This window comes from Myxococcus virescens (assembly GCF_900101905.1).
GTDB classification, from domain to species: Bacteria; Myxococcota; Myxococcia; order Myxococcales; family Myxococcaceae; genus Myxococcus; species Myxococcus virescens.
The window spans coordinates 448932-564274 of sequence record NZ_FNAJ01000002.1 but is presented as its reverse complement, the minus strand read 5'-3'; the positions used below and the strand labels follow the sequence as shown (position 1 = coordinate 564274).

Below are 115343 nucleotides of genomic sequence, written 5' to 3'. Positions count from 1 at the left end.
AGCGCCAGCCCCGCGCCTTCACACGCGGAGACGAGGGCCTGGGGAATGTCCAGGTCCTTGGTCACCACCACGCACGCCAGCTCCTCCTCGCCGAAGAGCTGCGCCAGCGACGCGCGCTGCCGCTCTTCCGGCAGCGTGGCCAGGTATGAAATCTCCGTGTTGCCGAACACCTGGACGCGGTGCGGATGCAGGTGCTCGGTGAAGCCCGCAAGCGCCAGCCCCGGCTTCTGGATGCGCGAGGACACCACGATGCGCGACAGCCCGCCGCCGCCGGCGACGAGAATGAGCCGCATGTCGTAGTCGCGGTCCTCGAGGAGCTGGGAGATGCGGATGGATTTCATCGTCAGGGCGTGGATATCACCGGTGGGGCCCTTTGAGGGGGACAGCCTTCCTTGGGCCCTCAACGAGAGGGGCCCAGGGAGGAGACCCGGGGCCCGGCCGCCCCACCGGGAGGCAAAATGCGGGTTCCGGCAGGCAACGGAAGGCCACGGAAGCCATTCCGTGGGGCTCCGGCCGCTGGTAAGCCGGAAAACATGTCCGACTGTCTCTTCTGCAAGATTCGCGACGGGCTCATCCCCGCCAAGGTGGTCTACCGCGACGACATGTGCGTGGCCTTCGAGGACATCAATCCCCAGGCCCCCACCCACGTGCTCTTCATCCCCCACAAGCACATCCCCACCGTGAACGACATCACGGCGGAGGACCGCGAGCTGGTGGGCCACCTCTTCACCGCGGCCGCCAAGGTGGCCCAGGAGCGCGGGCACGCGGACCCGAACGACGGCTACCGGGTGGTGATGAACACCCATGCGCACGCCGGCCAGACGGTCTTCCACATCCACCTGCACCTGCTGGCCGGGCGCCCGCTGGGCTGGCCGCCGGGTTAGTTCCGCGCGCCCCTGCCCGAGGCCGGTGTTAGCCTCGGGCACTGCGATGCCCTTCTCATCGGAATCGTCTCCCGGGAACCGGAGAGCCTACACACTGCTGTCAGTGCTGCTCGCGGGCGTGGCGGGCCTGGTGAATACCACGGGCTTCGTGGCGCTGGGCCTGCACACGTCGCACATGTCCGGAACCATGGCCACGCTGGGAGAGTCCCTGGCCTCGGGCAACGTGGCCCTGGCCTTGCTCGCCGCGCAACTCCTGCTGTCCTTCGTGGTGGGCGCCGTGTCCGCGTCGGTGCTGCTGGAGCTCTCACAGCAGCGCCCCCGGGGCCGCCACTCCTCCGCACTGCTCCTGGAGGCACTCACGCTGGGCGGCATCGGCGCCTGGCTGGCGTACCACCCCAGTACCCACGAGCCGACGCTCATGTGGGGCCTGGCCTATGCCATGGGGCTCCAGAACGCGCTCGTCACCCGCGTCTCCGGCGCCGTGGTGCGCACCACGCACATCACCGGCATCCTCACCGACATCGGCATCCAGGTGGTGCGGCTGGGTTCCTGGCTGCGCGAGGGAACGCGGGGCCAGGGCTTGCTGGGCCTGCGACGCCGTCTCTGGGCGCTGCCCACCGCTGTTGAATTCGAACGGACACGGCTGCACCTGGGGCTCGGCTCCGCCTTCCTGGGCGGCTGCACGCTGGGGCCGCTGCTCTTCGCCCGGCTCGGCGCGGCCACCCTGGCGATTCCCTGCGGCGTGCTGGTGATGCTGGTCGCGCTCGACCTGAGCGCCGTCGCCACCTCCGGCCCCCAGGCGATGCCGCGCGCCTGAGTCACTCCGTCCCGGGCTGGGCGGACGCGGGGCCGGGCGGGCCGGAGGAGGCCTCCACGTCCTTGACGCTCGCCGAGGGCCTGCCGCGGCGGAGCACGTGCAGCACGCTGCTCTTCTCGTCCGTCCACGTGAAGTCGGGGTCCTCCCGCAGGCCCAGCCGGCGCACGCGCGCGGAGGCCCGGGTGAAGGTGGGTCCCCACGAGAACTCGCGGTCCGGGCTCAGCACCATCCAGTTGCTGCGCAGCGCGTCCCCTTGCGTCTCGTTGACCACCAGCGCCGCGTGCAGCCCCAGGGCCCGCGCGTGCGCCAGCGTCAGCGGCACCAGGTCCAGGTGGACGTTGCTGATGTGCAGCGCCAGCACGCCATGGGGCGCCAGGTGCGCGCGGTAGAGCGCCACCGCCTCCTGGGTGAGCAGGTGCACCGGCACCGCGTCCGAGGAGAAGGTGTCCAGCGCGAGCACGTCGAAGCCCTGCGCGCCGCCCGCCTCCAGCTCCCGCTCCAGGGAGATGCGCGCGTCCCCCTCCACCAGCTCCACCTTCGCCGGCGTGTCTCCCAGGAAGGAGAAGTAGCCGCCCTCGCCCTGCGCCAGCGCGATGACCGCGGGGTCGATTTCGTAGAAGCGCCCGGTGTCCTCCGCCTCGAGCAACGCGGCGCTGGTGCCCACGCCCAGTCCCAACACGCCCACACGAAGCCCCGCGGGCAGCCCCACGGCTTCGCGCAGCCGGCGCTGCTCGGCGATGGCCAGTCCCAGGCCCGCCTCCGGCGTGTAATACGTCGTGGGCACGCCCCTGCGCTCGGGCGTCACGTACTGGAGCCCGTGGGTGATGGCGCCGTGCAGCAGCGTGAAGCGGTGGTCCTCCGGCGAGCCCACGCCCTGCTCCATCACCCGCACCACGCCGAAGAAGTTGCGCGAGGCGAAGCGCGCGCGGCCCTGCTCGCGGGCCATGGTGTACGTCAGGTGTCCGGCCACCAGGAGCAGCATGGCGCCGCGCAGGACACGCTGCATCCGCTGCGTCCGCGTCGCTTCGCCCGCTTGTTTCGCCATGCCCACCAGCGCGACGACGCAGCACGCGCCCAGCGACAGGGGGTACTCCCAGTAGGCGCTGAAGACGGCGGGGGCCAGCACGCTGATGAGCAGCCCGCCCAGCACGCCGCCCGCGGACACCCACAGGTAGAAGGCGCTGAGGTGGCGCGGCGGTGGACGCAGCCGGTACAGCTCGCCGTGGCACACCATGCTGCCCGCGAAGAGGGCCACGGAGTACGCGGCCAGTTGGAGCGCGAGCGATGACTGCGGCCCCTGCGTCTGCGCGTGCGCCACGCCCGCGCCCGAGGCGATGAGCAGCACCGCGTAGATGGTCCGCGAGTAGAAGGACTCACGGGAGAAGGCGAGGATGAAGGTCAGCAGGTAGACGGCCAGGGGCAGCACCCAGAGGAAGGGGCCGGCCGCCACGTCCTGGGAGAGCTGATTCGTCGTCGCCAACAGCAGCACCGACGCGCAGGTGCTCAGCCCCAGCCACGTCATCGTGGCGCGCATGGTGGGGCGTGCCACCTCCGCGCCGGCCTCTACCCCGGTGCCTTCCGTCAGCGGCGTGGCCGTCACGGGCGCGGCCGTGGCGACGGGCGCCGTGTCTGGCTGCTTCATCACGTCCAGCGCACACACCGCGCAGGCCACGGCGAAGAAGACGAAGCCCACGCCCCAGCCCCACGCCTGGGCGCCGCGCCCCACCCACGGCTCCACCAGGAAGGGATAGCCGAGCAGCGCCAGCAGCGAGCCCGCGTTGGACAGCGCATACAGCGGATAGGGCGAGCGGCCCGGTCGCGCGCGGGCGAACCACGACTGGAGCAGCGGACCGGTGGTGCTCAGCACGAAGAAAGGCAGGCCGATGGTGACCGCCAGCATCGCCAGCAGCCGGGGCACGGCCAGCGCGGTGCCCTCCGGACGCCATTCAGGCCCGGGCGCCACCGGCGAGCCCGCCAGCAACGCGCGAGCGCCCAGCAGCAGCACCGCCACCGCGAGCAGTCCCAGGTGGACGCGGGCTTGCGTGCGAGGTGCCAGCCGCGAGGCGAGTCCGTGCGAGTACGCGTAGCCCCCCAGCAGCACCGCCTGGAAGAACAACATGCACGCCGTCCACACGCCGGGCGTTCCGCCGTACCACGGCAGCGAATAGCGCCCCACCAGGGGTTGCACGCCAAACAAGAGGAACGCACTGGCGAAGATGGCGATGGCGTAGCGGGACATGTAGGCGGTCCAGGCTTTCCCGCCCGGCACGTCCGGTCAACTGTCCGGCGTCCGAGGGGCGAAGAAGGTTCAGCGCGAGGGTGCTCGGGGCGCGAAGAGCCGGGCACCGGACGGAGCCAGCGCGGTTTCCATGGGCAGCCCGTAGAGCGTTTCCAGGGAGCCACGCTCCAGCACCTCGTCCGCCGGCCCCTGCGCGAGCACCTGGCCATCCCGGAGGAGCAGCACATGGGTGGCGAAGGCGGCGGCGAGGTTCACGTCATGCAGCACCGCCACCGCGCCCAGCCCCGCGTCCACGCGCGCGCGCACGCGGTCGAGCGAGCCCACTTGGTGGGCCACGTCCAGGAAGGCGGTGGGCTCATCCAGCAGCAACAACTCGGGCTGCTGCACCAGTCCTCGCGCCAGCATCAACATCCGGCGCTCGCCTCCAGAGAGGGCCTCCGCGGGCCGCTCGGCCAGGTGCGCGATGCCGAGCTCCGTCATCACCTCCCGCGCGAGCGCCACGTCTCCCGCGGACGGCAGGCCCCAGAGGCCCAGGTGCGGACTGCGGCCCATCAACACCAGCTCCAGGCCGCTGAAGCCCTCCGTGGATTCGATGGTCTGCGGCACCCACGCCACCTTGCGGGCGAGCGCTCGGGGCTCCCAGGCGGCGCGCTCGCGCCCCAGCAGGCGGACTTCTCCGCGCGTCCAGGGCCCCAGGCCCAGCACCGCGCGCAGCAGCGTGCTCTTGCCCGTCCCGTTGGGGCCGAGCACCGCCCACAGCTCACCGGGCCGGACCTCGCACGCCACACCCTGCAAGATGGGACGAGGACCGTAGCCAGCGACCAGCGCCCGGGTGACGAGCAGGGGCTCCACGGGACTAGTACAGCTCCTTCTGCTTCTGCAGCAGGTAGCGCTTCATCGCCCGGACCTTGCGCAGCGCTTCCGGGTTGTCGCTGCTGCCCGCGGCCTCCACCTCGCTCTTCACCTCGGCGTACCGCGTGCACCAGAGGCCGAGCACCACGCACGAGTGCTCCGCGTTGAGCTGGTTGAAGAGCGCGTTCGTCTCACGCCACTCCCTCTCCAGCACGGTGAGCTGACGGGAGCGCGCGGAGCGGATCTTGCGGACCGGCGCCGCGCGCTTCTCGGGAACCTCGGTGTTCTTCTGCTGCGCGTCCAGCGGCGCGAGGAAGGAGTCGTCGAGCGAGCCTCGGCCTTCCGTGGCATCGGCGGGCGGCGCGGCGTTGGGCGTGGGGGTTCCCGGCGTGGCACCGGAGGGCGGCGCGATGTCGGGCGCGGGGGTTCCCGGCGCCTGCGCCGCGTTCCCCTCGGGAGGCGGGCCATTCTCGTTGGCCGCCTTGCCCGTCTGCGCTTCGTCGGGAGCGGAGGGACGCAGGGGCTGCGCGGGCGGCGGCCCTGCGGGTTTCTCCGGCATGAACTGGCTCAGCACCTGGGCGCGGAGCTCCGGGGGGCCCAGGAAGAAGGCCCCGACCACGGCCAGGATGACGAACAGCAACACCAGCACGAGCACCAGCGGGCCCTTGCGGCGACGCTCGGGGCGCTCGGGCATCGTCGTGCGGCGGGTGTCCTCCTTCGCGATTCGCTCGGCCGAGCGCGTCTCCGGGCGGACGGGCATCGTCGTGCGCCGCGTCTCCTCGTTGGGCGTGAGGGAGACGCGGACATCGTCGTCGCTCTCGTCCTCCTCTTCGTCCGTCACGACGGGGGCGGGCGCGGTGGGACGCACGGCGGAGACGGAACCTGTCCTGCGCGCGGTGCTGGCCGGTGCCATCCCCGGCGAAGACGACCGGACCCGCCGAGACCTGGGCCGGGAGACGCCGGACCGCTCCTCGTCCTCGGAGCCATCCACATCCTTGAAGAGGCCCGCGTCCAGCACCACGCGCGGATGCGTGTCGTCAGGACGGGTGACGCGAGGGTCCGTGTCCGCGTGATGTGCGACGCGGGGCTGGGTGTCGTCGTAGCGCTCGGTTCGCGAGGGGCGGTGGATGCGCGGATGCGTGTCGACGTCGGCGATGCTCGGCGCGGCGTCCTCGTGCCCCACATCCTCGGTGGAGAGCACGGGCAGCTCCGACGAGGCGCCTTCATGTGGCGGCGTGTCGGTCGAAGAAAGGCCGGTTTCGTCCTCGGACACGCCCGCCTCGGGCTCGTGCGCGGCCTCGACTTCGTCCTCCGGGGAGAGGGCCTGCCCGCCAACAGCGGGGGTGGCGTCCACGACGGGCTCGTCCACCACGGGCGCGGAGCGGGATGCCGTCGCTCCCGATGCAGGCGCGCTGGGGATGGCTCGCGAGGGCGTTGCCCCCTTCGGAGGTGGAGGTGTCCCCAGTGAAGGCATGCCCCGCGAGGGCGTCATGCCAGTCGGGGCTGGCGACACCGCGGCCATCCCCGCCGAGGACGCCCTGCGCGGTGGCGTCCCGTCCTCCGAGGACCTGTCCACGGCAGACACCGGGTCGGAAGAGGCCTCGTCCCGCGCATCCAACGCAGCGACTTCCACGGAGGAGATGGCGCGAGTCGAAACCCCCGCCTGCGCGCCCACAGCGGGCATGCCCGCCGACGACGTGGAGCGTGAAGCCGCGGCCTCATCCGGCGAGCCCACCGCGGGCGTCGCGCGAGACGGCGTTGAGCCCGGCGGAGGCGGCTGGACGGCCGCCATCACCATCGAAGCCGTTCGAGGCATCGGGCCAGAAGGATGCGGCTCGCTGAATGCCGCCTCGTCCGGCGTCGCACTCCCAAACGCGCCCTCGTGCTCCGAGGCGGAGTCCTCGTCTCCGGCAGCCCCCTCCGAGACCTCAACGGCCGGCATCGACTCCAGCGCCGGCGTGCGAGGCAACGGCGCGGGAGCAGGCACGTTGACCGCGGGCATCACCACCACGCCGCTGCGCGGCAGCGCCGCTCCGGGCGCGCGCGGCTCGGCCCCTGGCGGCGGAGGTCGCGGGCTCACCGTGCCCTGCGACCCACGCGGCGGCACCGCGGGCGTGGGCGCTCCCACCGAGGCAATCACGCTCGGGCTCGCCTCGAACGCCCTGCCCCGAAGCGACTCGGCCTTCGCGGCCGTCGACTCCACCTGAACGGACGCCTCCTCGGGAGAAGACGGCCCCCCCAGGCTCGGCATCGCCAGCTCGGTCGGCCGCATGTGCGACGGAAGCAGCGCACGCGCGGCGGCCACACCCGGCGGCACCGCCTCGGGCGGCATCGACGTCATCTGGACCTCGCGCGTCAGCGCGGGCGCGCGAGGAATCGGCGCAGACGAAGGACTCACCCCGCCGCCGCGAACGAAGGCCTCGGGCCCCACCTCCACCGAGGGCGCCGTGTCCTGGCGCACGCCCCGCGTCCGAGCCTCTTCCTCCAGCGCCTCGATGGGGAACCCGGGCCGGGTGGACTCGTCCATCGGGACACCCGGGCGCGTCTCGCCGTCCGTCACCGGACCACCGCCCTCGCGGCTGCGGGGCGTGGGGAAGAACGACAGCGGCTCCACCGGGCCATCCAGGCGAATGGTCTTCGCCGGCAGCATCGCGTGCGCCGTCTTTGGCGCCAGCGGATCATCCGGCATCGAGGCCAGCGCGCGGACCTCTGCCGTGGACAGGCGCGGCACCTCCTTGAGGCTCGCCAGGAGACGCCGCTCGGACTGGAAGTCCGCCGAGAACAGCTCGCGCATGAAGCGGCTGACGCTCTCCGGGCCCGCGCTCGAGTCAATCTCCATCAGGCAGGCCTGGAGCCGCCCGCGGAACTCCTCCGCCGTCTGGAAGCGCTGCGACGGGTCCACCGCCAGCGCCTTGGCCACCAGCGCCGTCACCGCGGGCGGCGTGAGCGGCTCCACCTGGTCCAGCGGCGCGATTCGCGGGTTCGCCACCAGGGACATGAGCTCGCCCGGGTGGACCCCGTCGAACGGGTTCTTCCCGCAGATGAGCTCGTAGAGGCAGAGCCCCACCGCGTACAGGTCGCTGCGGCGGTCCACCGGCTGGTGCCGCGCCTGCTCCGGCGACATGTAGAGGAACTTGCCCAGGATGATGCTGGGGTTCGTCTTCGCGGCCGACAGCCGGCTCTTGGCGAGCCCGAAGTCGATGACCTTCACCTCCCCTTCGTAGGAGATGAGGATGTTCTGCGGCGAGATGTCCCGGTGGACGAGCTTCAGGTCCTCCCCGTCGTCGTCCTTCTTGCGGTGCGCATAGGCCAGCGCGTCCAGCACCCGGCCCATGGTGTAGAGGATGAACGTGACCGGCAGCGGCATCTGCCGGTCCCGCACGCGCGCGGCCACCTTGCGCAGGTCCTTGCCGTCCACGTGCTCGAGCGCCATGTAGGCCTCGTCCTCGTGGAGGCCCATGTCCAGCACCTGGGCAATGGAGCCATGGCTCAGGCGGACCAGGGTGCGGGCTTCGCCCACGAAGCGCTCGACGAAGTCCGTGTCCGCGGCCAGCTGCGGGAGGATTTTCTTGATGACGCAGAGCTTCTCGAACCCCTGCGCCCCCTCCAACCGCGCGAGGTAGATCTCTCCCATGCCTCCCGTCGCCAGTTGGGACAGGAGCGTGTACCGGCCAAAGGGCTGGGGCCGGAAGGGTCTCAACCGGGCGGGTTGGGTGGGCGAGTTCATGCGGTGCGGGGGTTCACCACGACGGGGTCCGCATTGAACCCTTTCCCGGTACGTCCCAGCAACCCGTCAACCGGACGCGGCCCCCCTCAGCGGAAGCCGGGATTGGTCAACTGGCCTACATCCTCTTCCAGCACCTCGAAGGCCGCTACCTTGTCCTTCGGGGGGCGGATGAGGCGCTCGCCTAGCGGCTGGACGTCGAAGCGTGCCCCCACGGTGGCCAGGACCTTGCCGGTAATGAGCACCTGGCCCGGGCTGGCGGTACCGGCGAGCCACCCCGCAATCCCGACGCCGTCCCCCACCACGGTGTAGTCCGGGCGCACCTCGGTGCCGATCATCCCCACCAGGGCCCGGGTGCTGTGCAGGGCGATTCGCAGCTCGCACCGCTCGTCCAGGGGCCTGCGCGACATGGACCGCTCCCACTCGGAGCGCAGCGCCAGGGCGGCCCGGACGGCCCGGATCGAGTCCTCGCCCTTCGCGTAGGGAACGCCGAAGAGGGCGCGCAGGGATTCGCCCCGGAAGCCCTCCACGGTGGCCTCGAAGCTGAAGACAATGCCGCTCATCCGCGCGTGAAAGTCGTTGAGCATCTGCGTGGCGCGCGCGGCGCCGATGCGCATGCACAACACGGAGAAGCCCACGAGCTCCGCGTGCAGGATGGTGAGGTTGCGCTCCTCCAGGCCGGGCAGCCTGCCCCCCTGCTTCTGGGCCTCGGCGGCGCGGCGCTCGGCCACGTCCGGCGGGTGGAAGCGCTCCAGGTCGCGCCGCAGCCTGTCCGCCGCGGGACTGCCCTCGCGCGGGGAGAACTTCTGCACGCCGGTGGCCACCAGATGCGCCACCGCGGTGCAGGTATCCAGCATCGACTCCACGCTGGCGCCACCCTTGGCCGACAGGTTGACGTAGAGCACCCCCGCGTAGGGCGGCTCGGTGCCGATAGGGATGCACAGCACCCGGTCCACGCCGTAGAGGATGACGCTCTCCCGGCCCGCGAAGCGGCGATCATCGCGCACGTCGCCCACGGCGAGCGCGCGGCCCTGACGCAGGGCCTCCTCCACGATGGCATCCGAGACGGGCACCTCGCCCTTGGCCAGCCGGCCGCGGTGGCGCACGGCGGCGGGCACCAGGGCGCCCGTGGCGTGCTTGAGCAGCACCACCGCCGTGGTCGCGTCCGTGACCTCCAGCAGCCGGTCCATGGTGGTGTCCAGGAACGACGACAGCGTGCTGGCCGACGAGAGCGCCTCCGCGGTGCGGAACAACAGCACCAGCGTCTCCTGCCCCACGCGCGGGCTCGCGGCGGGCAGCGGCGCGGACGCGGAGAAGCTGTCGTCGAAGGAGACCGGGCCCACGTTGTCCAGGAGCCGCAGCACGTCCGCGTCGCGCACGTTCTTCGCCAGCAGGACGGAGGGGCCCACGTCCTGGCCGTGGCCGAAGCGCACGACGCCGCCCGCGCCCAGGTCCACCATCTCCGTGGCCGCGTTCTCCACGGTGTTGGGCTGGCGCACGGAGAGGACGTTCTCGCCCAGCGCCACCGAGTCTCCGGCGACGAGCTGCCGAGAGCCCTGCAAGGGCGCGCCGTTGATGCGGCTGCCGTTGCGACTGCCCAGATCTTCGATTCGCAGCACGTCACCGTCGACGAACAGCCGCGCATGCCGGCGTGAGACGAGATCGCCGCCCAGGACGATATCGTTCTCGTCCGCGCGGCCGAGGCTCGTCACGCCCTCAGGCAGATCGTACGACGTGTCGAAGTAGCCGGGCCCGTTGATGATGATCTGCCACATCGAATGCCCGACATTACACGACTCTCCCGCCTGTTGAGAGAAGGAGACACGGACTCAGTGCGGGTATCCCGTAACCCGGTGCCACGACACGTCTCTCCGCACCGCGTCATTTCACCTGTGGTGCGAATGTCCGAACGATTGCTCAGCGGGGCCGGTGGATGAACAGGGACGCGCCCTGTCTCACCACGGGGAAGGCCGCGAGCGGTCGAGTCGCCGGGCCATTCAGCACCTGCCCCTCCTGGGTGAAGCGGGAGCCATGACAGGGGCATTCCATGACGCCGTCGGCCGGCACCCAGTCCACGGCGCAATCACCGTGCGTGCAGATGCGCCAGAGGGCCGCGTAGCAACCAGGTGAGGTGTGGACCACCACCACGTCCAGCAGCGCCTGGGGAATGCGGACCTCCGCGGCGCCGCCGGGGACCTCCAGCGCGGGGTAATCCACCAGGGAGACCTCCACCCAGCCCTCGCCGGGCGGGCCCGACGGCACCGGCGGCGCACAAGACGGGCCCGGCCCTCCCGCATCGGGAGGGTCGAGCACCACGGCTTCCCGCCACCCGTCACCACACCCCGCCCCGAACGCCGCCAGGGCACAGGTGCCCTTGAGCAGCGTGCCGAGCGCGGCGCGGCGGTCCACCTCCCCCGTCATGGACAGGGGGCATGGCCGTGGCGGGAGCCGCTTCACGGGGTGCCGCTCCGAAGCGACACACCGTTCACCACCGCGACGGCGTCCAGGTCGAAGCCCCCGGAGGTGCCGCCGTAGCGGTTGTTGCCTGCGTCGACGATGCGCACGTACCGGGCGCGGCTCAGGCCCACCGTCGCCAGGTCGAACCCGTCTCCACCCGCAACCGCGGGGTCCGTGGCGCTGACGCCGTTGGCCGGATTGGCCTGGACGGTGGCGACGCCCGCGCATCCCGGGTAGCCGCCCGCGGCGTCCGTGGTGGCACAGGGGAATTCGTACCAGGTGACGCCGTCGTCGCTGACGGAGACGATGCCCCGCTCGGAGTGCGTGGCCGATCCGCCCGCGACGAGGAAGGCGTTCTCGAACACGAGCAGGTCCACGCCCGGCCCATCCACCACGGCGATGTCGGTGAAACGCAGCTCGATTCTGCCGCCCCGGCCCAGCGAGAGCACGTCCAGCGAGCCGTTGTCCGGCCCCAGCCCCGACGGGGGCCCGAGCACGACGTCCGGGAAGCGGTCCTGCCCGAAGCCCGCGAAGTCGCCGGGCTCGAAGAGGACGACTTCGTCCGCGTATGGATTCTCGGGCGGAAGTCCGGCATCGGGCTCCAGCGGTGTGGAGCCATCCGGCTGTCCCGCGTCGTCCCGCACCGGGTCCGTTCCCGCGTCTTCGCTGACGCCGGACGAATCGTCACCACATGCGGCGGTGCCCAGGAGCACGGCGAGCGCCGTGCCCCAGGCCAAGCGGTGGAGGCGGTGATGGCTCATGGCACGGCCCGGATGCGGACCAGCCGCTCGCCGTTCACGTCCTCGACACCCACCAGCAGGTCCGAGCCCAGGTGGGTCAGCTGCGTCACGGAGGTGCACTGGTCCACGAGCGTCAACACCGGCGTGCGCTCGCCAATGACGACCTCACCCGGGGTCGCGTCCGCGGAGAGGGCGTAGCGGGACACGTCGGTGGTGATGAACTGCCAGCTGTCATCGTAGGCGCCCCGCTTGACGACGACGCCGTCACCGAAGGCGGAGGCCGCGTTGAAGTCGCTGCCCACGTCAATCTGGGGCTGCGCATCCAATGCGAACGGCGTGTTGGAGGAGAGCGCCGCGCTCACGACGGAGGGCGCCACCGCGTAGACCACGTTGGAGTAGTCCGGCGGAACGACGAAACCGAGCACGGAGACGCCGTTGTTCGCCACGGCACTGAAGCCATTTCCGCCGGCGGTCTCCGGGAAGTCGGCGACCTTCACGGAGGCCATGGGCTCCGCGGAGGTCACCAGCGCATAGATTCCGAAGCCGTTGATGGCGGACAGCCCCATGCTGTTGATGAGGAAGGCGGACGTCGTGCCGGACGTGAACGCGGCGGCGCTCATGTTGCCCGGCGAGTTGACGTAGCTCGAGTTGTCAGGGGTGGCGATGTCATAGAGCGAGACCGTGCCCGCGCCACCCGACTTCGTGTAGCCGGCCAGCAGCCGCTCGGTGCCATGCACGAGGAAGTGGTTGGGGAAGATGCCCGACGTGGCCCCACGGTCCTCGGGCGCCAGGACGTTGAACAGCGGCGACGCGGAAGGCGTCAGGTCCGGCCAGACGCCCAGCGAATAGACGTCCGCGCTCGTCCCCCCTTGCACGGCATAGACCGCGTACGTGGGGCCCGGCGTGACGGCCACCGCCAGCACGTCATCCGGCATGGGCGCGGAGCCCGCGGTCTCGAAGCCCGCCTGGAGCTGAAGCGTGCCGAGCACCGGGTCATACGGCGCCGTCTCACACGTGTACTCCGTGCCCGCGTCCGGCTCCGTGCCCGCGTCCGGCTCCGTGCCCGCGTCGGGCTCCGTGCCCGCGTCGGGCTCCGTACCCGCGTCGGGCTCCGTACCCGCGTCCGGCTCCGTGCCCGCGTCTTCCCCGGGGAGCTGCTGAACGGGCCGCGTCTCACACTTCTCCGAGGCGCACGTCCACTCCTGGCCCGCGGGAGCGGGGCCGTTCTCGTTGCGGCAGTCGTAGACATCCACGCATTCGGAGCCACAGCCCGTGGTGGCAACCGCCAGCACCAGACTGGCCGTGGCGAACATCAGGGACTTCGTGCGGGCTCCTGCGCGTTTCACATCGGCGTACTTCATCGGTGTCCTCGCTCCCTCTTCCGCCCCCACGGGCGAATGGGCTTCCAGGAGGACACGGCCGAAGGCAAAGCCCCGGCGGACCTTTCGCGCCGGACAGCACCGCCCCCGCCGCCTCCCCTCGGAGGCCTCGGTGATGTCCGTGCCAGGGGCACGGGTCTTCGGCAGGTTTTCGGACTCGCAGGCGCGGGTGCACGGAGCACCCATCTACTTGCCGTCGCTTCCCAGCCCGCTTCGGGCCAGTGCTTCACGTGACGGCGTTCGTTCCTGCTCACCGCTGCGGGGCAGTCCCGGATTCACACCGGGTTCCCTTGAGTCACCGTGGCTCCACGGCGACACCGAGGACGCGAGCGGGGATATGGCGGGTGCAAGCCATTGTCAATGACTGGTCCCCAGACGCACCCGCCGCCGCAGCAGCGCGAGGAACAGCGGGCCTCCCAGCAGCGCGGTGACGACGCCCACGGGAGGCTCGGCCCCGAACAAGGGGAAGGCCAGCCGCGCCAGCAAATCCGACAGGACCAGGAAGGCAGCGCCGCCCAGCGCCGACAGTGGCACCAGCAGCCGCTGGTCCGGCCCGAAGGCCAGCCGCAGCAGGTGCGGGACGATGAGGCCCACGAAACCAATCAACCCCGTGAGCGCCACCGCGCCCGCGACGCTCGCGCTGGCGGCCAGCAGCAACCAGCGGCGCGTCGCCGCCACCGGAACCCCCAGGGACGCCGCGTCATCGTCACCCAGCGACAACAGGTTCAACCGTGCGGAGAACACCCACATGACGCCAATCGCGCCGGCCTGAAGCAGCGCGGAGAGCAGCAGCGTGCCGCCGCGCTCGTACCCCAACGCTCCGGCGAGCCAGTAGAGGATTTCCCCCAGCCGGTCGGGGGCGGACAGTGTCTTCACCAGGGTGATGGCCGCGGAGGCGAACGCGTTGAACACCACGCCGGTGAGCAACGCCGCGTAGGGCGCGCGCGACGCGGAGCCCCGGCTGGCGGAGAGGACGAAGAGGATGGCGGCGCCCGCTCCCAGGAAGGAGAAGAGCGCGGGCGCGGACAGACGCGCCATGGCGCCGCCCAGGCCCGGCGCCACGTCCCCCACGGTGGCGAGCCCCACCGCGAGCGCCAGCGTCGCCCCCATCGCCGCCCCGCCGGACACGCCGAGCACGAACGGGTCCGCCAGCGGATTGCGCAAGAGCCCCTGGAGCGTGGCGCCCGAGGCCGCCAGCCCCGCGCCCACGATGGCCCCCAGCATCGCGCGCGGCAGCCGCAGCGACCAGAAGATGACGGCGTCCGTGGACGTGGGCTCCGTCAACGCGGCGGTGAGGGAGATGGACTGCTCACCGAAGCGCACCGCCACGGCCAGGCAGCCCACCGCCAACACGAGGAAGCTCCCGAACAACATCACCGCGCGCGAGGCGCGAAAACCTCCCGCTCCGCCATGTGCACGCTGGGATGTCGCCGGCTCGCTCACGGCGCGGCCTTACCTGTTCCCTTCGGATGCAGCAAACGGAAGAGTTCCTCCAGCCCCCGCCCCAGCGAAGGTCCTGGCTGCAACAGCGACATGGAGGGCAGGTCCACCCAGCGCGCGCTGGACAGACCGGGCAGTGCCCGCAACTTGTCCTTGCCCACGTCCACGTCCGCGGCATCCACCACCACGGTGGCCCGGGCACGCACCACGCGCTCCACCGAGTACACCGGGTACGCGGAGCTCGCGTCCGCCGCCACGTTGATGCCGCCCGCGTCCCGGAGCAGTTCGTCCGCGAAGGAGCCCGGCCCCGCCACCACGAGCGGCTCGAAGCCATAGACGAACAGCACCCGCGGCGCGGGCAGCTTCTTCGCCGCCTCCCGGATGCGCGTGCGCGTGGCCTCGATGCCCACCACCACCGCCTCCGCCTCCTTCTCCCGTCCGAGCGCCTTCCCCACCGCGCGCATGGCCGCGAGCACGTCCGCCACGGAGTGCAGCGGCAGCAGCAGCACGGGCACGCCCAGCTCCGCCATCTTCTCCACCGGACGCTGGTTGCCCGGTCCGGGCTGCACCAGGAGCAGGTCTGGCTTGAGCGCAATCACCGCCTCCACGGAAGGGTCCGTGAAGCCGCCCACGCGCGGCAACTTCGCCACCTCCTTCGCCTCGTCGAAGCGGGACACCCCCACCAGCGTGCTCCCCGCGCCCAGGGACAGCACCATCTCCGACAGCGAGGGCGCCAGCGTCACCACCCGTCGCACCTTGGAAGGCGCTGGCGGTCCCAGCGTCCTCAGGCTCGACGTCTCCGCCGCGCTCACCGTCCCGGTGAGCAGGCACAGCACCGTGGCGAGCAGGACGGACATGCCCGAGCAGAGGCGCGAAGTGGAAGTCGTGTTCATCGGCATGGCGTGCGCTTCCTCAGTGCAGGGCGGTGACGTCAATGGCATTGGACACAGGCCGGCGCGGGTCCGTGGGACACGCCTCCAGCGCGGGCCCCAGTGCCTGGGGCGAAGAGAAGCCGCGGCGCTCCACCAACCGCCCGTCCTCCACCGCCACCACGAAGACGCGGCCCGCGTTCGTGTCCGCCAGGTACACCGCGCCCTCCGCCACCGCGAAGCGGCTGGCCACGGAGAGGTTGCAGCCCGGCGTTCCGGGCTCACACCCCGCCTTGAGCGCGTACGCCGCCACGGGCGCGTCGTTCTTCACCAGCACCAACCCGGAGGCGCGCACGGCGCTGGCGCTGTGCCCGTTGGCCTCGTCGTACTCGGCCTCGCCCAGGCAGGCCACCACGAGCTGGTCACCCACGGCCTCCACGTAGCCCGCGTTGAGGCAATCCGCCGCGCCCAGGTCGATGGCGCTCACGCTGCCGCTCGCGGGGTCGATCTTCGCGAGCATGCCCGGGCCATTGGGCTTGTAGCCGTTGTAGGGATTCAGGTTGGTGAGGCTCACGTACACACCCGACTCCGTCGCCGCGACGGAGTAAGGCAGCGGCAACACCGTGCCGCCGTCGAAGGGCTTCAGGTCCAGCCCGGTGAGCGAAATCGTGTCCACCTTGCGCGGCTGCTCGGGGTTGGAGATGTCCACGCGCGCGACGGCATTGCCGAACTGGAACATGGAGCCGCCCGTGCCGAACAAGGGGACGTACAGCGTGGTGCCCCACTTCGCCAGCGCCTGCGGGCTGGTGTTGGCCCCCAGGTTCACCTGCGTCACGGTGCGCAGGCCCAGCCCCGCGCCCTGGGAAGGGCCCTCCCGCTTGAGCACCTGCAAGGTGTTGTTCACCGAGTCCACGACGTAGACATAAGGCGGGTCCACCAGGATGTCGTTGGGCGAGCCCGCCACCCCGCCCAGCGAGTCCTCCTCCACCACCGTCCCCAGCGCGCCGCCCGCCGCCTGGAGCAGCTTCGAGGCCGTGGCGTCCGCGGCCAGCACATGGCCGTCCCAGGACGCGAGCGTCTGCACGCCCGAGCCGAACTGACGCCGCGGCCCGAGCTGGTCCGTCCCCGCCTGGATGCCCACGAGCTGCCCGTGGGTGTAGCAGGCCGCCACCACGTCGTAGCCGCAGCGTCCCTCGTGGCACGTCTGCACGTCCGGACACACGTTGCCGCAGGCGCCGCAGTTGAGCACGTCCGCGCGAACGTCCACGCACGAGTCCCCGCACCGCAAGCTGCCTTCGGAGCAGCCTTCGCGGCACACGCCGGATTCACACACGAGCCCCGCGGCGCACGCGTTGCCACAGGCGCCGCAGTTCGCGACATCGCTCGCCGTGGCCACGCACGCGCCACCGCAGGCCTCCGTCCCCGGGCGACAGTCACAGACGCCGGCCTGACACGTCTGCCCATCGCCGCACGTGTTGCCACAGGCGCCGCAGTTCGCGACGTCACCGCTCAGGTCCACGCAGGCGTCACCGCAGACGGACAGGCCGGAGGTGCACACCGCGCCCTCCTCGGGGCACCCGGTGAGCAGCAGCGCCGCCACGGCCGTCAGCAGCAAGGTCGGAAGGAACGGCTCAGGGGACAGGGGACGCGGGCGAGTCATGGGGCTCCCGAGTGGATGAGGATGACGGTGACGCGCCGGGCTCGAGCGCCACCGCGAGCGTCACGTAGACGGCGCGTCCTGGCAGCGGGAAGCCCGTGAAGTCGAAGGTCCGGACGTCGAGGAGGTTCTTCAGCTCGACGGACAGGGTGAGGTCCGGCCCCTGAAGGAAGGTGCTGGACGCGCCCGCGCTCACCAACGTGCGTGATGGCAAATCGAGCGAGCCGGTGCGGTTGATGAGCTGCGCGGACTGGTAGAGCACTTCCGCGCGGGCGTTGAGCCAGTCCGGCCCCGCGCGCACCCGCCCCACCCACTTGTGCCTGGGACGGTACGGCAGGTCCTTGCCGAAGAAGCGCGGGTCCCCATAGCGGTTCTCCGTGCGCAGGTACGTGTAGCCCGTGCTGGCCAGGAGCCAGGAGAAGGGCTGCGCCTCGCCCTCCAGCTCCAGGCCCCACACGCGCGCGGTGTCGAAGTTGTACGGGCGCGCCATCAGCGGCGGATACAGCTCATAGGCGATGAGGTTCTCGTACAGCGCCGCGAAGCCGCCCAGCGTGAGGCCCCAGCGCGGCGCCGCGTCCTCGGAGTCTTCCGGACCGGAGCGCCACATCACCGCCGCGTCCGCGTACAAGGCGCGCTCGGGCTTCAGCCCGGGGTTGGGCAGCAGCGTCCCCTGCCGGATGTACAGCTCCAGGAAGGACGGCGCGCGGTGGGACTGCCCGGCGTTGGCGCGCAGCCCGAAGCCGCGCCCCAGTTCGACGGATGCGCCCAGCTTCGGCGACAGCAACCAGTACGGCCCCACCCGCTCCAGCCGCATCGAAGGCACCACGTCCAGCGTGCCTCCGAAGAGCCGCACCTCATCCATGGCCATGACGCTGGCGCGCCACCACGAGGAGGCCTGTGCGCCCTCCTCCTGCGTCACCGTCTCACCCGAGGTCGCCACCGTGACCGTCAGCGACTGGTGCTCTCCCAGCGGCCTGCGGCCCTCCAGCTCCACGCCGCCCACCGAGTGCCGCTGCGCGCCGCCCGCGCCGGGAATGTGCCCCGTCACCTCCAGGCCATCACGCCGGAAGAAGCCTCGCGCGCTCCCCTGCCCCAGCCCGCCGAGCACGCCCGACCAGCGAAGGCCCAGCGCCAGCCGCCCCAGCTCCTGGTCTCCGGTGGACTGGGGATTCTGCACGGTGCCCGGAATGGCGCGGTCCTCCAGGGACAGCTCCGCCAGCGCATCCAGCCGCGAGCCTCCCGCGAGCCGGCGCCGGTAGCGCAGGAGCGCGCCACCGCCCTGTGCGTTGTTGCGCGCACGCCGCTCGGAGACCTGGGGATTGCCGTCCACGGCGGGCAGTTCGTCCACGTCGTAGGCGAAGTCACCATCCGAGCGGCCCGCATGCACCAGCAGCAGCGCCTGCCCGCCCAGCATCGGCCCCGTAGCGGCGACGTGGCCCAGCGCCGTGTTCCAGCTCCCGTAGGTCACCTCACCACTCGTGCGCAGGTTCGGCCCCGGTGCGCGGGTGATGATGTTGATGGCGCCGCCCAGGCCGCCGGAGCCGTAGCGCGCGCCCGCGCCACCTCGCAGCACCTCGAAGCGCTCGACCAGCGCGGCGGGAATGAGCGACAGGTCCGACAGGCCGCCCGCGCCGTTGAGCGGAATGCCATCCAGGAACACGAGCACGCCGTTGGACGACGCGCCCCGCACCACCAGGCTCTTGCTCTGTCCGTAGCCGCCGGAGTCCTGCACCGCGAGCCCCACCGAGCCCACGAGCAGCTCCGCCGTGTCGCGCGCCTCGCCCGCTCGCTCTCGCGCATCAATGACGGTGATGGCGCCCGTCGGGTCCCTCCGCTCCGGAGACTCAGGCGGAGGGGGTGTCCTGCCGCGAACCACCGTGGTGCGCGCGGGGGCGGGCTCGGCCTCGGAAGGCTGCGCCGTGACGGGACATGGAAGGCTGAGCACCAGGCACACGACAGGCCCAGCGAGGAAGGTCCACCGCATGCTCCGCCTTCCGCTCCCTCCGACGAAGAGAGAAGGCCAACCGCCCGGGCCCGCGAAAGGCTCGGCCGAACCCCTGGGCAGGTCTCCTGGCTGACGGGCTCTGGCGACTGGCGCACGCTGCGTCATGCCAGAAGAGGACTTCCGCCTTCCCCCTGAGCGGCGCTCCGCCGCGGATGGAGTGGCGACAAACCGAAGCCCCCGGCCCTGACCTCAGGGCTGCCCGTTCACAGTGGCGGGACCGCGCCGGACTCTCACCGGCTTCCCTCTTGAAAGCCCGACATGGGCACCCAAGGGCGCGCCCTTTGTAGGAGGTCACCTCCGGCGGGTCAAGCTCACCGGGGGCGTCAGCGAGGACACGCGCACGGACTGCTCGAAGGCATACGTCTGGAGGAACAGGAGCTCCACGTTCCCCAGCGTGAGCCGGGAGCGGCACAGCAGCGGCGCGGGCCGGCCCGGCAGGATGAGCACCCCATCCTGGTACGTCCCCCGCTCGCTCTCCAGGTCCGTCACGCACCACAGCCCGGTGTGCGGCTCACGACGAAGGCGCGCATGCAGGCGGGACACCGTGGGCTCGGCGAGGACGATGTCGCACTCGGCGCCGCTGCCCACTGTCACCTCGGCGTCCGCCGTGCGGAACCGCGGGCGCACCTCCAGCACCACGGGCGCCATGGCGCAGGGCGTCGATGCCCTCTCCAATGACCGGGGCGCTCCACCGCGCGGCCGCGTGGCCGCAGGCTCCCACAGCAACACGGGCCAGCTCCCATCATGGGCTCGCGCATCGCGAGGAGCTGGCTGGAACACGCGCACCTTCCTGTTCACCGGATGGACGCGCACAACATGGACACGAGACTCCGGCGGCGCCAGTTCCTGGAGCCTCGGGACGTGCGATTCACCGTCGAGCCCCACCGCGTGGGATGTCCACCCACGCCTGCCACCAGGCGACTACGGGACGTCCGGCGTCCCCGCGTCCTCGCAAGCCACGCCCGAGCCGGCGTCCGGCTCGACCTCCGCGCAATCCGGAAGCGCCAGCTCCAGGCCCTCCTCACCGAGGAGCAGGGCCTCGTCGTCCTCGGTGGAGAAGGTGCCCGTCCCACCGTCCGCGACACGCAGCCGCGCGACGGGGTCCTCCACGGCGCAGCCTCCGCTCCAGGCCAGCAGTGCCAGGACGAGCAGGTGCCGGAACGTCCCGCGAGGCGCGTGCGAGGCGAGGTCAGTGCGGTTCATCGGGCGGCCACCTTTCACGGGAAGACCATCATCGCGACGCTCAGGCGCGGCCGGACGGCCCAGCCCTCATAGAGCGGTTCGAACCCCTGCGCGCCCTGGAAGCCGATGAGGGGGCGGCCGAAGACGACGTCCATCGCCAGCGAGCCCTCCACGGCGAAGTACTTCGAGAAACGCCAGCGCAGGGAGGTATCCGGCCCCGTGAGGAGCGCGGGGACGAAGCGGGGGCCCGCGGTGTCCAGTCCACCCACGCGGGCAAAAGCGGTCCGGCCGAAGAGGAGGAAGCCCGCCCCCGCGCCCACGCTCCAACGCCACGCACCCGAGCGGAGCATGGGCGTGTCCAGCCAGAAGCCGAAGACGTACTGCTCCAGCTTCACCTCGGTGCGGGTCTCCACCATGCTCGACGGGAGGCCTGCCAGGAACTGGAAGCGGAAGCGCAGCCGGGGGAACTCCCAGCCGGCCCCGAGCAACCATCCCTGGTAACCCGTTGAGGCGTAGCCATCGAGCGAGGCGAGGCCGCCCGCCAGGAGCTGCCACTGCACGGACGAGGACTCCGGGACCACCGGAGCGGCTTCCGCCCGGGGCACATCCGCCGTGTCCGCCGCCAGCGATGCGGAACCCGCGAGCAGCCCTCCCAACACGCCGAGTCGCAGCAAGACGGTGCCCGATGCCATGCGAGCAACGCTACTGTCCCGGCAACGGGGGACGGAAGTCCCCCGCCCGGCCATTCAACGGTTCGTTGCGCGCTGGAAGTGTCGAGCGGCCAGCGCCCCGCGCCAACCGGCCCGTGTCACGGCAGCCGGTGGAACAGCGGCAGGTTCGCGGGAGCGGGATACACCGCGACGCCATGCGTGGCCCCGAGGTCGGGACTGGAGATGACGACGTCGGGCGTGGGCGCGCCGGAGACGCTGAGCTGGCTCGGGCTCAGCCGGGAAATGCTCCCTGAGTTGTAGGCCATCCAGAGCCCCCCGCCTTCGTCGAAGGCGAGTTCCTTGGGACCGCCCGCGTCAATCTGGATACCCGGGACGACGCTCACCGCGCCGGAGCCGCCCTGGTCTTCGGGCGTGAGCCGCACGACGACGCCGCTCGCGCCATAGGAAACCCACAGGTTTCGCTCCCCATCGAAGGCCAGCCCCGCGGGGCCCGCGAAGCTCCTGCCCGGAGCGGCTTCCAGCACCTCGATGCTCGTGACGGGCGTCACCGCGCCGGACGCCTGGAGGCTCGATGCGGCCACCTTGTGGACGCGAGAGGCCCCGGCCGTCACGTCTCCCACCCAGAGGTTGCCCATGGCGTCGAACGCGAGCGTGGAGGGGTCTCCCAGCCCGCTCAGCACGACCTGCGGCGCCGGGGCGGTGCCGGAGACGAGCTGGGCCGCGCCAAACCGGATGACGGTGTTGCTGAACCCGATGGAGGTCCACAGGTCGCCAGCGGCATCGAATGCGATGGCGATGGGCCCTGGGCTGCCGGCGCTCAACACGCCGCCGCTCATGATGACGTCGGGGCTCTTGACGCCAGAGGCGCCCAGGTCGCCTGCGGGGTAGCGCCGCAGCTCCCCCGACCCCAGCGCCATCCAGAGGTTGCCACGCCTGTCGAACGCGAGCCCTGAAGCCCGGGGAATGCCCGGGCTCGAACCGAGCCGGACGGTGGCCGGCGGCGCGCCCGTGACCTCCAGTTCCTCGGCGGCGAAGGCCTCCACCTCGGCCGCCCCGTTGCTGGTGGACAGCCACAGCCGCTGGCTGCTGGGGATGAGCGCGTATTGGATGGCCGCCGCAGCCGCTTCGCCATCCAAGACGCATACCTGACGGGCCGACGCATCATAGGCGGCGCGAACCCGGCCACCGCTCCCCGCCACCGGCTCGGGGGAGAGCGTCCACATGCCCGCCGCGAGCCCCGTCAGCCGGCCGCCCGCGCGCACCTCCCGGGACTCACTGCCCCGGTGGATGATGACGTGAGGGTTGGCGGAGGCAGGCAGTCCCTCGATGGCCAACTCCAACGTCCCCGTGCCCGTCTCGGGACACCCGCCCGGGTCCGGGTCCGCGGCATCGCCACACCCCACGGAAGTCACGACGGCCAGGACAAAGAGAATGGTTCCGCGTCTCACAAGGTCCCCCTTTCGAGCGCACGCTGCGCTCACTCGATGAGCACGGAGATACAACCGAGCGCACGAGGGAGGTGTCAACCGAGGCAGGCCCGAAAGGCGCCTGCTTCGGCCAAACGAAGCCAGCTCCACCTGCACGCCAGTCCGCGCGTGAATATCGATTCCAGTGGGATGTGGATGCAGATTGGAAAGAGCTGCTCGCCCGATTGCGAAGTCGCCGCTCGGGAGGCGGGCGCGGAGGCGCTGCGAGGCGCGGACGCGCCCACCTTCGCCTTGGTCCTCTGCACGGACCAATATGACGCGGATGACCTGGCGTCGGCGCTCCGGCGGGAGCTCCGGGACCTTCCCTGGGCCGGATGCTGCGCGGCGGGCGTCTTCGCGGGAGCCGAGCTGCTGCACCAGGGGCTGGTGGTCGCGCTCTTCCGCGGGATGGACTTGCAGGTCGGGACGGGGATGGGTGGGCCCATGAGCAAGGACCCCCGAGCGGCCGGACGCGACGCGGTGGCGCATGCCATCGAGAAGCTGCCTCCCATGCAGCCCGGACGCCGCCGTGCGCTGCTCGTCTTCCCGGACGCGCTGAGCGGGAATCCAACGGAAGTCGTGCGCGGGGCGCAGCAGGAGGCGGGGGCGGGTGTCGTCTGGGCGGGGGGCGGTGCGGGAGGCGACCTCCGGAGCGCCATGACAGCCCAGTTCACGGGGGGGCAGGCATACCGGGACCGGGTGGTGGTGATTGCCTTGGATGCCCAGGCGCCGATAGGCGTCGGGATTCAGCACGGCTGGTATCCCTACGGCCCACCGACGCAGGTCACGAAGGCCCACGGCGCGACCGCCATCGAGCTCGATTACGAGAGCGCGTTCGAGGTCTACCGGCGCACGGCCGCGAGCCGCGGAGACGCGCTGGACGTGCAGGGCTTCGCCCGCTTCGCGATGACCCACCCGCTGGGGATTCCCCAGGCCAATGGAGAGTTCGTGATTCGCGATCCAATCTCCATCGGCCCCGACGGCTCGGTCCGCTGCGTCGCCGAGATACCTGATGGCTCGTTGGTCCGAGTGATGGAGGGAGCGCGCGCGGACCTGATGGACGCGGCCGCGGGTGCGGCCACCCTGGCTCGGAAAGGAACCCCTGGCGCGCTGGGCGGCGCGGTCGTGTTCGATTGCTTCTCCCGCTACCCCATCCTGGGCGAGGAAATCCAGGACGAGCTCTCACGCGTGCAGGGAGCGCTCGGGGAGGCCACGCCGCTCGTGGGCTGTCTGACCCTCGGCGAAGTGGGGGCCATGGGAGGTGGCGTTCCGCAGTTCCACAACAAGACGGTGGTGGTGCTCGCCCTTCCAGGGTGATGGGACGAGGTCGGACATGGCGGACCCCCGCGAGGATGAGGACCGGAAGCTCACCGAGGAGCGACTCGCGCTGCTGAGCGTGCTCCAGGAGCTCACCGTCGCGGCGCTCGACCTCTTCGACCCGAGCAAGCCTGCGGACGCCTTCATGGACCGGGTCGCGGAGCGGCTGGGGTGCATGGTCGCGCTCTGGGTCCAGGTGAACGCGCGGGGGCAGGTCATCCTTCAAGGCGCGAGTGGACTCTCCGCTGCGTCCCGCCAGCTTCCGATTCCCGCCCGCTCCGAGCCCGGAGGGAAGCAAGGGCCCGCCGAGGTGAACCTGCCCTTTCCGGAGCTGGAATTGCCGGAGCTCGTGCGCTGGTCCATTCCAATCATCGGGGCGGACGCGGCGAACAGCGCCAGCGTGCTGCTGCTGTACTTCGACCGCGAGCCGCAGCTGCCGCGACATTACCGGGGCATGATGGAGCGCCTCGGCGGCGTGCTCCGTACCGCGCTCATGCACCGGCAGCTCTTCACCCGCATCCTGGAGAGCGAGCGCGCGCTCCACCAGCAGAAGACGCTGCTGGAGTCCCTGAGCGAAGCCTCCGACGAGGGCATCCTCATCTCCACCCAGGAAGGAAGGACGCTCACGCACAACCGCCGCCTCGTGCAGATGTGGGGGCTGGAGGAGGCGCTCCTGTCCGCATCCTACGAGGCGTGGGTCCGTGCGGCGGCGGAGCTCGTGGAGGAGCCTGCCCGGTTCACGGCGCGCGCATCCTTCTTCATCGAGCACCGCGACGCGTCGGGGCACGACGAGTTTCGGCTCGAGGATGGGCGGATATTCGAGCAGTACGACGCCCCGGTGGTGAGTGCTGACGGCGTCTACTATGGGCGGGCCGTCTACTTCCGGGACGTCACCGCTCGAAGGCGCACGGAGCGGGACCTCCAGCACGAGCGGGACTTCAGCTCGGCGGTCCTGGATACAGCCCGCGCGCTGTTCATCGTCCTGGATGTGGAGGGCCGAATCGTCCGCTTCAACCGTGCATGCCAGGAGATGACCGGCTACTCCTTCGAGGAGCTTCGCGGCGCGCGGTTCTGGAAGCAGCTCCAGGCCCCGGAAGAAGCGGCGCGGGTCGAGCGGGACTTCGCCCAGCTCTCCGCGGGCAAGGGGCACGAGGAGTACGAGAGCTGCTGGCTCACGCGAGCGGGAGAGCGCCGCCTCATCGCATGGTCCAGCAACATCCTCCGCAGCCCGACGGGAGCGGTCGAGTACATCATCGGCACGGGCATCGACATCACCGAGCAACGCCGGGCCGAGCGGGAGCGAGACCAGACCTTCCTGCGTGAGCAGCAAGCGCGGACCCGCGCCGAGGAGCAGGAAGGAAGGTCCGCGTTCCTGGCGGAGGCCTCGGGACTGCTCGCGGGCTCGCTCGCCCCCGAGGACGCGCTGCGAAACGTGGCGGCGCTGACCGTCCAGCGGTTCGCGGACTGGTGCGCGGTCGACCTGCTGGACAACGACCATTCCCCCCAGCGAATCGCGGTGGCCCAATCCCAGACACTGCGGGCCAGGTGGCCCGCGAAGGACGCCCACGCGCCACCGGACCTCAATGCCACGCATGGCCCTGGGCGGGTGCTCCGCCGCGGCGAGCCGGAGTTCTGCCTGGAGGGTTGCGGCTCCGCGGCCCTCGAGTCCGGCGCCCTCGAGTTGAGGTCCTGGCTGTCAGTGCCGCTGCTCGCGCGTGGACGGACGCTCGGCGCGCTCACCCTCGCCCGGATGGACGACGGGAGCCGCTATGGCCTGGCCGAGCTCACCGTCGCGCAGGAGCTGGCCCGCCGCGCGGCCATGGTCGTGGACAACGCCCGGCTCTATCGGGAAGCCCAGCAGGCCATTGGCCTTCGTGATGAGTTCCTCTCCGTTGCCTCTCACGAGCTGAAGACCCCGGTCACCTCCCTCCAGTTGTCCGTGCAGGGCCTGCTGCGCCGCGCCCGGTCGGGAGCGCTCTGCACCGCGTCGGCGGAGACCGTGACCCAATCGGTCGAAGGCATCGAACGCCAGGCGATGCGGATGGCGAAGCTCGTCAACACGCTGCTCGATGTCTCGCGCATCCATGCCGGGCGGCTCGAGCTCGAGTTAGAGGAAGTGGACCTGGCCGCGCTGGTTCGAGACATCGCGGCACGCTTCGCACCCGAGCTGGCCCTCTCCGGCGCCACGCTCCAGGTTCATGCCGACACGCCGATGCCAGGGCTCTGGGACCGGTCGCGGCTCGACCAGATTGTCACCAACCTGCTCTCGAATGCCATCAAGTACGGCGAGGGCAAGCCCATCGAAATCCAGGTCGGCGGAGACGCCAGGACCGCGCTCCTGGAAGTGAGGGACCAGGGAATCGGCATCCCGGCGGAACAACAGGCGTTGATCTTCCGGGCCTTCGAGCGGGCGGTGTCATCGCGTCACTACGGAGGGCTGGGCCTGGGCCTCCACATCGTCAGTCAGCTCGTCGAAAGGCTGGGAGGGGCGGTCCGGGTCCAGAGCGAGGCGGGACGCGGCGCCATCTTCACGGTCTTGCTTCCACGCAGCGGACCCGCCGCGCCGCGGCTGGCTCCGGCGGACATGCACCTGGACGCGAACCATGCCTGAGTGCGCGCTCGCGCCCTCCCGTGCCCGGCGCCGCGCTCTCGTCCGCTGAGAAGCCACTGGCGCGTCGCTGTCCGTCCTCGCCGCGGGACGGTTCTCACATCCGCGCACGGTGTGCGGAGAGCACCCCGAGGAGAACACCGCTGGCACGCCGGCTGCTCAAGCGCTCCCCGACCTCAGGCGGTCAAGCCGACGAGGCAGCCGCGCCGTGGTGGCGCGATGCGGAGTGTGGAGGTGGATGATGCTGACGGCGGGTAAGCGACTGGCGGTCTTCTCCATTCGCGAGGGCAAGGGCGGGAGCATCTGGGTGCGGGCGGGGAGCGCCTTCGTGAACAAGGATGGCTCGCTCAACGTGTTGCTGGACGTGCTGCCGCTGGACGGGAAGCTGCACGTCCGCGAGGCGGCGGAGAAGCGCGACACGGCGGGAATGAGCGGCGGCCGTTACGCGGGCGAGCTGGGGCTGGACGCGGCGCCGGTGGGTGGCCACTCGTGAGGGCGCTGTGCGCGGTGGTGGTGGGCCTGCTCTTGTGCGGGCCCGGGGTGGCGGAGGCGGCGAAGCTGCGCACGCAGCACACGGGGACGGTCAACCTCAACGAGGCCAGCGCGGCGGAGCTGGATTTGCTGCCGGGCGTCGGAGAGAAGGCGGCGCAGCGCATCATCGCGCACCGCCAGAAGCGGCCTTTCAAACGCGTGGAGGAGCTGGTGCGCGTGAAGGGCTTCGGCAAGAAGAAGTTCCTCAAGCTCAAGGCGCACCTGGCGCTGAGCGGGCCCACGACGCTGCGAGTCGAACAGGTGCCCGCCCCTCCTGAGAGAAAGGAGGTGAGCGCGACGAACGACTGAGACTGAAAGCTCCGACAATGGGGGGCCGCCGCCCGGAATTTCTCTCGTGGCCTGGCGCGGCGGCCCTGTCGTGGACGGGCCCATGAGGGGCAAACAGGGGAGCGCCCCTTGGGAGCGGTAGCCATCCTGGAGTGGATTGGTACCATCCGCCGCCATGAACCGACGCCTGACGAACCTGCTCACCGCGCTGCCCGTCACCGCCGCGCTGGTTGCTCCGCCCGTGCTCGCCTGCACCAGCATGCTGGTCTCCAAGGGAGCCACGGCGGATGGAGCCACCTTCATCACCTACGCCGCGGACGCGCACGAGCTGTACGGCGAGCTGTACTTCACGCCCGCGCGCCGCCACGCGCCGGGGGCCATGCGCGACATCATCGAGTGGGACACCGGCAAGTTCCTGGGCCGCATCCCCCAGCCCGCCGCGACGTATTCGGTGGTGGGCAACATGAACGAGCACCAGCTCTCCATCGGCGAGTCCACGTTCGGCGGGCGCGAGGAACTGGCGGGTCCTGCGGGCATCATCGACTACGGCTCGCTCATGTACATCGCGCTGGAGCGCGCGAAGACGGCGCGCGAGGCCATCCAGGTGATGACCACCCTGGTCGCCGAGCACGGCTATGCCTCCACCGGTGAGTCGTTCTCCATCGCCGATCCGAAGGAGGCCTGGCTGCTGGAGATGATTGGCAAGGGCAAGGGCGAGAAGGGCGCGGTGTGGGTGGCCCGCAAGCTGCCCGACGGGTACCTCTCCGCGCACGCCAACCAGTCGCGCATCGGCACGTTCCCGCAGAACGAGAAGCAGACGACGTTCTACTCGCCGGACGTCATCTCCTTCGCCCGGGCGAAGGGCTGGTTCAAGGGCGCGGACAAGGACTTCAACTTCGCGGAGACGTACAACCCCATCGACTTCGGCGGGCAGCGGTTCTCCGAGGCGCGCGTGTGGAGCATCTTCCGGCGCGCGGCGCCGTCGATGAAGCTGGGCGCGGAGTACGCGAACGGCGCGGCGCCCCAGAAGCGGCTGCCGCTGTGGGTGAAGCCGGACAAGAAGCTGTCCGTGCAGGACGCCATGGCGCTGATGCGGGACCACTTCACGGGCACGCCGCTGGACATGACGAAGGACGTGGGCGCGGGCCCCTACGCGGCGCCGTACCGCTGGCGGCCGATGACGTGGGAGGTGGACGGCAAGCAGTACCTCCACGAGCGCGCCATCTCCACGCAGCAGACGGGCTTCTCCTTCGTCGCGCAGATGCGGGACTGGCTGCCGTCGCCCATTGGCGGCGTGCTCTGGTTCGGCGTGGACGACACCTTCACCACCGTCTACACGCCCATGTACGCCGGCATCCGGCAGGTGCCGCGCAACTTCGCGCAGGGCGTGGCCAGCCGCGGAGAGTTCTCCTGGGACTCCTCCTTCTGGGTGTTCAACTGGGTGTCGAACCAGGCCTACGGGCGCTGGAGCGACATGGTGAATGACGTGCAGAAGGAGCAGGGCGCACTGGAAGGCCAGTTCCTCGCGGACCAGGCCGACATCGAGAAGCGCGCCCAGGAGCAGTTCAAGCGCAGCCCCGAGGAGGCGCGCCAGTACCTCACCGACTACTCGCTCCAGCAGGGTGAGAAGGTCCACACCCGCTGGCGCAAGCTCGGTGAGACGCTGCTCGTGAAGTACATCGACGGCAACGTGCGCGATGAGATGGGCACGGTGAACCATCCCAAGTTCCAGGAGGCCTGGTACCGGCGCATCGTCCAGGAGCATGGCAAGGCCCTGCAGATGCCCGCCAAGCCCGCGGAGCCCGCCGCCGCTCCGGCTCCGGCGCCCGCCCCTGCTCAGAAGCCGGCGCCCAAGCCCACCGTGGCCCCCGCGCCGTAACACCCCGTCCTGGAGCGGGACGACACGAGAGCCATCCTCCGGCTCACGCTCGAGGAGCTCTGAGCGCCCGCCCGCCCGGCATCCGGACTGATGGGGAGATGGCCCACGGCGGCCCTCCCCACCGGGCCCGCTGGGCCCGTGCCGCCGCCCGGGGCCTGCCTGGGCCTTCGAAAAGCCTCCGGCTTGACGTCTGGCTTGCGAGCGGTCAACAGCCAACGGTTTTTCAGCAGCGGGTCGGACGGCGACGCGATAGACCTGCTGCGACTCAAACCATTGGCTTGAGACACGGAGGCAGCAGGTGACAGCAGAAGAATCCCCGAAGGGACCGGCAGATGGGCCGCTGGTACCCCACGAAGGCGAGCGGACCTACAAAGGACCGCCCCTGGGTGAAGTGCTCGAATTCATGCGACTGCTCTGGGCCGTGGACCATGGGCTCCAGTCCACGTCGAAGCGCATGGAGTCCTCGCTGGGACTCACGGGTCCGCAGCGCCTGGTCATCCGCCTGGTGGGGCGCTTCCCCGACATCACTGCGGGCATGCTCGCGCAGATCCTCCACGTCCATCCCAGCACCCTGACGGGCGTGCTCAAGCGCCTGGAGAAGCGGGGCCTGTTGGAGCGCAAGTCTGATCCGCTCGACGGGCGCAAGGCGCTGTTCTCCCTGACGGACGAGGGGCGCGCGCTCGACATCCCCTCCGAGGGCACGGTGGAGTCGTCGGTGCAGCGCGTGCTGGCACGCCTTTCGCGGTCCAACATCGTCGCGACGCAGGAAGTGCTCACCGCGCTGGCCCGGGAACTGGGCGGCGTCCCCATGCCTGAAGTCGAGTACGACGAGGCGGGCGCCCGTAAGCAAGTCGTCCGATGAGCCGGCGGCCCGCCCGCTCCCTTGCCGCTGCCGGGGAAGCGTGTGGTGGGCTTCGTAGGAAGGGCGAGCCCGGTGGACCGCGTCACCTCCCGGACCCTCGCCCTGGTGTCTCCTTCCAGCGCCAGACACCTGGAGCCCTTCGAGTGGGCTCCTGGGTCGTTATGCTTCGCAAGAAGAGGCCGGCTGCTAGAAAATCGGGAAATAGGCGGCCCCACCAGGGGTTGCCTCGTCACTGAGCGGACAGGACAGCGTGAACCTCGACACACCGCAGACTCCAGGCCCCGAGCTCCCGCCTCCGCCCCCGCCCCCTCCGTCACCTCCCGCGTCACAAGCCCGCCCTCCCCTGGAAGCCCCGGGCGTGGAGGCGTTGCTCGCCACCGTCCAGGGCCGCCAGCGCCGGTACCTGTGGCTCCAGGGCGGCATGCTGGGCGTGGCCACCGTGGCGCTGCTGCTGGTGGCCGGCGGCTTCCTGGCGCTGGTGGCGCCGCGCGCGGGCGCGTCCCTGCTGTGGACGGCGCTGCCGGTGGGCGTGGCCGTGACGTGCGTCTTCGGCCTGTGGCTGGTGCGCCGCCGCGTGGGAGACGACGTCCTCACCGCGCGCCTGGTGGGCGAAAAGCGTCCGGAGCTGTCGCTGGACGTGCTGGCCGCGGTGGAGCTGATGCGCGAGCCGGACGCGCCGGGCAGCGGCTCTCCGGCGCTCGCGAGCGCCTTCCTGCGGGAGATGGACGCGCGGGCGCGCACGGTGGATGTCCGCACCGTGGTGGACAGCCGCCCGGTGCGCCACGTGGCCCTGGGCGCGGGCGGCGCGCTGCTGGCCCTGCTGGTGCTGATGGTCGTGCTCGGTGACCGCTGGTCCGCCGGCGTGGCGCGCATCCGCGAAGTGGCGGCGAGCCCCAAGGCCCAGGCGCAGGTGGAGCCCATCACCGGCGACATCGAATTGACGTACCGCTACCCCGCGTACACGGGGCTGGCCCCGCGCACGGTGCCCGGAACGAACGGTGAAATCAGCGCGCCGGCGGGGACGGAAATCCTGCTGAAGACGCGCTCGGACCGTCCGGTGGAGCGCGCGGAGCTGGTGGTCAACGGCCAGGCGCTGCCGCTGAAGGTGACGGGCAACCGGGACCTGGAGGGCAGCTTCGTCGCGAAGCAGTCCGGCCACTACCGCTTCGCCTTCTACGGCGCGCGGGACAAGGCGCTCGCGGTGGGGCCGGACATCGCCCTCACCGTGGAGGCGGACAAGGCGCCCGAGGTGTCGCTGCTCACGCCCACGGTGGAGCTGGAGATCGACCCGGGCGACCAGGTGGCGCTCAAGTACGAGGCGTCGGATGACTACGGGCTGTCCGGCATGGCGCTCGTGTTCCGCGCGCCCGGCGCCCAGCAGGAGACGCGCGTGCCGCTGCCGCGCGAGGACGGCCGGCGCCACCGGGGCACCTATTCGTGGAGCCTGGACAACCTCAAGCTCGACCCGGGTGACCGGATTACCTACTACGTGGAGGCGCAGGACAACGACGCGGTGGAGGGCCCCAAGAAGGGCGTCAGCCGCACGCAGGTGCTGCGCGTGTACTCCGCGGCCGAGCACCGCCGCGCAGCGCTGGAGAAGGCGGAGCAGCTGTGGGGCCGGATGGTGGACCACCTCGCGGACCGGCTGGAAGGCCCGGAGCGCGCGAAGCAGAAGGACCCGCAGGCCATCACCGCCGGGGCCACGGTGGACACCAGCGGGGAGAGCCTCGTCGCCGACATGAAGACGCTGGCGCAGGAGCTGGCGCGCGAGCGCGACGTGCCCACCGAGCTGGTCTCCGCGCTGAGCAACATCTCCGAGTCCCTGGGCAGCCACATCCGCGGCACCGCGGAGCTGCGCCGGCTCTACCTGCGCACCCAGCGCGCCCGCGGCGAGGACTGGGGCACGGGCAACCGCCTCACCGCCGTGGTCAACGAGGAGATTACGGAGCTGGAGAAGGACATCCTCTACCTGGAGTCGCTGCTGGACCGGCAGAAGCTGGAGGCGCTCCAGGAGATGGCCAAGCAGCTGTCCAACGAGCGGCGCGAGCTGGCGAACCTCATCGAGCAGTACAAGTCCAACCCGGACGAGGCCGCGCGCCAGGCGGTGATGGAGCAGATTCAGCAGCTCAAGTCCCGCATCCAGGAGTTGATGCAGCGCATGGCGGAGATGCGCAAGGGCATCCGCGACGAGCACCTCAACGCCGAGGCCCTGTCCGAGATGATGAAGGACCAGGACCTGCGCAGCGCGCTCGACGACGTGGAGAAGCTGATGCGCGAGGGCAAGGCGGACGAAGCCCTGGCGAAGCTCCAGGAATTGGGCATGCAGATGGATGAGATGCTCGAGAACCTGGACCAGGCGAGCGACGAGTTCGGCGGCGAGCAGCACCCCGAGCTGGCGGAGAAGTTCGGCAAGTTCATGGAGGAGCTGCAGAGCACCGTGCAGGAGCAGCAGCGCGTCGCGGACCAGACGAAGCAGCTTCGCGACCAGGCTCGCTCGCAGAACCGCGAGCGGCTGTCCGAGAAGGGCGAGGCCATCAAGGACAGCCTGATGCGCAAGGTGCAGCAGGCGCAGGAGGACTACAAGGCGCTGGAGCCCAGCCAGCTCAACAGCCGCGCCGCGCGCCCGCTGGAGGAGGCCCAGGCGGAGCTCCAGAACGTGGAGAACGCGCTGAAGGTGAACGACTACGACCTGGCGGCGGAGGCGGCGGCGCGGGCGGAGGACGCGGCCCGGCAGCTGGCGATGATGGGCGAGCAGCAGCGCCACCTGGATGAAATGTTCGGCAACCCGGAAGAGGTGGTGAAGCAGTCCACGGAGCTGGCGCAGCGCCTCAACCGCGACGCGCGCAACGTGTCGGAGGTGAACCGGCAGCTCCAGTCACTCTTCCCTCCTCCGGGCTCGCAACTGTCGCAGCAGGAGAAGCAGCAGCTCCAGCAGCTGGGCGAACAGCAGTCGCAGCTGGAGGAGCGCGCGCAGGGCCTGCGTCAGCAGATGGACGAGATGCAGCAGATGGCGCCCATCTTCGGCGAGGAGGCCACGCAGCAGATGGAGGGCGCCGGCCAGCGCATGGGTGAGGCCGCCCGGCGGATGCAGGGCAAGGACCCGGGCCGTGGCTACGGCGAGCAGCAGGCGGCGCTGGAGGGCCTGCGCCAGTTCCAGCAGCAGATGCAGGAAGGCCAGCGCGGCGGCAAGGGCGGGCTCCCGCTGCCCATGGGCATGGGGCGCCGCCAGCAGGGCAACGGGAGAGACCCGAAGCAGAAGGTGGAGCTGCCGGACGAAGATGCCTTCCAGGCGCCGAAGGAGTTCCGCAAGGACCTGCTGGACGCGATGAAGCAGGGGGCTCCGGAGAAGTACCGGGAGCAGGTGAAGCGCTACTACGAGGAGCTGGTGAAGTGAGCCGCCACGCGCTGAAGCATTCCTCCGGATTCGGGGCCCTCGTCGCGGCGATGGCCGTGGGGCTCCTCTGCGTGCCTCAGGCGGCGTGGGCCCAGTCCAGCTCGCTCAAGGACGAGGTGAAGGAGCGGCTGGGCCGCGTGGAGACGGAGCTGGACGACTGGGACGTGCCCGGCGCCCGGCGCGAGCTGTCCGAGGTGGAGAAGCTCCTCCCCGCCGACGTGGAGCCGCTGAAGTACTTCCAGGGCCGGGTGGCCTTCGAGGAAGGCCGCTACGACGACGCGGTGGCGCTCCTGGAGGGCGCCAACATCGAGGACAAGCCGGGCAGCTACCTGCGGCTGGCCAAGGACACGCGCGCCATCGTCAAGGACCACGAGCGCGCGGAGAGCGAGCACTTCATCTTCCAGTACCCCAAGGGGAAGGAAGCGGTGCTGGTGCCCTATGCGCTGGAGACGCTGGAGGGCATCCACCGGGCGATGAAGGAGGACCTCGGCTGGACGCCGCCGGGCGGCAAGATTCGCGTGGAGGTGGTGAGCAACGCGCGCGAGCTGGCGCGGGTGAGCACGCTGACGGAGAAGCAGATTGGCACCACGGGCACCATCGCCATCTGCAAGTTCAACAAGCTGATGGTGACCAGTCCGAAGGCGGTGGCGCGCGGCTACGACTGGCAGGACACGCTGGCGCACGAGTACATCCACCTGGTCATCAGCCAGATGAGCCGCAACACGGTGCCCATCTGGTTGCATGAGGGCCTGGCCAAGTTCCTGGAGTCGCGCTGGCGCGGCAAGGCGGGTCTGGCGATGACGCCGTCCACGCAGGCACTGCTGGGCAAGCGGGTGAAGGCGGACACGCTCATCCCGTTCGAGAAGATGCACCCGTCCATCGCGCTGCTGCCCACGGCGGAGGACGCGGCCACCGCGTTCGCGGAGGTGTTCTACGCCATCGACTACGTGCACAGCGTCAAGGGCACGGCAGGTCTGCGCGCCATCATCCAGGAGCTGAAGGCCGGGCAGAAGGACCGCAAGGCGGTGGAGACGGCCATGGGGATGCCCTTCGCCCTCTTCGAGAAGTCCTGGCTGGCGCACATCAAGAAGCAGCCCTTCCCCACCGAGCTCCTGCCGCGCGAGGACCGCGTGGTCCTGAAGGAGAACGCCAAGGGCAAGGTGAAGGACGAGAGCGAGAAGAAGGGGCGTGAAATCTCCTTCGGCGACTTCCAGGAGGTGACGGAGGTGCCGGCGCGCAAGTTCGCGCACCTGGGCGAGCTCTTGCGCGAGCGCAACCGCGTGAAGGCCGCGGCGGAGGAGTACGCCAAGGCGCACAAGCTGGTGGGCGACAAGTACGAGTCCGTGTCCAACAAGTACGCGCTGGCGCTGCTGGAGCTGCGGCGGCTGGACGAGGCGGAGGGCGTGCTGCGCGGCAGCCTGCGTGTGCACCCAGGCTCACCGTCGACCAACGTCCACCTGGGCCGCATCCTGCTGTACCGGAAGGACTACCCGAAGGCGAAGACAGCCTACCTGGAGGCGCTGGCGTCGGACCCGTTCGACCCGGAAATCCACCTGGCCCTGACGCGCATCCACGGCTCCATGGGTGAGACGGCGCTGGCGGACCGCGCGCGGCAGGCGAGCGCGCTGCTCACGGGGCTCAAGGTCGAAGAGGTGGACCGCGTGGCGCAGCAGTTCCTGCGTGACGAGAGCGGGCTGTCGGAGATGAACGTGTCGGGCACGCCGGACGCGGAGGCACCGAAGGAAGCGCAGCCCGAGAAGCCGGACGCGGGGAACTGAAACGGGCTTCGTTACGCCTCGACAGCCAATGGCATGACGACGGCCTCGCGGCTTCGGTGAACCTTCTCGTCGCCTCCATCCCTGGAGTTCCACGGGAGCGGGCATGCGCCTCTTACACAGGCCGCTCCATGACTGAAGCCTCCACCATGCCTAGCTTCCCGCACGGGAGGCTTGATGGAGGTCCATTCCCTCATCTCGCTTGCCGCCCAGCTCATGGAGTGGGCCGGCGTGGGCAGCATGGTGCTGGGAGCGGTGCTCGCCCTCGTGGTGCTCGCCACGCGGCAGCAGCTCCCCGCTGGTGAGGCCTACCGGCGCTTCCGGCTGAACCTGGGCCGCGCCATCCTCCTGGGCCTGGAGTTCCTCGTCGCCGCCGACATCATCCGCACCGTGAGCCAGCGCCCCACGCTGAATGGCGTGCTGGTGCTCGGGCTCATCGTCCTCATCCGGACCTTCCTCAGCTTCACCCTCACCGTGGAGCTGGAGGGACGCTGGCCCTGGCAACATCGCGAAGACATCGCCGGTCCTGCGCATCCCCCGCCAACGTCGTCCACCCCGCAGCACCCTGTGCCGCCCGCTCCCGACGCACCACGTCCGGTGAAGCACTGAACGCAGTGGGTCGGCCACGTGGGCAGCGCCACCGTCATCCGCCGTACCCTCTCCTCCCTCTGCGTGAAGTGGCGCACGGACGCGTCTTCTCGCGCCGTGCATCCCGCTCCGACGCCGCTCCAACGTGCGCGCCCGCCTTTCCTCACGCACAAGGAGCAGCACCCCATGAAGCATCCCCTCCCGGGGCTCGTCCTCGCCGCCTCGCTGTTCACCCAGGGCGCGTCATTCGCGCAGTCCGGCATGCCCGACAGCCCGCCCTCCCAACAGGACACGGTCTCCGTTCAAAAGGGCATGGCCACGTACCGCGGCTACACCGCCCCCACGGACGAGAAGGCGCTGCTCGACCGGCTGCACCTGGCGAATCAGCACGAAATCAAGTCGGGCAAGCTCGCCCAGCAACGCTCCCAGAATCCAGACGTGAAGGCCTTCGGCACCATCATGATGAAGGCGCACACCGCGCTGGACCAGAAGCTCACGTCCTACGCGCGCAGCAAGGGCCTGAAGCTGGCCGAATCCCCCAAGCCGATGAACGACGCGGAAGAAGCCTCCATGGCCAAGGACAAGGCCACGATGGAGCAGCTCGAGGTCATCCGCGGCGCGCCCTTCGACTCCGCCTATCTGGCCTCACAGGTCACGGGACATGACGCCGTCCTGGGCATGGTCCTCACCGCCCAGAAGGCCATGCCCAAGGCCACGCCCGAGCTCGCCGCCCTGCTCGAGGACCTCAGCAAGCAGGTGCCCGCCCACCGGCACCAGGCCTGGAACATGCTGGGCAAGCTGGGAGGCGAAACGGGCGTGGGCGGCTCCGGCCCGGCGCACCCGCCCCCCTCCCCACCGAAGCCCTGACCCGAAGCGCGGCGCGCCTTCATACGCCGTACACACCTGAATCCCGATGGTGAAGCCGGGCACGCGCACGGGGCATGATGGTCCGCATGATGCCTCGGACGCTGACCCTGACCTTCGCCGTCACCGTGAGCGCGCTGCTGACCGGCTGCTTCAGCGACACGGACACCATCTGCGAGAAACGGAAGGAGTGCTTCACGGACACGCTCAACGTCCAGTCGTGCGAGGACGACCTCAAAGCCTGGATGGAGCGGCAGGACCAGGACCGCCGCAGGGACCAGCTCGCCGCGTGCGGGGACTGTGTCGGCAGCAAGACGTGCTCGCAGATTCGCACCGCCTGCATCGGCGCCTGCTTCGGCGTTCCCTGAGCCCTGAACGACAGCGGGGCCCGCATCTCACGATGCGAGCCCCGAGTCCTACGACATCACGCGGCGACTACTTGCGCGTCCACTGGTCCAGCCAGCCCAGGACTTCATCGTGCCACTGCACGCTGTTGGCCGGGCGCAGCACCCAGTGGTTCTCTTCCGGGAAGTAGAGCAGCTTGGAAGGAATCCCCTTCCGCTGGAGCGCCGTGAAGGTGCCCAGTCCCTGCGTCTCCACCACGCGGAAGTCCTGCCCGCCGTGGATGACCATCATCGGCGTCTTCCACTTCGCGACGTGCTCAATCGGGTTGTGCTTGCGGTAGCCCTCCGGGTTCTCCCACGGCGTGCCCTTGTGCTCCCACTCCGGGAACCACAGCTCCTCGGTGTCGAAGTAGCCCATGCGCTCGTCGAGGATGCCGTCGTGGTTCACCAGGCACTTGAAGCCGTCCGGCCAGTTACCGGCAATCCAGTTGATCATGTACCCGCCGTAGCTCGCCCCCAGCGCGCACATCTTGTCCGGGTTGATGAAGCTGTAGCGCTTGAGCGCCGCGGCCAGGCCCTTCTGCAGGTCCTCGAACGGCTTGCCGCCCCAGTCGTCGGAAATGGAATCCGTGAAGGCCTGCCCGTAGCCGGTGGAGCCGTGGAAGTCGACCATCACGGCCACGTAGCCACGCCCCGCGTACACCTGCGGGTTCCACCGGTAATGGAAGTGATTGCCGAACGAGCCCTGCGGCCCACCGTGGATGAGGAACGCCAGCGGGTACTTCTTCTTCGGGTCGAAGTTCACCGGCTTCACGACGTAGGCGTGGACCGTCTCGTTGTTCCAGCCCGGGAACGAGAACTGCTCGAAGCCACCGAAGCGGATGCGGGCCAGCGCGTCCTGGTTCACCTGGGTGAGCTGGCGCGACTCCGAGCCATCCACGTTCATCACGTGCAGGTCCGCGGGCGAATCCAGGTCGTCGTACACGTAGACGATGCGGCCCCCGGCGGCCGGCTGCGGCGCGTCCGCGGCGCCGTCCTTCGTGAGCTGGGTGGGCTTCCCCGTGGCCACGTCCAGCGCGAAGATGGGCTGCTGGCCCACGTGCCCGGCGCTCGCGAAGAGCGTCTTGCCGTCCGCGCTCCACGCGAGGCTGCCCACGGAGCGGTCCCAGTCCTGCGTGAGCACGCGCTCCTGACCGCCGGGCCAGGTGCGGAGGATGACGCGGTAACGGTCCGCCTCGAAGCCGGGGCGCGACATGGCCAGGTAGGCCAGCGTCTTGCCGTCCGGGCTGAACACCGGGCTGGTGTCGGTGGCGCGGTTCTTCTCCGTCAGCTTGCGCGGCTTCGCCTTGCCGTCAATCGGCGCGACGAAGAGGTCCAAATCCGTGGACCAGGCCTCGGAGCGGCCCACGTCCCGCGCGGCGAAGACGATGCTCTTGTTGTCCGGCGTGAAGGTGAACTCCTCCGCGCCACCAAAGGGCTTGGAGGGGCTGTCCGCGTCCATGCCCTTCATCACGTCCACGGGCGCGCCGCCGGCCACGGGGACGACGAAGACGTGCGAGCGACGCCCGTCCTTCCACGTGTCCCAGTGACGCGCGAAGAGCTTGTCGTAGGTGCGGCCGGTGGCCTTGCGCTTGGAGCGTTCCTCCTCGCGCTGCGGGGTGCACTCCAGCGTGGGGCAATCCGGGAAGACCTCCAGCGCCACGGCCAGCCGCGTGCCGTCCGGCGACACGCGGAAGGCGCCCACGTCCAGGGGCAGCTTCGTCACCTGCACGGCCTCGCCGCCGTCCACGGCCAGCCGCCACACCTGCGAGGAGCCGCCGCGCGAGGACAGGAAGAAGAGGCTCTTGCCGTCCGGCGCCCAGGTGGGCTCGGAGTCTGCGTCCGGATGCGAGGTGAGCTGGCGCGGCGCGGCGTTTCCGTCGACGCCGACGAGCCACAGGTCCGTGCGTCCCCGGTTGGCCTCCATGTCCGTGGTGCGCAGGACGTAGGCGACCTGCTTGCCGTCCGGCGAGACGCGCGGACTGCTCAGCCGGCGCAGCGAAATCATGTCGTGGTGGGTGAACGGCTGGGGCCGGGCCGGCGCCGGAGTGGCGCTCAGGGCCAGGGCCGCGAGAAGCGACAGCGGCAAGGGAGTCTCCTGGTTCAGTCGCCCCGCCGCCACCCCACCCGAGGGGTGCGTCACGGGCACGGTTGTCGGGGGGTGGACGCTGCCTGCTACGGCCCGCGCTGTCCACCTCCGCGTACCCGGGGTAGCACCCACGCGCATCCCCGGCGCACTCCGCCATGACGCGGCGCTTCGACGCGGTTAGACACGGGCCCATGAGCGAGCCCATCACCGTCCGCGTCTGGTCCGATTACGTCTGCCCCTGGTGTTACGTGGGCTACGCCGAGGTCCAGAAGCTGAAGAAGGAGTACGACGTCCAGGTCGACTGGCGGCCCTTCTACCTGCGTCCGGAGACGCCCCCCGAGGGACTCCCCCTGCCGGACCATGTGCGCGAGAAGATGAAGGACCCGAACAACCCGCTGAAGCTCCGCGCCCAGGCAGCCGGGCTCACCCTGGTGATGCGGGAACTCACTCCGTCCACCCGCCGGGCCCACGAGGCCACCGAGTACGCCCGGGAGCAGGGCCGGCTGGAGCCGTTCCACGCCGCCCTCCTGCGCCGCTACTGGAGCGAGGGCCAGGACCTCTGGCAGTGGGACACGCTCCGCGGCGCCGCCCAGGAGGCGGGCCTGGACCCGGACGCAGTGCAACGTGTCGTCGAGGAGGGCCGCTACACGAAGGCCGTGGAGGACTCCATCCAGGAGGCGCGGGCCATCGGCGTCAACGCGGTGCCCACCTTCGTGCTCGGGGAGCGCTTCGGCCTCCAGGGCGCGCAGGAGTACCCGGTGTTCCAGGAGGCCATGCGCCGGCTCGGCGCGACGCCCCGCGCGCAGCCCTGAGCGTCAGAGCCCCTTGAGCAGCACGAGCATCCGGCCGAGCGTCTCGTCGCCCCCGCTCCCCGCCAGCCCCTGGGCCAGGGCGTGGAGCTGGGGCGCCTGCTCGACGTGCTTGGCGATGAGCTGGAAGCACTCCACCGCGGCGGCGTCGAGCCGGGCCCGCGACTCCGCCGTGTCCGCCGCGCCTTCCGCGCAGAGCGCCACCACCGTGGGGTGGCCGAAGAGGGTCCAACAGAGGACGGCCTCGCGCAGCGCCATGCGGAACACGTAGTCCAGCACACGCGGCGCGTCCGTGAACGGGTGGCGCAGCCAGTGATTCACGGCGTGGTGACGCAGGTACTGCTCCACCCGCTGTGACAGGCCGGGTGACAGCCGCTCACGGCGCTCCGAGTAGCGGCGCCATGCGTCGTCGGGCAGCAGGTCCACGCCGCCGTAGGACTCCAGCACCAGCTCCACCAGCGTGTGGAACCGCTCGCTCCGGACCGCGCCCAGGCGAGACTTCAGCACCGCGGCGCAGATGCCCACCCACGGGCCTCCCGGCAGCGACAGCGCCGCGAAGCCACCGTGCAGCGCCGTCAGCGTCTCGGGCAGGGTGAAGGTACGCAGCACTTCCGCCAGCAGGGCCTCCGCGCCCTCGCGCGCGTCGCCGTGGAACACCTCCGTGCCCCGGCAGTAGAAGCCGTCCAATCTGAGGCCCAGCTGCCCCAGCGCGAAGAGCCTCGCGGCGAACGGCAGCTCGCGGCGCTGGAGCACCGACAACGCGGTGGAACGCACGGCCGCCGCGTGCTGCGTCCACGCGTCCTCGGAATCGCCGCCGCTCAGAGCGCGCGCAATCTCCGGACGAAGCGCGAGGTCCTCCGACACGGGCACGGTGTCCACGGCGTCCTCCGCCAGCAGACACAGGCGAGCCACCTCTGGACACGCGAGCGAGCCAGTCACTTCCAGCCCGTGCGCCCAGCGCGTGGCGACGCGCGGAAACGTGGCGCATGCATCCGGCAGCGCGGCCTCGCCATAGGCGCGGTGCAGCGAGCACGTCTTCCGCGCATCCAGGAACACGCAGTGCCCGTCCTCGCGCTTCGCGATGACGGCCTCGTCGCCAGGGCTGGCGTCGGGCTCCGGCCGGATGAAGGTCTCCACCCGCTCCGCGTCCGGCGTGCCCGCCACCGCTTGCTTCAGGCGCTGCAAGCGCGGCTCGCTGACGAGGACGACGAGCCCCGCGCAGCAGGTGTCCTCGCAGGCATCCGCGAGGCACCTGAAGCGTGTCATGTACCGGGGTGCGGTGGCCGTCATGGCGACACGCTACTTCCTGCCCAGCGCCTTCTTCACGAAGCTCCAGAAGCCGCCCGCGCGCTCCTTGAGGTCGGCGCCGCGGCGCTCCTCGGCGGCCTTCACGGACTCCTTGCTGACCTGGAGCTGCTTCTGGAGCTCCTCCGGCGAGTAGCGCGTGGCCAGCGTGGCCTTCACTTCCTTGCGCGTGGAGTACTCACGCGCCTCCACGTGCAGCACGCATTCGGAGTCCAGCTTGAGCGTCACCGCCACGCGGACCGAGCCCTTGGGCCCCTTGGGCAGGCCTTCGATGCGCACGGTGCCCAGGTACTCGTTGGCGGAGATGTGGCTGTCCTCACCCTGGAAGATGGACAGCTCCAGGAAGAGTTCATTGTCCTTCGTCGTGTTGATGGCGAAGGAGCGCTGCGCGGGCAGCGGGCTGTTGCGCTCGATGACGCGCTTGAAGGCGCCACCGGGCATGGCCACGCCCACCGTCATCGGCAGCACGTCGATGAGCACCACGCTGCTCACCTTGTCCACGGAGCCCGAGTAGAGCGCCGCGCCCAGGGCCACGGCTTCGTCCGCGTTGACGCTGGCCTGCGCGCCCTTGCCGAAGAGCGACTTGAGCTTGTCGCGCACCAGCGGCATGCGGCTCATGCCGCCCACGAGGATGATGTCGTCCACCTCGGCGGCCTTCAGCTTCGCGTCCAGGAGCACGTCCCGCACCACGTCGATGGTGCGGCTGAGGAGTGGCTCGCAGATCTTCTCCAGCTCCTGCCGGCTGAGGACCACGCGCAAGTCACGCGGCCTGCCCGAGTCGTCCATCATCAGCATGGGGATGTGGACCTCGAAGGTGCTGCGCTCGGACAGCCCCATCTTCGCGCGCTCGGCCGCGTCACTCACGCGCGACAAGGCGATGCCGTCCCCCGTGAAGGCGATGCCTTCCTTCTCCTGGAAGCGCGCCAGCAGGTAGTCGACGATGAGGTTGTCGAAGTCGATACCCCCCAGGAAGATGTCGCCTCCGGTGCCGAGCACCTCGAAGACGTTCTTCTCGATTTTCAGAATCGTGGCGTCGAAGGTACCGCCGCCCAGGTCGTAGACGAGGACCTTCTTGTTGAGGTCGCGGTTGAGGCCGTAGGCGAGCGCCGCGGACGTGGGCTCGTTGAGGATGCGCTCCACCTTGAGGCCCGCGAGGATGCCGGACTTGCGCACGGCCTCACGCTGCGGCTCGGAGTAGTACGCGGGCACCGTCACCACCGCGCGCTCCACCTTCTGGTTGAGGTGGGCCTCCGCCATCTCCTTGCACTCGCGGAGGATGATGGCCTGCACCTCTTCCAGCGACAGGGCCGTGTCCGCCAGACGCACGGCGGCGCGGCCGGCGGAGTCGGGGACGATGTCGTAGTGGAAGCGCTCGCGGACCTGGTTCACCACGGCGCTGTCGTAGGGACGGCCAACGAGCCGCTTCGCGCCGTAGATGGTGTGCTGGGGACGCAGCACCAACTGGTTCTTCGCGCGGTGGCTGACCAGCAGCTTGTTCTGCGCGTTGAGCGAGATGACGGAGGGAATCGTGTTGTAGCCCTCGCGCGAGCGCAGCACGAGCGGCCGGCCGTTGGAGAGCAACGCCACGCACGAGTTCGTGGTGCCCAGGTCGATGCCGATGACGGGCCCCGTGCCGCTGAGCGGCACCGGCGGAGGCAGGAACACCGTCTTCGGCAGGCCGTGTTCATCCAGGCCGGGCGCCTGCGCGGCGGCCTTCGCCACGGCGGGCGCGAGCACCGAGGGCGTCGCCGCCGGCGCCGGTCCCCGAGGCGCCTCACGGCGCACCTGGGGAAGCCCTTGAGGAGGAGGCGGCGGAGCCGGGGGCGGCGGAGGCAATGGGCGGGCCGCCACGGGCGGCTGCACCGGCGCGGGCGGAGGAACCATCGCCGCGCGCGGCGGCGGTGGAGGCACGACGGGAGGTGCTTCCTCCACGTCCTCGGACAGGTCGAGGTCGAAGTCGATGCCTCCGCCCCCGGAACTCGCCGGAGCTGGTGCGCGCGGCGGAGGAGGCGGCGGAGGTGCCGCCTTGCCCGTGTCTTCGGACAGGTCGAAGTCGAACTCGATGCCACCACCACCAGGGCTGGCCGGAGCGGGTGCGCGCGGCGGCGGCGATGCCGCCTTGCCCGTGTCCTCGGACAGGGCGAAGTCGAACTCGAAGACGCCTCCGGCCGAGACAGGCGCGGGAGGAGGCGCCACTGGGGCGCGCGGCGGCGATGGAGGCGCGACGGGCGGAGCGGGGCTCACGTCCTCGGCCAGGTCGAAGTCGAAGTCGATGCCACCCGAGGGAACCGGCGGGGCCCTGGGGGCCACCGGGGCGCGTGGAGGAGGCGGCGGTGCGGTCTCGGCCTCGCTCAGGTCCAGGTCGAACTCGAAGGTGCCGCCACTGGAAACAGGCGCTGGCGGTGGCGCCACGCGCACGGGTGGAACCGCGGGCGCACGCGGCGGCTCAGCGACCGTGTCACCCAGGTCGAGCTCGAACTCCAGTGCCCCACCGCCCGCCGACGAGGACGACGGCTCGACCTCCAGGGAGATGCCGACCTCGATGGGCGGCTCGTCGAGCGGCGCGCCCATGGCCACGGGCGCCTCACCCGACGGGCTCTCGATTTCGAACTCGAAGCCCGGCAGGGGCTCATCGATGTCCAGCGCGGCCACGGGTGGAGGCGGCGTGCTCGCGATGAGCTCGTCGAGCGGAATGTCCACGTCATTCGCGGCCACCGGAGGCGGCGGCGAATAGGAGACGGGCACGCGGCTCGGAGGCGGTGTCCTCGGCTCCTCCACCACCGACGGAACCAGGCCGAACGGCTCGTCCAGGGTCGGCGCGGAGGCCCCCCCCTCCGGCTCCAGGTCATCGAACAGGGAGTCGAGCGCGATGCCACCCACCTCCGCGGGCGCGGCGGAGCGCGCCTGCACAGGGGGCGCGGGACGGGCCTGGACTGGAGGCGCGGGACGGGCCTGCGCCATGGGCGCGACGGCGGGCGCGATGGACGGCGCAATCGCGGGCGCGATGGACGGCGCGATGGACGGTGCAATCGCAGGCGCCACGGACGGCGCGATGGCGGGCAGGGGCTGAACGGCGGGCGCGTTGGAATCCGCGACGGTCTTCCGCATCAACATCATTTCGACGAGCGCGCGGCTCGCCGTATCCAGCTCCTCGAACTGCAGCCCCATGCCCGGAGGCCCCGCGGGATCACCGACTTCGCGGACCCAGCGGACCAGCGCGGAGCCACGCAGCACCCGCACGCCTCCCGCAATCTGCACCTCGAACTTGACGGGGGTCCCCACTGCCTGCGGGGTGCGCGAGCGGATGAACATCCCACCCGGGCTCAGGTTGGTGGCGAACTCCTCCGCGAAGCTCCCCACGCTCTCATGCTTCAGCTTCACCAGCAGGCCAACTGCCTTCCTGTCCGTGGTGCGCCTGCCTTGATCCATGGCGAGGACAATCGCGGTACGCGACCCGCCGCTCAAGTAGGTTTTGGCCCCTCGGTCCCCTGCCCGGCGAATGGCGCCAACAGGTGGGCAGACCACCTACCTGCACCTTCCTATATCCTCCGCGGCGTCCCTCGGAGGCCTCATGAGCGCCATCCCTCTCGCAGTCCCAGGCCCCGCACGCGCGGGCTGGCTCGTCGACCGGCGGCACGACCTGATTTCGACGGGGGGCGGCCTCGGAGTGAGCCTGGCGCTGGTCGGACTCCATGTCTGGGGCGGCGTCAGCAGCCTGCTGTTGTGGTGGGCATGGGTGCTGGCTCTGGATGGGCCGCACCTGTTCGCCACGGTATCGCGGACCTATCTGGATGCGCGGGAATGGCAGACACGGCGGCGCTTGCTGTTGGGCAGCCTGGCGTGGTTCGCGGCGGGCCCGGCGTCGTTCGGACTGTCGGCGCTGCTGGGCACGAAGCTGCCCTTCGCCCTCTTCATGACGGCGGCGGCGCTCTGGGCCTACTGGCACGTGGTGCGGCAGCACTACGGCATCATGGTGCTGTACCAGCGCAAGAGCGGCGAGTCGCTGCCACTGGACCGGCGGCTCGACAGCGTGACGCTGTACACGGGGCTGCTGGCGCCCTTCGTCGCGTTCGCGGTGTCACATCCGGGCGCGCGCAAGCAGTTGGGCCTGCTGGGGCCGCCCACCTGGGAGCCGGTGGTGGCCGGAGCCTGCTTCGCGACCGTGCTGGCGCTGGTGGTGCTCTACGCGGGCCGGCAGGTGCAGCGACACCGGGCGGGTCTGAAGGTGAATGGTCCCAAGCTGCTGATGATGGGCGCGGCGATGGGCCTGTCGGCCGTGGTGTTCTGGCCTCCGTTCGCGGCACGCATGGACTTCATCATGTTCGCCGTGGCGGTGACCGCGTTCCACAACGTGCAGTACCACGGCGTGGTCTGGTTCTATCACCGCAACCGCTACCACGCGGCGGGCGTGGACCCGGCGCCGTTCGGCTGGGCGCCGAAGGTGAGCCAGCGCTTCGTCATCTACGCGGTGTGCGGCGTCGTCTTCACGCTGCTGTATCGCGGCCTGGGCTGCGGCTTCGGCGCGCACCCGGGCTGCGGCGGCTTCGACTTGAAGGTTCCGCTGGGCGCGGGGCTGACGCTGCGCAATCTGATGGAATGTTTCATCTGGGGCTTCGCGCTGCACCATTACTACCTGGATCAAAAAATCTGGCGCGTGAGCCGGGACACCGGGTTGAACCGGGACTTGAAGCTCGGGACGACACCGGCCGCCTAGCCGCCGGCCAGCCTGGCGCCCAGGAGGTGACATCTGCATGCCGGAACCCAGGCACGGCCCGAATCCGGTGATAGCGTGCGCCGCGAATGAAGCGGATTCTCTGGGTCCTGGGTGCAGCCTTCGTGCTGCTGGTGGCGTCCGGCGCGGGCGCCTTCTTCTGGATTGAGCAGCAGGCACGCACGGCCGCGGCGCCTCCTGGCGCGGACGTGGTGGAGTTCACCGTGCCCAAGGGAACGTCCGGGCGCGGCCTGGGCACGCTGCTCGAAGCGCAAGGCCTCATCCGCGACGCGCGGGTGTGGCGCTGGCACCTGTACCGGCGCGGCAACTTCGCCCCCAAGGCGGGCCGCCATGAGGTCAGCGCGTCGATGACGCTGGCCGAGCTGGCCACGGAGCTGGAAGGCAACCCCATTCCCGAGGACGTCCCGTTCGTCGTCGTCGAAGGCTGGCGCCTGCGCGACACGGACGCGGCGCTCGTGGCCGCGGGCTTCATCAAGCCGGGCGCGTACATCGCCGCGGCCAGCAAGCCCAAGAACTTCACCGCGCCCTTCCCCCTGCCCTCCACGGGCACGCTGGAGGGCTACCTCTACCCGGAGACCTACGGCGTGATTCCGGGCAAGTTCGATGTGGAGGCGCTCATCCAGCGTCAGCTGGACGCCTTCGCGCAGCGCTTCTACACGCCCAACCGCGATGCCATCACGAAGAGCGGACGCACGCTGCACGAGGTGGTGGTGATGGCCTCCATGCTGGAGCGCGAGGAGCCGCTGCCCGACCAGCGCCCCCTGGTCGCCGGCATCCTGTGGAAGCGCGTGGACAAGGGATTCCCGCTCGGCGTGGACGCCACGTCGCGCTACGAGCTGGCGCAGTGGAATGACCGCGTCGCCTTCCTCAAGCGCCTGCGGGATCCGCAGGACCCGTACAACACGCGGCACAAGAAGGGCCTGCCGCCCGGCCCCATCGGCGCGCCCACCGTGGCCTCGCTCCAGGCCGCGATGATGCCCAAGCCGAGCGAGTACTGGTACTACCTGCACGACGCGCAGCGCATCCTCCGCCCGTCGCGCAACGCGGAGGAGCACGAGGCGCTCCGCCGCAAGTACAACGTGTACTGAGGCATCAACTCAGCGCCCCTGGAACACGGGGGCGCGCCGCGCGGCTGCCGCGGCCAGCCCCTCGCCCAGGTCCTGGCTGCCGTAGCTCTCCGCCTGAAAGCGCGCCTCCTCCTCCAGCGCGCGCTGAAGCTCCGCCCTGTCGAGCCCCAGCCGCTGTTTGAGCGCACGCACGGCGAGCGGCGCGTTCGTGGCAATCCGTCCCGCGAGCTCCCTGGCGCGAGTGAGCACCTGTCCCGCCGGCGCCGCCTCCAGCGCCAGTCCCAGCTTCACCGCTTCCTTGCCATCGAAGCGGCGGCCGGTGAGCAGCAGCTCCGCGGCGGCCTGCGCCCCCGCGCGGCGTGGCGCCAGGTACGTGGCGCCCATGCCCGGATGCAGGCCCAGTTGCACGAAGTTGAGCGCCAGCTTCGAGTCCTCGGCCACGAGGCACACGTCACACGCCAGCGCCACGCACAGCCCCGCGCCAATCGCGGGCCCGTCCACCGCCGCGATGACGGGCACCGGCAGGTCCAGCACGCTGAGGTAACGCGCGTAGAAGCCGAGCATGAACGCGCGCGCATCCTCGAAGGACACCTGGCGCAGCCGCTCCAGCATCTTCAGGTCCCCACCGGCGGAGAACGCGCCCCCCGCCCCGGTGAGCACCACCGCCCGGACATCGTCACGCCCCTTCAGTTCGGCGACGCGCGCGCACAGCGCGTCTCCCAGCTCGGGCGTCATCACGTTGCGTCGGGCGGTATCGTTGAGGGTGAGCGTGGCGACGGCACCCTCCACCTCGAGAAGGACCTCTGCGGCAGGAGCGGACATGGCCGCGCACTGTAGTGGCCCTGGCCGCTACGGCACCACGAGCCTGAGGAAGGCGTCCTGATTCCAGCTGTCGCCCGACCCGTCGCGCTGCCAGCCGGTGACGGCGAGCCCGCGGCCCGGCACCGTGGCCACACCCGCGGTGGTCAGCGAGCACATCCCGCTGGCGCAGGGCTGCGCCTCCAGCGTCTGCTCCCCCAGCCACGCCCCCGAAGCCGCGTAGCGCGTCAGCACGCTGCCACACGTCACCGCGACGCCGCCCGCATCCTCCACCGCGACGGACGCGCCCAGCTCGGTCACCGGCCCGCACAGGGGCTGGCGCACCCAACCCGCGGTGCCATCCGCGCCTGCCGTCAGCACGAAGGCCCCGGAGGAACCGAGCGACGCATCCCCCCACACCAGCAGACCGATGAAGTCACCCGCCGCCACGAGCGTGCCATCCGCCGCCGCCGTCACCGAGGTGATGCGGCCCTTCACACCCGGCAGCGCCTTGCCCCACAGCAAGCGCCCGGACGCATCGAACGTCAGCACCACGAAGCCGCGCACACCGGGCGCGCCGAACGTCTGGCCGTCCACCTCCAGCGTATCCACGAGCTGTCCGGCCAGAATCGACTGTCCCGAAGGCGCCAGCGCCGCCGCGTGCAGCGCGGTGTCCATGTTGGCGCCATGGAAGCGCCGCGACCACAGCACGGCGCCATCCGCGGCGTAGCGCGTGAGCACGGGGTCCTCGATGAACTCCCCCTCCCACTCCTCGCCCGCGGCCAGCACGCCGCCCTGCGCGTCCGCGGCGATGGCGTAGACCTTCTGTCCCACGCGGTGCTGCCAGACAGGCGAACCCGCCGCGTCGAACTTCACCAGGAAGCCGTCCTGCGCCTCACCCAGTCCGAAGTCCGCCGAGTAGAGGAACGCATTGCCCGACAGGAACGTCGCCGCCTCGCTCGCCGCCACGCGCGTGTCGGAGAAGCGGTTGCGCGCCCACTCACGCGACCAGCGCGGCGCCCCATCCGCCGCGTAACGCGCAAGCGTCAGCGCCAGCTTCTCCCCCTCCACGGGTTCGCGTTCTTCGTCCTGGCGCGGCGTGCTGTACACCACCACCGCCACATCTCCCGAGGGAGCCGTGGCCACGCCCGTCCCGACGTCGTCCTGGGGCCCACCCACCACCTGGTTCCAAGGCGACGCCGCCGTCGGCACCGGACGCTGCGGGAGCCCGCCGTTGGAGTCCTGCGGCGCCGTGGGTGCCACGGCCACGCCCGGCGTGGCTTCGTCGCCGTCATGCGGCGCTTCGGCCAGGGTCCCCCCGTCCCCGCTGCTCCCGCCGCACCCACCCGCCACCCACAGCAGGGCGACTGGAAGAAGCCCCGTCCAGAGGTTGCCACGCCCACCACGCCGAAATGACCCCATGACACGCTCCAAGGAGCCTGCTCCCGTCCACCGGAAGCGAGGCCCTGGGAACCTAAGCAGCGTGTCCAGCCCCCGGCATTCCCCCCCAGCCCAGGGGCACTGTCACATGGCAGGGGGGCATCCAGGCGATCAGCGCGCCCATGTGCCCCAGCGTGCCGGGGTGTGCGGCAGCGGAATAGGTCTCCCCCCGAACGGTTGGCAGCGCACGCCTTGGCGCAGGGGTGGCGGAATCCTTTGGTCCCAGCGCCGCCCACGAATTAAGAGAACCCTTCCATGGAAAGCGCCGCCCCCGACTCTCTGCCCGTGCCCGACGCCTCGAGCGACGACCTCCGTGCCGTCGAGGAGCTCGCCCAGGCCCGCAACGAAATCGTCGCCCAGATTGAAAAGCGCGTCGTCGGTCAGCGCGAGGTGGTGGAGCACCTCCTCATCTCCCTCTTCAGCCGCGGCCACTGCCTCTTCGTGGGTGTGCCGGGCCTCGCCAAGACGCTGCTCATCTCCACGCTGGCGGACGTCCTCAACCTGTCCTTCAACCGCATCCAGTTCACGCCGGACCTGATGCCGTCGGACATCACCGGCACGGACATCCTGGAAGAGGACCGCACCACCGGCCGGCGCACCTTCCGCTTCCTCCAGGGTCCGCTGTTCGCGAACATCATCCTGGCGGACGAGGTGAACCGCACCCCGCCGAAGACGCAGGCCGCGCTGCTGCAAGCCATGCAGGAGTACCGCATCACCGCCGGTGGCCGCACGTACCCGCTGGAGCTGCCCTTCCTCGTCTTCGCCACGCAGAACCCCATCGAGCAGGAGGGCACCTATCCGCTGCCCGAGGCCCAGCTCGACCGCTTCATGTTCCTGGTGGACGTGGGCTACCCCACCGCCGACGAAGAGGTGCAGATCGTCAAGAGCACCACCGGCGGTCCGCAGCCGAAGCTGGAGAAGATTCTGTCTCCCGAGCGCATCCTCGCGCTTCAAGAGCTGGTGCGCCGCGTGCCGGTGCCGGACCACGTGGTGCGCTACGCCGTGGAGCTGGTGCGCCACACGCGGCCCAAGGAGCCGGGCGCGCTGGACTTCATCGCGAAGAATGCGTCCTGGGGCGCCGGCCCCCGCGCCAGCCAGTACCTGGTGGTGGCCGCGAAGGCGCGCGCCATCCTCCACGGCCGCTTCGTCGCCACCGTCGAGGACGTGCGCGCCCTGGCCCGCCCCGTGCTGCGCCACCGCGTGCTGCCCAACTTCACCGCAGAGAGCGAGGGCATCACCTCCGTGAAGCTCATCGACCAGCTCCTCACGGTGGTGAAGGGCTAGCCAGACCCGCGCCATGCTGCTCGACGCCCAGACGCTGGCCCGCCTCCAGGGAGTGAAGCTGCGCGCCCGCGCGGTGATGGAGGGCGTGTTGTCCGGCCTCCACAAGAGCCCGCATCAAGGGCAGAGCGTGGAGTTCGCGGAGCACAAGGAGTACGCCCCCGGCGACGAGCTCCGCCACCTGGACTGGAAGGCCTACGGCAAGTTCGACAAGTACTACGTCAAGCGCTTCGAGCACGAGACGAACCTGCGCGCCGTCATGGTGGTGGATGCGTCCGCCTCCATGGGCTACCGCAGCGGTGCGCTGAGCAAGCTGGACGTGGCCACCACGCTGGCGGGCGCGCTGTGCTACCTGCTGGTGCGCCAGCAGGACGCGGCGGGCCTGGCGCTGATGGCGGGCGGCAAGTGGAAGGACGTGCCACCGCGCGCGTCGGCCGGGCACCTCAACGTGCTGCTGGACACGCTGGAGCACACCGAGCCCACCGGCACCACGGACCTGGGCAGCGCGGCGGACCACCTGGCGGAGGTGCTGCCCCGGCGCTCCAGCGTCATCGTCCTGTCGGACCTGCTGGATGAGAATCAGGACGCCCTGCGCCGCATCCTCGCGCTGCGCCAGCGGAAGAACGACGTGTCCGTGTTCCACCTGGTGGACCCGGCGGAGCTGACGTTCCCCTTCGACGACCCCACGCTCTTCATCGACATGGAGGGCCAGGGCCGCATCGAGGTGAACCCGCGCGAAATCAAGGAGAGCTACCTGGAGGAGTTCAACGGCTTCCTGGCGAACGTGAAGGCCGCGTGCGCCGAGGCGGACGTGGACTACGACTTGGTGCGCACGGACGACAAGCTGGATGACGTGCTGCTGCGGTACCTGTCGCGGCGCGGGAGGCGCCGGTGACCTTCGGCAATCCGTGGATGCTGCTGGGCGCGCTGGGCGCCCTCATCCCCCTGCTGGTGCACCTGTTCGACCGGCGCCGGCCCCGGCCACACCCCTTCGGGCCGCTGGCCTTCGTGATGCGCAGCCAGAAGCGCACCGCCAGCCGCCTCAAGCTCAAGCGCCTGCTGCTGTACGCGCTGCGCACGCTCATCCTGCTGGCCATCCCCATTGCCCTGGCGCGCCCCGAGCTGACACGTGACGCGGCCGCCGCGCAGGTGGTGAAGGGCCCCGCGGCCACGGCCATCATCCTGGACGCGTCGTTGTCCATGCGCTGGTCGGACGGCACGCCGCTCTTCGAGCGCGCCCGCGACGAGGCCCGCGACGCGCTGAAGGACCTGCTGCCCGAAGAGCCCGCCACCGTGCTGGTGTGCACGCAGTCCCCCGCCGCGCCGCCGCCGCCGGGCTTCGACCGCGGCCGCCTGCGCTCGCTGGTGGATGAAGCGAAGGCCACCCATGGCACCGCGGACCTGTCGCGCTGCCTGGACATGGCGGCCCGCGCGCTGGAGGAGAATCCCATGCCAGCCAAGCGGCTGGTGCTGGTCTCCGACATGACGGCCGCGGCCTTCCGCCTGGAGGCGCCGCCGCCCACGGTGAAGGGCCCCACGGGCGCGCCCGTGAAGCCGGAGGTGGTGCTGCGCGACGCGGCCGAGGGCCACGAGGTGCTGAACAACCGCGCCATCGTCGACCTCAAGGTGGAGCCCGCGCTCCAGGCCGGCCCGCGCACGTTCCAGTTCACCTTCACGGTGCGCAACTTCAGCGCGGAGCCGGTGAAGGACCTGGAGGCCGCGGTGCGCGTGGGCGAGTCCACGCTGGCCAAGGGCTTCGTGGACATCCCCCCGGGCGGCACGACGCAGAAGACGCTCACCGTGCGCTTCCCGCAGGGCGGCACGGTGCTGGGGCAGGTGACGCTGGCGCCGGACGCGCTGGTGGAGGATGACCGGCGTTCGTTCGTGCTGCCTGTTCCCCGCGCGCTGAAGGCGCTGGTGGTGAATGGCTCGCCGCACGCGACGCGCTACCGGGATGAAGCCTTCTTCGTGGACGCGGCCCTCACCGCGCCGGGCTCGCCGGTGGAGGTGGCCACGCGCGACGCGGAGGTGGGCCTGCGCGAGGACTTCTCCGCCTACGACCTGGTCCTGCTGCTCAACGTGCCCGCGCCGAGCGCCGACGAGGCGCAGAAGCTGGCGACCTTCGTGGAGAACGGCGGCGGCCTCTTCATCAGCATGGGCGACCGGGTGAACCCGGACGCGTACAACCAGCGGCTGGGGCCGGTGCTGCCGCGTCCGCTGCGCCTGGTGCGCACCAGCGCCGAGCGCGACGACCCGGACGCGGACACCAAGAGCGCGCGGCTGGCGCAGGTCTCCGTGGAGCACGTCCTCTTCTCACCCTTCACGGGGCAGGCGGAGGAAGGGCTCGTGGGGGCGCGCTTCTACAAGTACATGCTGCTGGAGGCGGACTCCCCGGGCGCGGCCGGCGCCAGTCAGGTGCTGGCCACGTATGAGGACGGCGCGCCGGCGGTGGCCGTGGCGCGCAAGGGCAAGGGGCGCGTGGCGCTGCTCACCAGCACGGTGGACCGCGACTGGAGCGACTTCTCCATCCGCACCTCCTTCCTGCCGCTGATGCAGCGCTTCGCCGCGTACCTCACCGGCTCCCTGGACGAGCGCGAGGAGGTGCGCGTGCGCGTGGGCGAAAGCGCCACGCTGCGCCCAGAGGGGGCCCAGAAGGTGTCCTCGGTGCGCGCGCCGGACGGCACCGAGGTCACCGTGAAGGAGCAGCCGGAAGGCGCGCTGGTGGCCGGGCCGGTAACGGAGCCGGGCGTGTACTCGGTGCTGGGCGCGGACGGGAAGGTGCAGCCGGACCTGTCCTTCGCCGCCGTGCTCGATCCTTCCGAGAGCGACCTGGGGCGCGTGCCGGCGGACACCCTCACCGCCTACTTCGGGGAAGAGACGGTGAAGGCCTCCACGGGTGACGCGGACAAGCCGACAGTGCCGCTGTGGACCTGGCTCATCCTGGCCGCGTGTCTGGCGTTCTTCTTCGAAGGCACGCTGCTGCGCAAGTAGCCGTCACCAGGCCCGGAGCCGGCGCATCACGACGCCGGCGAACGCGTTGCGTGCGCGCATGCGAGTTCTGCTCCTTTGTGGGTAAAGGGGTGAGGACCGCGCACCGATGCGGCAAGGCGGGAGCGGCGCTCGTGTGTGTGCCCCCTGTCCTGACTGGCCGCTCTGACGGGGGAATGCCCGGACCCAGCCTGAAATCAGACCCGCCAAGTCCGTCTAGCGCACTCAAATTGAATTAGTCGATATCCACGAAACTGATACGCAGGCGTATAATTTTAAGTAATTCTATGGATTGCATATAAATCCGACTTAACCAAAATCGTGACTTGCCTGTGACGCACCCGGCCGGCCGGCGTGCCTCGCGGGCAAGCACCCCGTTGCCCTGGAGCACACCTTGAAGCGTTCCACCTTGAAGCTGACCTCGGCCGTGACGGCCTTCATGACCTTCTCTACCTTCGGTATCGGCTGCGGTCCCGCGGATGGCAGCAGCGGCCCGTCGGCCGGCATCACCCAGAACCAGGCCCTGTCCGGGCAGAACCTGTTCAAGGGCATGGCCTTCGGCCTGGGCCCCGCGGCGCACTACTTCGACGACCTCTGGCAGCGTCCGGAGATCAAGGCGAAGCTGGGCGACGAGACGCTGGCCAAGCGCGAAGAGGCCGCCGAGGCCGTCATCGCGAAGATGAGCGCGCTGGACCCGGCGTTCTTCGAGCGCTTCGGCAACGACCTGCGCAGCGGCAACCACCTGGTCATCGACCAGCTGCTGACGGACACGCGGGAGCTGACGGTTGCAGCGGCGAACGCGCTGCGCAAGGACGCGGGCCAGGCGGGTGAAATCAACGCCGCCGCCCTGCAGCAGGTCGAAGCGGGCCTGTACCTGTACGTGGAGACGGCCGTGGCCGTCGCCCTCGTGCTGATCCTCATCCTGACCCAGATCGACATGACCCCGGTCATGGAAGGCCCGCAGTCCAGCCAGCTCCAGCGTGACGTGTGGGTGGACATGCTGGCGAAGCGGTTCGCCGCCGCTGAGTAGTCGGAGCACTCCGGGGAGTGTCCATCGCCCTCACCGGTGGGCACTCCCCTTCTTCCTCTTCCCCGAGCACGGCCGTGACCGAGTCCACTCCTCCCTCTCCCCAGACCTCCCCAACGCGCCGCCTGGGCCTGCTGGCCCTGGGACTCATCCTGGGCTGGACCACGCTCACGGTCTACGCCCTGCACGCGGCGCTGCCCTACAACCCCATCGAGCTGCCCTTCGAGAAGCACTTCAACATCAAGCTGCTGCTGCCAGAGGGGTGGGCCTTCTTCACCCGCGACCCGCGTGATGACCGGATGCTGCCCTACCTCCGCACCGCGGAAGGCCAGTGGACCTGGGGAAGCGACACGCCCAACTTCCAGTGGAAGAACGCCTTCGGCATCAACCGGGCCGCGCGGGCGCAGGGCGTGGAACTGGGGCTGCTCCTCCACGACACAGCGACCCTTCCCCGGGAGGACTGCAAGGAAGCCCCCTCCGTCTGCCTGGAGCGCGCCCCCGTGGCCAAGACGCTCCGCAACACCAGCCCGCGGCCCACGTACTGCGGCCAACTGGGCATCGTCTTCCAGCGGGCCGTTCCCTGGGCCTGGAGCCGCACCAACCAGGGGAAGCCCATCACCATGCCCTCGAAGGTCCTGAGGTTGGACGTCGAATGCTGACCGCGCTTGGAAACCGTGCCCGCGCCTGGGTGGCGGGCCCTTCCCCCTGGAGCAATACCTATGGCCTGGCGCGCACGCTGGTCGCGCTGGGGACGGGTGGCACGCTGGCCTTCAGCGACACCACAACGCTGTTCCGGCCCGTCGCGGGCATCCCCGAGGCCCCCGTCTGCGAGGGCATCCGCGCGGCGTCCTTCTTCTGCGTGCTCCCCTCCGGCTGGCTGGAGGTGGCGCGGTGGGCGGCGGTGCTGCTGCTGCTCGTCGTCGCCTCCGGCTGGCGCCCGCGCGTCACGGGACTGGTGCACTGGTGGGTGGCCGTCAGCATGCCGTGGTCCGCGTCGCTGACGGACGGCGGTGACCAGATTGCCGCCATCCTGGCGCTGCTGATGCTGCCCCTGGCGCTCACGGATGACCGGCGCTGGCACTGGGACGCGCCCCGCGAATCCATGGGGAACGACGAGGCGAAGCGGCTCATCGCCCGGTCGGCCTGGGTGATGCTCCGCCTCCAGGTGGCGGGCATCTACTTCCACGCCTCCGTCGGCAAGTTCAAGGTGATGGAGTGGGTGGACGGCACGGCCCTGTACTACTGGCTGCTGGACCCCAGCGTCGGTGCACCGGACTGGCTGGCCAGCGTGATGCGCCCCGTCCTGAGCAGTCCCGTGGTGGCGCTGCTCACCTGGTCCGTGCTGCTGCTGGAGCTGGGGCTCGCGCTGGGCCCGCTGCTGACCCCGTCCCTGCGCCGAGTGCTGCTGCCCCTGGGCATCAGCTTCCACCTGGGCATCGCCGTGTTCCATGGGCTCATCAGCTTCGTGCTCGTCATGTGCGGCGCGCTCATTCTGCTGCTCCGTCCGCTCGACGAGCTCTTCCGCTTCGAGGGCCTCCGCGCCTGGGTGCGACACATGCGGACCCCGCCCGTGCCCACCGCCACGCCGTCCCTGGAGCCGGTAGCGGTGCAGGTGGCGTCGGTGCCCCCCACCGACGGCGCATGAAGCACTGCGACGTCGCCGCCGCCCTGGCACACCCCAAGGCCGCGGCGTTCGCGTCACGGTGAGCGGGCCACAAGGGCTCTCTCGCTCTCTCGCTCTCTTGCCCTCAGGCAGGCACACGTCGCCGCAGGCAGGGCCTGGATGTCCGTCCGTCCTGGGTCCAGGAGCCTTCCGCGCCGCGTGGGTCCATCGTCGACCCGCGCGGCCTTTCCGCTACGCTGAAGCTCCCTCCCGTCAACGCGGGAGGGCTCACCAGCGGAGGCGGCGGCAGCCCATGGACATCCATCTGGCGGAGGAGATCCGCAAGCAGGTCGAAGAGGCCTTCCGCAAGCGCGGCCGGGTCAACATCGTCATCGCGGGCCGCAGCGGCGTGGGCAAGAGCACGCTGGTCAACGCGGTGTTCCACGGCCGCATCGCGGACACCGGCCAGGGCCGCCCCGTCACGAAGGAGACGCGCGAGTACACGAAGGACGGCATCCCCGTCAGCATCCTCGACACCCGCGGCCTGGAGCTGGGCGCCTTTCAAGAGACGCTGAAGCTGCTGGAGGAGCTGGTGGCCGCGCGCGCGAAGGACGCGGACGCCACGCGCCACCTGCACTGCGCCTGGCTGTGCATCAGCGAGGACTCGCGCCGCGTGGAGGACGGTGACGTGAAGGCGGCGGAGATGCTCGCGCGGCACATGCCGGTGGTGGTCGTCGTCACCAAGGCGCGCAGCGACCAGGGCTTCCGCGCGGAGGTGCAGAAGCTGCTGCCCATGTCCCGTAACGTCATGCGCGTGCGCGCGCTCCAGGAGACGGACGACGAGGGCCATACGCTCCAGCCCAAGGGACTGGTGGAGCTCGTCGAGCTCACCATGGAGCTGGTCCCCGAAGCCCAGCGCAACGCCTTCGCCGCCGCCCAGCGCGTGAGCATCAGCCAGAAGCGCAAGCGCGCGCACGGCATCGTCGCCAGCGCCGCGGCCGCCGCCGGCCTCATTGGAGCCGTCCCCATCCCTTTCGCCGACGCCGCCCTGCTCGTCCCCACGCAGGTCGGAATGCTGGCGGGGGTGAGTAGCGTCTTCGGCCTCCCGCTGACGGAGGCCTTCCTCTCCACGCTGGTGGGCGCGGGCATCACCGGCCTGGGCGCCACCTTCACCGGCCAGTCCATCGTATCCGGCCTGCTGAAGCTCGTCCCCGGCCCGGGCACGGCGATTGGCGCGCTCATCTCCGCCACCACCGCCACCGCGCTCACCACGCTGTTCGGCGAGGCCTACGTCGCCGTCCTCTCCAAGTTGATGGAGAAGCGCTGTGGCGAGCTGCCCACCGAGGAAGAGGTCATCCAGGCCTTCCGCGAGGAGATGTCCCTGCGCGGCGCCGCGTAGACGCCCGGGCTACTTCACGCGCTCGATTTTGTAACGGCGGCCCTTGATGCGGCCCTCGCTCAGCCGCTGGAAGGCCACCCGCGACACGCGCCGGGCGACGGCGACGTAGGCCACGTGGTCCTGGATTTCAATCTTGCCCACGTCGGTCGCGTCGAGCCCGCCCGCCTCGCCCGTGAGCGCGCCCAGGATGTCCCCGGGCCGCATCTTGTCCTTGCGTCCGGCGGAGATGTAGAGCGTGTCCCACGTCGACTCCAGGGACACCGCGTTGCGAGGATCCGCCGAGGGCAGTGACTCCACGTCCCCGCGCTCCAGCTTCACGCCGGTGGCCAGTTGGATGTCGTCCACCTTGCGGCCATCCCGAGGCGTGACGATGGAGACGGCCAGGCCCGCGCGCCCCGCCCGTCCGGTGCGTCCGATGCGGTGCACGTAGGGCTCGGCCTGCATGGGCAGGTCGAAGTTGATGACGGCATCCAGCGCCTCCACGTCGATGCCGCGTCCCGCCACGTCCGTGGCGATGAGCACCCGCGTGCTCTGGTTGCGGAACTTCGCCATCACCCGGTCGCGCTCGAACTGCTCCAAATCCCCCTGGAGCCCGTCCACGCTGACGCCCGACGCGGAGAGCGACTTCTTCAACTCCACCACGGTTGCCTTGAGGTTGCAGAAGACGATGGCGGACGCCGGCTGGTAGTGCCGGAGGATGCGCAGCAACAGGGCCTGCTTCTCCTCCGGCTCGCAGTCGTAGCGCACCTGCTGGATGTCGGGCCCCGCGGTGGTGGTCTCCACCGTGACGCGGACGGGCTGACGCTGGAAGGCGCGGCTGAGTGCCTCGATGTCCGGCGGGAAGGTGGCGGAGAAGAGCACCGTCTGCCGCCGCGGCGGCATGGCCCCGAGGATGCGCTCCATGTCCTCGCGGAAGCCCATGTCGAGCATCCGGTCCGCCTCGTCCAGCACCACCGTGGACAGCTGCCGCGTCTCCAGCGCCTCGCGGTCCAGCACATCCAGCACCCGGCCCGGCGTTCCCACCGCCAGGTGCGCGCCCTTCTCCAGTGCTTCCAGCTGCGGGCGGATGGGCTGGCCTCCCGCGAGCACCAGCACCTGGAGCCCGGGCAGCCGCCGCCCCAACCTGCGAATCTCGCCCGCCACCTGCGCGCACAGCTCACGCGTCGGACACAGCACCAGCGCCTGCACCTTGCGGTGCTGCAACTGGACCTTCTGGAGCAGCGGCAGCGCGAAGGCCGCCGTCTTGCCGCTGCCCGTCTGCGCCTGGCCGACCAGGTCCCTGCCCTGGAGCAGCACCGGGATGCTCTGCGCCTGGATGGGCGTGGCCGTCTTGAAGTCGAGCTCCTCCAGGACCTGGAGCAGGGGGGGAGATAGCGCGAGCGCGGAAAAGTCCATTCGGGGCCTCGATGAGCGGAGGCACGGAAGGAGCCTCGGGTTCTGCAGGCCCCATGTCACACCCAGCGAAGGCAGGACAAGTGAAGCCGCCGACCTCTCCCGGCCGCCCGCACCGGCTTGCCCGGCGCACCCTCCGTGGAAAATCAAGCTTTACCTGAAATCACCAACCCCGTCCGGAGCCTCCATGCCCTCCCGCCGCAGCGGACTGGCCATGCTGTCCACCCTTGTGCTCGCCACCGTCGGTGGCGGCATGAAGGAGCGAAACCGCACGCTCCCTGACAGGGCGAGCGGCTGGCAGCGAATGCGCCAGGAAGTCCTGCTAAGTGGCGGTATCCAAATTTCCTGGAGAACCCCGCATGAAGACGTCTGCCTGGAAGCATCTAACCCTCGCGTTGCCGCTGCTGGCGGCCTGTGGCGGAGCGCCGCAGCAGCAGGAGGAGACGTCTGTCAGCACCACGGAGACACAGCAGGCGCCGCTCACCACGCCCACCGCCACGGTGCGCTTCCTCAACGGCTGGACGCACTCGCAGCACGGCGCCATCGTCCGCGGCGGCACGCTCGTCGTCGACTACGACCTGTACCGGATGACGGACTGCCACCACAGCACCTACGCCGGCCAGCAGGCGTGGGACACGCTGGCCTATGTCCGCTTCCTCCCCAGCGGCCAGCTCTTCAGCGGCAGCGTGAAGCAGGCCACGGGCAGCACTTCGTTCGTGAACAAGCCCTTCGAGGTGACGGTGCCCTCGGACGCCACGAGCGTGGAGACATGGTTCTTCACCTCCGGCCGCACCTGCGCGCCGAAGTACGACAGCAACTACGGCCAGAACTACGTCTTCCCCGTGGAGGCGCAGTCGCCCTCCGCCGTGGTGTGGGCCGGTGACTGGGGCGGCAGCTTCGCGCGCGACTGCGAGCACCGCGACGGGCTGGCGGACCCCATCGTCATCGACAGCTACGTCATGGAGCGCGCCTGCAAGTTCGTGGACGCGGACGTGTACGTGCCCGGCGTGACGGACGCCGCCACCGCGCGTCCCGAGCTCATCCAGGCGCAGGTGGAGTTCAGCGTGGACGGCGCGGCCACGCAGCACCAGTGGCTGGCCTATCAGGGCCGGGTGGGCAACAACTACCGGTACCGCTGGAACCTCGCCGCGGAACCGCTCGCGTATACGCCGTGGAGCGCCTATGCATTCGGGTTCCGTTATTCAACGGATGGCGTGAGCTGGTATCGCATCGCGAGCGGCGCTGGCCCCACGGGTGGCACCGCGCGGACCGTGCAGCGGAGTTTCTGAGACGGTCCACCTCTGTTGAATGCCGCTGGGGCCCGCGCGATTCAGCGGCAGCTCGGAAGAGGCGCTGTGGCAAGAAGTGTTCCCCTGAGAAGGCGAGCGCACTGCTCCCATCATTCCAGCGGGGCCACACCCGGGCCGGGCCCAGGAAAGGGAACGCGAAATGACCGAAGGCACTCCACGCGTGGCTGAGCGGATTTCCACGGGCATTCCAGGCCTCGACACCGTGCTGCACGGAGGCTTCCGCAAGGCCCGCACCTACATGCTGATGGGCCTTCCGGGCTCGGGGAAGACCATCTTCGCCAACCAGGTGTGCTTCCACCACGCGAAGCGCCACGGCGGGCGCGTGCTCTACCTGACGCTGCTGGCGGAGTCGCACACGGAGCTGGTCGGCAACCTCTCCTCGCTGTCCTACTTCGACCCCACGCTGCTGCCCAACGCCATCACCTATCTGAGCGCCTTCACGGTGCTGGAGCAGGGGGGGCTGGACGCGCTGGCGGAGCTCATCCGCAAGGAGACGAAGAACCACCAGGCCACGTTGCTCGTGTTGGATGGGCTGGTGGCCGCGGAGGAGGTGGCGCCGTCACAGCAGGCCATCAAGAAGTTCATCCACGGCCTCCAGGTGGTGACGGGCCTCATGGGCTGCACGACGTTGATCCTCACCACCGGCCGCGGACAAGGCCTGCGCGCCGAGCACACCATGGTGGATGGGTTGATGCTGCTCCGGCAGCGCATGTTCGGCGCGCGTGCCGTGCGCGAGCTGTTCGTGCGCAAATTCCGGGGCAGCCCCTATCTGCTGGGCAAGCACAGCTTCGACATCACCCAGGACGGCATCATCATCTATCCCCGCCTGGAGACGCTCGCGGAGTCCGGGCCTCCGCCGGGGCCGCCGCAGGACGCGAGGTGCGCGTTTGGCATCCCCGGAATGGACGCGATGCTGACCGGGGGCGTGGCCCAGGGCTCGACGACCATCCTCCTGGGGCCGTCGGGCAGCGGCAAGACGCTGCTGGGACTGAACTTCCTCGCGGAAGGCGCCCGGCGGGGCGAGCGCGTCCACTACTTCGCCTTCTACGACTCCCCGGAGCGCATGGTGGCGCAGGCGGCGGGCATCGGGCTCGACCTCAAGCCGCTCATCGACCGGGGCGACTTCGAGGTCAGCTTCCGGCCGCCCACGGAGAACCTGCTGGACAAGCTGGGCGTGCAGTTGCTGGACATCATCCGGACCCACGGCGTGCGCCGGCTCTTCCTGGACGGCTACGACGCGCTCCGCAGGGCGGCCGTCCGGCAGTCCCGCGTGTCGCGCTTCCTGGCCGCGCTGGTCAATGAGTGCCGCATGCGCGGCGTGACGCTGCTCTACTCCGTCGAATCGGTCTCCGCGTTTGGCCCGGAGGTGACCTTCCCGATGAAGGGCATCTCCATGGTGGCGGAGAACATCCTCTTCCTCCGCCAGGCCGAGCTGGATTCCCGGCTGCGCCGCTTCGTCACGGTGCTGAAGCTGCGCAACAGCCCGCACGACACCGCCCTGCGCGAGCTGTGCATCAGCCCGAAGGGGATGGAGGTGACGGGCGCCTTCACGGATGTCGAGGCGATGATGACCGGCGTGCCGCGGTCGACCACGTGGTCCGAGCCCCGGCATCCCGGCGGCGGGCGCCAGGAGCCTTGAGCATGGGCCCCATCCTCATCGTCGATGACGAGTTCGGCATCGTCGAGGCCATGCGCGACCTCCTGAGCGACGAAGGCTACCGGACCGCCATCGCGCTCAATGGGAAGGAGGCCTTGGAGCGGATGGCCGAGGAGCACCCCTGCCTGGTGCTGCTCGATTACATGATGCCGGTGATGAACGGCCCGGCCCTGCTGGAGGCCATGGAGCGCAATCCCCTGCTGCGTGACATCCCCGTGGTCATGATGAGCGCCAGCCCGCCGGACTACTGGAAGCACCTGCGTTGCGCGGCCTTCCTGCCCAAGCCCTTTTCCCTGGACGAGCTGCTGGTGATGGTGAAGCGCTTCGCCCAGGGCGCCATCCTCCAGTAGCGCGCCTCACCGGCCTGAGGCCTGACAGGCAGCCGACGCTTCCAGGAGAACCGCGTTCCCCCCGAGCGCCCAGCCCCTGGCTTCTGCCAGACTGCGCGCCGTGACGACCTCCTCCAGCCTCTACCGCGACTGTGCCCGCCTCTTCATGGTGGGCTTTCCCGGCACTCACATCGACAGCGAGCTGGCCGCGCTGATGGATGACGGCATCTACGGCGCCATCCTCTTCAAGCGCAACGTGGGCAGCGCCGCAGACACTGCCGCGTTGTGCCACGCGTTGAAAACACGCGCAGGCCGGCCCTTCATCCTGTCGGTGGACCAGGAGGGCGGCCGCGTGGCCCGGCTTCGCGGCGCGCCCTTCACCGCGCTGCCGCCCATGCGGGAGCTGGGGCAGCGCGGCGACGCGGCCCAGGTGGAGCGCGTGGGCCGGCTGCTGGCGTATGAGCTGCGCGCGCTGGGCTTCGACTGGGACTTCGCGCCGGTGCTGGATGTGGACACCAACCCGGCCAACCCCGTCATTGGCGACCGCAGCTTCAGCCGCGAGGCAGAGGAAGTGGCGCGGCTGGGCGTAGCGCTCGCGCGGGGACTGGAGGCGGGCGGCGTGGCTTCGTGTGGCAAGCACTTCCCCGGCCACGGCGACACCACCACCGACAGCCACCTGACGTTGCCGCGGCTGCCGCACGACTTGGAGCGGCTGCGCAGCGTGGAGCTGGTGCCTTTCCGCGCCTTCGCCCAGGCGGGGCTTGCGTCCCTGATGACAGCGCACGTCCTCTTCGACGCGCTGGACCCGGGGGTGCCCGCCACCATGAGTCAGCGCGTGCTCCAGGGTGTGCTGCGCGAGGAGCTGGGCTTTGACGGGGTGCTCGTCAGCGACGACCTGGAGATGAAGGCCATTGCCGGCCACTACTCCGTGGAAGAGGCCACGGTGCAGGGCACGCTCGCGGGCGTGGACCTGTTCCTGGTGTGCCACAACGCGGACGTGCAGCGCCGCGCCATCGAAGCCCTGGTGAAGGCGGTGGAGTCCGGTCGCGTGTCACGGGAGCGAATCGCGCAGGCGCACCGGCGGCTGGACGCGCTCAGTGCCCGCTTCGCGCACCCGGCGGAGGACCGGCTCGCCCTGCTGGGGAGCCCGGAGCATCACGCGCTGGCCGTGGGGCTCGTCAGCACCTTCACCGGCCGCGACCCGACCGAGGTGATGCTGGCCTCTCGCTGAAGGCGCGGGGCCGGGGTGCCACGCGCTCCCGGCGCCCTGCACCGGGAGCAGTTGGAAGGGGCGGCACGAGACCGCCCCGGTGTGACTTCAGCGGCGGTAGGGGCCGCTGCGGTCCTGCCAGCCCAGCGGGCTGTAGCCGCTGTAGTGGCCGCCGCGCTTGCCGCCCAGCGTGGCGCCGTCCTCACCACCCAAGCCATGGGCCGCGGGCGAGTACGCGGCGCCGCCCTCCGCGTGGTACCGGTCGTTCATCATCTTCCCGGCGTCGTCCACGATGGAGCGCCCCTGGGTGCCGTCGTTCTTCGGCGTGCGCGGGTCGATGCTGGAGCCAATCTGGTCGATGGTGCCGTTGTAGCCCCGGTTCGCCGGCAGCGTCCAAGGCGGCAGCGGCTTGTTGGTGTTGCCACCCTCGATGTTCTTCATCGCATCGGGCTGGTCACCGCGCTGGGCGACAAGGCTGCCCCGTGGCTCATCCGGCTGACTGCCACCGGTCTCCGGAAGCCCCCGGCAGCCTACGGCCAGAACCGCGCCCGCCACCAATGCCGCCGCCGAACCCCACCGCCGAATATTCCGCTCGCGCATGTCGACTCCTCCGAGTCCCTTCAATCTGGTTGCTCGTACTTCCCGAAGATGGGGCACGCCGGGCATGGACACCACGGGGTGACTCCATGTCCGCATGACGACGGACCGCCCGAACCCCACATATAGCCCCAGCCACGGCCGGGAGCAGCCTTCTTCGGCGCTCCCGGCGCCCGCCCCGCGGAGGGCTTCTTCTTCGTCGAGGAAGCCCACGTCGAGGTCGCGGGCCGCTTCCTCGCCCGGAGCCGCCGGTCCCCATGGCGGATTGCTTGCTGGAAGACGTCTGGGCCGACGTCCTCCCAAGGCCGCCCAGGCCCGGAGCGCTACTTCCTGGAGGCCTTCTTCGCCGCTGCGGACTTCTTCGCGGGCGCCGACTTCTTCACCGCCGCGGACTTCTTCGCGGGCGCCGACTTCTTCACCGCCGCGGACTTCTTCGCGGGCGCCGGCTTCTTCCCGGCCGAGGCCCTCTTCGCAGCCGCAGGCTTCTTCGCCACAGGGGCTTTCTTCGCGGTCGCGGCCTTCTTCGCCGCACGGGGTGCCTTGGCGGCCGGAGCTGCCTTCTTCGCCGTCGCCTTCCTGGTCGCGACGGACTTCCCCGACACAGTCTTGCCCGCCGGAGCCTTCTTCGCGGCGGCCACCTTCTTCCCCGCAGGCGCCTTCTTCGCGGCGGGCTTCTTCACGGCACTGTCCGCCGCCGGAGCTTCGCCCTTCAGCGCGGCCAGCACCTCGGCGACGTGGCCATTCACCTTCACCTTGGGCCACACCTGCTTCAACACGCCGTCCGGGCCGATGAGGAACGTGGCCCGGGTGATGCCCAGGAACTTGCGGCCATAGAGCGACTTCTCCCCCCAGACGCCGTAGGCCTCGGACAACGTGTGGTCCACGTCGGCCAGCAGCGGGAAGGGCAGGTTGAACTTGGTCGCGAACTTCCGGTGGCTCGCGGTGCTGTCCGCGGACACGCCCAGCACCACCGCGCCCGCGGCCTCCAGCGCCGAGTGCTCGTCACGGAAGCCACACGCCTCCACGGTGCATCCGGGGGTGTCGTCCTTCGGGTAGAAGTAGAGGACGACACTCCGGCCCGCGAACTGCGCGAGCGATACCGGGTTTCCATCCTGGTCGGCGAGTTGAAAGGCGGGGGCCTGGTCACCTGCTTGGGGCATGGGCATGCGGGCTCATTAACCACAAAGCCCGCGCCACTCAACGCCCAGCGACAGCGTCCCGCTAGTGCGCGGGGTGCCCCGGCTCACCGCCATGGTCATGACCATGCTCCCCGGGCGGATGGCTGTGGGCCTCCAGCCGGACCAGCTCCTTCTGGCAGTCCGTCAGGGCCTGGTGCAAGGGCTCCCGGTCCGCCCCCTCCGGCGTCTGGCCCAGCCGGATCGCCAGGGCCTCACACGCGGCGCGCTTGGTGTCCACCTCTGACGTCCCGGGGCCCGTGGCGCCCGGCGTGGCCAGGGGGCGCGGCGGCAGCTTTTCCCGCAGGCGACGGATGGCGGTGATCCGCTGCTCCGCTTCCGGGCGGACCTTGGAGTCCTTGGGAATCGCCTCGAAGGCGTTGATGACGGGGTCCCACGCCGGGTCCAGGGGGGACACGCGGCGGTCAATCAGGTCGCGGTAGGACTTCTCTGCGTCCCGGAGCTGGTCGGGTCCCTTGTCGCAGCCAGGCGACAGAAGCAGACAGAGCGCGAGCGGCATGACGGCGGACAGCCGTCGGGTGATCATCCTCATGAAGGGTCGGTTCTCCTCTCCTGCTGGCCTCCCGATTGAAGCACGGCTAGGGTGCCGCGTCGTGCAGCCCATTCTCCTCGCCTTCCTGCTTGGCCTGTCCCAAGGCATGCTCCACGCCGTGGGCCCGGACCACTGCGCCGCCATGGCCACCCTCGGAACCCTGGGGGGAGGCCGGCGCCGCGCCGCCATCGCCACCGCCGTGCGCTTCGCGCTGGGACACGCCGTCATGCTGGGCGGCATCGCCGCGCTCTGCATCCTGGCGGGCGTGGGCCTCTCAGAAACCTTCGAGCGCTGGGCCGAGATTTTCGGCGGCGCCGTGCTGGTGGCCCTCGCGGTGGCCGCCCTGCTGTTCCCCAGCAGCCTGGACCACGGACACCCGCACCTGCCCGGCCACACCCAGGAGCCGCACCAGCACGTGCACACGGTGAGCACCACCGCTGGCGCGCTGATGGCCGTCAGCGGCGTGCGCTCGCTGCTGCTGGCGCTGCCCCCGCTGCTGGTGGGTGGCAGCATGAGCGCGGCCGCGTGGATGTACCTGCCCGGCTTCGCGCTGGGCATCCTCATCGGCATGGGCGTGGTGGGGCTGATTTTCGCGGAGGGCATCACCCGGCTGAACGCGCAAATCACCCGCTGGGTGCAGCGCGTGGTGGCCGTGGGCTCCGGCGCGCTGGGCCTGTTCTGGATTGGCTCGCGGCTGGTCGGCGGCTGAGCCCCGGCGCGGCGTCCCCGCCCATGACGGCGGGGACGGACGGCGCGGCGGCTACCCGCGCTTGTCCAGGATGCCCAGCGACATCATCGCCACCAGGAAGCCGTAGACGACGTGCTCGGGGCGGTTGGCGAAGGCCAGCAGCTCCGCCACGGTGCGGTTGCCGTCGATTTTCGGCAGCAGCTCCGCCTCCCACCGCTCCAGCTCCACTTCGTTGAGCTGGTAGGCCGGAGCCACGGCGGGGATGAGGCGGTCCTCCGGCTGGAGCAGGCGCCGCAGGCGCTCCGGCTTGTAGAGCTTCTTGATGCCCCGGACGATGAGGTTGGCTGGGTGCACGTCCAGCTTGATGGACTCCGCGCTCGCCTTCTCCCGGAAGCTCAGCACGTACGAGCCTTCATCCCACGCGAAGAGCGAGTAGATGACGGCCTTCACCTGCTGGCCCACGTAGTAGAGGCGCTCGGTGTCCTTGAGCAGCCCGCGCTCCACCAGCACGTCACCGGTGCGGCGGTTGGACTGCGCGGCCACCGCCGACGCGTCCTGGAGCTGCTCCGGCTTGATCTTCCCCACGCGAACGAGGAACTGACCGAAGCGGTCCGCGAGCAGGTTGGAGAGGGCGAACACCGGCGTGCCCTTCTCGAAGTAGACGACCTTCTTCACCTTGCCCTTCTGCACGCCCAGCTCGCCCGTCTCGCGGGAGAGGTAGAAGGCGGTGAGGAGCGAAGGCAGGTTGTCGCGGATTTCACCACGGCGGCTGCCCGGCGCGCCCGCGGGCGGCGGGTCCGGCGGCCGGCCCGGCGTGGGCGGGCGCACCTGCGTGGCCGGCACCTTCTGCATGGGGCTGGCCGTGAGGTTGGCGCCGCGAATCTCCGCCGTGATGTTGCCGCCGCCCGTCACCTTGATGCGGCCGGTCAGCTCCATGGCGTCCTGCGGGCCTTCCTCCTCCACGTCGATGTCCAGCTCCACCTCGAAGGCGTCCTGGAGCGACGCGGCCGCCGCAGCGGGCTTCTCCGGAGGCAGCACCTTCGTCATCGCCTCGAGCAGCTTCTGGGCCTCGAAGGGTTTCTCGAAGTAGCCGGCGGCCTGGTACTTCGTGCGCGACTCGACGGCGTGCTTGCCACCCTTGAAGACGCCGGTGATGAAGAGGAGCGGGAGCTGGGGGTTGTCCTTACGCAGCGCGTCCGCGAGGTGGTACCCCATCATGTCGGGCAGCAGGATGTCGAGCACGGCCGCCGCCGGGGGCTGGGCCTTGGCCAGCTCCACGGCCTGCTTGCCGCGGCTCGCACCAATGACCTCGTAGCCCGCCTCCTCGAAGAGCTGCGTGAGGAGGGACAACAGCTCCTGATTGTCATCGACGACGAGGATTCGGGGTGCCATCGCGGGGCGTACCGTACCAGATGCGAAGGGAAGGGTCAGACAATCTGCCCCCGGGTGCTCCAGCCACCGCGGAAGATGCATCCGACCCTCCATGCGGTTAGGGTGACGCCCTCGATGTCCCCCTTCCGCTCCTACCTGCGTCACCTGCTGGCCTGCCTCCCCCTCCTGCTGCCCCTCGGGGCCATGGCCCAGTCCGACGGGGGGCTCGACGCGGGCCTCCCCGACGCCTCCGTGGGAGAGGGCGGCGCGGACCGGGACAACCCCGAGGGGGAAGACGGTACAGGCAGGGTGAATACGTCCTGCCGTAGCAGCCGGGATTGCTCCCCCCGCTTCTCCTGCGATGACGGGCGCTGCCGCTACACTGGCGTGCGCAAGGCAGACCAGCAAGGCTGCGTGCTGGGTGGCCAGGCCGCGCTCCTCGTCGTGGGCCTGGCCGCTGTGGGCGGCTACAGGCGCAGGCGTTAGGAGCACACGCATGAGGCTGGGGCTCAAAGCGGACAACCTGCTGGAGCGCGTGGCGGACTGGTTCAACCTGGCCCCACAGCCCGTGGCCCATGCCTTCTTCGGGATGATGGCGTCGCGGACGCTGATGGCCGGCGTGCGGCTGGGCGTCTATGAAGCCCTGACGGACGGGCCCATGTCGGCGGAGACGCTGGCGGCGCGGCTGAAGCTGTCCCAGGAGGGCACTCGCACGCTGCTGGAGGCCCTCATCGCGTGCGAGGCCGTGGAGCGTCAGCGCGGTGGACGCTACCGGCTGGCCCCTCGCGCCAGGCGATGGTTGGACCCGCGCTCGCCCCGCTACGTGGGCGCCTTCCTGGAGTTCAACTACGCGCAGTGGGACTGGTGGAACGGGCTGGAGGGCGTGGTGCGCACCGGCCAGGCGGTGGACATCCACGGCTTCGCGCCCGACGACGCGCGCTGGCGCGACTACATCCACGCCATGCACCAGATGGCGCGGCTGGCGGCTCCGGAGGTCGTGGCGGCCATCCCCCTGCCCCGTGGGGCGAAGCAGGTGTTGGACCTGGGCGGCGCGCACGGCTGGTTCGCCGCCGAGCTGTGCCTGCGCAACCGGGGCCTGAAGGCCACGGTGTTGGATTTGGAAGGCAGCGCCCGCGTGGGCCGGGAAATCATCGCCTCGGCGGGGCTGAGCCACCTCGTCACCCACCGCGAAGGCGACATCCTCACCGCGGAGCTGGGCGGCCCGTACGACGGGGTGATGCTCTTCCAGGTGATGCACCACCTGTCCCCCGCACAGAACGTGGCCCTGCTGCGACGGGTGCGCGCCTCCCTGGCGCCCCGGGGGACGCTGGCGGTGCTGGAGTATCTGCGCGAGAACGCCGACACGCCCACCAGTGCGGCGCCGTTGATTGGCTTGCACTACTTCCTCACCTCCGGCGCGGCGGCCTATACGCCCGCCGAGGTGGAAGGCTTCCTGGACGACGCAGGCTTCCGCATCGAGACCAGCCGCCCCATCCGGCACCTGCCCTTGCAGACGCTCCTGGTGGCCCGACTGGACTGAGCGTCTACCCGACCGCAGTTCTAGCAGGCTTCCCCAGATGTGGCTTTTCCACGCGAAGGGCGTCTGCGCTACCCTGCCCGCCCTCCGATGGCCTCCGTCACATCGTTGCCCATGCTTCCCCAAACACCCATTCCCGAGGACACTCCGGACGTACCGCTCGCCGTCGACCTCGACGGAACGCTGGTGCGCACGGATACGCTGCATGAGAACCTGTTGGTCCTCTTCAAGCGTGCCCCCTGGCTGCTGCTGCTGGCCCCCTTCTGGGTGCTCAAGGGCAAGGCCTTCTTCAAGGCAGAGGTGGCCCGGCGCGCGGCCCTGGACGCGGCCAGCCTGCCCTACCACGAAGAGCTCCTGGCGTACCTGAACGAGGAGAAAACCCGAGGCCGCCGGCTGGTGCTGGCCACCGCGGCGGACCGGCGCATCGCCGAAGCCGTGGCGGCGCACCTGGGCCTCTTCTCCGACGTCGTCGCCAGCGAAGCGACAGTGAACCTGTCCGGCGCACGCAAGCTGGCGAAGCTGAAGGAGTTGCTGGGCACCTTCGACTACGCGGGCAACGACGCGGTGGACCTGCCCTTGTGGCGTGAATGCCGCCGCATCATCGTGGTCCACGCGCCAGCCGGGGTGCTGAAACAAGCACAGGGACTGGGCCGCGACGTCCACCGCGTCTTCGAGCGCCCAGCCACCCGCCTCCGCACCTGGGTGAAGGCGCTGCGCGTGCACCAGTGGGCGAAGAACGCGCTCGTCTTCGTGCCGCTGCTGGCCGCCCACAAGGCCACCGAGCCGGACAAGCTGCTCCAGGCGCTGCTGGGCTTCGCGGCCTTCAGCCTGTGCGCCTCCAGCGTGTACGTGCTGAATGACCTGCTGGACCTGGACTCCGACCGGCGCCACCCGACGAAGAAGAAGCGCCCCTTCGCGGCGTGCACGCTCCCCGTGAGCACCGGCGTCATGCTGGCCCCCGTGCTGCTGCTGGCCGGCGCCGCGGTGTGCCTGCTGCTGCCGCCCGCCTTCGCCGCCTTGCTGGGCGCCTACTACGTGCTGACGCTGGCCTATTCGCTGCGGCTGAAGCAGGTGGTGATGTTGGACGTGCTGGTGCTGGCCGGGCTGTACACGGTGCGCATCTTCGGCGGCGCGCTGGCGGTCAACGTGCCCACGTCCAGTTGGCTGATGATGTTCAGCATGTTCCTCTTCCTCTCGCTCGCGCTGGTGAAGCGACTGAGCGAGGTACGCCGGCTGCGACTGTCCAACGAGACGTCCGCACACGGCCGTGGCTACCTGGCCCAGGACTACGAGCAGCTCGCCAGCCTGGGCGCGGCCTCGGGGCAGGTGTCCGTGCTGGTGCTGGCGCTCTACATCACCTCCGATGAAGTGACGGCGCTGTACGCCCACCCGGAGCGGCTGTGGCTCATCTGCCCGGTGATGCTGTACTGGGTGGGCCGGGTGTGGCTGCTGGCCCACCGCGGGCTGGTGAACGAGGACCCGCTCGTCTTCGCCCTGAGGGACCGGGTGAGCTACGCAGTAGGCCTCGTGTGCGCGTTGGTGCTATGGGCCGCCACGTGAGAGGTCTGGCGCGATGAAGTCACGGGAGTCCTGGGGGCGGTACCCCCAAGTCGAACAACAGACGCACGCCCTGGTGTGGCACACGGATGCGCTGCCCCGGAAGGACGGGAACCTGCTGCCCCACGGGCTGGGGCGCAGCTACGGCGACTCGTGCCTCAACGCGGGGGGCACGCTGCTGCTCACCTCGGGGCTCGACCGCTTCATCGCCTTCGACCCGGCCACCGGCGTGGTCCGCTGCGAAGCGGGCGTGTCGCTGGACACGATTCTGCGCCTGGCCGCTCCGCGCGGCTGGTTCCTGCCGGTGACACCGGGCACCAAGTTCGTGACGGTGGGCGGCGCCATCGCCAACGACGTGCACGGGAAGAACCACCACCGGGGTGGCACCTTCGGCCGCTACGTGCGCCGCTTCGAGCTGCTGCGCTCGGACGGCAGCCGCCGGGTGTGCGCGCCGGATGAGCATCCGGACTGGTACGGCGCGACGATTGGCGGCCTGGGCCTCACCGGGCTCGTCACGTGGGCCGAGGTGCAGCTCACGCCCATCAGCAACCCGTACGTGCTTCAGGAGACGGTGCCGTTCGGGAACCTGGATGGGTTCCTCGACGTGGCCCGCGCGTCGGAGAAGGACTACGAGTTCACCATGGCGTGGGTGGACTGCCTGGCCCGGGGCAAGAAGCTGGGCCGGGGGCTCCTGTACCGGGGCAACTTCGCGCCGCCGCAGTTCGACGGGCTGCCATTGGCCAGGAGCCACCTGTCGCACGGCGTGGGGCTGGCGGTGCCCATGGACATGCCGGCCTTCTGCCTCAACCGCCTGTCGGTGTCCGCCTTCAACTGGCTCTACTACCACCGGCAGAACGGCAAGCCGAAGCAGCGGCTGACGCACTACGACCCGTTCTTCTACCCGCTGGACGCCATCTACGCGTGGAACCGCATCTATGGCCGGCGCGGCTTCCTCCAGTTCCAATGCGTGGTGCCCTACGCCACCGCGCGCGACGCGCTGAAGGAAATCCTGGAGCGCAGCTCGCGCGGCGGACTGCCCAGCTTCCTCTCCGTGCTGAAGACGTTCGGTGACATTCCCTCGCCGGGGTGGATGTCCTTCCCGCGCGAGGGCGTGACGCTGGCCATGGACTTCGCCAACCGCGGCGAGAAGACGTGGAAGCTGGTGGAGGACCTGGACCGGCTGACGCGGCAGGCGGGCGGCGCGGTGTACCCGGCGAAGGACGCGCGGATGAGCCCGGAGAACTTCGCGGCGTACTTTCCGCAGCGGGAGCGCTTCATGCAGTACGTGGACCCGTCGTTCTCCTCGTCGTTCTGGCGGCGGGTCAACCCGGTGTCCCTGCCCTTTTCCCTGGCCGCGGAGCGAGGCGAGACGGCCTCCCCGCCGCCTCGGTCCCTGCTTGCCATCCGCTGACCTCCTTTCCGAGATTCGCTCCCCATGAAGAAAGTGCTCGTCCTCGGCGCCACCAGCGCCATTGCCCAGGCGACGGTGCGGCTCCTGGCCGCGCGCGGGGCCTCGCTGTACCTCACTGGCCGCAACGCGGCGAACCTCGACGCGGTGACGAAGGACGCCGCCACGCGCGGCGCAGCCAAGGTCGCCTCGCAGGTGGTGGACCTGAACGACTTCGACACCCACGAGGCGCTGGTGGAGGCCGCGTACACGGCGCTGGACGGGCTGGACGGCGTGGTGCTGGCGCACGGCGTGCTGGGTGACCAGGCGGAGGCGCAGCGCTCGTGGGCGGCGACGGAGGCGGTGCTGCGCACCAACTTCCTGAGCGCGGTGTCGCTGCTCACCGTGCTGGCCAACCGCTTCGAGGCGCAGAAGGCCGGCACGCTGGTGGTGATTTCGTCGGTGGCGGGTGACCGCGGCCGGCAGAGCAACTACGTGTACGGCGCGTCGAAGGGCGCGCTCAACGTCTTCCTCCAGGGCCTGCGCAACCGTCTGGCGAAATCCAACGTCGCGGTGGTGACGGTGAAGCCGGGCTTCGTCGACACGCCCATGACGGCGCACCTGCCGAAGAACAAGCTGTTCGCCTCGCCGGAGAAGGTGGCGCGCGGACTCTTGAGCGCCGCGGACTCGCGGAAGAACGAAGTCTACGTGCCCGGCATCTGGGCGCTCATCATGCTCATCATCCGGACGATTCCGGAGACCGTGTTCAAGCGCATGAAGCTCTGAGCAGGCATGACCGCCCCCTGGCGCGGAGACAAGGCCCGTCAGGGGAGCGCCTCCGCGGTGACGGGGGCGACTGGAAAGCACCCGGGACACTCCGGATAGACTGTCGGGCCAGCCCACCATGAGCGCCACGGCCCCAATGTCCCCGGTCCCCGGTCCCCTGCCCGCCGCGTCCGAAGCGAGCGTGGCACCTGCCGCGCCCGAAGCCTGGAGTCTCGCGCGGCGGTTGGCCTTCCGCTTCGCCTTCGCCTACCTGGCCATCTATTTCTTCCCGTTCCCCCTGGACCTCATCCCTGTCCTGGGCGAATTCATCCACGCGTTCCAGGACGGGCTCTGGAAGGCCGCGGTGCCCTGGGTCGGCAAGCACGTGCTGCGGCTGTCCACGGACATCACCGTGATGCCCAACGGCAGCGGCGACACCACGTTCAACTACGTGCAGGTGCTGATGAACTTCGTCGCCGCCGTGGCGGTGACGGGCGTCTGGTCCGTCGTCGACCGGCGCCGCACCGAGTACGTGAAGGCCCACGACGTGCTGCACGCGAACGTCCGGTACGTGCTCGCGATGAGCATGCTGTCCTACGGGTTGGCCAAGCTCTTCAAGTCCCAGTTCCCCTTCCCCAGCCCGGATCGGCTGGCCCAGCCGCTGGGGGACTTCTCTCCCATGGGGCTGCTGTGGAACTTCATGGGCTACTCGACGGGCTACAATGTCTTCACGGGCGGCGCGGAGTTCCTGGGCGGCTGCCTGCTGCTCTTCCGGCGCACGACGACGCTGGGCGCGCTCGTCGTCGCGGGCGTCATGGTCAACGTGGTGGCGCTCAACTTCTTCTACGACGTCCCCGTCAAACTCTATTCGTCCCACCTGCTGCTGATGTCGCTGTTCCTGGTGCTGCCCGATGCCCGGCGGCTGCTCGACGTGCTGGTGCTCAACCGCGCCACGCAGCCTCGCCCGCTCCAGCCGCCGTTCCCACCTTCGCGCTGGCTGAGTGGCGCCGGGCTCGTGATGAAGGTCCTGGTGGTGGGCGGCATCGCCTACGGGTTTGGGAGCTCACGGCTGGAGTTCATCCGCAAGTACGGGGACTCCGCGCCGCGTCCCCCGTTCTACGGCTACTACACGGTCGATTCCTTCACCCAGGACGGGCAGCGCCTGGATGCCACGTCCGGAGACGCCCGGCGGTGGAAGGTGGTGAACGTCAGCCGCTTCGGCCGGATGAACATCAAGCGCATGGACGACACCGTGAAGTCCTACGGTTTGGAGGAGGACGCACCGAAGAAGACGCTCACCCTCATCGAGGGCCAGGACGACACCGCGAAGAAGTTCGTGCTCGCCTACACACGCTCGGACGCGAACCAACTCGTCCTCCAGGGCACGCTCCAGGAGGCCGCCATCGAGGTCCGCCTCACGCGGGTGGATGAGTCCAAGTTCCTCTTGCTCAACCGGGGCTTCAACTGGATTCAGGAGGCCCCCTTCAACCGCTGACTCAGTCCAGCGCGGGCACGTCGCGGCCCTCGCCGAAGCCCAGGGCCCAGAAGCGCGGCCGGACGGGCTCGCGCGCCAGCAGCCACAGCAGGTGGTACTTCGCCTCGTCCTGCCCATCCAGCGCGAGCGCGAAGGTGCCGTAGTGCATGGCCACCGACGTGGCCGAGCGCAGCACCTTGTGCGCCTGGAGGGCTTCCACCGGCCCCATGTGGACCGGACGGAAGGCAGTGGGCCGGTAGGCACCAATGGGCAGCACCGACAGCCGCATGGGACCGAAGCGCTCGGCCATCATCGCGAAGTGGGGACCGAAGCCCGTGTCGCCGGCGAAGAACACCGGCCCGCCGGACGTGGCGAGGACGTAGCCCGCCCAGAGCGTCGCCGCGCTGTCGGTGAGCCCGCGGTTGGAACGGTGCTGCGCCGGCACCGCCGTCACCGTGCGGCCCGGCGCCACCTCCGTGGACTTCCACCAGTCCAGCTCCACCACGTGCCGGAAGCCCTCGCCGTCCAGCAGCGCCTTGTTGCCCAGACCCACGATGAAGCGCGGATGGTGCGCCTCCTCCAGGCGCCGCAGCGTCGGCAAGTCCATGTGGTCGTAGTGGTTGTGACTCACCACCACCACGTCGATGGGCGGCAGGTCCTCGAAACGGATGCCCGGAGGCCGCACGCGCTTGGGACCGATGAAGGACACCGGGCTCGGACGGTCCGAATAGATGGGGTCCGTCAGCATGTTGAGCCCGTCCGCCTGGACGAGCACGGTGGCGTGGTTGATGAACGTCACCCGGAGCTGTCCCGGCCCCACGCGCTCCGGAGGCGGCTTGCCTGGAGCGAACTCCTCGTAGTCCCGCCACGGGCCGCGAGGCCCCTTGCGCAGCGCCTTGAAGACCTCGTCCGGACTCAGGCGCTTGATGGGCTCCAGGTTCTGGAAGTGCTCACCGTCGAAGTGCTCCGTCACCGGGCCCTGGTGACGGGGGCCCGCGAAGAGGCAGCCCCCAAGCCACGGTGCCGACAGCAGCAGCAGCACCAGCGACAGGAGTTTCGTCATGGGCCGGGAAGAACGGTCCAGGGACATGGGTGCGGTGCTCCCTCCAGACAGGACTGGGAAGACGCCCGCGCGGCCCGGGCTCGACGTCCATGTCTCGGCGTGACAGTGGACCGGGTTTGCGCCCGTCCGGCAACCGGCAACACACTTCTGGGGACGCCACCGCACAGCGGGTGTCACGCTCCGGCGACGGGCGGAGGAGAACGCCAACGCCTCCGCGCCCCTCCGCCCCCGCGCTCACGTCACGACGGCGTGCAGGATGCGCTCGAACAGCCAGGGCGTCTTCCCCAGCAGCCGCACCACGGGACGGCGAAGCCAGGGCCGTCGCGCCAGCATGAGCAGCGCGCCTGTCGACCGGGAGTACTTGCGGAAGACCCGCTGGAAACACTGCTCGTAGGGCATCAGCGCTTCGCGCGTGGCGCCCTGGACGAGCGCCTCCGGTAGCAGGTTCCCCAGCGACTCCGCGCACACGAAGGCCAACGACAGGCCCTCTCCGGTGATGGCGTCCACGTAGCCCGCCGCGTCTCCCACCAGCGCGAAGCGGTCGGCGATGCGCGTTCGGGACACCCGAGCCAGCGGTCCCGCGCCGCGGGGCTGGGAGTCCGACTCCGAGCCCGCGAGCCGCTCCGATAGTTTGGGGAAGCGGGCCAGCAGCGTCTCGAAGCTCACCCGCCCTTCCGCCATGCCGTCCTCCCAGAGGAAGGCCAGGCCCACGCGCCGCGCGCCCGTGGGCGTCACGTAGGCCTCCACGCCATGCGCGAAGTGGATCTCCACATAGGGCGTCCACGGCGCGACCTGGAAGTGTCGTCGCAGGCCGAAACGGCGCGGTCCCGTCGGCTCCACCTCCAGACCTTCCGCGCGGCGCAGCGGTGAAGCCAGCCCGTCCGCGGCCACCAGCATGGCGGCCTCCACCGGGCCTTCGGCCGTCTGCAGCACCACGCCATTGCCATCCCGCTGGTGGGACAGCACCTGCGTGCGCTCGCGCAACTCCACGCCCACCGTGCGCGCTCGCGACACCAGCGCCGTGGCCAGCGCCACGCGCCGCACGCCCAGCGCGCCCTTGCCTGGGAACAGGCCCTCCGCCGTGCTGCCATCTTCCTGGACGTAGCGGATGCCCACGAAGGGATGGCTGCCCTGGTCATCCAGCAGAGGCAGGACGCCCAACCGCTCCAGCACCGCCATGCCGGGAGGCAGCAGCCCTTCGCCACAGGCCTTGTCCACCGGCGCGGTGCCGCGCTCCAGCACCACGGTGTTCAGCCCACGCAGCGTGGTGGTGATGGCCACCGCCAGCCCCGCGGGTCCTCCGCCCACCACGGCGACGTCATACCGCTTCACGGCGTGGACTCCTCCGGGACTCGCATCCCCATGATGGCGGGCCTCACGCTGACGCCGTGCACGGCCCCAGGGCCTGAGGCCTCACGTGTCGCTCTCCGCGCGGACCATCGCCAGCGCGCTCCGAGCCATCTCCACCGCCAGCCCCACCGCGCCCACCTTCTTCGGCGGCACCAGCTCCTCGGCCAGGTAGCGGCGCAGCGCCTCGGCGCGGCGCAGCTTGCCGCTGGACGTGCGCGGCAACGTTCCTGGCACGAGCATCCGCACGGTGTGAGGCCGCACGCCCGTGGTCTCCACCACCGCCGCGCGGATGCGCTCCTCGACCACGTCGTCCGCCTCCTGCCCCGAACGCTCCGCGAGGATGAGCAGCGCCTCGTCCTCGCCCCCTTCGGGCGTGAAGCCCAGCGCCACCGCGCAGCCCGCGCGCACGCCCGCCACGCTCTGCAGCGGCTCCTCGAACGCCTGCGGCGCGTGGTTCGCGCCTCGGATGATGACCACGTCCTTCGCCCGGCCCGTGAGGAACAGCTCACCCTCCGCGATGAAGCCCAGGTCGCCCGTGTCCAGCCACCCGTCCCGCGTCAGCGTCCGGTCCGTGGCCTGCGCATCCGCGAAGTAGCCGGCCATCAAGGACGGCCCCCGCGCGAAGACCCGGCCCACGCACCGCTCCGCCAGCGCCTCGCCCGTCTCGCCGCGCACCTCCACCTCGAAGCCCGCCACGGGCATGCCCACGCTCACCAACTCACGCGAGCCCTCCGCCACCCGGCCCTCCCGGGCCAGCAGCCCCGCGTCCACGCCCAGCGCGCGCGGCCCCCGCCCTTCCGGCGGGAAGGTGACGGCGAGCGACGCCTCGGACAGCCCGTACACCGGCCGCAACGCCCGCGCGGAGAAGCCCCACCGCTCGAAACGCACCGAGAAGCGGCGCAGCGTGTCCACGGACACCGGCTCCGCGCCGTTGAGCGCGTGCCGCCACGACGACAGGTCCACCCCGTCCAGCTCCGCGTCCTTCACCCGCTTCAAACACAGGCCATAGGCGAAGTTGGGCGCGGGAGAGATGTAGCCCCGGTGGCGAGACAGCGCGCGGAGCCACAACGCGGGCCGTGCGAGGAAGGCTTCGGGGGGAATCAGCACCAGGCTCCCCGGGTAGTACAGCGCGGACAGCAGACAGCCGATGAGCCCCATGTCGTGGTACAGCGGCAGCCAGCTCACGCCCACCCGGGGCACCCCCGCCCCCAGCGGCATCGCCATCTCCAGCGCCGCGACCTGCGCCAGCAGGGCTTCGTGCGTCAGCGTCACGGGCTTCGGATCCACCGTGGAACCGGACGAGAACTGGATGAGCCCCAGCGCGGCCGGCCGCACCGGGACCTCCAGCACCTCATCCCCCCGGGACACCTCGTCCACCGTGTAGCACCCCAGCCGGGGGCGCGCGCGCTCCACGCTGGGCCCCAGCAGCAGGCGCACGCGAGCGTCCGTCAAGACCATCACCGAGCCCGTCACGTGGAGCATCCGCGAGGTCGCGCGGTGGTACTCCTCCAGTCGCCCCAGCCGTACCGGCGGGTACAGCGGCACCGGCACCGCGCCCGCGAGCAACGTGCCGAAGAAGGCGTCCATGAAGGCCGGCGACGTGGGCAGCAGCAACGCCACCCGGTCCCCCTCGCTCACGCCCAGCCGGGCCAGCCCCGCGGCGGTGCGCTTCGCCCGGCGGTACACGTCCGCCCAGGGCATGGCCACCTCGCGCTCGGCCGCGTCCACGAAGGTGAGCCCCAGCGGCGACGTGCGCCCGGTGTCCGCGAGCGCCGCGTTCACCGTCAGATGCCTGGGCGGAGGCAACGCCGGGCCCACCAGTCGCGAGCCAGCATCCTTCACGGCAGGGCCTCCTCCCGCCTGGGTTCCACCGGAGCCGCGACCCGCTGCGCCACCAGCTTCGCCAGGTCTCCCACCGTGCGCACGCCCTGCGCGTCCTCTTCGGACAGGCGGATGCGGAAGCGGTTCTCCAGCCCCACCGCCAGCACCGTGAGGCCCAGGCTGTCCAACTGGAGGTCACGCACCAGGTCCTGCGAGGGCTCCACCGCGCCCTTCCACTCCAGCTCCTCGGTGACGATGCGATGAATCTCCGTCATGACCTCCAGTTCGCGTTCAGCCACGTGGCACCTCCGGAATGAAACGAGGGCGATGGGAGAACGCCTGCGCGTACACATCACCCAGCGCCGCCTCTTCCGCGCGGATTCGCACGTAGAGCAGCGCCGCATTGCCCACTGAGAAGACCAGCGCCGTCCACCATGCACCGTGGATGAGCGGCACGCACGCCAGTTCCAACACCACCGCGACATAGTTGGGATGGCGCAGGAAGCGATAGGGCCCGCCCGTCACCGGCGCCAGCCCCGGTACCACGATGATGCGCGAGTTCCACCGGTCGCCCAACGTGGCGATGGCCCAGTACCGCAGCCCCTGCGCCAGCACCGCGCCCACCAGCGCCGCCCAGCCCCACGCGCCCGGGAAGCCGCGCCGCAGCAGGAACACCTCCGCCACGCACGCCACCAGGAACAGCGTGTGGAACACCACCATGAAGCGGTAGTGCCGCTGCCCCGTCTCCACCCCACCGCGCGCGAAGGCCCGGGCGGCGTTGCGCTTGGAGAGCACCAGCTCCATCAGCCGCTCCACGACGAGCGCGGCCATGAAGCCCAGGAAGAGGGCGTGTGGGGAGGTCACCATCGCAGCAGCACCAGCTCCGCGCCGAAGCCCGGCCCCATGGCCATCATCACGCCCCACTCCCCCGGCTGCGCGCGGACGGACTCCAGCGTCTCTCCGAGCACGAAGAGCACCGACGCGGAGGAGAGATTGCCCACCTCTCGTAGGGAGGCCCACGAGCGCTCCAGCGTCGAGGGCGCCAACTCCAGCGCCTCCTCGAAGGCCTCCAGCACCTTGGGCCCGCCGGTGTGCGCCACCCAGTGCCGGATGTCCCCGCGCTTCAGTCCATGCTGCGCGAGGAAGCCATCCACGTTGCCCCGGATGTGGTCCTTCACGAGCCCCGGCACCTTCGCGGACAGCACCACCTTGAAGCCGGTGTCCACCACGTCCCAGCCCATGATGCGCTCGGTGTCCGGGTAGAACACGGAGCGCGACGCCACCACCCGCGGCCCTCGCGCACCCGGGGCCGCCGCGCCTCGGAGCACCGCGCACGCCGCGCCGTCGCCGAAGAGGCCGGACGCGATGATGTTCGGAATGGACAGGTCCTCGCGCTGCAACGTGAGCGAACACAACTCCACGGCGATGACGACCGCTGTGTGCTCCGGAAAGCCGCGCAGGTAGTCCGCCGCCCGGGCCACGCCCGCCGCGCCCGCCACGCATCCCAGACCGAAGAGCGGCGTGCGCTTGAAGTCCTCCCGGAAGCGCATGCGGTTGGCCAGCCGCGCGTCGATGCTCGGCGTGGCGATGCCCGTCACGGTGACGAAGAAGACGTGGTCCACCTCCCCGGGCGTGAGCTCCGCCGCGTCCAAGGCCTTGCGCACCACCGTTTCGCCCAGCTCCGTGGCCGAGCGAATCCAGGCGTCATTGCGCTGTTGGAATGTCAGCAGCGGCGGATACGCCTCCAGGGGCAACGCCAGATGCCGTCCTCCCACCTGGACGGCGCGGTGCAGGTCCTCCAGCCGCTCCAGGTTGAAGTGGCGCGTGGCCCACAGCTCGCGGAACGCGGCGATGAGCTGCTCCTGACTGGCGTAGTGCGGCGGGAGTGCCCGCCCCACGGCACGGATGGAGGGCGAGCGGTCCTGGCCTGAGGCACTGAGCATGGCGTTCCCGGGTCATTCGCGTCGGTGGAGACTTGACGCTTAATCGGAGATAGCGTCCAACGCGATACGGGATGTTCCCGCTTCCGTCTCCCGCACGCACCTCGCCTGTCCGATTGTCACGCGGATGACGCACACGGCCGTCGCGGCCGGCGCATCAACAACACGTGTCGGCAATCCCCTGGGCGGTGGCGTCGAAGAAATCCGTCCCGCTCCATACACAAGCGTTGAACGCACCTTGCTCAACGCCGGATGAAGGCCGCCACCAGGAACAGGAGCAGCGCCCACGTCAGCCCGCCCGGTGCCGACGAACAGCCACCCTCGTCACGCGGAGGCGGAGGCGGGGGTTCACCTGGCACACCCGCGTCGGCACCACCGTCCAGGTCTCCTCCTGGACCTGCGTCGACGCCGCCATCCGGCTCACCGCCCACGCCCCCGTCCAGTTCGACCCCACCGTCCGGGTCGGGCGGTGGCACGGCGGCGCAGGGCGCGCCGGAGTCCTCCCCGGAGATGCACAGCCGCCCATAGCGGCCCAGGCCTTCGCGCCGTCCGTCCACCACGGCGACGATGACGTGCGTGGCGTCCTCGGCGTCCACGTGAGCGGACAGGGTCCCCACGCCGTCCGCACGTGCGACGCGCAGCACCTGCGTCGGCGTCACCGCGGCCACCAGCAGGTGGATGGCGGGAGCGTCCTCGCCCTCGGTGGGCTCGAAGGAGGCGGTGACAGATGACATTCCACCTTCCACCTCGAAGTAGCGCGTCGACGCGGCCGCCACCCGCACGGACGGCTCCGTCACTGGCAGCGTGCGTGGCGCGACGGACAGCGGCGCATAGCCCTCACCGTTCTCATAACCCGCGCCCTGTGCCCGGCGCGGTCCGGTGGCCAGGTTCCACAGGGCGAACTCCGCGAAGGCGGTGTCGAAGTCAGCGCCCCAGTCGCGCTGTAGCGCCGTCTCCACCAGCACCGGCCAGCGGACCGACGGCGTCACGACGCTTTCCTCCCACAGCGAGCGCACCACCCCATCCCCGAAGCGCTCGCCCAGGAACTGGAAGTAGATGCTCGTGCCATAGCTGAAGGACACCGCCGGCCCTTCCGGGTCCAGCACCAGGGTGCGGTCCGGACGCGACAGGTACGCGGCGGTGAATCGCTCCAGGTCATCCAGCGCGGGCCGGTAGCGCTCACTGGCCCAGACCGCGGTGCCCTCCGATGCCACGCTGCCCAGGCCCGGGTGATAGGCCGCCTGCACCGCGTGGAAGAACTCGTGGCTGGCGAGGATGTCCACGGCCTCGTCATGGGACGGGTAGTTGTAGCCCGCGAAGTCGTTCTCCTGGAGCATGTGCCCGGTGCAGCGCGACGATGCCTCCAGACAGCCGTCCAGCCGGAAGGCCCCGTCCGCGATGCCACCGAAGTCCACCAGGTACACATCGAAGCGGCCGTCGCCGCCGTTGTCGCTCCCCACCCAGCCGTCATCCGGCGGCAGCCGGAAGCCCAACTCTTCATAGAAGGCGGCGACGCGGTCATACGCGGACGCGACGGTCTCCACCGCGTCCGGAACACCACTCCCGTCCGCGTCCGCCGCCGGTACGGCGTTGGAACCCGAACGGGAGAAGTGGATGCGGAAGAGTCCCCCAGGGGACACGACCGATTCCACCGCCTCGCCCTCGTCGAAGCGCGGCGGCATCGCCGAGGGCGAGGTGGGGCGCGCTCCCGCTTGCAGTCCCGCTTCCCACGTCACGAACGAATCGTGCCGTTCGTGCGGTTCGCGCGAAGCCTGCTGGACGGGTCCACACCCGAAAGGGATGAGCAGGAGCAGCGCCCGGAGCTTCATGGCAGGAAGGCCCACTTCACGCGGAGCTGCCCCGAGCCGCTCGGCGTCCCCGACGGCAGCTCGTTCGTCGCGTTGCAATGCTCCTGCACGGCCAGCTCATAGTAGGACGTCACCTCGAACTTCACGTGGCGCCCGTCCGCCAGTCGGATGATGAAGACATCCCCCGACATCTTCACGCAGCCCTCGTAGGACCAGAAGCTGCTCAGCGCCATCGTCGGCCCGGAGAGCCCCGAGTTGTCCGGGATGAACTCACACGTTTCGGTGTACCAGGCGTCGGACTGGAAGGTCAGGTCCGCCGGCACGGACGTCACGGTCTCGAAGCGGGTACCCGTGGGCAGCCGCGCCACGCCAATGCAGGACGGGCCGGACGTGCCGCCGTTCAGCCGGATGTAGTAGCGACGGAACGCGATGTCCCAACCGTGGTCGCCCAGCGACGTCTGGTCGTCGATGTTGACCCGGGACAGGCCCTCGGGCGTGAAGCGAGCGTAGGTGTAGGACTGGTTCACCGTGAGGCCACCCGCGCGGGCATCGATGTACGAACGGAACTCGCCCGCCGGTGCCTCCTCCTCGAACATCGCCGTCGTCGACGGCGTCGTGAGCAGGTTCAGCCGATCGATGCTCTGCTCGCTGCAGGGCACGTCGCTCTGGCACAGCGGCTCCGTTCCCGCGTCCGCCTCGGGCTCCGTGCCCGCATCCGGCTCGGGCTCCGTGCCCGCGTCCGGCTCGGGCTCCGTTCCAGAGTCCGGCGTCGGGTTCGTCCCGGAGTCTGTCTGTCCGGCGTCGGGCACTGGGGTGGGGTCTTCATCAGACGAACCACAATTCACCAACAGGGCCAGCGCCATCGCCACGGCGGCCAGCACCCACAGGCCCTGCTTGCTGGCCTTCGTGTGCATCGTTTCTTCGGTGTGAGTCTTCATCAACGGCCCTCTCCCTCGGATGGTGCGGAGCCGGAGACCACCCATGGCCAGGACAAGGCGCACACGGCGCAGTGCCATTCCGGCCTCCACGCGCGGCACCATAATTGATAACGATTCTCATATTCAATATTCGACCCATGAAATCATCGTCCTCCTGAACCGCCCATGCCGGGAATGCCCGCAGTCCTCGCAAATACCCTCGTGCCGTGGTTCGCGAAGGCCACCCGCGTCACTTCGGTTGAGACGCTGGCACCTCGACTGCGCCGCGTGCGCTTCGAGGGCGAGTCGCTCAAGGGTGTCCGCGCCGAGCCCGGCCACGAAGTGGAGTTCCGTGTCGGCCCGACGGCCTTCCGGCACGACACGCCGTCACTGGTGGACACAGCGCGTGGAGCGCTCGAGGTCGTCGTCTTCTTCCATGGCCAAGGCCCCGGCAGCAGCTGTCGTCATGCTGCGCCAGGAACTGCTCGACCGACGCGGCTTCGCGAAGCGCGACGTGCGCAGCAAGGCTTACTGGCGGGACGGCAAGCGGGGCCTCTGATCGCAACGTGCGGATGAAGCGAGCAGGCGGAGACTGTTGAGCGCGAGGAGGTACCGCCTGCCATGTGCGGTACGCAATCTCTCGACCTGCGCGATCGGTCCATCGCAGCCTGGCAAGAGAGTCCCCCCCTCCTGGCGGCCATTTCTCCGCGCGATGCAGCCGGTGGGCTGGCCCACCGCGGCGACACAATCGCCCAGCCCTTTTGAAGCGCACCATGAGGCGAGCCGCCCCGAGGGCCGGGGCGCACCTCGGCAGCTTGCTGTTCGGAAATGTCGGGAGATTTCGCGGCGCAAAACCCCCGACATTTCCGAACAGCGAGCTACGGGAGTGACTCCGGCGCCCCTCGGCGCGAGGGGCCTCCGAGGGGCACGGTCCGTTCAGCATGAACTCCACCATGGAGGTGATGGCATCCGCGCGAGCCGTGCGCTCACGAGGCGTCCCCGCGCATGCACTCCTTGCGCGAACCGCTCCGTCTCGCTGTCGCTCGTCCTGCCCTGCCTGGCGTTCGCGCGGCCCACGGACGACTCGTCGCGACGGTTCCGTCTCTCAGCACATCTGAGCTGCGCGCTGAGTCAGCGCAGCCGCCGGCACGCGGACGTCTTCACCGCCAGGGACACCCGCGCGCCGGGCACCACGCCCAGCTCACGCACCGACGCGGACGTGAGCCACACCACCCAGCGCACGCCCGCCACCTCCACGGTGGCCGCGTCCTCGCCCGTCGCCACGGGCTCCACGTTCACCACCGTGCCCGCCATGACGTTGCGCGCGGAGACGCCCGTCAGCGGTTGAATGGACAGCAGGATGTCCGCGGCCGGCACGGCATAGGCCGCGCGCGTGCCCGGCGCCAACGCGGGCGAGTCCGGCACGCACAACGACAACCCACCCTGCATCCGAAGCCGCAACCCGCCGTCGTCCGGACGCTCCAGGACTCCTTCGAGGATGTTCTCCTCCCCTTCCCCTTCACCGGCGAGCAGTCCTCGCACCGCCGCGCCCAGCACCTCGGCCGCGGGCCCGGCCGCGCGGACCTGCCCCTGGTCCAGCAGCAGCGCCTCCCGCGCCAGCACGCGCGCCTCGCCCAGCTGATGCGTCACGTACAGCATCGGCACCCGGGCCTCGTCGCGCACGCGCAGCAGGTACGGCAGCACGCGTTCCTTCAGCGCCACGTCCAGCGCGGCGAGCGGCTCATCGAGCAACAACAACGCCGGGTCCGTGGCCAGCGCGCGCGCCAACGCCACGCGCTGCTTCTCGCCCCCGGACAGCGTGGCCGGGTAGCGGCGCAGCAGCGGCGCCAGCTCCAGAATCTCCACGGCCTCGTCCACCCGAGAGACCCGCCCCGGCCGCGCGCCAAAGCGCACGTTCTGCTCCGCCGTGAGATGCGGGAAGAGCAGCGCATCCTGGGGCACGTAGCCCATGCGGCGCTGTTCGGGCGGCACGTCGCTTCGGGCAACGCTATCCAACAACACGCGGCCATCCAGCACCACCCGGCCCCGGGCGCCGCGCCGCAGCCCCGCGAGCACCTCCAGCAGCGACGTCTTCCCGGAGCCCGAGCGCCCCATCACCGCCACCGACGCGCCATCCAGCCGCGTGCCCACCTCCAGCGTGAAGCGCGCCAGTGGCAACCGGATGTCCAGCTCCAGGCTCACGCGCGCACCCTCCGCCCACGCCGCCGCGTCACCGCCTCGGTCGCGAACACCGCCACGAAGGCGAGCAGCGCCGCCACGCCCGCCAGCCGCAGCGCCTCCGCGTCCCGCCCCAGCTGCGTGCGCTGGAAGATGGCCAGAGAGAGCGTCTGCGTACGGCCTGGGATGTTGCCCGCCACCAGCACCGTGGCGCCGAACTCCCCCAGCGCGCGGGAGAACGCCAGCAGCGCGCCCACCAGCACACCGCGCCAGGCCAGCGGCAACGTCACCCGGAAGAAGGCGCGCGTGCGCGAATCGCCCAGGGTGCGCGCCACCGCCACCAGCCGCGGGTCCACCTCCTCGAAGCCCGAGCGCGCCGAGCGCACCAGCAACGGGAACGCCATCACCGCGCTCGCCAGCACCACGGCCTTGGGCGTGAAGACGACCTCCAGGCCCCACGCGTCCAGCACGCGCCCCAACGGGCCGTTGCGCCCGAGCAACTCCAGCAGCACCAGTCCCACCGCCGTGGGCGGCAGCACCAGCGGCAGCGTCAGCACCGTCTCCACCACGCCCTTGCCTGGGCCCTCCCACCGCGCCAGTGCGTACGCCACCGCGAGCCCTGGCGGCAGGATGAGCAGCGTGGCCAGCGTCGCCACCCAGATTGTGAAGGACACCAACGCCGCGACGCCCTCCATCAGGGAGCCCGCGCGCTGGGAACGCCGAAGCCGTGGCGTGTGAAGACCTTCCGAGCCGCGTCCGACCGAAGGAAGCGCACGAATGCCCGCCCGGCCTCCGGCGCGGCGCCCTTCGTCAGCGCCGCCGCCGGATACACGATGCGCGGCACGTCCTGCTCAGGCACCTGGAAGGCGACGCGCACGCGCTTCGAATGTGCCGCATCCGTGGAATACACGACGCCTGCGTCCACGCGCCCCGTCTCCACCGCCGCCAGCGCGGCGCGCACATTGAGCGCCGGCACGACATTCGGCGCCAGCGCCTTCCAGAGCCCCGCCTTCACCAGCCACGCCTTGGCATACACGCCCGCGGGCACCGCCTCCGGGTCCGCCAGCGACAGCCGCTTCAACCCACGCAACCCAGCGGGTGAGGACGGCGCCGACTTCGCGTCCACCGGCACCACCACCACCAGCCGGTTGGACAGCAGGTCCACGCGCGTCGAGGGCGCGACCAGGCCCGCCTTCTCCACCGCGTCCATCTGCGCCGTGTCGGCGGAAAGGAAGACGTCCGCGGGCGCTCCGGCCACGGCCTGACGTGCGAGGTCGTTCGAGGCCCCCAGGGAGAACTCCACTGCGTGGCCCGTGGTCTGGGTGAAGGCCGGCGCCAGTTCCTGGAGCGCGTCCGAGGTGCTCACGGCCGCGAACACCAGCACCGTGTCGGCCTGGGCAGCCCCCCCCGACAACAGCGTGGAGACGGCACAAAGCAGGAACAGATGACGCATGGCGTAGCACCTCGCATATCCGGACAACCCGCGTCGCATTGTCGTCAGGTCCGCGTCCATCTGGACAACAGATTGACCCGCCCATGCGGGGCCGCTATGGGATACTCCGTGTCACGGAAATTCCACAAAGAGGATGAAGACGTTTCCGAGGACCTGGAGAAGCTCCAGAACCTGCTCCTCGCGCTGGGCCGGCGCAGTTCGCTCCGTGACCCCATCGCCAGCATGTGCGAACAGCTCCAGTTCACGCCACCTCAGGTTCACGCCATCCTCTGGCTCGGTCAGGACGGTCCGCTCACCATGGGCGAGCTGGCGCGCCGGCTGGGCGTCACGGAGAAGACCGTCACGGGCGTGGTGGACCGGCTGGAGCGCCAGGGGCACCTGCTGCGCGAGCGCAGCGCCACCGACCGCCGCGTCGTGCACTGCCGCCTGACGGAGGAGGGCCAGTCGACCTGGGAGCGGCTCAACCGCGTGGTCGTCCATGGCATGCACCAGTTCCTGGGCATCCTCGACGCGGGAGACCGCAAGGCCCTCTTCCGCATCCTGGAGAAGCTGGTGAAGCGCATGAGCGCCCCGGCCACGCCCACGCCGCGTGAGCCCGCGGGCTGACAGGAGGGCCCCCGGCGGGACCCCAGTCCTCCAGGCGGCCTGACAGGCTTCATGCCCGGGTGGTCAGCCCCCCTGCGTCGCGCGGCGGTCGCAGCTTGCGACAGGGGAGGAAGGCGATGAGGGTACACGCGCGCGGGGTGGCGGTAGGGGTGCTGCTGGGCCTGGTGGCCTGCCGGAAGGACACGGAGGAGCCGCCTCCTTCCACGGCGACCTCCGCACCGAAGCCGACCGAGCCTCCCCCGCTGCCCACCGGACGCGCCGTGGCGCTCGCCTCCGTCGCCCCCCTGGTGGCGTCCGTGAGTCCGGCCGTCGTCAACGTGGAGGTGCGGCTGGGCGCGCCCACGCCCGGCGAGACGAAGGACACGCCCTGGGGTGGTGACGGTCCCTCACCTTTCGGAGGCTTGCCGTTCGACGGTCCCCCTTTCGGCGACGCCCCCGAGGACCCGCTGTCTCCCTTCGAGGCGCCCTCGCCCTTCGCGCCGCCGGTGCGAGAGGGCATCGGCTCCGGCTTCATCATCGACGCCAGGGGACTGGTGCTGACCAACCACCACCTCGTGGAAGGCGCGGAGGCGATTCAGGTACAGCTCGCCGACGGGCGCGACCTGGCGGCGCGCGTGCTGGGCTCGGACCCGCTCACCGACGTGGCGGTGCTCCAGCTCGAACGCCTGGACGGCGGCAAGCCCTTGCCGGTGGTGCGGCTGGGAGATTCGGATGCGCTGCGTGTGGGGGACTGGGTGCTGGCCATTGGCAATCCCTACGGCCTGACGTCCAGCACCAGCCTGGGCATCCTCGCCGCGAAGGAGCGCGACATCGCGGCGGGCCCCTTCGACGACTTCCTCCAGACGGACGCCGCCATCAACCCGGGCAACTCCGGCGGTCCGCTGTTCAACCTGAGTGGCGAGGTGGTGGGCATCAACACGGCCATCGCCGGCGAGGGCTCGGGCATTGGCTTCGCGGTGCCCAGCAACCTCGTCAAATCGCTGCTGCCCCAGTTGGAGAAGAAGGGCGCCGTCACCCGCGGCTGGCTGGGGCTGATGGTGCAGGACATGACGCCCGATTTGGGCGAGGCGCTCGGCGCGCCGGTGCGGGAGGGCGCGGTCATCACCGACGTCACGGCGGAGACAGCGGCGGCCCGAGCCGGGCTGCGGCCAGATGACATCATCGTCGCCGCGGACGGACAGCCCATCGACTCGGCGGGCGCGCTCACGCGACTGGTGGCGCAGAAACCACCGGGCGCGGAGCTCACGCTCGCCCTCTACCGGGACGCGAAGAAGCGCGACGTGAAGGCGACGCTAGGCACGCGGCCCGACCTGGAAGGCGTCGCCAAGAAGGATCCGGCCGTCGGGGGCTCGCAGCGCCCCGCCGAGCATCGCGTGGGGCTGAGCCTGATGGACATGGACCCGGCGCTGGCGGAGTCCCAGGAGCTGCCGCCCTCCGGCGCCTTGGTGACGGAGGTGGCCCCCGCCTCCATGGCCGAACACGCCGGCCTGCTGCCGGGCATGGTGGTGGTGGAGGCCGAGAACAAGCCCGTGCGCGGCGCGAAGGACGTGGTGACGGCGCTGCGGAAGGCGAAGCCCGGCGAGTCCGTGCTGCTCCGCGTGGCCCTGCCGGGTGGCGCGCTGGAGCTGCGCGCGCTCACGGTGCCGGAGAAGTAGGCGCGCGCGCCAGCAGCACGCGGGGATGCAGGAGCAGCGCGACGGCCTCGCGCACCGTCCAATAGATGCGGTCGAACGTGTCCAGGTTGCGCTCGGTCTCCAGCGCCGGACTGGTGGCCACCTCCCAGCCATACAGCCGGAAGTAGTTGCGCGCGCGCAGCAGGTGATACGGGTCCGACACCACCACCACGCGCCGAGCCCCCAGCCCGCGCAGCACCTCCGCCGTGAGCCGGGCGTTGTCGTCGGTGGAGTGACTGCCCTCCTCCAAGACACACGCCTCCGCCGGGACGCCCATCCGCGTCGCCAGCGCCAGCATGGCGCGCGCCTCGGAGGGTGGGTTCACGCCCACGCCGCCGGAGAAGACGAGCCGGGGAGCCACGCCGCGGTGGTACAGCGCCACCGCGTGCTCGGTGCGCGCGCGCAACGCCCCGGAAGGCACGCCCCCGGGCAACACGCGCGCGCCCAGCACCACCAGCACGTCCGCGGGCGCGGCCTGGTCGCGCTGACCGAAGCGGTCCACCACCCAGGCGAGGCCGAAGACGCCACACGTCAGCACGCCCGCGCCCACCATCAGGAGCCGGAAGAGGCGCGCGGTGCGCGGCGTGAGTGACATGGGCGGCACCCTCCGCACGCTAGCCTGAAGTCGCCCCTCCGCCACCGCGCAATCCACGCCGATGCCTGGAGACCACACACCGGCGCGCCTTGCCGCGATGGCCAGCAAGAACTGCCGGGGTCGCGAGGATTTCCAGCGCGGGCGCGTCGCCTGAGCGCATGTCCCGACAAGCCATGGGAAGGCCCGGGGAATGAACCGCCTCTCGGCCGCGGCGCGTCGTGACCCGGCGCGTGCGCGGCATGACACGCGGGCCCGGGCGGACTGGACGTGGCCCCATGGGTGCGCTCCAATCCCCCGGGTGATGACTCCTGAAGACGCAACGAAGGCCCTGTCGGAAGTGGAGCTGGTGCCCTGCGCGGAGATGGCGCTGATGGACGCGCGGCGACTGGTGGACGCCTGCCTGGGCGCGGACGTGCCGGCGCTCGTGCATCGCGAGGCCTGCAGCAAGCCGGGATGCAGCCCGAAGTTCCAGGTGCTGGTGCGCCCCGAGGACGGCCCTCGCGTGGCCGCCCTGCTCCAGCAGCGGTGGATGGACAGCATCGAGCGCGAAGGCCTGGTGCCCATGGGACGCACCGCCGCTCCTGCGGCCCCCATCCCCGAGGACGGCGAGCCGCCCTGCCCGGCCTGTGGCACCGCCGCGCCGCTGCTGGAAGGCGCCTGTAGCGACTGCGGACTCCAGCTCGATTGAGGGACGGGCGGACGCGAGCGGTTGTCACATCACCGCTTCGTCTCATGAAACATTTGCAGCACACTGTGGCCTGCAAACCCAAACGCGGGGCGTCCGCGCCCCCGCGGAGAGCGTGAATGGAAGTCAAAGGCGTCGCTTTCCTGGCCCGGCAACAGTTGATGGTGCAGACCCATGGGGAGGCGGCCTGGAAGGCGTTCCTCACCCACTTCGCGAAGAAGGAGCCCTTCTTCTCCAAGCCCGTGATGCCGGTGTCGCGCATGCCGGCGGACGCTTTCCTCCGGCTCAACGACGAGCTGCTGGCGCGCTTCTACAACAACAACCCGAGCGCATATTGGCAGTTCGGCGTGAAGTCCGCCGAGTACGCCCTGGGCCAGGGCCAGCTCAAGGCGATGTTCAGCCAGGGTGACTTCCGGCGCTTCCTGCTGTTCACCCCCGGCATCTGGAAGGGCTACTTCACCGAGGGCGACCTCAGCGTGCTCCCCGGTCAGGGCCACACCGACCTGCACATCACCCACGTTCCCCGGCCACACCCCTACTTCGAGCTGTCCGTCATGGGCTTCGCCTCCGGCGGACTGGCGTACCTGGGCGCGCAGAACCTCGAGCACCAGGTGCTCAAGGGCTTCACGCGCAACGACAACGAAGTCCTGTACCGCTTCAACGTCGGCTGATGCCCGCGCTGGCCCGCGCCTCGTTCAAGGCGCGGTGCCGGTGGCCGCGCGCTCGGCGACCAGGGGCACGGCTTCCGGCTTCAGCCGCAGGTCCGCCACCACGGGGTAGTGGTCGGACACGTCCACGCGCAGCACCCGGCTGGCCACGGACGTGAAGGCATCACACGCCAGCACGTAGTCGATGCGCAGCGTGGGCAGGAAGAGCGGCAGCGGATACGTGCCCCCCGTGCCCCCGGTCGCCGCGGCGACGTCATGCAGGGCCCGCCGCAGCAGCCGCGTGGAGCGTGAATCCGGTCCGTCGTTGAGGTCCCCCATCAACACCTTGGGCCGCGAATCCTGCGCCATCAGCCGCGCCACGTAGGCGCTCTGCCGCACGCGGGTGTCGCTGTTGAAGGGCTGGCGGATGAGGTGCGTGAGGTAGACGCTCACCTCGCGCCCATCCACCTCCACCACCGCATGCGCCACGGTGCGAGGCTCCGCGCCGCGCGGCCCCGGCAGCGGATACTGCGCCAGTGCCTCCAGCGGGAAGCGCGACAGCACGGCGATGCCGTAGGCCCCGCCGAACAAATCCGTGGTGCGGAAGTGGGCGCGGTACTTCAGGCCGGTGAGGCGGGACAGCTCCTCCGTCTGGTCCAGGCCGCGCGCGCGGGTGGACCCCACGTCCACCTCCTGCAAGGCGACGACGTCCGGCACCGCGGCGCGAATCACGTGCGCCACGCGCTCCAACCCGCGGGCGCCGGACTGGATGTTGAAGGTCATCACCCGCAGCTCTCCCGGGGCGCGCCGAACGGCGGCGACGGACTCGGTGGAGGCGAGGTAGCCAGGGCCGGTCGCACACGCGAGCGGCCCCATCAGGAACAAGACGGGGAGGAGGCGGCGAACGCTCATGGGCAGAGGGGGCGCGATGTTAAGCCCCATCCGCGAACCTGTCGCCCTGCCCCCCAGGCTCGTCCGGAAGGCAGCCGGCCTGGCGGGCCATCAGCAAGCAGGCTGGCGAGGCCGTGCCCGCCCTCCACCGGGGGGGCCCGACCCAGGAGCCGACCTGCGTCCGGTCCAGGCCGCCCTTCCCCCTGCTCCATCCCACGCCCAACCTGTTCTTTCATGAAAACGACACTGGCATCCGATTCGTCTGGCCGGTCCCGCTGGCGCTCGTGGGCGCTGATGGCCATTCCCGCCGCCCTGCTGCCCGTGGGGCTCCTGCGCTACCGCGCCCGGCGCCGCTCACGCCGTCCGGCGCCCCTGCGCAGCGCCGTGGGCCTGGGGCTGGTGTCCGTGGCCATCCTGCGGCTGGCGGGCAACTCCCGGCGGAAGGTTCGACGGGTGCCGTCCTTCTCCGCCTTCCTGCCCGACGAGTTCACCGCGTCGGTGGCCTCCGGTCACTGACGGCGCTGTCGCGCACGGAGGCCTCCTTTCAACGAGGCCTAGCGACGGCGGCGCAGGCGGGTGCCGAGCAGCACCAAGGCCGCGCCCAGCAATGGGATGCCGCCCGCGGCGGCGCAGCCACCGCCGTCATCACCACCGTCGCCGCCGCCAGTCGCCACGTTGACGTTGAGCGTGGTGGCCGCGGAGGCGTCTCCCTGGTCGGTGCCGTTCTCGTTCACCGAGTTGCCCGCGCCGTACAGGGTGACGGTGCCGGGAGTGGACGGCGCCACCAGGGTGAAGTCGAAGCGGGCCTCGCCGCCGGAGAACGCCTGGATGTTCTTGTGGGTGACTTCCCCGCTCAGCTTGTACGAACCCGTGCCCGGGTTGAGCGTGCCGCCGTTGTCGCTCACCGCCACGTTGTAGCCCGCGCCGGCGGCCGGACCGCCCCGGACGACGAGCGTGTAGTTGCCGGTGGCGCCCGGCGCCAGCGTGGTGGGCCCTTCGATGGTCACCGTGGGCGCGCTGCCGCCGGTGTGGCACTCGGCACAGGTGAGGCTCGAGCCCTGCTTACCGCTTCGGCCACTGATGCCCATGGAATTGGCGAACGCGGAACCGGAGACAAGGCACGCCGACACAACGCCGGCAACTCCGAGTGATGCAAGGTACGACCGCATGAAGCCTCCAAAAAGGAACGACGGGAAGGAGGCTCTCTACATAGCGCGCCCCTCCCACCCTTCACAGCCACCCTAACGGCCGCTACTGCGCAGCAATACCGCACAGGCCTCGTCACGAAGTTGAGACAAGGTGAAGCGCGCTCCCACACCGGAGTGCTCCAGTCCGGCCCCCAGGGAAAGCACCCCGTGCGCCACGGTCCAGGCCAGGTTGGCCAGCCGACGCGGCTGGAGCCCTGGGGCCAGCCGGCCCGCGCGCGCATCCGCCTGGAGCCGCGCCTCCAGCAAGTCATTCAGCTGTCCACTCAGCGCCAGCACCCGCGATTGGTGCGCCTCGGATTGCCGCCCCGTCAACTGCGGCCACAGATAGACGACGCGAAAGCCGTCCAGGTCCTCCGCGTACAAATCCACCCGGGCACGAACCAGCGCGGCCAGGGCCTCCACGCCGCTGGCCGCGGCCGTCACCGCCGCCTCCAGCACCTTCACCTCGCGCTCCAGCCCCTCCACCGCCAGCGCCCCCACGAGGTCCTCCTTGGAGCGGAAGTAGTAGAACAGGGAAGGCTTGCTCAGGTCCGCCTCCGCCGCGACGGCCTCCAGGGTCAGTCCCAACACCCCGCCCCGAACCAGCACCGCCCGCGCGGCGACGAGGATGGCTTGACGGCGCCCCTCCTGACGCCGCGCCTTGCGGGCCTCGCGCTCGGAGGGCGCGGCGGTGGGAGCCGACGCGGGGGTGGGCGCGCCCGGTGGCGCGGCCGGGCGACGACGGCCCGGCGCGGGCTTGCGGCCACCGCCGCTAGAACCGGGCGAAGGCATTCCGCACCGCCTCCCGGCCGCCCTGCTCCACCACGTCACCGTGGCACACCACCACGCGCTCCACGTCCCAGGCCTGGGCCCGCGCCAGGGACGCGCGCACGGCCTCCCGGTCCTTGATGACGGAGCGGACCAGCATGGACGGCGCCAGCCGCTGCCACGCACCGCTCAGCTTCAGGTACATGCGGGTGAACCACGAACCCGTCCGGTGCACGTTGAACGCCAGGTCGGTGACGAACAACGTCTGGCTGGGGCGGTGGAAGAAGAGCAGCTCGTCCACCTTGGGCATCCCCTGGACGAGCACCTGGTCCAGGACGCCGGCCCAGCTGGCCTCGGCCGTGTCACCCAGCTCCAGGTCGATGCGCAGGTCCGGCCGCTTGCGCCGCAGCGCCGCGGGCGCGGCCACCTTCGCGTCGGGATAGGCCGCCGCCCAGTCCTGCACGTACAGGTGGTGCATCAGGTTGGGCGCCACCAGGAAGCGCACCGGCCCGAGCGCATCCACCGCCGCCCGCGCCTCCGGACTGAAGCGGACGGGCGAGTGGAGCCACAGCCCCCCATCCGGCAGGCGGACGGCCGTCATCCGGCCCCCCAAGTCCATTCCCCCGATGCGGAACTCCACCGCGAGCACGTGCACGTCGTCGGCCACCTGGCGAAACATGACTGCCTCCTGGATGCGGATTCAACCGGCGCTCATTATTCTGACCATTGGTCGAAAAACGCAATCCCGTCCAGGAAGGGACCCAGCGCCCGTCCGGGCGACGGGGCCGTTGATTTCCGGGTGGGCCCGGCGTAGGCAACCGTCCTCTTTCCACGACTTTTGAAGGGTGCTCCGCACATGGCCGAGAAGCTCACGCCCCGCGAGAAGGGCTTTTCCGAGTGGTACGTCGACCTGGTCCAGAAGGCGAAGCTCGCCGACTACTCGGACGTGAAGGGCTGCATGGTCATCCGGCCCAATGGCTATGCGCTGTGGGAGAACATGCAGCGCGTCCTGGACAAGATGTTCAAGGACCTGGGCCACAAGAACGCCTACTTCCCGCTGCTCATCCCCGAGAGCTACCTGAAGAAGGAAGCCGAGCACGTCGAGGGCTTCAACCCGCAGCTGGCCGTCGTCACCCACGCGGGTGGGTCCAAGCTGGAGGAGCCCTACGTCATCCGGCCCACCAGTGAGACCATCATCAACCGCAGCTTCGCCAAGTGGATCCAGAGCTACCGGGACCTCCCGCTGCTGCTGAACCAGTGGGCGAACGTGATGCGCTGGGAGATGCGCACGCGCCTGTTCCTGCGCACCACCGAGTTCCTCTGGCAGGAAGGCCACACCTGTCACGAGACGGAGGAGGACGCGGAGAAGGAGACCCGGCAGATGCTGGAGGTCTACCGGACCTTCGCCGAGGACTACATGGCGATGCCGGTCATGACGGGCCAGAAGTCGGAGTCCGAGCGCTTCGCCGGCGCGCTGCGCACCTACAGCATCGAAGCGATGATGCAGGACAAGAAGGCGCTCCAGGCGGGCACCAGCCACAACCTGGGACAGAACTTCGCCAAGGCCTTCGACACCCAGTTCCAGGGCCGCGACGGCAAGATGCACCACGTGTGGCAGACGTCCTGGGGCGTGTCCACGCGCCTCATCGGCGGCCTCATCATGACCCACTCGGATGACGCCGGCCTCATCGTCCCGCCGAAGCTGGCGGCCACGCACGTGGTCATCATCCCCATCTTCGGCAAGGCCTCCGACGCGGAGAAGGCGCAGGTGCTGGAGAAGACGAACGCGCTGGCCGCGGACCTGCGCAAGGCGGGCCTGGGCGTGGTGCTGGACGACGACGACACCAAGAGCCCGGGCTTCAAGTACAACGAGCACGAGCTCATCGGCACGTGTCTGCGCATCGAGCTGGGCCCCAAGGACCTGGCCAAGAACTCCTGCGTCATGGTCCGCCGTGACGTGCGCCAGAAGGAGTTCGTGTCGTTGGACGAGGCCGTGTCCAAGGCGCAGGCCATGCTGGACGCCATGCAGAAGGACCTGTTCACCAAGGCGAAGTCCTTCCGCGACTCGCACACCTTCGAGGTCAACTCCTACGAGGAGCTGAAGGAGAAGGCGGACCAGGGCTTCCTGCTGGCGCACTGGAACCTGGACCCCAAGGTGGAGGCGCGCATCAAGGAGGAGACGGGCCTGACGACGCGCTGCCGTCCCTTCGACCTCAAGCAGGAGCCGGGCAAGTGCGTCGTCACCGGCGAGCCTTCGCCGGGCCGCATCGTGTTCTCCAAGGCGTACTGAGCCCCAGTCACGTCAGGGCCGGCGGCAGGGCACGACACCGCCCGCCGCCGGCTCGAACTGGAAGGCGCCCCCGCGGCGCGCCTGGTGGCACCGGACACGAGCAGGGCGACACCCACCGGCTCCTCTGCTGAAGGGAATCGAAGGACTGTGTCTCGCCCACGATGTCAGGAGCCGTGAGCCATGCGCCTGTTCACCGCCGTCACCCTGGGGCCCGCCATCGAAGCGCGCACCACCGAGGAGTTGCACCGGCTGCGCCCCCTGGCCCCCCAGGCCCGCTGGGTGAAGCTGGAGGGCCTCCACCTCACGCTCGTGTTCCTGGGGGACGTGGATGACGCACGCCTGCCCGCGATTCACGACGCCCTGACGCCGATAGGCGCTCGGCATTCCCCCTTCGTGCTGTCTGTCGCCGGTGGCGGCGCTTTTGGCGCGCCCGCCCACCCACGCGTGCTCTGGGCGGATGTGTGCGGCGCCACGGACGCGCTGAAGGCCTTGCAGGCGGATACCGCCCGGGTGCTCCAGCCGCTCGGCTTCGAGCCCGAGCACCGCGAGTACACCGCGCACCTCACGCTGGCCCGCGCGAAGCACCCGCGCGGAGACGCTGCCCTCCTCGCATGCGTCCAGGCACTGAAGGACACGTCACTGGGCGAGGGGCGTGTGGACCAACTGGTGCTTTTCGAGAGCAAGGGCGGCCATTACCTGCCCCGACTGGAGGTGCCCCTCACCCGCGCGCTGGGGTAGCGGCCCCCTCGTGAGGGCTGGCATCCCGGCTGCACTCTCCGCACACCGGAAGCAGCCAAGCACCTGAAAGGACTCGTCAATGCGGTGGATGGTCATGCTGATGGTGTGGTTCGGCGCCCACAACGCGGTCGCGGCGCCACACGAGGGCCTGGAGGCCCGGTTGCAGACGGGAGACATCGTCCTGCACACCTCGCGCTCCTCGCAGTCACAGGCCATCCAGAAGGCCACGCAGAGCCCCCTGTCCCATGTGGGCATGGTGGAGGTGACCGAACAGGGCGCGTGGGTCGTGGAGGCCGTGCAGCCGGTGCAGCGAATCCGGTTCTCGAAGTGGAAGGCCCGGGGCGTGAAGGGCGGCATCCTCGTCCTACGCCCTCGGGAGCTGAGCGATGCGCAGCGCCAGCAGGCGGTGACGGCGGCCAAGGCGCACCTGGGCAAGCCGTATGACTGGCACTTCGGCTGGGGGGACGACGCGATGTACTGCTCGGAGCTGGTGCGCAAGGCCTACGCCCAGGGTGCAGGCGTAGAGTATGGGAAAATGGAACGGCTGGACTCGCTCCGTGTGAAGGGCCTGGAGCAGCAGCTCCGCGAACGTTACGGGAAGCGGGTTCCCCTGGATTTGGAGCTGGTGACGCCCGCCAGCATCGCCGCGGATGTACGCCTGGAAGTGGTCCACTCCGACTTCCCGTCCGCGAGGTAGGTGCGGACTCGCGAGGATGCAGCGGCGGGGCACGGACGCGATAGAGTGTCCGCATGCGACGTGTTCTGGTGCTCCTCCCTCTCCTCGCGCTGGCCGGCTGTAAGAAGGACGAAAGCCCTGGCGCTGCCAAAGTCACGGTGGACTACTCGGGCTTTGTGCCCGGCTGCGTGCAGGTGAACGCACGCGACGAGGGCAGCGGCAAGGAGCTCTCCACCACCGTTGCCGGCAAGGGCGATCGCTCCGGAGGCTCGCTGACGGTCGCGGTGATTGCGCCCGGCGGCTGGGGCTCGACCATCCAGGTGGAGGCGCGCGCCTTCGAGCAGACCTGTGAGGCCGCGAGCCCCGTGGTGACGCGGTCCACGTCCGTGACGCTGACGCCAGGAACCCCCGTCCTGGTGGCCCTGTCCCTCCAGGCGACGGATGCGGACGGCGACGGGTACGTCTCCGTGCTCACGGGCGGCACGGACTGCGACGACAACAACGCGAGCATCAACCCGGGCGCAACGGAGCTCTGCAACGACGTCGACGACAACTGCAACGGACAGACGGACACGGTGGAGCTGCGCCTGGGCCAGAGCTGCACGGAGGGCGAAGGCTGCGAGGGCGTCCGTGCGTGCGGTGGGAACGGCGAGGTCCTCTGCAACATGCCGCTGGCCGCGTATGCCTACCCTGACGTGGACCAGGACGGACACGGCGACCGGAACGCCGCTCCCGTCGCCTTCTGCGCCGGTATCCCGCAGGGCTATGTCACGGGTCCCGCGGACGACTGCAACGACAACAACGCCAGCATCCGGCCAGGAGCGACGGAGCGCTGCAACGGCGTCGACGACAACTGCAACGACGAGATTGACGAGACGTTCACCGACCTCGGCACGGCGTGCACCGCAGCCGCCCAGTGCGCCGGCGTCTACGTCTGCGACGCCTCGGGCATCGCCACCACCTGCCAGGCCACGACGACGCCCAAGGACTGGTTCCTGGACGGTGACGGAGACACCTTCGGTGATGGCACGGCCGTGACGTCCTGTGTCTCGCCTGGCGCGGGCTACGTCGAGGTTGGTGGTGACTGCAACGACGGCAACCCGTTCACCTACCCTGGCGCGACGGAGCTGTGCGACGGCCTGGACAACAACTGCGACGGGAATCCCGAAGGCCCCGAGGTCTGTCCGAGCGGCGGTGCCAACTGGGTGTCACGCAACGTGGGCGCGACCGACCAACAGTGGCGCTCCATCTTCACAGAGGTCCCAGGTGATGTGACCGCGGTGGGCAATCAGGGAGGCGTCGCGATACTCACGCCGAGCTCGACCACATTCCAGACCGATTCGACCAACTGCGGCGACATCAACAGGGGCTGGAACGCCGTCTGGACGGACATGGCCAACCAGGGCCGCCTCTACCTCGGCTCGTCGGGGGGCAGCCTTTCCTTCCTGGATAGGTCGCAGAATTCCTGCACCGAGACCCATTCCATGGGCCGATGGGCGCGTGGGCTCGTCGGAGTTCGGCACGAAGGAGTCCTGGAGATTCATGGGGTCACTGAGAACTCCGGAACGGTGGGCCAGGGGCTGACATTCAAGTGGACGGGAGGGACTGGCTCCAACTCGTTGTCCTTCGGCACCACCACAGTCAGGCCGCTATTCGACATCCATGGCCGCTCCCGTGCCGCGCTGTTCGCGGTGGGAGGCAACGACTCTGGAGGTAACCGAGGGCGCATCTACCGGTTCGCCCCAGCTGATGGGCAGTGGCAATCGGAGGTTATTGAGAACAGCATCTCCGATATGGGCCGCTTCCGCGGAGTCTGGGTGGTAAATGACAAGCTCGCCTTTGCCGTAGGTGAACGCCAGACCAATTCGAGCACTGTATTCCAGTGGAATGGCTCCACCTGGAGCAGGATGTCCCTTCCCAATACGCCCAATGAATCACTGACCTCCGTTGTCGCCTTCGGCGCGAAGTCGATCTACGCCACCGCCGAGACCGGCCGCGTCTACCGCTACGACGGCACGCAATGGCAGGTCATCTTCGAGGCCTCGGGCGCGATCTTCAACGACATCGCTGGCACCAGTCCCGCAGACCTTTGGATCGCGGGCAACAACGGCAAGATCTACCACTGGCCCCAGTAAACCGGCTCACGTCACCCGCCGCGCCACCACGAAGCGGCGGGTGAACGGGAACGGCGTCCCATACGGCTGCGCGGGATAGGACTCGCGCAGCAACGGGCGCAGCGTCTCCACGAAGGCGCGCGCCTCCTCCTCCCCGAGCGCCGCGAGCACGGGCCGCAGCGTCGTCCCCAGCAGCCACTCCAGCACCGCGTCCTCACCCGGGAGCACGTGCAGGTACGTCGTCTCCCAGGCCTCCACTGTCAGCCCCAGGGCGAACAGCCAGGACGCGTACACAGGCAGGGACTCCACCGACGAGCGCCGCACGGGCGCCAGGACAGAAGCGAAGCGCGGCAAGGCCCGCACCTCGTCGACTCGCCGGTGCGAAGGCGCCTCGAAGTTGGCCGGCACCTGGAAGGCCAGCACCCCGCCGGGCGCCAGCTTCGCCACCAACCGCCCGAGCAGCACCTCGTGGTCCGGCAGCCAATGCAGCGCCGCATTGGACACGAGCACGTCCAGCGGCGCGGGAGGCTCCCAGTCCGCGAGGTCCGCCACCCCGAAGCGCACCGAGCCCACGGACGCACCGCGACGGGCCGCCTCAATCATCTCCGAGGACGCATCCACACCGAACACCTGGGCGGACGGCCAGCGCTCGGCCAACACGCGCGTGAGGTCCCCGGTGCCACACCCCAGGTCCGCGACCTGGGAGGGCGACGCCGCGTCCACCCGCGACAGCAAATCGAAGAAGGGACGCTTCCGCTCGTCGCGAAAGCGTGAGTACTGCGCCGGGTCCCACATGGCGGCCTCCTGTCACGGGAGAGCCTAACGCCCAGGGTCCTTCAGCGCGGCATCGCGGGACACGCTCCCCAGAAAGGAAGCGTGTCCCCGGGGACAGCGGACTACTTGGCGCGGCGGCGACGGGCGCCCGCGTCCGGCGCGCTCCCGGCGTCCTCGCCACCCTCCACGGCGGCCCCGGTGCCGTCGGCCGCATCGGCCGTCCCGGCGTCCGTGCCCGCGTCGGGCTCCGGGAGCTCAATCTTCGGCGGCGGGTTCACCAGCGTGAGCGAGGTGAGGAACTCGTCCGCGCCCGGCGCGCCGATGCCCGCGTTGTAGACGGTGATGAGGTTGTAGACGCGCGGCCCCACCAGGAAGCTGCGGCCCTTCACCTCGCCGCTGGGCGACGCCAGCATGTACGCCTTGCCCGGGTAGCCATCCAGGGTGATGTCCTCGGAGCTCTTCAGCTCGCCCCCCACCTGCCCGGCGATGCCCTGGATGCCGCCGTTGATGAGCGCCTCGGCGGGCACCGTGGCGACGAACGCCTCCGGGTAGTCCACCGCGTTGACGATGTAGCTGACACCGCCCTCATTGGCCGCGTACGTGACGAGCGTGGCCTTGTCCGTCCGCTTCGGCAGGGCGGCCTCGCTGCGCTGCGCCTGCGGCGGGGGCCCCGGCAGCTTCACGGTGAAGCCCTCGGGGGCCTCCAGGACGTTGAACGCGACGGCGGGGGTCTCCTCTCCACCCTCGTTGGCGACCTCCTCGATGGTCGAGGTGGCTTCCCGGTTATCGGGCTTCTGCTGACCGGCGCACGCGGCGGCAATCAGCGACAGGGTGGCGAGGCTGGCGACAAGGCGGGACAACGGGGACATGGGCACACTTCCTGAGTGTGGTTGAACGCAGTGCGTCGACGGACGCTAGACGAACTTCCTGGTTGCTGACTACCCGACTTTGGGAGGGGAGCCAGTTTCATTGCGCGCCGGACTCTACCGGAGCGTCGGAGAGAGGACGTAGCACCCTCCACTACTCGCCGAGATACGCACGCCGGACCTCCGCGCTCTCCAGGAGCGCCTTGCCCGGCCCCGCCATCACGACCTCGCCCGTCTCCAACACATAGCCGTAGTGCGCGGCGTTGAGCGCCAGGTGGGCGTTCTGCTCCACCAACAGCACGCTCACGCCCGTGGCATTCACCTCGCGCAGGGTGCGGAAGATGGCCTCCGTCACCTGCGGCGCCAGCCCCAGCGAAGGCTCATCCAACAGCAGCAGCTGCGGTTTGCTCAACAGCGCGCGAGCAATGGCCAGCATCTGCTGCTCGCCGCCCGACAGCGTCCCGGCCATCTGCTTGCGGCGCTCCTTGAGCACCGGGAAGAGCGTGAAGCTCTTCTCCAGGTCCTGCTGGATGCCGGAGGTGTCCGTGCGCAGGTACGCGCCCAGCTCCAGGTTCTCCTGGACGGACATGTTGGGGAACACGCCCCGGCCTTCCGGCGCGTGCGCCATGCCACGCGGCACCAGCTGGTGCGCCTTCATGGCCGTGGTGTCGTGCCCGTTGAACTGGATGCGTCCAGCGCTGGGCTTGAGCATGCCGCTCACCGCGCGCAGGGTGCTCGTCTTGCCCGCCCCGTTGGCGCCGATGAGGGCCACCACCTCGCCCTTGCCCACCGTCAGCGACACACCCTTGAGCGCCTGGATGGCGCCGTAGTGCACCTTGATGCCGTCCACCGACAGCAGCGGCGGGAAGGCCTGGCGCTCCCCCAGCGTCTTCACCTGCGCGTCGCTCACGCCGCCCCTCCCTGGCTCTCCAGATAGCTGTCGCCCAGGTACGCCTCGATGACCTTCCGGTCACTGCGCACCTGCGCCGGCGCGCCCCGGGCAATCGTCTCGCCGTGGTCCAGCACGGTGATGCATTCGCAGATGCCCATGACCAGCTTCATGTCGTGCTCGATGACGAGCACCCCCAGCTTGAAGTCGTCCCGGAGCTTGCGGATGAGCACCATCAGGTCCGCCTTCTCACGGGTGTTCATGCCCGCCGCGGGCTCGTCCAGCAGCAGCACCTTGGGCTGCGTGCCCAGCGCGCGCGCGATTTCCAGCCGGCGCTGCTCACCGTAAGGCAGGTTGCGAGCCTCCTCGTCGCGGCGGTGCGACAGGCCCATGACCTCCAGCAGGTGCTCCGCCTGCTGCGTCAACTCCCGCTCCTCCTGCTGGAAGCGCGGCGTCAGCAGCAGCGCGCGCCACCAGTCGCGGTAGTTGATGAAGGCGCCCTTCATCTTCGCGCCCAACCCCACGCCTTCGGGGTGCAGCGCGCCCTGCGCCCGGCACGCCACCTTCACGTTGTCCAGCGCGGTGAGCGCGCGGAACAGACGGATGTTCTGGAAGGTGCGCGCCAGCCCCAGGTGGTTGATTTGATGCGGCAGCCACCCGTTCACCCGCTGCCCGCCCACGCGGACCTCGCCCTGGGTGGGCTGGTACACGCCGGTCAACACGTTGAACGCCGTGGACTTGCCGGCGCCGTTGGGGCCGATGAGCCCCTGCAGGTCGCCCTGCCGCACGGAGAGGTTGAAGTCCGTCAGCGCCTTGAGGCCGCCGAACTGGATGCTCACCCCGTCCGCCTGGAGCAATGGCGCTCCGGCCTCCGCCTTCGTCTCCTGCACGGCCGCGCTCACGCCAGCCCCCTGCGCTTGCGCGGAATCCACCGCGGCAGCACGTCCCAGATCTCCTTCGTCCCGAACAGGCCCTGGGGCCGCGCCAGCATCAGCGCCACCAGCAGCAGGCCGTACACGGGCATGCGAATCTGGTCCACCTTCTGCGCCAGGCTGCCTTCGGCCCCCAGCAGGGTGAACAGCGAGCGCATGCCTTCGGGCAGCAGCGTGAGGAACGTGGCCGCGACGATGGCGCCCGTCGTGGAGCCCAGGCCGCCCAGCACCACCATGACGACGATTTCCATCGACTTCACGAAGGTGAAGGAGCCGGGGTTGATGATGGGCACGAAGTGCGCGAACAGCGCGCCGGCGATGCCCGCGAAGAACGACGAGATGACGAAGGCGCGGACCTTGTAGCCCGTGGTGTCCACGCCCATGGCCTCGGCGGCCACCTCGTCCTCGCGGATGGCCCACAGGCTGCGGCCGTGGCTGGAGCCGGTGATGCGCCGGGCCACCAGCACCGTGAGGAACACGAAGAAGTACACCATGGCCGGCGATGACGTCTGGGGGATGCCGGACAGGCCCAGCGCCCGGCCGAACGCGTCCGTGTTCTGCACCACCACGCGGATGATTTCGCCGAAGCCCAGCGTGACGATGGCCAGGTAGTCCCCGCGCAGCCGCAGCGAGGGCAGGCCCACCAGGAAGCCGCACAGCGCCGCCGCCAGGCCGCCCACCAGCAGCGACGCGACGAAGAACACCTGGTCGCTGACCGCCACTGGCAGGAAGGAGAGCGCTACGTCCTTGAGGTTCAGCGACAGGACGCCGGAGATGTAGGCCCCCACCGCCATGAAGCCCGCATGGCCGATGGAGAACTGCCCCGTCATCCCGTTCACGATGTTGAGGCTGACCGCGAGGATGATGTTCACCCCCACCACCGACAGCAGGTAGGAGGCGAAGGGCGCGTCGCTCATCAGCCACTGGAACAGCGCCAGCACCGGCAGCGCCAGCAGCACGGGCAGCAGGCCGCGCAGCGACGCGGGGACGGCGGAGCGGGCCTCGGGGGCGGGAATCGCCGGAGTCTCCATCAGACCTTCTCCGCGGCGACGCGGCCGAAGAGACCGCCCGGCTTCACCAGCAGCACCAGGATGAGGAAGCCGAAGGCCACCGCGTCACGCCAGGTGCTGGCCGCGTAGCCCACCACGAACTCCTCCACCAGGCCCAGCACCAGGCCGCCCACCACGGCGCCCGGCACGTGGCCGATGCCACCAATCACCGCCGCCACGAAGGCCTTGAGGCCCACGTACAGGCCCATCAGCGGGCTCACCGACGTGTCCTTGATGGCGTAGAGCAGGCCGGCGCCCGCCGCCAGCGCGCTGCTCAGCATGAACGTCAGCGCGATGACGCGGTCAGTAGGAATGCCCATCAGCGCCGCCACGCGGTGGTCCCAGGACACCGCGCGCATGGCCCGGCCGAAGCGCGTGCGGAACACCAGGTACTGCAGGCCCACCATCAGCGCCACGGCGATGCCGAAGCTGATGACCTGCCAGTTCCACACCACCACGTCCCGGTCACCGATGACGAGCCACTCCACCGGCTCGATGACCTCCGGGAAGGCCCGCGGCGCCGCGCCCGGCAGGAAGCCGAGGTCCAGTTGGAAGCCGTAGGACAGCGCGAAGGAGATGCCGATGGCGGTGATGAGCGCGGTGAGGCGCGGCTTCTCCCGCAGGGGGCGGTACGCGAAGCGCTCGATGAGGAACCCGAGCAGCGCGCAGCCCAGCATGGCCACCGCGAACACGACGGCCACGCCCAGCAGGGAGCTGCGCATGTCGCGCCCGAGCGCGAACGCGGTGGCGTAGCCCATGTAGACGCCGACCATCATGACGTCGCCGTGGGCGAAGTTGATGAGCTTCAGGACGCCGTACACCATCGTGTAGCCCAGCGCGACGAGCGCGTAGATGGTGCCGGCGGCCAGGCCGTTGATGAGGTGCTGGAGGAGCTGCGCCATTAGGGATTGATGGTCGTGACGTACTGCGTCTTGCCATCCTCGACCTTGAGGACGACGGCGGACTTCACGGCGTTGCGCTGGGCATCCAGTGTCACGGTGCCCGCCACGCCCGGGAAGTCCTTCGTCTGGGCAATGGCGTCACGCACGGACGGGCCGCTCAGGTCCTTGGCGCGCTCCAGGGCGTCCACCGCCACGCGGGCCGAATCGTAGCCCAGCGCGGCCAGGGCGTCCGGCACCGCGCCGTACGCGGCCTTGTAGTCCGCGATGAACTTCTGCACGCGCGGATCCGGGTTGTCCGGCGAGTAGTGGTTGGAGAAGTAGCTGCCCTCGATGGCGCTGCCGCCCAGCTCGAAGAGCTTCTCGGAGTCCCAGCCGTCGCCGCCCATCAGCGGGACCTTGAGGCCCACCTCGCGCGCCTGGCGGGCGATGATGCCCACCTCGCTGTAGTAGCCCGGCACGTAGATGCCTTCCGGCTGCGACTTGCGGATGGCGGTGAGCTGGGCGCGGTAATCCGTGTCGCCCTGGCTGTAGCTCTCCACGGCCGTCACCTTGCCGCCCATCTCCGTGAACTTGCGCCTGAAGACGTCCGCCAGGCCAATGGAGTACGCGCTCTTGTTGTCCTGGAGCACCGCCACCGTGTTCAGCTTCAGGTTCTCCCGCGCGAACTTCGCCATCACGAAGCCCTGGAACGGGTCGATGAAGCACACGCGGAAGATGTAGTCGCCCTTGTCGGTGACGGTGGGGTTGGTGGAGGACGGCGTAATCATCGGCACGCCCGCCGCCTGCGCCTTCTCCGCCATGGCCAGCGAGTTGGACGACGCCACGTCACCGAGGATGAGCACGACCTTGTCCTGCGTAATCAGGCGCGTGGCGGCCTGGGCGGCCTCCTCGGGCTTGCTCTGGTTGTCGTAGACGCGGATGGACAGCTTCTTGCCCTTCACCCCGCCCGCGGCATTGGCCTCCTTGAGGGCCAGCTCGATGCCGTTGCGCGTGGAGATGCCGAAGGTGGCCTGGCCACCGGTGAGCGAGCCCACCTGCCCCAGCAGGATGGTGTTCGCGTCCACCGGAGCGCCCCCGGGCGCCGCCCCCTGCCCCTGCGCGGCCTGAGTACCTCCTTCACCCGAAGGAGCTGGCTGCGTCTTCTTCTCGCAAGCGGCCACCATGACGGCGAGCGCGGCGAGGAGCATCGGGGCAAGTCGTCGCATGCAGGGCTTCCCTTCTCGGAAACTGACACGGCAAAGCCCTGGTTTTCTAGGGGACACCTCTCCATGGGTCAAGCGTGCAGCCGTCCCGAGCCCCCGTCACACACCCCCTGTGCGGCGCGTCAGTCAGGAGTGCAGCCCGTCCAACGGGCCGTCGTGGAGCACCTCGCCCCGCTCCTCTACCTCCGCCGTCTCTTTCCGAACGGTGGCGTGAACCTGCCGGAGCACCTCGTCGGTGTACCGGGAAACCGCAACCTCCTGCCAGACATGCACGGACCGGGTGACCTCCACCCGCTCCTCGTGCAGGGGGATGACGAAGGTGCCCGCCTCGAAGGGGACCAGCCCCTCCAGCACCGGCCGGGCAGAGGCCACGGCCTCCGGCGCCGGCGGGCCCTCGGCGTCCACGGTCTGTTCGGACACCCGCTCCACCACCAGCTCCTCGCGGCGCACGGGCACGGAGAAGTGCCGCACCTCCGTCCGCACCACCTTGTGGATGCGCACCTGTCCCGCCTCGCGCACCACCACGTGAGGATGGGCCTCCTCGCGGGCCAGGGGCACCACGACTTCGCCGGGCGTCGCGAACCCGGCGGAGAGCACGGACTCTGGGTGACCTGACCGCGCCTGCGCCGGACTGTCGTGCTCCGGTGACACCTCGTCCCGCGTCAGCCCCAGGTGCACGTCTTCGCCGCGCACGTCCACCACGTCGCCGTAGCGCGCGGTGAAGGACTTCAGCCGCAGCAGCCCTCCTTCGATGGCGAAGGTCTCCCCGCCGCACCCCACCACGGTGCCCAACCGGGCCCCATCCGCCGTGAAGACCCGCATCCCTTCCCGTACGTCCGTGCGCATCGGAGGACTCCTCTCGTGTGGTGTGGTTCGCGGCTCACGCCAGCGTGGGCAGCCCGGGCTCGCTCCAGGGATGCTCCCGGCCATTCGGCCCGCGCCGGCGCACCCGCTCCAGGGGCGTGCTGGGGCGCTCCGGGTCCGGGTCCGTCTCCAACGCGGCGGGCTCGCGGGCAGCGGGCGGCGAGGAGGGCACCAGGGCCAGGACGGGAAGCGGCCGGAGCCGATGGCGCGCGAGCCGGCCCGCCACCAGGGCGCCCAGCATCCCGGAGGCGCAGGCCACGCCCACCATGGGGCCTCGCAGGTCCGGACGGAGCAGCCGGTGGATGCCACGCACCACCAGGTGCGCCCCCACGCCCGCGGCCGCGCCGCCCACCCACGAGTCACTCCAGCGCCACGGCTCCCCGGTTCCCTGCCTGCTTCTCATGACGGTCTCCCGTTGGGTGCTCGCGGCACGCGGTCCGGACGCACCTCGCCTGAAGATGGGGTGGGCCGCCGCGCCCTGAGAAGCCCCGGCCCACGGCCGCCGGCGCGGTGTCGCCAGGGCAGGCGAAAGGACAGGCGGGCGTTCGGGCGGGCAGGCACGGTGCCAAGCCAACTGGCACTGCGTCCTCGGCCCCTGACACCGAGACCGAGCGCTCACACCTTCCATGATGACCGGGGTGGAAACCCCAGGGCCTCGCGCTCGCACGCGGGGCCTCCACCAGCGCCGGGGTCCAAGGTGTGTCCAGCAGGTCCACCCGCCCCGGTCACGAGGAGCCAGCCATGTACCAACGCAGCGACGTCAACGAAGGGATGGTCGTCCGCAGCATCGACGGCGAAAAGCTCGGCAAGGTCTTCGCCGTCGGCGACGGCGAATTCCACATCGAGAAGGGCCTCTTCTTCCCGAAGGACTACCTGGTCCGGTACTCGGAAATCAGTCGCATCGACGGCTCGGAAATCATCCTCAGCCACGGCAAGGAGATGCTGAGCCGGCTGACAGGTGAGGACCGCACGGGCGCCGTCGCCGGCACGGGGGGCGGCGCGGGTGTGGGTCCGGGCGCGGTGGGACTGGGCGCCGACCGGGCCGCGGCCCGCGCCAGCACGGGCATGGACGCCACCACGGACACGGTGGGCCGCAAGGACACCTACGACACGGGCTACGACACACGCCTGGGCACGGACGCCCGCTACGGCACCGGCGTGGACACGGACACCGCCGGCCTGAAAGCCACGGACACCCCGGTGGGCGCGCGGGACATCCACGGCCGCGAGGAGGACATCACCATCCCCCTGCACAAGGAGGAGGTGGACGTGCTCAAGCGGGACGTCCAGGCCGGTGAGGTCCGCGTCCACAAGGACGTGGTGGAGGAGGACCGGGAGATGGACGTGCCGGTGCGCCGCGAGCGCGTCCGCGTGGAGCGCCGGGACGTGAGCCCGGAACGCCCGGCGATGAATGCCTCGTTCCAGGAGGAGACCGTCGTCGTCCCCCTGCGCGCCGAGGAAGTCGAAGTCCAGAAGCGCGCCGTCGTCGACGAGGAGGTCGTCATCCACAAGGACGAGGTGGATGAGGAGCGCCACATCTCCGAGCACGTACGCCGGGAAGAGGTGGACATCCGCACCGAGGGCAGCGACGAGCGGGCGCGTACGCTGAACGCGCCCTCCGACGACCCGCTCAAGCGCGGGTACTGAGCGCGCCTTCCCAGCCCCTCTTCCTCCCAAGAGGGGCCGGGTCTCCTCCCCGCTTCCTCAGGGTGAGGACTTCCGGAGCCGCGGCCGCATGATGGGCGTTTCCTCCTGGGACCGCCCTCCCGCGGAGGCAGGGCGGTCCAACCGCATGAACTCGCGATGCCGGTCGGGGAAGTGCTTCGCCATGAGCCGCACCAGCTCCGAGTCGTTCGCCGGACGGCAGGCATCCGCCAGCCGGTCCGCCATCTCCCGCGCGCTGCCGAAGCGCGCCTCGGGGCGCTTGGCCAGTGCCGTCTCCAGCACATCCCAGAGCGCCCGGGAGATGTGCGAAGGCCGCGGCGGAAGGGCCTCCTCGCAGATGGCGTGCATGGTGGCCAGCTCGTCGGGCTTCTCGAAGGCCCGCGCGCCGATGAGCGACTGGTAGAGGACGAGCCCCATGGCGAACAGGTCGCTGCGCGCATCCAGCCTCATGCCGCGCGCCTGCTCGGGGGACATGTACAGCGGCTTGCCCTTCACGATGCCCGGCAGCGTCACCGTGCGCTGGGCGCGGGCCTTGGCCACCCCGAAGTCCAGCACCTTCACCCGCCCGTCGAACCCCACCATGAGGTTGTGCGGGGACAAATCCCGGTGCACCAGCTCGAGCGGCGCGCCGTCCTCGCCCTGCAGCCCGTGCGCCGCATGCAGCCCCGCCAGGCCCTGGCACACCACGGCCACCGCGTGCGCCGTCTCCAGCGGGCCCTTGGCCGCGCGGAGGAGCCGCTCCAGGTCCACGCCGCGCACCAACTCCATGGCGATGTAGTACGCGCCCTCCGCCTCGCCGAAGTCGTAGAAGTGCACCAGGTTGGGGTGGGAGAGCCGCAGGCCGATGCGGGCCTCGTCCAGGAACTGCTGGACGATGGAAGGGTCCGAGGACAGGTGCGGGAGGATGCGCTTGAGGGCCACCAGCCGGCCCAGGCCCTCCGGGCCTCGGGTCCGCGCCACCAGCACCTGCGCCATGCCCCCGGTGCCCAGGGGCGTCACCACTTCATAGCGGCCAATGTGGCCCCGCGAGGCCGTAGGCGGCTCCCCGGTGAGCGCATCCAGCCGCTCCAGCGCGCCCTTGCCGTCCGTCAGCGCGAGGAAGCCCAGCACGGCGCTGTCGAGCTGCTCGCCAATGGCCTCCACCAGCTTCATCACCAGCCCGCCGCCGCCGTCGAAGGCGCCCTCCACCACCAGCCCCAGGCCCCCCAGCTCCAGGCTGCCCAGGGCCAGCCGCGTGCAGAAGAGCGTCCGGCCGTCATCCAGCTTGCGGACACCTTGCCAGTGCGCCGCCTCCAGGACGTCCACCCCGGGCTCGCCCAGCACCCGCGTCAGCACCGGGCCTCGCGTCCCTCGCAGGGACACGAAGCCCGCGCGCGCATGCACCAGCCGGGCACACTGCGTGAGAAACACGTCGAGCCCGGAGTTCAGGTCCAAGCCCCGCTCCAGGCAGTCCTCCAGGATGACGTCGGCCATCCGATGCACGGAGACCAGACCCCGGAGAAAAACGACCTCTTCCTCTAAAGAGGGAAAATCCACGGGCCCATTCAACACCCGGGACGCCCTTTTCACGAAACCCAGAACCTCCGGGACGGCTACACGCGCTCCCGGTCCTTCAACGGCGCCACGGCCGGAAGGTGCTCGGGCGTGCCGGAGCGGAGCGACCGGGGCAGGTGGTCATCCATCAGCCCGTGCACTTCCAGCACGCGCTCCAGGTGCGCCACGCGCTCACGGAGCAGCCGCACCTCCATGCCGCCGTGCTGGGATTCCTTCAAGCGGATGAAGGCCTCCACCAAGGGCTTGAGGGAGAAGCGAAGCGTGAGCCCGAAGAGGGGCACCCCCACCACCATGGCGGTGATGAGGAACATGACGATGCCTTCGGTGACGTCCATTGATGCGCTCCAGGGGGACTGACTGCGCGGCAGGCAGTCTACGCTGGAGCGCGGAGGCGATTGCGAGCGTTCAGCTCGCCTGGCCCGTGTAGATGGCGTCCGCGATGCGGTAGGCGCTGCCCTCCAGGCGCTGGAAGGATTCCTTGAGCACCGCCACGTCGGAGGTGTTGAGCACCTCCTTGAGGCGCTCCAGGTCCGCCTTGATTTCCTCGCGGTCCTTCTCCGACAGGAGGCTCGCGTACTCCTCCAGGCTCTTCTCCGTCGTGTAGATGAGGCCGTCGGCGTTGTTGCGCAGCTCCGCCAGCTCCTTCTTCTTCTTGTCGTCGGAGGCGTGCGACTGGGCGTCGGAAATCATCGCCTGGATTTCCGCCTCGGACAGGCCGGAGTTGCTCACCACGCGCACCTGCTGGACCTTGCCGGTGCCCAGGTCCTTGGCGCTGACGTGGACGATGCCGTTGGCGTCGATGTCGAACGACACCTCGATTTGCGGCACGCCGCGCGGCGCTGGGGGAATGCCCACCAGCTCGAAGCGCGCCAGCGTCTTGTTGTCCGCCGCCATCTCACGCTCGCCCTGGAGCACGTGCACGCTCACCAGCGGCTGGTTGTCCACGGCGGTGGAGAACACCTGGCTCTTCTTGCAGGGGATGGTGGTGTTCTTGTCGATGATTTTCGTGAAGACACCGCCGGCCGTCTCGACACCGAGCGACAGCGGCGTCACGTCCAGCAGGAGGACGTCCTTCACCTCGCCCTTGAGCACGCCGCCCTGGATGGCCGCGCCCACGGCGACGACCTCGTCCGGGTTGATGCCCTTGTGGGGCTCCCTGCCGAAGAACTCCTTCACCTTCGCCTGCACGCGCGGCATGCGCGTCATGCCGCCCACCAGCAGCACCTGATTGATTTGCTGCGCGGGAATGCCCGCGTCCTTCAGGGCAATCCGGCACGGCTCGATGGTGCGGTCGATGAGGTCCGTCACCAGCGCCTCGAAGGTGGCGCGGTCCACGGTCTCCGTGAGGTGCTTGGGGCCGGAGGCATCCGCGGTGATGAACGGCAGGTTCACCTCCGTCTCGGGCGCGCTGGACAGCTCGTGCTTGGCGCGCTCGGCGGCTTCCTTCAGGCGCTGCAGCGCCATGCGGTCCTTGCGCAGGTCCAGCCCGTTGTTGGCTTCCGCGAAGCGCTTGGCCAGGTAGTCGATGAGGCGCTGGTCGAAGTCCTCGCCGCCCAGGAACGTGTCGCCGTTGGTGCTCTTCACTTCGAACACGCCGGCGTTCAGCTCCAGGATGGAGATATCGAAGGTGCCGCCGCCCAGGTCGTAGACGGCGATGCGCTCGGTGCCACCCTCCTGCACCTTGTCCAGGCCGTAGGCCAGGGCCGCGGCGGTGGGCTCGTTGATGATGCGCAGGACATTGAGCCCGGCGATGCGGCCGGCGTCCTTGGTGGCCTGACGCTGGCTGTCGTTGAAGTAGGCGGGGACGGTGATGACCGCCTCGGAGACCTGCTCACCGAGGTAGTCCTCCGCCGTCTGCTTCATCTTCATCAGGACGATGGCGGAGACCTCCGGCGGGCTGTAGCCCTTGCCGCGAATCTCCACCCACGCGTCGCCGTTGGGGCTGGAGGCCACCTTGAAGGGCGACACGCCAATGGCCTTCTTGCCTTCGGGCGAGTCGAACTTGCGGCCGATGAGCCGCTTCGCCGCGAAGACAGTGTTCTCCGGGTTGGTGATGGCCTGCCGCTTGGCAATCTGCCCCACCAGGCGCTCGCCGGAGTCAGTGAAGCCCACCATGGAAGGCGTGGTCCGGCTGCCTTCGCTGTTGGGGATGACCACCGGCTCGCCGCCCTCCATGACGGCGACGCACGAGTTGGTCGTCCCAAGGTCGATTCCAATCACCTTGCCCATGTTGGTTACTGACTCCCCCCGGAAGAGTTCTCGGACTGCGCGGGCGCGGCGGGCGCCTCGGTGTCGGTCGTGGCGGTAGCGGGCTCGGCGACGGCCTGCGGCTCTGCGGCGGCTACAGGCTCGGCGGGTGCACGCGCGACGACGACCATGGCCGGACGCACCAGCCGCTCATTCAGGTAGAAGCCGCGCACGACTTCGTAGGCGACGTGGCCGGCGGGGACGTCCGCCGTCTCCACCTGCTGGATGGCCTCGTGCACGCGCGGGTCGAACACCTGCCCCTTGGCGCTGAAGCCCTTCACCCCGTGGCGGCCCAGCGCGTCCTCGAAGGACTTGCGCGTCATGGCCACGCCCTTCTCGAAGCTGTCCAGGTCCGGCGACTTGGCCGCGGCGTCGATCGCGCGGTCCAGGTTATCCATCACCGGGAGCAGGTCCTTGAGCAGCTTCTCCGAGCCGAAGCGCTGGACCTCCTCCTTCTCCTTCTGCGCGCGCTTGCGGTAGTTCTCCAGGTCCGCGGCGTGGCGCACGGTGCGCTCCTGCGCCTCCTTCGCACGCTCGTGGGCCTCGCGCAGGCGCTCCATCGTCTCGCGCCCCTTGGCTTGGCTGAACTCGAGCTGGGCCTTGAGGGACTCCACCTCCTGGCGGAGCGCCGCCACGTCCTCGGACGGGGGCGCCTCGGCGTCAGACGGCGGAGAAGTGGTGTCGGCGGGGGACGCGGACGCTTCGGCCTCCACCTCGGTGGACGGGCCTGAAGCCTCCACCTCGATGACGGTCACCTCGTCCTCATCGTCCATGTGACGCTCGACGCTGCGAACCGCCGCGTCGATGACGTCCTGCCCGATGTCTGTCTGGATTCTGCTCTTGTCGTTCGAGCCGGCCACGGCGCGCACTATCTCACGCGCCGCGGGACCTTCCAAATGGCGAGAAGGACAAAGGAAACCGGCTTGCCCCCGGGCAGGCGGGCTTCACACCCAGCGGAACTTCACGCTCCGGCGGTGGTCTTGGCGGCGGGCTTCTTGGGCCGGCCAATCGTCTTCTTGGAACCCGAAACAGCCTTCTTCGCCGTCTTCGTGGCGGCGCCCTTGGCGGCGGGCTTCTTGCGGCCAATGGACTTTTCCCCGGCCTTCTTCGCGGCCGGGCGGGAGGCGCTGGCCTTGGGGGCCTTGGCCTCGGCTGCGGGCTCGGCTGGCGCCTTGGCGGGACGCGAAGGAGGGGTACGCTCGCCGCCCTCCTCGCTCGTGAAGGCGCGCTCGACGGCGCCCTCGACCTGACGCACAGCGACTTCGATCTTCTCCGCCGCCACCTTGCTGGTGCTGGCGGCCCAGGTGCGAAGCTGCTCCAGGCCTTCCTTCACCTTGGCCTGGTTCTGAGGGTCCTTCACTTCCTTGAGGAGGCGCTCAGCCTCGCCGCGCAGGTCATCGGTGGTGCGCTTGAGCTCGTCACCGGTGCGCTTGAGGAAGTCCATCAGCTGCTTGTCCCACTTGTTGGCCATGTGCTGTCTCCTCCATGGGGCAGTCATCCCCCCCGAAAACCATTCCACTCCACGGCTGCCCGGAGCGCAAAACCTTCCAGCGCTTGCTTGAAACACGAACGATGTCGGCGGCCATTGCCTTTCGTGCCACGCGCCTCGTGCATGCGGGCGTCCGTCGAGGCTAGAGTGGGCGCGTCGCGTGCCACACTCCTCGAGGCCCGCGCTGGAGCCCGCCGACATGCCGTTTTTCCGAATGGCGGGGATGCTCGCCGTCCTCACCCTGCTGTGTGCCTGCTCCGAGGGACGTGGACCCTCGGGAGCGCCCCGTCTGCCCGCGGTCGAGCTGTCTCCGACGACGGTGGGCCTTGCCTACGAAGCCATGTTCACCGCGTCCGGGGGCGAGCCGCCCCTGCGCTACACGGTGTCACCACCGCCGGCGGGCTTCTCCTTCTATACGGGAGAGGGGCGGCTGCTGGGCCCGGGCACCGAGGCCGGTGACTTCTCCATCACCGTGACGGTGCGGGACGCGGACGGCCTGGAGAACGTGCGCACGTACGCGCTGAAAATCTATCCACGCCCCGAGGTCACCAGTGACGGGCTCCCCGCCGCCACGGAGGGGGACAGCTACGAGCACGTCCTGGTTGCCACCGGCGGGCGCCCTCCCCTTCAGTGGGAGCTGGTGGCGGGCTCGCTGCCCACGGGCATCGCGTTGAGCCCCGAGGGATTGCTGACGGGGCAGGCCCAGGGACAGGGGACCTATCCCATCACCCTGCGGGTCCATGACGCCCACGGCGCCGAGGCCGAGGTCCAGCTGGGGTTGGAGGTGGTGGGTCCCGGGCAGACGCCGGACGGGGGCGGGCCGGATGGGAGCTTCCCGCTGTCGGTGGGGAACTGGAACATCGAGTGGTTCGGGGACCCGCTCTATGGGCCCAACGACGAGCCGTTGCAGTTGGCCAATGTCCAGGCCGTCATCGCCGACGCGGGTGTGGACTTCTGGGGACTGGCGGAGATTGTCAGCACGGCGCAGTTCAACGAGCTGAAGGCGCGGCTGCCGGGCTACGACGGCTTCCTGGCGGATGACAGCTCCCGGGTGTCGTCGGGAACGAGCTACTACTCGGCCAATGAGCAGAAGGTGGGC

102 protein-coding genes and 2 riboswitches (2 of these 104 cut by a window edge) are annotated in these 115343 nt (G+C 70.2%); of the genes, 46 read left to right on the top strand and 56 right to left on the bottom strand.

Annotated elements, in window-relative coordinates; translation table 11 throughout:
- A protein-coding gene (hprK, locus tag BLU09_RS09035; RefSeq protein ID WP_090488249.1) for an HPr(Ser) kinase/phosphatase crosses the window boundary here: on the bottom strand, positions 1-341 show its start. 625 nt of this gene lie to the left of the window's left edge; the window shows 341 of its 966 coding nt (coding positions 1-341); it begins with the start codon at positions 339-341; the stop codon falls past the left edge of the window.
- 192 nt (positions 342-533) lie between these two features.
- Between hprK and BLU09_RS09030 the strand changes: the two genes are divergently transcribed.
- Positions 534-884 carry a histidine triad nucleotide-binding protein gene (locus tag BLU09_RS09030; RefSeq protein ID WP_090488247.1) on the top strand — a complete coding sequence of 117 codons (351 nt, stop codon included), beginning with the start codon at positions 534-536 and terminating at the stop codon, positions 882-884.
- A gap of 46 nt (positions 885-930) precedes the next feature.
- The gene (locus BLU09_RS09025) at positions 931-1701 is read left to right on the top strand and encodes a YoaK family protein (RefSeq protein WP_244171559.1); all 771 of its coding nucleotides are present in this window, start codon (positions 931-933) and stop codon (positions 1699-1701) included.
- A gap of 1 nt (position 1702) precedes the next feature.
- On the opposite strand, the gene BLU09_RS09020 is transcribed toward BLU09_RS09025, so the two are convergent.
- From BLU09_RS09020 to BLU09_RS08950, 15 genes are all read right to left on the bottom strand, one after another.
- The gene (locus BLU09_RS09020) at positions 1703-3940 is read right to left on the bottom strand and encodes a fused MFS/spermidine synthase (RefSeq protein WP_090488243.1); all 2238 of its coding nucleotides are present in this window, start codon (positions 3938-3940) and stop codon (positions 1703-1705) included.
- Positions 3941-4009: 69 nt separating this feature from the next.
- Positions 4010-4792: an ABC transporter ATP-binding protein gene (locus tag BLU09_RS09015; RefSeq protein ID WP_090488241.1), complete on the bottom strand. Its 783-nt coding sequence runs from the start codon at positions 4790-4792 to the stop codon at positions 4010-4012.
- A 4-nt stretch (positions 4793-4796) separates the two neighbouring features.
- On the bottom strand, positions 4797-8426 hold the full coding sequence (locus BLU09_RS09010; protein ID WP_425270575.1) for a serine/threonine-protein kinase: 3630 nt from the start codon (positions 8424-8426) through the stop codon (positions 4797-4799).
- A gap of 179 nt (positions 8427-8605) precedes the next feature.
- Entirely contained in the window at positions 8606-10291 is a 1686-nt protein-coding gene (locus BLU09_RS09005) for an FHA domain-containing protein (protein WP_090488238.1), read from the bottom strand.
- A 142-nt stretch (positions 10292-10433) separates the two neighbouring features.
- Positions 10434-10937 (bottom strand): QcrA and Rieske domain-containing protein, encoded by a 504-nt coding sequence (locus BLU09_RS09000; RefSeq protein WP_090488236.1) that lies wholly within the window; start codon positions 10935-10937, stop codon positions 10434-10436.
- Positions 10938-10969: 32 nt separating this feature from the next.
- Complete coding sequence (locus tag BLU09_RS08995; protein ID WP_090488234.1) at positions 10970-11734, bottom strand: cell surface protein; 765 nt, start codon at positions 11732-11734, stop codon at positions 10970-10972.
- Positions 11731-13074: an ICP22 family protein gene (locus BLU09_RS08990; RefSeq protein ID WP_244171558.1), complete on the bottom strand. Its 1344-nt coding sequence runs from the start codon at positions 13072-13074 to the stop codon at positions 11731-11733. Before BLU09_RS08990 ends, BLU09_RS08995 begins: the two co-directional genes overlap by 4 nt.
- Before the next feature lie 143 nt (positions 13075-13217).
- Positions 13218-13429: riboswitch (cobalamin riboswitch) on the bottom strand.
- A 20-nt stretch (positions 13430-13449) separates the two neighbouring features.
- The gene (locus tag BLU09_RS08985) at positions 13450-14535 is read right to left on the bottom strand and encodes a FecCD family ABC transporter permease (protein WP_090488232.1); all 1086 of its coding nucleotides are present in this window, start codon (positions 14533-14535) and stop codon (positions 13450-13452) included.
- Positions 14532-15425, bottom strand: coding sequence for an ABC transporter substrate-binding protein (locus tag BLU09_RS08980; RefSeq protein ID WP_225888221.1), 894 nt, complete (start codon positions 15423-15425; stop codon positions 14532-14534). Before BLU09_RS08980 ends, BLU09_RS08985 begins: the two co-directional genes overlap by 4 nt.
- A gap of 19 nt (positions 15426-15444) precedes the next feature.
- The gene (locus tag BLU09_RS08975; RefSeq protein ID WP_090488228.1) at positions 15445-17061 is read right to left on the bottom strand and encodes an MXAN_6577-like cysteine-rich protein; all 1617 of its coding nucleotides are present in this window, start codon (positions 17059-17061) and stop codon (positions 15445-15447) included.
- On the bottom strand, positions 17033-19042 hold the full coding sequence (locus BLU09_RS08970) for a TonB-dependent receptor plug domain-containing protein (RefSeq protein WP_090488226.1): 2010 nt from the start codon (positions 19040-19042) through the stop codon (positions 17033-17035). Before BLU09_RS08970 ends, BLU09_RS08975 begins: the two co-directional genes overlap by 29 nt.
- A 59-nt stretch (positions 19043-19101) precedes the next feature.
- A riboswitch (cobalamin riboswitch) is annotated at positions 19102-19348 on the bottom strand.
- Between the two features lie 6 nt (positions 19349-19354).
- Positions 19355-19738 carry an FHA domain-containing protein gene (locus BLU09_RS08965; protein WP_244171557.1) on the bottom strand — a complete coding sequence of 128 codons (384 nt, stop codon included), beginning with the start codon at positions 19736-19738 and terminating at the stop codon, positions 19355-19357.
- Positions 19739-19984: 246 nt separating this feature from the next.
- Complete coding sequence (locus BLU09_RS08960) at positions 19985-20266, bottom strand: hypothetical protein (protein ID WP_090488223.1); 282 nt, start codon at positions 20264-20266, stop codon at positions 19985-19987.
- Positions 20267-20280: 14 nt separating this feature from the next.
- Complete coding sequence (locus BLU09_RS08955; RefSeq protein WP_244171556.1) at positions 20281-20937, bottom strand: hypothetical protein; 657 nt, start codon at positions 20935-20937, stop codon at positions 20281-20283.
- A gap of 116 nt (positions 20938-21053) precedes the next feature.
- A complete protein-coding gene (locus BLU09_RS08950; RefSeq protein WP_090488219.1) occupies positions 21054-22364 on the bottom strand; it encodes a Vgb family protein in 1311 nt (436 codons plus the stop codon).
- 174 nt (positions 22365-22538) lie between these two features.
- On the opposite strand from BLU09_RS08950, the gene BLU09_RS08945 reads away from it, so the two are divergent.
- From BLU09_RS08945 to BLU09_RS08895, 11 genes are all read left to right on the top strand, one after another.
- Entirely contained in the window at positions 22539-23699 is a 1161-nt protein-coding gene (locus tag BLU09_RS08945; protein ID WP_244171555.1) for an FIST signal transduction protein, read from the top strand.
- Between the two features lie 16 nt (positions 23700-23715).
- Complete coding sequence (locus BLU09_RS08940; protein ID WP_090488216.1) at positions 23716-26310, top strand: PAS domain-containing sensor histidine kinase; 2595 nt, start codon at positions 23716-23718, stop codon at positions 26308-26310.
- A gap of 238 nt (positions 26311-26548) precedes the next feature.
- Entirely contained in the window at positions 26549-26800 is a 252-nt protein-coding gene (locus tag BLU09_RS08935) for a hypothetical protein (RefSeq protein ID WP_171410524.1), read from the top strand.
- Entirely contained in the window at positions 26797-27147 is a 351-nt protein-coding gene (locus tag BLU09_RS08930; protein ID WP_090488214.1) for a ComEA family DNA-binding protein, read from the top strand. Before BLU09_RS08935 ends, BLU09_RS08930 begins: the two co-directional genes overlap by 4 nt.
- A gap of 154 nt (positions 27148-27301) precedes the next feature.
- On the top strand, positions 27302-29005 hold the full coding sequence (locus tag BLU09_RS08925; protein WP_090488212.1) for a dipeptidase: 1704 nt from the start codon (positions 27302-27304) through the stop codon (positions 29003-29005).
- Positions 29006-29303: 298 nt separating this feature from the next.
- The gene (locus BLU09_RS08920) at positions 29304-29867 is read left to right on the top strand and encodes a MarR family winged helix-turn-helix transcriptional regulator (RefSeq protein WP_090488210.1); all 564 of its coding nucleotides are present in this window, start codon (positions 29304-29306) and stop codon (positions 29865-29867) included.
- 250 nt (positions 29868-30117) lie between these two features.
- Positions 30118-33261 carry a DUF4175 family protein gene (locus BLU09_RS08915; protein ID WP_090488209.1) on the top strand — a complete coding sequence of 1048 codons (3144 nt, stop codon included), beginning with the start codon at positions 30118-30120 and terminating at the stop codon, positions 33259-33261.
- Positions 33258-35039, top strand: a complete 1782-nt coding sequence (locus BLU09_RS08910; RefSeq protein WP_090488207.1) for a peptidase MA family metallohydrolase — start codon at positions 33258-33260, stop codon at positions 35037-35039. Before BLU09_RS08915 ends, BLU09_RS08910 begins: the two co-directional genes overlap by 4 nt.
- 174 nt (positions 35040-35213) lie before the next feature.
- Positions 35214-35645 (top strand): DUF1622 domain-containing protein, encoded by a 432-nt coding sequence (locus tag BLU09_RS08905; protein ID WP_186817770.1) that lies wholly within the window; start codon positions 35214-35216, stop codon positions 35643-35645.
- A gap of 165 nt (positions 35646-35810) precedes the next feature.
- A complete protein-coding gene (locus BLU09_RS08900; protein ID WP_244171554.1) occupies positions 35811-36491 on the top strand; it encodes a DUF4142 domain-containing protein in 681 nt (226 codons plus the stop codon).
- Between the two features lie 86 nt (positions 36492-36577).
- Positions 36578-36856, top strand: coding sequence for a hypothetical protein (locus BLU09_RS08895; RefSeq protein WP_244171553.1), 279 nt, complete (start codon positions 36578-36580; stop codon positions 36854-36856).
- Positions 36857-36923: 67 nt separating this feature from the next.
- On the opposite strand, the gene BLU09_RS08890 is transcribed toward BLU09_RS08895, so the two are convergent.
- Positions 36924-38960 (bottom strand): S9 family peptidase, encoded by a 2037-nt coding sequence (locus BLU09_RS08890; protein WP_090488201.1) that lies wholly within the window; start codon positions 38958-38960, stop codon positions 36924-36926.
- Positions 38961-39151: 191 nt separating this feature from the next.
- On the opposite strand from BLU09_RS08890, the gene BLU09_RS08885 reads away from it, so the two are divergent.
- Positions 39152-39772 (top strand): DsbA family oxidoreductase, encoded by a 621-nt coding sequence (locus tag BLU09_RS08885; RefSeq protein WP_244171552.1) that lies wholly within the window; start codon positions 39152-39154, stop codon positions 39770-39772.
- Positions 39773-39775: 3 nt separating this feature from the next.
- On the opposite strand, the gene fliB is transcribed toward BLU09_RS08885, so the two are convergent.
- Together fliB and BLU09_RS08875 are read right to left on the bottom strand one after the other, a co-directional pair.
- On the bottom strand, positions 39776-41059 hold the full coding sequence (gene fliB / locus BLU09_RS08880; protein WP_090488197.1) for a flagellin lysine-N-methylase: 1284 nt from the start codon (positions 41057-41059) through the stop codon (positions 39776-39778).
- Between the two features lie 9 nt (positions 41060-41068).
- Complete coding sequence (locus BLU09_RS08875) at positions 41069-44599, bottom strand: TIGR02266 family protein (protein WP_090488195.1); 3531 nt, start codon at positions 44597-44599, stop codon at positions 41069-41071.
- Positions 44600-44645: 46 nt separating this feature from the next.
- Between BLU09_RS08875 and BLU09_RS08870 the strand changes: the two genes are divergently transcribed.
- Both BLU09_RS08870 and mltG read left to right on the top strand, forming a co-directional pair.
- Positions 44646-45788 carry a hypothetical protein gene (locus BLU09_RS08870; protein WP_090488193.1) on the top strand — a complete coding sequence of 381 codons (1143 nt, stop codon included), beginning with the start codon at positions 44646-44648 and terminating at the stop codon, positions 45786-45788.
- Positions 45789-45874: 86 nt separating this feature from the next.
- Complete coding sequence (gene mltG, locus BLU09_RS08865; RefSeq protein ID WP_090488191.1) at positions 45875-46894, top strand: endolytic transglycosylase MltG; 1020 nt, start codon at positions 45875-45877, stop codon at positions 46892-46894.
- A 9-nt stretch (positions 46895-46903) separates the two neighbouring features.
- Here the strand turns inward: mltG and BLU09_RS08860 are convergent, their stop codons facing one another.
- On the bottom strand, positions 46904-47695 hold the full coding sequence (locus tag BLU09_RS08860; protein WP_090488189.1) for an enoyl-CoA hydratase/isomerase family protein: 792 nt from the start codon (positions 47693-47695) through the stop codon (positions 46904-46906).
- A gap of 27 nt (positions 47696-47722) precedes the next feature.
- The gene (locus BLU09_RS08855) at positions 47723-49093 is read right to left on the bottom strand and encodes a hypothetical protein (RefSeq protein WP_090488187.1); all 1371 of its coding nucleotides are present in this window, start codon (positions 49091-49093) and stop codon (positions 47723-47725) included.
- A gap of 273 nt (positions 49094-49366) precedes the next feature.
- Between BLU09_RS08855 and BLU09_RS08850 the strand changes: the two genes are divergently transcribed.
- The 7 genes from BLU09_RS08850 to BLU09_RS08820 all read left to right on the top strand — a co-directional run bounded on the left by BLU09_RS08850 (position 49367) and on the right by BLU09_RS08820 (position 57409).
- A complete protein-coding gene (locus BLU09_RS08850) occupies positions 49367-50395 on the top strand; it encodes an AAA family ATPase (protein ID WP_090488185.1) in 1029 nt (342 codons plus the stop codon).
- A gap of 13 nt (positions 50396-50408) precedes the next feature.
- A complete protein-coding gene (locus BLU09_RS08845) occupies positions 50409-51287 on the top strand; it encodes a DUF58 domain-containing protein (protein WP_090488183.1) in 879 nt (292 codons plus the stop codon).
- Complete coding sequence (locus BLU09_RS08840; protein WP_090488181.1) at positions 51284-53383, top strand: BatA domain-containing protein; 2100 nt, start codon at positions 51284-51286, stop codon at positions 53381-53383. The genes BLU09_RS08845 and BLU09_RS08840 overlap by 4 nt, the downstream gene beginning before the upstream one ends.
- Positions 53384-53774: 391 nt before the next feature.
- Positions 53775-54410, top strand: a complete 636-nt coding sequence (locus BLU09_RS08835) for a sporulation delaying protein family toxin (RefSeq protein WP_090488179.1) — start codon at positions 53775-53777, stop codon at positions 54408-54410.
- Positions 54411-54484: 74 nt separating this feature from the next.
- Entirely contained in the window at positions 54485-55066 is a 582-nt protein-coding gene (locus BLU09_RS08830; protein ID WP_090488177.1) for an SdpA family antimicrobial peptide system protein, read from the top strand.
- The gene (locus BLU09_RS08825; RefSeq protein WP_090488175.1) at positions 55060-56052 is read left to right on the top strand and encodes a sporulation-delaying protein SdpB family protein; all 993 of its coding nucleotides are present in this window, start codon (positions 55060-55062) and stop codon (positions 56050-56052) included. Before BLU09_RS08830 ends, BLU09_RS08825 begins: the two co-directional genes overlap by 7 nt.
- 271 nt (positions 56053-56323) lie before the next feature.
- Positions 56324-57409 carry a YcjF family protein gene (locus tag BLU09_RS08820; protein ID WP_090488173.1) on the top strand — a complete coding sequence of 362 codons (1086 nt, stop codon included), beginning with the start codon at positions 56324-56326 and terminating at the stop codon, positions 57407-57409.
- Positions 57410-57418: 9 nt separating this feature from the next.
- On the opposite strand, the gene dbpA is transcribed toward BLU09_RS08820, so the two are convergent.
- Positions 57419-58804, bottom strand: a complete 1386-nt coding sequence (dbpA, locus tag BLU09_RS08815; protein WP_090488171.1) for an ATP-dependent RNA helicase DbpA — start codon at positions 58802-58804, stop codon at positions 57419-57421.
- A 356-nt stretch (positions 58805-59160) separates the two neighbouring features.
- Here dbpA and BLU09_RS08810 point away from each other — a divergent pair, with 356 nt between their 5' ends.
- The 4 genes from BLU09_RS08810 (at position 59161) to nagZ (ending at position 63328) form a co-directional block, all read left to right on the top strand.
- Positions 59161-60090 (top strand): DUF6209 family protein, encoded by a 930-nt coding sequence (locus BLU09_RS08810; protein WP_090488169.1) that lies wholly within the window; start codon positions 59161-59163, stop codon positions 60088-60090.
- Between the two features lie 160 nt (positions 60091-60250).
- Positions 60251-61750, top strand: a complete 1500-nt coding sequence (locus BLU09_RS08805) for an ATPase domain-containing protein (protein ID WP_090488167.1) — start codon at positions 60251-60253, stop codon at positions 61748-61750.
- Positions 61751-61752: 2 nt separating this feature from the next.
- Positions 61753-62118 (top strand): response regulator, encoded by a 366-nt coding sequence (locus BLU09_RS08800; protein ID WP_011556546.1) that lies wholly within the window; start codon positions 61753-61755, stop codon positions 62116-62118.
- A 100-nt stretch (positions 62119-62218) separates the two neighbouring features.
- Positions 62219-63328 (top strand): beta-N-acetylhexosaminidase, encoded by a 1110-nt coding sequence (gene nagZ / locus BLU09_RS08795; RefSeq protein ID WP_090488166.1) that lies wholly within the window; start codon positions 62219-62221, stop codon positions 63326-63328.
- An 87-nt stretch (positions 63329-63415) separates the two neighbouring features.
- On the opposite strand, the gene BLU09_RS08790 is transcribed toward nagZ, so the two are convergent.
- The 3 genes from BLU09_RS08790 to BLU09_RS08780 all read right to left on the bottom strand — a co-directional run bounded on the left by BLU09_RS08790 (position 63416) and on the right by BLU09_RS08780 (position 65626).
- Positions 63416-63907, bottom strand: a complete 492-nt coding sequence (locus BLU09_RS08790) for a hypothetical protein (protein ID WP_090488164.1) — start codon at positions 63905-63907, stop codon at positions 63416-63418.
- Between the two features lie 320 nt (positions 63908-64227).
- Complete coding sequence (gene bcp / locus BLU09_RS08785; protein ID WP_244171551.1) at positions 64228-65064, bottom strand: thioredoxin-dependent thiol peroxidase; 837 nt, start codon at positions 65062-65064, stop codon at positions 64228-64230.
- Positions 65065-65125: 61 nt separating this feature from the next.
- Positions 65126-65626 (bottom strand): hypothetical protein, encoded by a 501-nt coding sequence (locus BLU09_RS08780; protein ID WP_090488160.1) that lies wholly within the window; start codon positions 65624-65626, stop codon positions 65126-65128.
- Between the two features lie 67 nt (positions 65627-65693).
- Here BLU09_RS08780 and BLU09_RS08775 point away from each other — a divergent pair, with 67 nt between their 5' ends.
- Complete coding sequence (locus BLU09_RS08775) at positions 65694-66341, top strand: hypothetical protein (protein WP_090488158.1); 648 nt, start codon at positions 65694-65696, stop codon at positions 66339-66341.
- 51 nt (positions 66342-66392) lie between these two features.
- Here BLU09_RS08775 and BLU09_RS08770 read toward each other — a convergent pair whose 3' ends face one another.
- Complete coding sequence (locus BLU09_RS08770; protein WP_186817769.1) at positions 66393-67712, bottom strand: response regulator; 1320 nt, start codon at positions 67710-67712, stop codon at positions 66393-66395.
- A 114-nt stretch (positions 67713-67826) separates the two neighbouring features.
- On the opposite strand from BLU09_RS08770, the gene BLU09_RS08765 reads away from it, so the two are divergent.
- The 6 genes from BLU09_RS08765 to BLU09_RS08740 all read left to right on the top strand — a co-directional run bounded on the left by BLU09_RS08765 (position 67827) and on the right by BLU09_RS08740 (position 74432).
- Positions 67827-68177, top strand: coding sequence for an MXAN_6627.5 family MYXO-CTERM protein (locus BLU09_RS08765; RefSeq protein WP_167371058.1), 351 nt, complete (start codon positions 67827-67829; stop codon positions 68175-68177).
- A 10-nt stretch (positions 68178-68187) separates the two neighbouring features.
- Entirely contained in the window at positions 68188-69231 is a 1044-nt protein-coding gene (locus BLU09_RS08760) for a class I SAM-dependent methyltransferase (protein ID WP_090488152.1), read from the top strand.
- A gap of 111 nt (positions 69232-69342) precedes the next feature.
- Positions 69343-70788: a UbiA family prenyltransferase gene (locus BLU09_RS08755; RefSeq protein WP_244171550.1), complete on the top strand. Its 1446-nt coding sequence runs from the start codon at positions 69343-69345 to the stop codon at positions 70786-70788.
- 13 nt (positions 70789-70801) lie between these two features.
- Positions 70802-72196 (top strand): FAD-binding oxidoreductase, encoded by a 1395-nt coding sequence (locus tag BLU09_RS08750; protein ID WP_090488148.1) that lies wholly within the window; start codon positions 70802-70804, stop codon positions 72194-72196.
- Positions 72197-72220: 24 nt separating this feature from the next.
- Entirely contained in the window at positions 72221-72958 is a 738-nt protein-coding gene (locus BLU09_RS08745) for an SDR family oxidoreductase (RefSeq protein WP_011556557.1), read from the top strand.
- Between the two features lie 136 nt (positions 72959-73094).
- Positions 73095-74432, top strand: coding sequence for a DoxX family membrane protein (locus tag BLU09_RS08740; protein WP_244171549.1), 1338 nt, complete (start codon positions 73095-73097; stop codon positions 74430-74432).
- A 1-nt stretch (position 74433) separates the two neighbouring features.
- Here BLU09_RS08740 and BLU09_RS08735 read toward each other — a convergent pair whose 3' ends face one another.
- From BLU09_RS08735 to BLU09_RS08700, 8 genes are all read right to left on the bottom strand, one after another.
- Complete coding sequence (locus tag BLU09_RS08735; RefSeq protein ID WP_244171548.1) at positions 74434-75474, bottom strand: MBL fold metallo-hydrolase; 1041 nt, start codon at positions 75472-75474, stop codon at positions 74434-74436.
- Between the two features lie 234 nt (positions 75475-75708).
- The gene (locus BLU09_RS08730) at positions 75709-76806 is read right to left on the bottom strand and encodes an NAD(P)/FAD-dependent oxidoreductase (RefSeq protein ID WP_090488141.1); all 1098 of its coding nucleotides are present in this window, start codon (positions 76804-76806) and stop codon (positions 75709-75711) included.
- 81 nt (positions 76807-76887) lie between these two features.
- Positions 76888-78666 carry a fatty acyl-AMP ligase gene (locus BLU09_RS08725; protein ID WP_090488139.1) on the bottom strand — a complete coding sequence of 593 codons (1779 nt, stop codon included), beginning with the start codon at positions 78664-78666 and terminating at the stop codon, positions 76888-76890.
- On the bottom strand, positions 78663-78944 hold the full coding sequence (locus BLU09_RS08720) for an acyl carrier protein (RefSeq protein WP_090488137.1): 282 nt from the start codon (positions 78942-78944) through the stop codon (positions 78663-78665). Before BLU09_RS08720 ends, BLU09_RS08725 begins: the two co-directional genes overlap by 4 nt.
- Positions 78937-79512 (bottom strand): isoprenylcysteine carboxyl methyltransferase family protein, encoded by a 576-nt coding sequence (locus tag BLU09_RS08715; protein WP_090488135.1) that lies wholly within the window; start codon positions 79510-79512, stop codon positions 78937-78939. The genes BLU09_RS08720 and BLU09_RS08715 overlap by 8 nt, the downstream gene beginning before the upstream one ends.
- Positions 79506-80588: a type III polyketide synthase gene (locus tag BLU09_RS08710; RefSeq protein ID WP_090488133.1), complete on the bottom strand. Its 1083-nt coding sequence runs from the start codon at positions 80586-80588 to the stop codon at positions 79506-79508. Before BLU09_RS08710 ends, BLU09_RS08715 begins: the two co-directional genes overlap by 7 nt.
- Before the next feature lie 239 nt (positions 80589-80827).
- Complete coding sequence (locus BLU09_RS08705; RefSeq protein WP_244171547.1) at positions 80828-82414, bottom strand: MXAN_6640 family putative metalloprotease; 1587 nt, start codon at positions 82412-82414, stop codon at positions 80828-80830.
- The gene (locus tag BLU09_RS08700; RefSeq protein ID WP_244171546.1) at positions 82411-83331 is read right to left on the bottom strand and encodes an HmuY family protein; all 921 of its coding nucleotides are present in this window, start codon (positions 83329-83331) and stop codon (positions 82411-82413) included. Before BLU09_RS08700 ends, BLU09_RS08705 begins: the two co-directional genes overlap by 4 nt.
- 415 nt (positions 83332-83746) lie before the next feature.
- Between BLU09_RS08700 and BLU09_RS39855 the strand changes: the two genes are divergently transcribed.
- Positions 83747-83869, top strand: a complete 123-nt coding sequence (locus BLU09_RS39855; RefSeq protein ID WP_141618859.1) for a siderophore-interacting protein — start codon at positions 83747-83749, stop codon at positions 83867-83869.
- 572 nt (positions 83870-84441) lie between these two features.
- Here BLU09_RS39855 and modC read toward each other — a convergent pair.
- Genes modC through modA form a run of 3 tightly spaced genes read right to left on the bottom strand, consistent with a single transcriptional unit; the run spans position 84442 to position 86941 of the window.
- Positions 84442-85512 carry a molybdenum ABC transporter ATP-binding protein gene (modC, locus tag BLU09_RS08695; RefSeq protein ID WP_090488128.1) on the bottom strand — a complete coding sequence of 357 codons (1071 nt, stop codon included), beginning with the start codon at positions 85510-85512 and terminating at the stop codon, positions 84442-84444.
- Positions 85509-86162 carry a molybdate ABC transporter permease subunit gene (gene modB, locus BLU09_RS08690; RefSeq protein WP_244171545.1) on the bottom strand — a complete coding sequence of 218 codons (654 nt, stop codon included), beginning with the start codon at positions 86160-86162 and terminating at the stop codon, positions 85509-85511. The genes modC and modB overlap by 4 nt, the downstream gene beginning before the upstream one ends.
- Positions 86163-86182: 20 nt before the next feature.
- Positions 86183-86941 (bottom strand): molybdate ABC transporter substrate-binding protein, encoded by a 759-nt coding sequence (modA, locus tag BLU09_RS08685; RefSeq protein WP_090488124.1) that lies wholly within the window; start codon positions 86939-86941, stop codon positions 86183-86185.
- Between the two features lie 96 nt (positions 86942-87037).
- Here modA and BLU09_RS08680 point away from each other — a divergent pair, with 96 nt between their 5' ends.
- Both BLU09_RS08680 and BLU09_RS08675 read left to right on the top strand, forming a co-directional pair.
- Entirely contained in the window at positions 87038-87547 is a 510-nt protein-coding gene (locus BLU09_RS08680) for a MarR family winged helix-turn-helix transcriptional regulator (protein ID WP_090488122.1), read from the top strand.
- A gap of 116 nt (positions 87548-87663) precedes the next feature.
- Positions 87664-89202: a trypsin-like peptidase domain-containing protein gene (locus BLU09_RS08675; protein ID WP_244171544.1), complete on the top strand. Its 1539-nt coding sequence runs from the start codon at positions 87664-87666 to the stop codon at positions 89200-89202.
- Here BLU09_RS08675 and BLU09_RS08670 read toward each other — a convergent pair.
- Complete coding sequence (locus BLU09_RS08670) at positions 89183-89815, bottom strand: YdcF family protein (RefSeq protein ID WP_090488118.1); 633 nt, start codon at positions 89813-89815, stop codon at positions 89183-89185. The genes BLU09_RS08675 and BLU09_RS08670 overlap by 20 nt on opposite strands.
- Positions 89816-90116: 301 nt before the next feature.
- On the opposite strand from BLU09_RS08670, the gene BLU09_RS08665 reads away from it, so the two are divergent.
- Positions 90117-90503, top strand: coding sequence for a hypothetical protein (locus BLU09_RS08665; RefSeq protein WP_163884335.1), 387 nt, complete (start codon positions 90117-90119; stop codon positions 90501-90503).
- 116 nt (positions 90504-90619) lie between these two features.
- A complete protein-coding gene (locus tag BLU09_RS08660; protein WP_090488116.1) occupies positions 90620-91171 on the top strand; it encodes a hypothetical protein in 552 nt (183 codons plus the stop codon).
- 24 nt (positions 91172-91195) lie between these two features.
- On the opposite strand, the gene BLU09_RS08655 is transcribed toward BLU09_RS08660, so the two are convergent.
- A complete protein-coding gene (locus BLU09_RS08655) occupies positions 91196-92059 on the bottom strand; it encodes an endonuclease/exonuclease/phosphatase family protein (protein WP_090488114.1) in 864 nt (287 codons plus the stop codon).
- Between the two features lie 273 nt (positions 92060-92332).
- Here BLU09_RS08655 and BLU09_RS08645 point away from each other — a divergent pair, with 273 nt between their 5' ends.
- Entirely contained in the window at positions 92333-92554 is a 222-nt protein-coding gene (locus BLU09_RS08645; protein WP_090488110.1) for a hypothetical protein, read from the top strand.
- 38 nt (positions 92555-92592) lie between these two features.
- On the opposite strand, the gene BLU09_RS08640 is transcribed toward BLU09_RS08645, so the two are convergent.
- The 3 genes from BLU09_RS08640 to BLU09_RS08630 all read right to left on the bottom strand — a co-directional run bounded on the left by BLU09_RS08640 (position 92593) and on the right by BLU09_RS08630 (position 94672).
- Positions 92593-93207, bottom strand: coding sequence for an MXAN_6652 family MXYO-CTERM-anchored protein (locus tag BLU09_RS08640; RefSeq protein ID WP_090488108.1), 615 nt, complete (start codon positions 93205-93207; stop codon positions 92593-92595).
- 72 nt (positions 93208-93279) lie between these two features.
- Entirely contained in the window at positions 93280-94017 is a 738-nt protein-coding gene (locus tag BLU09_RS39850; protein ID WP_090488106.1) for a TetR/AcrR family transcriptional regulator, read from the bottom strand.
- Positions 93998-94672 (bottom strand): DUF4336 domain-containing protein, encoded by a 675-nt coding sequence (locus tag BLU09_RS08630; protein WP_090488104.1) that lies wholly within the window; start codon positions 94670-94672, stop codon positions 93998-94000. Before BLU09_RS08630 ends, BLU09_RS39850 begins: the two co-directional genes overlap by 20 nt.
- Before the next feature lie 159 nt (positions 94673-94831).
- Between BLU09_RS08630 and proS the strand changes: the two genes are divergently transcribed.
- The 4 genes from proS (at position 94832) to BLU09_RS08610 (ending at position 99832) form a co-directional block, all read left to right on the top strand.
- Positions 94832-96283, top strand: a complete 1452-nt coding sequence (gene proS / locus BLU09_RS08625; RefSeq protein WP_011556580.1) for a proline--tRNA ligase — start codon at positions 94832-94834, stop codon at positions 96281-96283.
- A 180-nt stretch (positions 96284-96463) separates the two neighbouring features.
- The gene (gene thpR / locus BLU09_RS08620; RefSeq protein ID WP_090488102.1) at positions 96464-97021 is read left to right on the top strand and encodes an RNA 2',3'-cyclic phosphodiesterase; all 558 of its coding nucleotides are present in this window, start codon (positions 96464-96466) and stop codon (positions 97019-97021) included.
- A 79-nt stretch (positions 97022-97100) separates the two neighbouring features.
- Positions 97101-97718 (top strand): YiiX family permuted papain-like enzyme, encoded by a 618-nt coding sequence (locus tag BLU09_RS08615; protein ID WP_090488100.1) that lies wholly within the window; start codon positions 97101-97103, stop codon positions 97716-97718.
- Between the two features lie 53 nt (positions 97719-97771).
- Positions 97772-99832 (top strand): putative metal-binding motif-containing protein, encoded by a 2061-nt coding sequence (locus BLU09_RS08610; protein ID WP_090488099.1) that lies wholly within the window; start codon positions 97772-97774, stop codon positions 99830-99832.
- Positions 99833-99838: 6 nt separating this feature from the next.
- On the opposite strand, the gene BLU09_RS08605 is transcribed toward BLU09_RS08610, so the two are convergent.
- The 9 genes from BLU09_RS08605 to BLU09_RS08565 all read right to left on the bottom strand — a co-directional run bounded on the left by BLU09_RS08605 (position 99839) and on the right by BLU09_RS08565 (position 107692).
- A complete protein-coding gene (locus tag BLU09_RS08605; RefSeq protein ID WP_090488097.1) occupies positions 99839-100606 on the bottom strand; it encodes a methyltransferase domain-containing protein in 768 nt (255 codons plus the stop codon).
- A 101-nt stretch (positions 100607-100707) separates the two neighbouring features.
- Positions 100708-101454, bottom strand: coding sequence for a hypothetical protein (locus BLU09_RS08600; RefSeq protein ID WP_228558204.1), 747 nt, complete (start codon positions 101452-101454; stop codon positions 100708-100710).
- Between the two features lie 151 nt (positions 101455-101605).
- Positions 101606-102361, bottom strand: a complete 756-nt coding sequence (locus BLU09_RS08595; RefSeq protein WP_090488093.1) for an ABC transporter ATP-binding protein — start codon at positions 102359-102361, stop codon at positions 101606-101608.
- Positions 102358-103242 (bottom strand): ABC transporter ATP-binding protein, encoded by an 885-nt coding sequence (locus BLU09_RS08590; protein ID WP_011556587.1) that lies wholly within the window; start codon positions 103240-103242, stop codon positions 102358-102360. Before BLU09_RS08590 ends, BLU09_RS08595 begins: the two co-directional genes overlap by 4 nt.
- Positions 103239-104303, bottom strand: a complete 1065-nt coding sequence (locus tag BLU09_RS08585) for a branched-chain amino acid ABC transporter permease (protein ID WP_090488091.1) — start codon at positions 104301-104303, stop codon at positions 103239-103241. The genes BLU09_RS08590 and BLU09_RS08585 overlap by 4 nt, the downstream gene beginning before the upstream one ends.
- Positions 104303-105223: a branched-chain amino acid ABC transporter permease gene (locus BLU09_RS08580; RefSeq protein ID WP_011556589.1), complete on the bottom strand. Its 921-nt coding sequence runs from the start codon at positions 105221-105223 to the stop codon at positions 104303-104305. Before BLU09_RS08580 ends, BLU09_RS08585 begins: the two co-directional genes overlap by 1 nt.
- Complete coding sequence (locus BLU09_RS08575; protein ID WP_090488089.1) at positions 105223-106428, bottom strand: ABC transporter substrate-binding protein; 1206 nt, start codon at positions 106426-106428, stop codon at positions 105223-105225. Before BLU09_RS08575 ends, BLU09_RS08580 begins: the two co-directional genes overlap by 1 nt.
- A gap of 123 nt (positions 106429-106551) precedes the next feature.
- Positions 106552-107271 carry a YsnF/AvaK domain-containing protein gene (locus tag BLU09_RS08570; RefSeq protein ID WP_244171542.1) on the bottom strand — a complete coding sequence of 240 codons (720 nt, stop codon included), beginning with the start codon at positions 107269-107271 and terminating at the stop codon, positions 106552-106554.
- Between the two features lie 34 nt (positions 107272-107305).
- Positions 107306-107692 carry a hypothetical protein gene (locus BLU09_RS08565; protein WP_244171541.1) on the bottom strand — a complete coding sequence of 129 codons (387 nt, stop codon included), beginning with the start codon at positions 107690-107692 and terminating at the stop codon, positions 107306-107308.
- A 338-nt stretch (positions 107693-108030) separates the two neighbouring features.
- Between BLU09_RS08565 and BLU09_RS08560 the strand changes: the two genes are divergently transcribed.
- A complete protein-coding gene (locus tag BLU09_RS08560) occupies positions 108031-108936 on the top strand; it encodes a YsnF/AvaK domain-containing protein (RefSeq protein WP_186817766.1) in 906 nt (301 codons plus the stop codon).
- A 57-nt stretch (positions 108937-108993) separates the two neighbouring features.
- On the opposite strand, the gene BLU09_RS08555 is transcribed toward BLU09_RS08560, so the two are convergent.
- From BLU09_RS08555 to BLU09_RS08535, 5 genes are all read right to left on the bottom strand, one after another.
- Positions 108994-110427 (bottom strand): serine/threonine-protein kinase, encoded by a 1434-nt coding sequence (locus BLU09_RS08555; protein WP_244171540.1) that lies wholly within the window; start codon positions 110425-110427, stop codon positions 108994-108996.
- A gap of 119 nt (positions 110428-110546) precedes the next feature.
- Positions 110547-110843 (bottom strand): hypothetical protein, encoded by a 297-nt coding sequence (locus BLU09_RS08550; protein WP_090488079.1) that lies wholly within the window; start codon positions 110841-110843, stop codon positions 110547-110549.
- A gap of 70 nt (positions 110844-110913) precedes the next feature.
- Positions 110914-112737 (bottom strand): molecular chaperone DnaK, encoded by a 1824-nt coding sequence (dnaK, locus tag BLU09_RS08545; RefSeq protein WP_090488077.1) that lies wholly within the window; start codon positions 112735-112737, stop codon positions 110914-110916.
- Positions 112738-112742: 5 nt separating this feature from the next.
- Positions 112743-113624, bottom strand: coding sequence for a nucleotide exchange factor GrpE (locus BLU09_RS08540; RefSeq protein WP_090488075.1), 882 nt, complete (start codon positions 113622-113624; stop codon positions 112743-112745).
- Positions 113625-113716: 92 nt separating this feature from the next.
- Positions 113717-114226 carry a transcriptional regulator gene (locus BLU09_RS08535; protein WP_090488073.1) on the bottom strand — a complete coding sequence of 170 codons (510 nt, stop codon included), beginning with the start codon at positions 114224-114226 and terminating at the stop codon, positions 113717-113719.
- A gap of 217 nt (positions 114227-114443) precedes the next feature.
- On the opposite strand from BLU09_RS08535, the gene BLU09_RS08530 reads away from it, so the two are divergent.
- Positions 114444-115343 carry the start of a lamin tail domain-containing protein gene (locus BLU09_RS08530; protein ID WP_244171539.1) on the top strand. Its footprint extends 1122 nt past the window's final position, so 900 of the gene's 2022 nt are visible here — the first part of the coding sequence; its start codon is at positions 114444-114446; its stop codon lies beyond the right edge, outside the window.

Coding starts and splice junctions, on each gene's coding strand:
- BLU09_RS08670 (WP_090488118.1), bottom strand. CDS start 89,815: ATGTCACTCACGCCGCGCACCGCGCGCCTCTTCCGGCTCCTGATGGTG.
- BLU09_RS08655 (WP_090488114.1), bottom strand. CDS start 92,059: ATGAGCGTTCGCCGCCTCCTCCCCGTCTTGTTCCTGATGGGGCCGCTC.
- BLU09_RS08710 (WP_090488133.1), bottom strand. CDS start 80,588: ATGCTCAGTGCCTCAGGCCAGGACCGCTCGCCCTCCATCCGTGCCGTG.
- BLU09_RS09000 (WP_090488236.1), bottom strand. CDS start 10,937: ATGACGGGGGAGGTGGACCGCCGCGCCGCGCTCGGCACGCTGCTCAAG.
- BLU09_RS08565 (WP_244171541.1), bottom strand. CDS start 107,692: ATGAGAAGCAGGCAGGGAACCGGGGAGCCGTGGCGCTGGAGTGACTCG.
- BLU09_RS08850 (WP_090488185.1), top strand. CDS start 49,367: ATGGAAAGCGCCGCCCCCGACTCTCTGCCCGTGCCCGACGCCTCGAGC.
- BLU09_RS08585 (WP_090488091.1), bottom strand. CDS start 104,303: ATGGAGACTCCGGCGATTCCCGCCCCCGAGGCCCGCTCCGCCGTCCCC.
- BLU09_RS08810 (WP_090488169.1), top strand. CDS start 59,161: ATGAAGACGTCTGCCTGGAAGCATCTAACCCTCGCGTTGCCGCTGCTG.
- BLU09_RS08680 (WP_090488122.1), top strand. CDS start 87,038: ATGGGATACTCCGTGTCACGGAAATTCCACAAAGAGGATGAAGACGTT.
- BLU09_RS08870 (WP_090488193.1), top strand. CDS start 44,646: ATGAGCGCCATCCCTCTCGCAGTCCCAGGCCCCGCACGCGCGGGCTGG.
- BLU09_RS08600 (WP_228558204.1), bottom strand. CDS start 101,454: ATGTCCCCGTTGTCCCGCCTTGTCGCCAGCCTCGCCACCCTGTCGCTG.
- BLU09_RS09030 (WP_090488247.1), top strand. CDS start 534: ATGTCCGACTGTCTCTTCTGCAAGATTCGCGACGGGCTCATCCCCGCC.
- BLU09_RS09025 (WP_244171559.1), top strand. CDS start 931: ATGCCCTTCTCATCGGAATCGTCTCCCGGGAACCGGAGAGCCTACACA.
- BLU09_RS39855 (WP_141618859.1), top strand. CDS start 83,747: ATGGCCAAGGCCCCGGCAGCAGCTGTCGTCATGCTGCGCCAGGAACTG.
- BLU09_RS08735 (WP_244171548.1), bottom strand. CDS start 75,474: ATGACGAAACTCCTGTCGCTGGTGCTGCTGCTGCTGTCGGCACCGTGG.
- BLU09_RS08780 (WP_090488160.1), bottom strand. CDS start 65,626: ATGATCACCCGACGGCTGTCCGCCGTCATGCCGCTCGCGCTCTGTCTG.
- BLU09_RS08700 (WP_244171546.1), bottom strand. CDS start 83,331: ATGAAGACTCACACCGAAGAAACGATGCACACGAAGGCCAGCAAGCAG.
- BLU09_RS08805 (WP_090488167.1), top strand. CDS start 60,251: ATGACCGAAGGCACTCCACGCGTGGCTGAGCGGATTTCCACGGGCATT.
- BLU09_RS08745 (WP_011556557.1), top strand. CDS start 72,221: ATGAAGAAAGTGCTCGTCCTCGGCGCCACCAGCGCCATTGCCCAGGCG.
- BLU09_RS08675 (WP_244171544.1), top strand. CDS start 87,664: ATGAGGGTACACGCGCGCGGGGTGGCGGTAGGGGTGCTGCTGGGCCTG.
- BLU09_RS08765 (WP_167371058.1), top strand. CDS start 67,827: ATGTCCCCCTTCCGCTCCTACCTGCGTCACCTGCTGGCCTGCCTCCCC.
- BLU09_RS08995 (WP_090488234.1), bottom strand. CDS start 11,734: ATGAGCCATCACCGCCTCCACCGCTTGGCCTGGGGCACGGCGCTCGCC.
- BLU09_RS08640 (WP_090488108.1), bottom strand. CDS start 93,207: ATGCGGTCGTACCTTGCATCACTCGGAGTTGCCGGCGTTGTGTCGGCG.
- BLU09_RS08945 (WP_244171555.1), top strand. CDS start 22,539: ATGCAGATTGGAAAGAGCTGCTCGCCCGATTGCGAAGTCGCCGCTCGG.
- BLU09_RS08925 (WP_090488212.1), top strand. CDS start 27,302: ATGAACCGACGCCTGACGAACCTGCTCACCGCGCTGCCCGTCACCGCC.
- BLU09_RS08750 (WP_090488148.1), top strand. CDS start 70,802: ATGAAGTCACGGGAGTCCTGGGGGCGGTACCCCCAAGTCGAACAACAG.
- BLU09_RS08940 (WP_090488216.1), top strand. CDS start 23,716: ATGGCGGACCCCCGCGAGGATGAGGACCGGAAGCTCACCGAGGAGCGA.
- BLU09_RS08760 (WP_090488152.1), top strand. CDS start 68,188: ATGAGGCTGGGGCTCAAAGCGGACAACCTGCTGGAGCGCGTGGCGGAC.
- dbpA (WP_090488171.1), bottom strand. CDS start 58,804: ATGGACTTTTCCGCGCTCGCGCTATCTCCCCCCCTGCTCCAGGTCCTG.
- BLU09_RS09005 (WP_090488238.1), bottom strand. CDS start 10,291: ATGTGGCAGATCATCATCAACGGGCCCGGCTACTTCGACACGTCGTAC.
- BLU09_RS08885 (WP_244171552.1), top strand. CDS start 39,152: ATGAGCGAGCCCATCACCGTCCGCGTCTGGTCCGATTACGTCTGCCCC.
- BLU09_RS08660 (WP_090488116.1), top strand. CDS start 90,620: ATGGAAGTCAAAGGCGTCGCTTTCCTGGCCCGGCAACAGTTGATGGTG.
- BLU09_RS08845 (WP_090488183.1), top strand. CDS start 50,409: ATGCTGCTCGACGCCCAGACGCTGGCCCGCCTCCAGGGAGTGAAGCTG.
- BLU09_RS08560 (WP_186817766.1), top strand. CDS start 108,031: ATGTACCAACGCAGCGACGTCAACGAAGGGATGGTCGTCCGCAGCATC.
- BLU09_RS08615 (WP_090488100.1), top strand. CDS start 97,101: ATGCGGTGGATGGTCATGCTGATGGTGTGGTTCGGCGCCCACAACGCG.
- BLU09_RS08860 (WP_090488189.1), bottom strand. CDS start 47,695: ATGTCCGCTCCTGCCGCAGAGGTCCTTCTCGAGGTGGAGGGTGCCGTC.
- BLU09_RS08645 (WP_090488110.1), top strand. CDS start 92,333: ATGGCCATTCCCGCCGCCCTGCTGCCCGTGGGGCTCCTGCGCTACCGC.
- BLU09_RS08820 (WP_090488173.1), top strand. CDS start 56,324: ATGGACATCCATCTGGCGGAGGAGATCCGCAAGCAGGTCGAAGAGGCC.
- BLU09_RS39850 (WP_090488106.1), bottom strand. CDS start 94,017: ATGCCTTCGCCCGGTTCTAGCGGCGGTGGCCGCAAGCCCGCGCCGGGC.
- thpR (WP_090488102.1), top strand. CDS start 96,464: ATGCGCCTGTTCACCGCCGTCACCCTGGGGCCCGCCATCGAAGCGCGC.
- BLU09_RS08855 (WP_090488187.1), bottom strand. CDS start 49,093: ATGGGGTCATTTCGGCGTGGTGGGCGTGGCAACCTCTGGACGGGGCTT.
- BLU09_RS08605 (WP_090488097.1), bottom strand. CDS start 100,606: ATGTGGGACCCGGCGCAGTACTCACGCTTTCGCGACGAGCGGAAGCGT.
- BLU09_RS08715 (WP_090488135.1), bottom strand. CDS start 79,512: ATGGTGACCTCCCCACACGCCCTCTTCCTGGGCTTCATGGCCGCGCTC.
- fliB (WP_090488197.1), bottom strand. CDS start 41,059: ATGACGGCCACCGCACCCCGGTACATGACACGCTTCAGGTGCCTCGCG.
- BLU09_RS08960 (WP_090488223.1), bottom strand. CDS start 20,266: ATGAACCGCACTGACCTCGCCTCGCACGCGCCTCGCGGGACGTTCCGG.
- BLU09_RS08550 (WP_090488079.1), bottom strand. CDS start 110,843: ATGGACGTCACCGAAGGCATCGTCATGTTCCTCATCACCGCCATGGTG.
- BLU09_RS08895 (WP_244171553.1), top strand. CDS start 36,578: ATGATGCCTCGGACGCTGACCCTGACCTTCGCCGTCACCGTGAGCGCG.
- BLU09_RS08905 (WP_186817770.1), top strand. CDS start 35,214: ATGGAGGTCCATTCCCTCATCTCGCTTGCCGCCCAGCTCATGGAGTGG.
- BLU09_RS08555 (WP_244171540.1), bottom strand. CDS start 110,427: ATGGCCGACGTCATCCTGGAGGACTGCCTGGAGCGGGGCTTGGACCTG.
- BLU09_RS08705 (WP_244171547.1), bottom strand. CDS start 82,414: ATGAAGCTCCGGGCGCTGCTCCTGCTCATCCCTTTCGGGTGTGGACCC.
- modA (WP_090488124.1), bottom strand. CDS start 86,941: ATGCGTCATCTGTTCCTGCTTTGTGCCGTCTCCACGCTGTTGTCGGGG.
- BLU09_RS08970 (WP_090488226.1), bottom strand. CDS start 19,042: ATGCGGTGGACCTTCCTCGCTGGGCCTGTCGTGTGCCTGGTGCTCAGC.
- BLU09_RS08980 (WP_225888221.1), bottom strand. CDS start 15,425: ATGAACACGACTTCCACTTCGCGCCTCTGCTCGGGCATGTCCGTCCTG.
- BLU09_RS08900 (WP_244171554.1), top strand. CDS start 35,811: ATGAAGCATCCCCTCCCGGGGCTCGTCCTCGCCGCCTCGCTGTTCACC.
- BLU09_RS08770 (WP_186817769.1), bottom strand. CDS start 67,712: ATGGCACCCCGAATCCTCGTCGTCGATGACAATCAGGAGCTGTTGTCC.
- BLU09_RS08630 (WP_090488104.1), bottom strand. CDS start 94,672: ATGTTTCGCCAGGTGGCCGACGACGTGCACGTGCTCGCGGTGGAGTTC.
- BLU09_RS08790 (WP_090488164.1), bottom strand. CDS start 63,907: ATGCGCGAGCGGAATATTCGGCGGTGGGGTTCGGCGGCGGCATTGGTG.
- BLU09_RS08665 (WP_163884335.1), top strand. CDS start 90,117: ATGACTCCTGAAGACGCAACGAAGGCCCTGTCGGAAGTGGAGCTGGTG.
- BLU09_RS08800 (WP_011556546.1), top strand. CDS start 61,753: ATGGGCCCCATCCTCATCGTCGATGACGAGTTCGGCATCGTCGAGGCC.
- BLU09_RS08570 (WP_244171542.1), bottom strand. CDS start 107,271: ATGCGCACGGACGTACGGGAAGGGATGCGGGTCTTCACGGCGGATGGG.
- BLU09_RS08755 (WP_244171550.1), top strand. CDS start 69,343: ATGCTTCCCCAAACACCCATTCCCGAGGACACTCCGGACGTACCGCTC.
- mltG (WP_090488191.1), top strand. CDS start 45,875: ATGAAGCGGATTCTCTGGGTCCTGGGTGCAGCCTTCGTGCTGCTGGTG.
- BLU09_RS09010 (WP_425270575.1), bottom strand. CDS start 8,426: ATGGGAGAGATCTACCTCGCGCGGTTGGAGGGGGCGCAGGGGTTCGAG.
- BLU09_RS08955 (WP_244171556.1), bottom strand. CDS start 20,937: ATGGCATCGGGCACCGTCTTGCTGCGACTCGGCGTGTTGGGAGGGCTG.
- BLU09_RS08975 (WP_090488228.1), bottom strand. CDS start 17,061: ATGACTCGCCCGCGTCCCCTGTCCCCTGAGCCGTTCCTTCCGACCTTG.
- BLU09_RS08990 (WP_244171558.1), bottom strand. CDS start 13,074: ATGAAGTACGCCGATGTGAAACGCGCAGGAGCCCGCACGAAGTCCCTG.
- bcp (WP_244171551.1), bottom strand. CDS start 65,064: ATGCCCCAAGCAGGTGACCAGGCCCCCGCCTTTCAACTCGCCGACCAG.
- BLU09_RS08740 (WP_244171549.1), top strand. CDS start 73,095: ATGTCCCCGGTCCCCGGTCCCCTGCCCGCCGCGTCCGAAGCGAGCGTG.
- BLU09_RS09020 (WP_090488243.1), bottom strand. CDS start 3,940: ATGTCCCGCTACGCCATCGCCATCTTCGCCAGTGCGTTCCTCTTGTTT.
- BLU09_RS08935 (WP_171410524.1), top strand. CDS start 26,549: ATGCTGACGGCGGGTAAGCGACTGGCGGTCTTCTCCATTCGCGAGGGC.
- BLU09_RS08580 (WP_011556589.1), bottom strand. CDS start 105,223: ATGGCGCAGCTCCTCCAGCACCTCATCAACGGCCTGGCCGCCGGCACC.
- BLU09_RS08535 (WP_090488073.1), bottom strand. CDS start 114,226: ATGGCCAACAAGTGGGACAAGCAGCTGATGGACTTCCTCAAGCGCACC.
- BLU09_RS08825 (WP_090488175.1), top strand. CDS start 55,060: ATGCTGACCGCGCTTGGAAACCGTGCCCGCGCCTGGGTGGCGGGCCCT.
- BLU09_RS08575 (WP_090488089.1), bottom strand. CDS start 106,428: ATGCGACGACTTGCCCCGATGCTCCTCGCCGCGCTCGCCGTCATGGTG.
- BLU09_RS08610 (WP_090488099.1), top strand. CDS start 97,772: ATGCGACGTGTTCTGGTGCTCCTCCCTCTCCTCGCGCTGGCCGGCTGT.
- dnaK (WP_090488077.1), bottom strand. CDS start 112,737: ATGGGCAAGGTGATTGGAATCGACCTTGGGACGACCAACTCGTGCGTC.